Source organism: Mesorhizobium sp. LMG 17147, from assembly GCF_024297145.1.
GTDB lineage: Bacteria > Pseudomonadota > Alphaproteobacteria > Rhizobiales > Rhizobiaceae > Mesorhizobium.
Genome location: NZ_JANCTC010000013.1, coordinates 1 through 115,343, shown reverse-complemented (window position 1 = coordinate 115,343; position 115,343 = coordinate 1). Strand labels below are relative to the sequence as shown.

The 115,343-nt window shown below is 57.5% G+C and carries 91 protein-coding genes and 18 pseudogenes; 81 read left to right on the top strand and 28 right to left on the bottom strand.

The window, feature by feature from the left end; translation table 11 throughout:
• Positions 1-146: 146 nt before the first annotated feature.
• The 7 genes from NMG46_RS21775 (at position 147) to NMG46_RS21745 (ending at position 10,134) form a co-directional block, all read left to right on the top strand.
• On the top strand, positions 147-1,865 hold the full coding sequence (locus tag NMG46_RS21775) for a CocE/NonD family hydrolase (protein WP_254819586.1): 1,719 nt from the start codon (positions 147-149) through the stop codon (positions 1,863-1,865).
• 1,008 nt (positions 1,866-2,873) lie between these two features.
• A complete protein-coding gene (locus NMG46_RS21770; protein WP_254819585.1) occupies positions 2,874-4,541 on the top strand; it encodes an ABC transporter substrate-binding protein in 1,668 nt (555 codons plus the stop codon).
• Between the two features lie 24 nt (positions 4,542-4,565).
• A complete protein-coding gene (locus NMG46_RS21765) occupies positions 4,566-5,537 on the top strand; it encodes an ABC transporter permease (RefSeq protein WP_254819584.1) in 972 nt (323 codons plus the stop codon).
• Positions 5,537-6,469 (top strand): ABC transporter permease, encoded by a 933-nt coding sequence (locus NMG46_RS21760; RefSeq protein ID WP_254819583.1) that lies wholly within the window; start codon positions 5,537-5,539, stop codon positions 6,467-6,469. The genes NMG46_RS21765 and NMG46_RS21760 overlap by 1 nt, the downstream gene beginning before the upstream one ends.
• Complete coding sequence (locus tag NMG46_RS21755) at positions 6,466-7,473, top strand: ABC transporter ATP-binding protein (RefSeq protein WP_254819582.1); 1,008 nt, start codon at positions 6,466-6,468, stop codon at positions 7,471-7,473. Before NMG46_RS21760 ends, NMG46_RS21755 begins: the two co-directional genes overlap by 4 nt.
• Positions 7,466-8,485 (top strand): ABC transporter ATP-binding protein, encoded by a 1,020-nt coding sequence (locus NMG46_RS21750; RefSeq protein WP_254819581.1) that lies wholly within the window; start codon positions 7,466-7,468, stop codon positions 8,483-8,485. The genes NMG46_RS21755 and NMG46_RS21750 overlap by 8 nt, the downstream gene beginning before the upstream one ends.
• A 209-nt stretch (positions 8,486-8,694) precedes the next feature.
• Entirely contained in the window at positions 8,695-10,134 is a 1,440-nt protein-coding gene (locus NMG46_RS21745) for an amidase (RefSeq protein ID WP_254819580.1), read from the top strand.
• A 112-nt stretch (positions 10,135-10,246) separates the two neighbouring features.
• Here the strand turns inward: NMG46_RS21745 and NMG46_RS29985 are convergent.
• The 3 genes and pseudogenes from NMG46_RS29985 to hisD (NMG46_RS21735) form a co-directional block, all read right to left on the bottom strand.
• Positions 10,247-10,330 (bottom strand): annotated as a pseudogene (locus NMG46_RS29985) (CoA transferase); the annotation flags it as partial.
• 225 nt (positions 10,331-10,555) lie between these two features.
• Entirely contained in the window at positions 10,556-12,043 is a 1,488-nt protein-coding gene (locus tag NMG46_RS21740; protein ID WP_254819579.1) for a M81 family metallopeptidase, read from the bottom strand.
• A gap of 216 nt (positions 12,044-12,259) precedes the next feature.
• On the bottom strand, positions 12,260-13,561 hold the full coding sequence (hisD, locus tag NMG46_RS21735) for a histidinol dehydrogenase (protein WP_254819578.1): 1,302 nt from the start codon (positions 13,559-13,561) through the stop codon (positions 12,260-12,262).
• Between the two features lie 167 nt (positions 13,562-13,728).
• Between hisD (NMG46_RS21735) and NMG46_RS21730 the strand changes: the two genes are divergently transcribed.
• Positions 13,729-14,277, top strand: coding sequence for a cupin domain-containing protein (locus NMG46_RS21730; RefSeq protein WP_254819577.1), 549 nt, complete (start codon positions 13,729-13,731; stop codon positions 14,275-14,277).
• A gap of 386 nt (positions 14,278-14,663) precedes the next feature.
• Here the strand turns inward: NMG46_RS21730 and NMG46_RS21725 are convergent.
• Positions 14,664-15,071 (bottom strand): annotated as a pseudogene (locus tag NMG46_RS21725) (ATP-binding protein); the annotation flags it as partial.
• A 114-nt stretch (positions 15,072-15,185) separates the two neighbouring features.
• On the opposite strand from NMG46_RS21725, the pseudogene istA reads away from it, so the two are divergent.
• The 3 genes and pseudogenes from istA to NMG46_RS21710 all read left to right on the top strand — a co-directional run bounded on the left by istA (position 15,186) and on the right by NMG46_RS21710 (position 18,541).
• Positions 15,186-16,744 (top strand): annotated as a pseudogene (istA, locus tag NMG46_RS21720) (IS21 family transposase).
• Positions 16,677-17,176 (top strand): annotated as a pseudogene (locus NMG46_RS21715) (ATP-binding protein); the annotation flags it as partial. The pseudogenes istA and NMG46_RS21715, both read left to right, overlap by 68 nt.
• 369 nt (positions 17,177-17,545) lie before the next feature.
• Complete coding sequence (locus NMG46_RS21710) at positions 17,546-18,541, top strand: succinylglutamate desuccinylase/aspartoacylase family protein (protein ID WP_254819576.1); 996 nt, start codon at positions 17,546-17,548, stop codon at positions 18,539-18,541.
• 310 nt (positions 18,542-18,851) lie between these two features.
• Here the strand turns inward: NMG46_RS21710 and NMG46_RS21705 are convergent.
• Positions 18,852-19,142: pseudogene (locus NMG46_RS21705) on the bottom strand (transposase); the annotation flags it as partial.
• Between the two features lie 246 nt (positions 19,143-19,388).
• Between NMG46_RS21705 and NMG46_RS21700 the strand changes: the two are divergent.
• A pseudogene (locus NMG46_RS21700) lies at positions 19,389-20,339 on the top strand (IS110 family transposase); the annotation flags it as partial.
• On the opposite strand, the gene NMG46_RS21695 reads toward NMG46_RS21700, so the two are convergent.
• From NMG46_RS21695 to NMG46_RS29975, 3 genes and pseudogenes are all read right to left on the bottom strand, one after another.
• Complete coding sequence (locus NMG46_RS21695; protein ID WP_254819575.1) at positions 20,253-20,933, bottom strand: tyrosine-type recombinase/integrase; 681 nt, start codon at positions 20,931-20,933, stop codon at positions 20,253-20,255. The pseudogene NMG46_RS21700 and the gene NMG46_RS21695 sit on opposite strands and share 87 nt — an antisense overlap.
• Positions 20,930-21,118 carry a hypothetical protein gene (locus tag NMG46_RS29980; RefSeq protein ID WP_254819606.1) on the bottom strand — a complete coding sequence of 63 codons (189 nt, stop codon included), beginning with the start codon at positions 21,116-21,118 and terminating at the stop codon, positions 20,930-20,932. Before NMG46_RS29980 ends, NMG46_RS21695 begins: the two co-directional genes overlap by 4 nt.
• 146 nt (positions 21,119-21,264) lie before the next feature.
• Positions 21,265-21,480, bottom strand: a pseudogene (locus NMG46_RS29975) (tyrosine-type recombinase/integrase); the annotation flags it as partial.
• A 283-nt stretch (positions 21,481-21,763) separates the two neighbouring features.
• Between NMG46_RS29975 and NMG46_RS21680 the strand changes: the two are divergent.
• Positions 21,764-21,997: a hypothetical protein gene (locus NMG46_RS21680; protein ID WP_254819574.1), complete on the top strand. Its 234-nt coding sequence runs from the start codon at positions 21,764-21,766 to the stop codon at positions 21,995-21,997.
• 98 nt (positions 21,998-22,095) lie between these two features.
• On the opposite strand, the gene NMG46_RS21675 is transcribed toward NMG46_RS21680, so the two are convergent.
• A complete protein-coding gene (locus tag NMG46_RS21675) occupies positions 22,096-22,467 on the bottom strand; it encodes a site-specific integrase (RefSeq protein ID WP_254819573.1) in 372 nt (123 codons plus the stop codon).
• A gap of 506 nt (positions 22,468-22,973) precedes the next feature.
• On the opposite strand from NMG46_RS21675, the gene NMG46_RS21670 reads away from it, so the two are divergent.
• From NMG46_RS21670 to NMG46_RS21635, 8 genes and pseudogenes are all read left to right on the top strand, one after another.
• Positions 22,974-24,074: an ABC transporter substrate-binding protein gene (locus NMG46_RS21670; RefSeq protein WP_254819572.1), complete on the top strand. Its 1,101-nt coding sequence runs from the start codon at positions 22,974-22,976 to the stop codon at positions 24,072-24,074.
• A gap of 209 nt (positions 24,075-24,283) precedes the next feature.
• Positions 24,284-25,282 carry an ABC transporter ATP-binding protein gene (locus NMG46_RS21665; RefSeq protein ID WP_254819604.1) on the top strand — a complete coding sequence of 333 codons (999 nt, stop codon included), beginning with the start codon at positions 24,284-24,286 and terminating at the stop codon, positions 25,280-25,282.
• Positions 25,283-25,302: 20 nt separating this feature from the next.
• A complete protein-coding gene (locus NMG46_RS21660; protein ID WP_254819571.1) occupies positions 25,303-27,078 on the top strand; it encodes an ABC transporter permease subunit in 1,776 nt (591 codons plus the stop codon).
• Positions 27,079-27,251: 173 nt separating this feature from the next.
• Positions 27,252-27,995: a hypothetical protein gene (locus NMG46_RS21655; RefSeq protein WP_254819570.1), complete on the top strand. Its 744-nt coding sequence runs from the start codon at positions 27,252-27,254 to the stop codon at positions 27,993-27,995.
• A 537-nt stretch (positions 27,996-28,532) separates the two neighbouring features.
• Positions 28,533-29,702, top strand: coding sequence for a Xaa-Pro peptidase family protein (locus NMG46_RS21650; protein WP_254819569.1), 1,170 nt, complete (start codon positions 28,533-28,535; stop codon positions 29,700-29,702).
• Positions 29,703-30,168: 466 nt separating this feature from the next.
• A pseudogene (locus tag NMG46_RS21645) lies at positions 30,169-30,291 on the top strand (hypothetical protein); the annotation flags it as partial.
• 14 nt (positions 30,292-30,305) lie between these two features.
• Entirely contained in the window at positions 30,306-31,457 is a 1,152-nt protein-coding gene (locus NMG46_RS21640; RefSeq protein ID WP_254819555.1) for a CaiB/BaiF CoA-transferase family protein, read from the top strand.
• Positions 31,458-31,589: 132 nt separating this feature from the next.
• Positions 31,590-32,423 (top strand): CoA ester lyase, encoded by an 834-nt coding sequence (locus tag NMG46_RS21635; RefSeq protein WP_254819568.1) that lies wholly within the window; start codon positions 31,590-31,592, stop codon positions 32,421-32,423.
• 104 nt (positions 32,424-32,527) lie between these two features.
• On the opposite strand, the gene NMG46_RS21630 is transcribed toward NMG46_RS21635, so the two are convergent.
• Positions 32,528-33,500, bottom strand: a protein-coding gene (locus tag NMG46_RS21630) for an IS630 family transposase (RefSeq protein WP_254819603.1) whose coding sequence is annotated in 2 segments (ribosomal slippage) — positions 32,528-33,139 and positions 33,141-33,500 — 972 coding nt in all. Because the reading frame shifts where the segments join, the coding sequence is not laid out codon by codon here.
• A 207-nt stretch (positions 33,501-33,707) separates the two neighbouring features.
• On the opposite strand from NMG46_RS21630, the pseudogene NMG46_RS21625 reads away from it, so the two are divergent.
• Positions 33,708-33,823 (top strand): annotated as a pseudogene (locus tag NMG46_RS21625) (IS3 family transposase); the annotation flags it as partial.
• Here the strand turns inward: NMG46_RS21625 and NMG46_RS21620 are convergent.
• Positions 33,823-34,053, bottom strand: a pseudogene (locus tag NMG46_RS21620) (transposase); the annotation flags it as partial. The pseudogenes NMG46_RS21625 and NMG46_RS21620 overlap by 1 nt on opposite strands.
• A 164-nt stretch (positions 34,054-34,217) precedes the next feature.
• Between NMG46_RS21620 and NMG46_RS21615 the strand changes: the two are divergent.
• Positions 34,218-34,670 carry an amidase family protein gene (locus NMG46_RS21615; RefSeq protein WP_254819567.1) on the top strand — a complete coding sequence of 151 codons (453 nt, stop codon included), beginning with the start codon at positions 34,218-34,220 and terminating at the stop codon, positions 34,668-34,670.
• A 250-nt stretch (positions 34,671-34,920) separates the two neighbouring features.
• On the opposite strand, the gene NMG46_RS21610 is transcribed toward NMG46_RS21615, so the two are convergent.
• Entirely contained in the window at positions 34,921-36,141 is a 1,221-nt protein-coding gene (locus tag NMG46_RS21610; RefSeq protein WP_254819566.1) for an acetyl-CoA carboxylase biotin carboxylase subunit family protein, read from the bottom strand.
• Positions 36,142-36,408: 267 nt separating this feature from the next.
• On the opposite strand from NMG46_RS21610, the pseudogene NMG46_RS21605 reads away from it, so the two are divergent.
• From NMG46_RS21605 to NMG46_RS21595, 3 genes and pseudogenes are all read left to right on the top strand, one after another.
• Positions 36,409-36,663, top strand: a pseudogene (locus NMG46_RS21605) (IS3 family transposase); the annotation flags it as partial.
• A 677-nt stretch (positions 36,664-37,340) separates the two neighbouring features.
• Positions 37,341-38,576: an acetyl-CoA carboxylase biotin carboxylase subunit family protein gene (locus NMG46_RS21600; RefSeq protein WP_254819565.1), complete on the top strand. Its 1,236-nt coding sequence runs from the start codon at positions 37,341-37,343 to the stop codon at positions 38,574-38,576.
• Positions 38,577-39,406: 830 nt separating this feature from the next.
• Positions 39,407-40,354, top strand: coding sequence for a hypothetical protein (locus NMG46_RS21595; RefSeq protein WP_254819564.1), 948 nt, complete (start codon positions 39,407-39,409; stop codon positions 40,352-40,354).
• 475 nt (positions 40,355-40,829) lie between these two features.
• On the opposite strand, the pseudogene hisD (NMG46_RS21590) reads toward NMG46_RS21595, so the two are convergent.
• Positions 40,830-42,134, bottom strand: a pseudogene (gene hisD, locus NMG46_RS21590) (histidinol dehydrogenase).
• A 577-nt stretch (positions 42,135-42,711) separates the two neighbouring features.
• Between hisD (NMG46_RS21590) and NMG46_RS21585 the strand changes: the two are divergent.
• A complete protein-coding gene (locus tag NMG46_RS21585) occupies positions 42,712-42,825 on the top strand; it encodes a cupin domain-containing protein (RefSeq protein WP_254819602.1) in 114 nt (37 codons plus the stop codon).
• A 1,396-nt stretch (positions 42,826-44,221) separates the two neighbouring features.
• Positions 44,222-44,989, top strand: coding sequence for a class I SAM-dependent methyltransferase (locus tag NMG46_RS21580; protein WP_254819563.1), 768 nt, complete (start codon positions 44,222-44,224; stop codon positions 44,987-44,989).
• Between the two features lie 145 nt (positions 44,990-45,134).
• On the opposite strand, the gene NMG46_RS21575 is transcribed toward NMG46_RS21580, so the two are convergent.
• Complete coding sequence (locus NMG46_RS21575) at positions 45,135-45,734, bottom strand: transposase (protein WP_254819562.1); 600 nt, start codon at positions 45,732-45,734, stop codon at positions 45,135-45,137.
• Positions 45,735-46,023: 289 nt separating this feature from the next.
• Here NMG46_RS21575 and NMG46_RS21570 point away from each other — a divergent pair, with 289 nt between their 5' ends.
• From NMG46_RS21570 to NMG46_RS21550, 5 genes and pseudogenes are all read left to right on the top strand, one after another.
• Positions 46,024-46,605: an extracellular solute-binding protein gene (locus NMG46_RS21570; RefSeq protein ID WP_254819561.1), complete on the top strand. Its 582-nt coding sequence runs from the start codon at positions 46,024-46,026 to the stop codon at positions 46,603-46,605.
• 72 nt (positions 46,606-46,677) lie between these two features.
• Positions 46,678-47,154: pseudogene (locus NMG46_RS29970) on the top strand (ATP-binding cassette domain-containing protein); the annotation flags it as partial.
• The gene (locus NMG46_RS21560; protein WP_254819605.1) at positions 47,155-47,778 is read left to right on the top strand and encodes an ABC transporter ATP-binding protein; all 624 of its coding nucleotides are present in this window, start codon (positions 47,155-47,157) and stop codon (positions 47,776-47,778) included.
• A 21-nt stretch (positions 47,779-47,799) separates the two neighbouring features.
• Positions 47,800-48,054, top strand: coding sequence for a hypothetical protein (locus tag NMG46_RS21555; protein ID WP_254819560.1), 255 nt, complete (start codon positions 47,800-47,802; stop codon positions 48,052-48,054).
• Positions 48,055-48,058: 4 nt separating this feature from the next.
• A complete protein-coding gene (locus NMG46_RS21550; protein ID WP_254819559.1) occupies positions 48,059-48,352 on the top strand; it encodes a hypothetical protein in 294 nt (97 codons plus the stop codon).
• Between the two features lie 235 nt (positions 48,353-48,587).
• On the opposite strand, the gene NMG46_RS21545 is transcribed toward NMG46_RS21550, so the two are convergent.
• Both NMG46_RS21545 and NMG46_RS21540 read right to left on the bottom strand, forming a co-directional pair.
• The gene (locus NMG46_RS21545; RefSeq protein WP_302896847.1) at positions 48,588-48,791 is read right to left on the bottom strand and encodes a transposase; all 204 of its coding nucleotides are present in this window, start codon (positions 48,789-48,791) and stop codon (positions 48,588-48,590) included.
• A 64-nt stretch (positions 48,792-48,855) separates the two neighbouring features.
• Complete coding sequence (locus NMG46_RS21540; RefSeq protein ID WP_254819557.1) at positions 48,856-49,008, bottom strand: hypothetical protein; 153 nt, start codon at positions 49,006-49,008, stop codon at positions 48,856-48,858.
• Between the two features lie 193 nt (positions 49,009-49,201).
• Between NMG46_RS21540 and NMG46_RS21535 the strand changes: the two genes are divergently transcribed.
• From NMG46_RS21535 to NMG46_RS21450, 18 genes and pseudogenes are all read left to right on the top strand, one after another.
• Entirely contained in the window at positions 49,202-50,503 is a 1,302-nt protein-coding gene (locus NMG46_RS21535) for a methylaspartate ammonia-lyase (protein ID WP_254819556.1), read from the top strand.
• Complete coding sequence (locus NMG46_RS21530; protein ID WP_254819555.1) at positions 50,470-51,621, top strand: CaiB/BaiF CoA-transferase family protein; 1,152 nt, start codon at positions 50,470-50,472, stop codon at positions 51,619-51,621. The genes NMG46_RS21535 and NMG46_RS21530 overlap by 34 nt, the downstream gene beginning before the upstream one ends.
• Positions 51,622-51,753: 132 nt before the next feature.
• Positions 51,754-52,575, top strand: coding sequence for a CoA ester lyase (locus tag NMG46_RS21525; protein ID WP_254819554.1), 822 nt, complete (start codon positions 51,754-51,756; stop codon positions 52,573-52,575).
• A gap of 196 nt (positions 52,576-52,771) precedes the next feature.
• Positions 52,772-53,698, top strand: a complete 927-nt coding sequence (locus NMG46_RS21520) for a LysR family transcriptional regulator (RefSeq protein WP_254819553.1) — start codon at positions 52,772-52,774, stop codon at positions 53,696-53,698.
• A 198-nt stretch (positions 53,699-53,896) separates the two neighbouring features.
• Positions 53,897-55,330, top strand: a complete 1,434-nt coding sequence (locus NMG46_RS21515; RefSeq protein ID WP_254819552.1) for an NAD-dependent succinate-semialdehyde dehydrogenase — start codon at positions 53,897-53,899, stop codon at positions 55,328-55,330.
• A 6-nt stretch (positions 55,331-55,336) separates the two neighbouring features.
• The gene (locus NMG46_RS21510) at positions 55,337-56,881 is read left to right on the top strand and encodes a fumarate hydratase (protein WP_127313399.1); all 1,545 of its coding nucleotides are present in this window, start codon (positions 55,337-55,339) and stop codon (positions 56,879-56,881) included.
• 201 nt (positions 56,882-57,082) lie between these two features.
• Entirely contained in the window at positions 57,083-57,580 is a 498-nt protein-coding gene (locus NMG46_RS21505; RefSeq protein WP_135929578.1) for an Lrp/AsnC family transcriptional regulator, read from the top strand.
• Between the two features lie 157 nt (positions 57,581-57,737).
• Positions 57,738-59,144 carry an aminotransferase gene (locus NMG46_RS21500; protein ID WP_128284838.1) on the top strand — a complete coding sequence of 469 codons (1,407 nt, stop codon included), beginning with the start codon at positions 57,738-57,740 and terminating at the stop codon, positions 59,142-59,144.
• 487 nt (positions 59,145-59,631) lie between these two features.
• Positions 59,632-60,318: a LuxR family transcriptional regulator gene (locus tag NMG46_RS21495; protein ID WP_245467739.1), complete on the top strand. Its 687-nt coding sequence runs from the start codon at positions 59,632-59,634 to the stop codon at positions 60,316-60,318.
• Positions 60,248-60,819 (top strand): annotated as a pseudogene (locus NMG46_RS21490) (acyl-homoserine-lactone synthase). Before NMG46_RS21495 ends, NMG46_RS21490 begins: the two are co-directional and overlap by 71 nt.
• Before the next feature lie 22 nt (positions 60,820-60,841).
• The gene (locus tag NMG46_RS21485) at positions 60,842-60,991 is read left to right on the top strand and encodes a DUF6499 domain-containing protein (protein WP_164897495.1); all 150 of its coding nucleotides are present in this window, start codon (positions 60,842-60,844) and stop codon (positions 60,989-60,991) included.
• A gap of 694 nt (positions 60,992-61,685) precedes the next feature.
• Positions 61,686-61,847 carry a hypothetical protein gene (locus tag NMG46_RS29965; RefSeq protein WP_368389311.1) on the top strand — a complete coding sequence of 54 codons (162 nt, stop codon included), beginning with the start codon at positions 61,686-61,688 and terminating at the stop codon, positions 61,845-61,847.
• A 160-nt stretch (positions 61,848-62,007) separates the two neighbouring features.
• Entirely contained in the window at positions 62,008-62,274 is a 267-nt protein-coding gene (locus NMG46_RS21475) for a helix-turn-helix domain-containing protein (RefSeq protein ID WP_245467731.1), read from the top strand.
• Positions 62,275-63,599: 1,325 nt separating this feature from the next.
• Positions 63,600-64,511, top strand: a complete 912-nt coding sequence (locus NMG46_RS21470; protein ID WP_254819551.1) for a hypothetical protein — start codon at positions 63,600-63,602, stop codon at positions 64,509-64,511.
• A complete protein-coding gene (locus NMG46_RS21465) occupies positions 64,508-64,975 on the top strand; it encodes a hypothetical protein (protein ID WP_091597927.1) in 468 nt (155 codons plus the stop codon). Before NMG46_RS21470 ends, NMG46_RS21465 begins: the two co-directional genes overlap by 4 nt.
• Entirely contained in the window at positions 64,976-66,976 is a 2,001-nt protein-coding gene (locus NMG46_RS21460) for a hypothetical protein (RefSeq protein WP_254819550.1), read from the top strand. It abuts the gene before it with no gap.
• 1,150 nt (positions 66,977-68,126) lie between these two features.
• A complete protein-coding gene (locus tag NMG46_RS21455) occupies positions 68,127-68,675 on the top strand; it encodes an SET domain-containing protein-lysine N-methyltransferase (protein ID WP_254819549.1) in 549 nt (182 codons plus the stop codon).
• Positions 68,676-68,774: 99 nt separating this feature from the next.
• Positions 68,775-69,512, top strand: coding sequence for a class I SAM-dependent methyltransferase (locus tag NMG46_RS21450; RefSeq protein WP_126057729.1), 738 nt, complete (start codon positions 68,775-68,777; stop codon positions 69,510-69,512).
• A gap of 754 nt (positions 69,513-70,266) precedes the next feature.
• On the opposite strand, the gene NMG46_RS21445 is transcribed toward NMG46_RS21450, so the two are convergent.
• Positions 70,267-72,711: an FAD-dependent oxidoreductase gene (locus NMG46_RS21445; RefSeq protein WP_254819601.1), complete on the bottom strand. Its 2,445-nt coding sequence runs from the start codon at positions 72,709-72,711 to the stop codon at positions 70,267-70,269.
• A 722-nt stretch (positions 72,712-73,433) separates the two neighbouring features.
• Between NMG46_RS21445 and NMG46_RS21440 the strand changes: the two are divergent.
• Positions 73,434-73,907, top strand: a pseudogene (locus NMG46_RS21440) (DDE-type integrase/transposase/recombinase); the annotation flags it as partial.
• Positions 73,908-74,865: 958 nt separating this feature from the next.
• Complete coding sequence (locus NMG46_RS21435; RefSeq protein ID WP_254819548.1) at positions 74,866-75,603, top strand: LuxR family transcriptional regulator; 738 nt, start codon at positions 74,866-74,868, stop codon at positions 75,601-75,603.
• Positions 75,604-76,150: 547 nt separating this feature from the next.
• On the opposite strand, the gene NMG46_RS21430 is transcribed toward NMG46_RS21435, so the two are convergent.
• Positions 76,151-76,432 carry a DUF2285 domain-containing protein gene (locus tag NMG46_RS21430; RefSeq protein ID WP_051695304.1) on the bottom strand — a complete coding sequence of 94 codons (282 nt, stop codon included), beginning with the start codon at positions 76,430-76,432 and terminating at the stop codon, positions 76,151-76,153.
• Positions 76,433-76,548: 116 nt separating this feature from the next.
• Between NMG46_RS21430 and NMG46_RS21425 the strand changes: the two genes are divergently transcribed.
• Positions 76,549-76,782 (top strand): helix-turn-helix domain-containing protein, encoded by a 234-nt coding sequence (locus tag NMG46_RS21425; protein WP_029354710.1) that lies wholly within the window; start codon positions 76,549-76,551, stop codon positions 76,780-76,782.
• A 478-nt stretch (positions 76,783-77,260) separates the two neighbouring features.
• On the opposite strand, the gene NMG46_RS21420 is transcribed toward NMG46_RS21425, so the two are convergent.
• Entirely contained in the window at positions 77,261-77,527 is a 267-nt protein-coding gene (locus NMG46_RS21420) for a DUF2285 domain-containing protein (RefSeq protein WP_029354712.1), read from the bottom strand.
• Between the two features lie 109 nt (positions 77,528-77,636).
• Here NMG46_RS21420 and NMG46_RS21415 point away from each other — a divergent pair, with 109 nt between their 5' ends.
• Positions 77,637-77,855, top strand: coding sequence for a helix-turn-helix transcriptional regulator (locus NMG46_RS21415; RefSeq protein ID WP_029354714.1), 219 nt, complete (start codon positions 77,637-77,639; stop codon positions 77,853-77,855).
• 734 nt (positions 77,856-78,589) lie between these two features.
• Here NMG46_RS21415 and NMG46_RS21410 read toward each other — a convergent pair.
• From NMG46_RS21410 to NMG46_RS21400, 3 genes are all read right to left on the bottom strand, one after another.
• Positions 78,590-79,288 carry an OmpW family protein gene (locus NMG46_RS21410; protein ID WP_254819600.1) on the bottom strand — a complete coding sequence of 233 codons (699 nt, stop codon included), beginning with the start codon at positions 79,286-79,288 and terminating at the stop codon, positions 78,590-78,592.
• A gap of 38 nt (positions 79,289-79,326) precedes the next feature.
• The gene (locus tag NMG46_RS21405) at positions 79,327-81,489 is read right to left on the bottom strand and encodes a prolyl oligopeptidase family protein (RefSeq protein WP_254819547.1); all 2,163 of its coding nucleotides are present in this window, start codon (positions 81,487-81,489) and stop codon (positions 79,327-79,329) included.
• 444 nt (positions 81,490-81,933) lie between these two features.
• On the bottom strand, positions 81,934-82,104 hold the full coding sequence (locus tag NMG46_RS21400; RefSeq protein ID WP_254819546.1) for a hypothetical protein: 171 nt from the start codon (positions 82,102-82,104) through the stop codon (positions 81,934-81,936).
• 227 nt (positions 82,105-82,331) lie between these two features.
• On the opposite strand from NMG46_RS21400, the gene NMG46_RS21395 reads away from it, so the two are divergent.
• Complete coding sequence (locus NMG46_RS21395; protein WP_127313405.1) at positions 82,332-82,703, top strand: hypothetical protein; 372 nt, start codon at positions 82,332-82,334, stop codon at positions 82,701-82,703.
• Between the two features lie 100 nt (positions 82,704-82,803).
• Here the strand turns inward: NMG46_RS21395 and NMG46_RS21390 are convergent, their stop codons facing one another.
• Positions 82,804-83,835: a hypothetical protein gene (locus NMG46_RS21390; protein WP_254819545.1), complete on the bottom strand. Its 1,032-nt coding sequence runs from the start codon at positions 83,833-83,835 to the stop codon at positions 82,804-82,806.
• Positions 83,836-84,358: 523 nt separating this feature from the next.
• Entirely contained in the window at positions 84,359-84,592 is a 234-nt protein-coding gene (locus NMG46_RS21385) for a hypothetical protein (RefSeq protein WP_254819544.1), read from the bottom strand.
• Between NMG46_RS21385 and NMG46_RS21380 the strand changes: the two genes are divergently transcribed.
• Positions 84,579-85,283 carry a hypothetical protein gene (locus tag NMG46_RS21380; RefSeq protein ID WP_127313408.1) on the top strand — a complete coding sequence of 235 codons (705 nt, stop codon included), beginning with the start codon at positions 84,579-84,581 and terminating at the stop codon, positions 85,281-85,283. The genes NMG46_RS21385 and NMG46_RS21380 overlap by 14 nt on opposite strands.
• A gap of 666 nt (positions 85,284-85,949) precedes the next feature.
• Here the strand turns inward: NMG46_RS21380 and NMG46_RS21375 are convergent.
• Positions 85,950-86,983: pseudogene (locus tag NMG46_RS21375) on the bottom strand (IS110 family transposase).
• 446 nt (positions 86,984-87,429) lie between these two features.
• Here NMG46_RS21375 and NMG46_RS21370 point away from each other — a divergent pair.
• Positions 87,430-88,647 carry a D-arabinono-1,4-lactone oxidase gene (locus NMG46_RS21370; RefSeq protein WP_254819543.1) on the top strand — a complete coding sequence of 406 codons (1,218 nt, stop codon included), beginning with the start codon at positions 87,430-87,432 and terminating at the stop codon, positions 88,645-88,647.
• Here the strand turns inward: NMG46_RS21370 and NMG46_RS21365 are convergent.
• Both NMG46_RS21365 and NMG46_RS21360 read right to left on the bottom strand, forming a co-directional pair.
• The gene (locus NMG46_RS21365; RefSeq protein ID WP_029354755.1) at positions 88,644-89,471 is read right to left on the bottom strand and encodes a MurR/RpiR family transcriptional regulator; all 828 of its coding nucleotides are present in this window, start codon (positions 89,469-89,471) and stop codon (positions 88,644-88,646) included. The two genes, NMG46_RS21370 and NMG46_RS21365, sit on opposite strands and share 4 nt — an antisense overlap.
• Positions 89,398-89,790: a hypothetical protein gene (locus NMG46_RS21360; RefSeq protein WP_254819542.1), complete on the bottom strand. Its 393-nt coding sequence runs from the start codon at positions 89,788-89,790 to the stop codon at positions 89,398-89,400. The genes NMG46_RS21365 and NMG46_RS21360 overlap by 74 nt, the downstream gene beginning before the upstream one ends.
• Positions 89,791-89,833: 43 nt before the next feature.
• On the opposite strand from NMG46_RS21360, the gene NMG46_RS21355 reads away from it, so the two are divergent.
• From NMG46_RS21355 to NMG46_RS21250, 23 genes and pseudogenes are all read left to right on the top strand, one after another.
• Positions 89,834-90,706, top strand: coding sequence for an N-acetylglucosamine kinase (locus tag NMG46_RS21355; protein ID WP_254819541.1), 873 nt, complete (start codon positions 89,834-89,836; stop codon positions 90,704-90,706).
• Positions 90,703-91,716: an SIS domain-containing protein gene (locus tag NMG46_RS21350; RefSeq protein ID WP_254819540.1), complete on the top strand. Its 1,014-nt coding sequence runs from the start codon at positions 90,703-90,705 to the stop codon at positions 91,714-91,716. The genes NMG46_RS21355 and NMG46_RS21350 overlap by 4 nt, the downstream gene beginning before the upstream one ends.
• A gap of 378 nt (positions 91,717-92,094) precedes the next feature.
• Positions 92,095-92,973, top strand: coding sequence for a carbohydrate ABC transporter permease (locus NMG46_RS21345; RefSeq protein WP_128240987.1), 879 nt, complete (start codon positions 92,095-92,097; stop codon positions 92,971-92,973).
• A 4-nt stretch (positions 92,974-92,977) separates the two neighbouring features.
• The gene (locus NMG46_RS21340) at positions 92,978-93,802 is read left to right on the top strand and encodes a carbohydrate ABC transporter permease (RefSeq protein ID WP_189375176.1); all 825 of its coding nucleotides are present in this window, start codon (positions 92,978-92,980) and stop codon (positions 93,800-93,802) included.
• A 24-nt stretch (positions 93,803-93,826) separates the two neighbouring features.
• Positions 93,827-95,128 (top strand): sugar ABC transporter substrate-binding protein, encoded by a 1,302-nt coding sequence (locus NMG46_RS21335; RefSeq protein ID WP_029354766.1) that lies wholly within the window; start codon positions 93,827-93,829, stop codon positions 95,126-95,128.
• Between the two features lie 79 nt (positions 95,129-95,207).
• A complete protein-coding gene (locus tag NMG46_RS21330; protein WP_292469482.1) occupies positions 95,208-96,686 on the top strand; it encodes a sulfatase in 1,479 nt (492 codons plus the stop codon).
• 149 nt (positions 96,687-96,835) lie between these two features.
• On the top strand, positions 96,836-97,660 hold the full coding sequence (locus NMG46_RS21325; RefSeq protein ID WP_254819598.1) for a MurR/RpiR family transcriptional regulator: 825 nt from the start codon (positions 96,836-96,838) through the stop codon (positions 97,658-97,660).
• 74 nt (positions 97,661-97,734) lie between these two features.
• Positions 97,735-98,883, top strand: a complete 1,149-nt coding sequence (locus tag NMG46_RS21320; protein WP_091597856.1) for an ABC transporter ATP-binding protein — start codon at positions 97,735-97,737, stop codon at positions 98,881-98,883.
• A 1-nt stretch (position 98,884) separates the two neighbouring features.
• Positions 98,885-99,835 carry a carbohydrate ABC transporter permease gene (locus NMG46_RS21315; protein WP_254819539.1) on the top strand — a complete coding sequence of 317 codons (951 nt, stop codon included), beginning with the start codon at positions 98,885-98,887 and terminating at the stop codon, positions 99,833-99,835.
• Positions 99,835-100,668, top strand: a complete 834-nt coding sequence (locus tag NMG46_RS21310; RefSeq protein ID WP_029354774.1) for a carbohydrate ABC transporter permease — start codon at positions 99,835-99,837, stop codon at positions 100,666-100,668. The genes NMG46_RS21315 and NMG46_RS21310 overlap by 1 nt, the downstream gene beginning before the upstream one ends.
• Before the next feature lie 43 nt (positions 100,669-100,711).
• Positions 100,712-101,962, top strand: a complete 1,251-nt coding sequence (locus NMG46_RS21305) for an ABC transporter substrate-binding protein (protein ID WP_029354776.1) — start codon at positions 100,712-100,714, stop codon at positions 101,960-101,962.
• A gap of 61 nt (positions 101,963-102,023) precedes the next feature.
• Positions 102,024-102,833 carry a phosphodiesterase gene (locus tag NMG46_RS21300; protein WP_091597850.1) on the top strand — a complete coding sequence of 270 codons (810 nt, stop codon included), beginning with the start codon at positions 102,024-102,026 and terminating at the stop codon, positions 102,831-102,833.
• Positions 102,830-103,561 (top strand): HAD family phosphatase, encoded by a 732-nt coding sequence (locus NMG46_RS21295; protein WP_051695327.1) that lies wholly within the window; start codon positions 102,830-102,832, stop codon positions 103,559-103,561. Before NMG46_RS21300 ends, NMG46_RS21295 begins: the two co-directional genes overlap by 4 nt.
• Positions 103,562-104,138: 577 nt before the next feature.
• Positions 104,139-104,921, top strand: a complete 783-nt coding sequence (locus NMG46_RS21290; RefSeq protein WP_029354781.1) for a metallophosphoesterase — start codon at positions 104,139-104,141, stop codon at positions 104,919-104,921.
• Positions 104,918-105,613 carry an HAD family phosphatase gene (locus NMG46_RS21285; protein WP_091597848.1) on the top strand — a complete coding sequence of 232 codons (696 nt, stop codon included), beginning with the start codon at positions 104,918-104,920 and terminating at the stop codon, positions 105,611-105,613. The genes NMG46_RS21290 and NMG46_RS21285 overlap by 4 nt, the downstream gene beginning before the upstream one ends.
• 184 nt (positions 105,614-105,797) lie before the next feature.
• A pseudogene (locus tag NMG46_RS29960) lies at positions 105,798-105,947 on the top strand (hypothetical protein); the annotation flags it as partial.
• Between the two features lie 1,192 nt (positions 105,948-107,139).
• A pseudogene (locus tag NMG46_RS21280) lies at positions 107,140-107,879 on the top strand (IS256 family transposase); the annotation flags it as partial.
• 96 nt (positions 107,880-107,975) lie between these two features.
• Positions 107,976-108,695: a GntR family transcriptional regulator gene (locus tag NMG46_RS21275; RefSeq protein WP_029354792.1), complete on the top strand. Its 720-nt coding sequence runs from the start codon at positions 107,976-107,978 to the stop codon at positions 108,693-108,695.
• A 1,026-nt stretch (positions 108,696-109,721) separates the two neighbouring features.
• On the top strand, positions 109,722-111,008 hold the full coding sequence (locus NMG46_RS21270; protein ID WP_095521241.1) for a DegT/DnrJ/EryC1/StrS family aminotransferase: 1,287 nt from the start codon (positions 109,722-109,724) through the stop codon (positions 111,006-111,008).
• An 18-nt stretch (positions 111,009-111,026) separates the two neighbouring features.
• Positions 111,027-111,782, top strand: coding sequence for an aspartate kinase (locus NMG46_RS21265; RefSeq protein WP_127282364.1), 756 nt, complete (start codon positions 111,027-111,029; stop codon positions 111,780-111,782).
• Positions 111,779-112,609 (top strand): nucleoside-diphosphate kinase, encoded by an 831-nt coding sequence (locus NMG46_RS21260; RefSeq protein ID WP_236370659.1) that lies wholly within the window; start codon positions 111,779-111,781, stop codon positions 112,607-112,609. Before NMG46_RS21265 ends, NMG46_RS21260 begins: the two co-directional genes overlap by 4 nt.
• On the top strand, positions 112,606-113,286 hold the full coding sequence (locus NMG46_RS21255) for a methyltransferase (RefSeq protein ID WP_127282365.1): 681 nt from the start codon (positions 112,606-112,608) through the stop codon (positions 113,284-113,286). The genes NMG46_RS21260 and NMG46_RS21255 overlap by 4 nt, the downstream gene beginning before the upstream one ends.
• Positions 113,283-113,822, top strand: coding sequence for a hypothetical protein (locus NMG46_RS21250; RefSeq protein WP_051695334.1), 540 nt, complete (start codon positions 113,283-113,285; stop codon positions 113,820-113,822). Before NMG46_RS21255 ends, NMG46_RS21250 begins: the two co-directional genes overlap by 4 nt.
• 578 nt (positions 113,823-114,400) lie before the next feature.
• Here the strand turns inward: NMG46_RS21250 and NMG46_RS21245 are convergent.
• On the bottom strand, positions 114,401-115,216 hold the full coding sequence (locus NMG46_RS21245) for a MurR/RpiR family transcriptional regulator (RefSeq protein ID WP_126038505.1): 816 nt from the start codon (positions 115,214-115,216) through the stop codon (positions 114,401-114,403).
• Between the last annotated feature and the right edge of the window lie 127 nt (positions 115,217-115,343).

Below are 115,343 nucleotides of genomic sequence, written 5' to 3'. Positions count from 1 at the left end.
GGCCACAGGCTGACGTTGAGAGTACCTCAAGGTTTTGCCGTTGCCTTTGAGTCGCCAGTCGATGAAGCCTTATCTAACATGGGGTTGAGCATGAAAAATGTACAAGCAGCAGATTTCACTGAGGCAGATGTAATCCGCGAGTGACTATGAACGATGGAACTCGCATCGCTTACATCTCATATCGTCCGAAGGAATTGGGCTCTTATCCCACGATCTTCCTTTATGATCCATACGCCGCGAACTCGACGCCTTTCCATGCTGCCAAAGAATTTCTTGACGCCGGTTACGCATTCGTCGGCGCCAATCTTCCAGGAACCGGCTGCTCGGAAGGTCTCATTGAGTTTTGGCATGAACAGCGAATGACTAAAGGCGGACCCTATGGTGCCGAAGTGATCGAATGGATTGCGAGGCAGCCTTGGAGCGATGGTAACGTCGGCATGGTCGGAAATTCGTCGGCGGGGGAGCCCCAGTTTTGGGTCGCCGCAGAACGACCCCCGCATTTGCGCGCGATTGTCGCAAGCGGTTTTGGGGACGGCTATGACTTTTGGGTCCGGCCTGGTGGAATGCTGCAGTGGCAACTCGCAGCGTGGCAGATTGAGAGTGAGTTTGTATGGCAGGTGCGCGGCGCAGAATGGCGTATTGCCCAGGGGGATGCGGAGTGCGCTGTGATCCGTGGTAGCGATAGGCAGGTAGCAAAAGGCGCATTTTCCGATGAGATCCGGAAGCACCCCCTAAGGGATGAATGGTGGGATTCTCACACTCTGGTCAGCCAAGAGGTGGCGGGCAAAATCGCTATTCCCTGTATGCTCATCGGAGCTTGGCAGGAGGAATGCGGCGGGGGGCTCGTCATGGCAAACCTCCGGCTATTCAACCAAGTCATGCAAAACGTTTCGAACAAAAAGCTTCTTTTGATGAACGGCGACCATACGAGCTCCGGACCTGGGCCGCGCGGCTATGGCATTGTGGACGAGGAGCGGATGAAGTTCCTCGATCGCTGGGTAAAAGGGGTCAAGAATGAAGTAGAGGAAACGCCTCCCATTACTGTATATTGGGAAGTGCAGCAGCCTGATGGCGAGCCAAAACAAGCGGTCGCAGGCTGGGTGACACGTCACGAAACCTGGCCAGATCCGAAAGTAGAGCGTCGGACCTACTATCTGACTCAGGACGCAAGGATCTCGCTCGATAAGCCGGGCTCCAGCCCTAATGAGGGTTCCCGTGCCTACCTGTACCCCGCCGGAGCAGAACTCGGTCGCGGATCGAATGAGCAATTTCAGCTTCGACCATATCCCTACGGCGTGCTAAATTACCGAATAGCTCCCGCCACCTCAGATATTGTATTGCTTGGGAATCCAGAAGTGACTCTTTATCTCAGCATTGACAACGGCGACGACGCCGACGTGGAGCTTACGCTGAAAGATGTCGGTCCGGACTGCACGGTACTGTATCTTCAAACGGGTCTGCTGCTGGCGTCGCTCCGAGCGGTTGACCAAGACCGCACATCCGAGGACGAGGTGGTGCATTCCTTTCGGCAATTTGAGAAACTTGAACCAGGTGAAATTTATGAACTCCGGATGTCCCTGATTTCACCCATCGCTCATGTCGTGCGAGCAGGACATAGTCTTGAATTAACCATCGGTGCGCCCAATCCTATTCCGCACTCAGAAATCGGCAGCATTCCTGCCGGGGAAGCGTCCGTCAACAGGATCTACCATTCGGCAAAGTATGCTTCGAAAATAATTCTTCCCACCATCCGGGGGGCGGTGGCTCAAGCGCCTGCTCCGGCAGGAAGCGCTCTACGAGGCCAGCCAAGTCGAAAGGACGAAGAGTTTGTCCATGGCGGACTGCCGAGCGATCGCCATCTCTGATATTGCTGACTGGAGGGTCGGTACTAGCGCTTCCCGACTAGGCGCGGCCTAAGATATCAGGTAGCGTAATCGGTCAGCACCAGCTTCTGCATCTAGGCTGGCCCGCTCTGATCGAGCCGGCCAACTTCCTGCTCCTCCAAAATGGTCCCGCCATCACATTGGCCGTTGCCATAAGTTGTTTGGTTGGCAGATCCCATCTGTATCAGCGGATACCTGGAATAGTCGGAATGACCTATTGGCGTAGCCTGCCGGTAAACACTACGGAGATTTTGCCTCTATCGGGGACAGGCAGGTTCTCCAGCCGGCACATCTTCGACTGAGAGGTCAGATCCCGGCCCGAACGCAGCCCATCCCGGGCCATCCTGAGATCGGATCGGAGAGCAACCGGTTGGCGTGATGCCATCCTGCCGGCATTCGAGGAAAGGCTCGGTGCCGCTGGCCTCGTTGTGTTCCCAGTCGAAACCTATGATACCGTTGAGATCGGCCGCCGACTTGGTCCGGCACGGCGGATCATCAATGCAGCGCGCCAACAGTCAGCCACCGGCGGCCACAGCGAGATCCCACTCTGGACGACGCAATGCCGCCGTCGAAATAGGCGACGACGGACCTGCGGCGAACAGATGACAAACCGATCAACCGCAGCGTAGGATCTTTATGGCGCGTGTGGCGTCCGGGAAGTGCGGGATCGGCGTAAGCAACCAATTCCCATGTCGTTTCGAGGGCTTGCACCACATCCGCCAACCCCCAATGAATTTGTGCAGGCTAAGATTGGACCGAAAAATCGCCGCCTACAAATCGGAATCGTGGCAGGAATGAAATCGACACGACTGGCCGGCTTCATTGGTACGCGCGATTTCTGCGCAAAAGGCAAGAAAACGCCCGTTTGCTGCGATTCTGGAAGATACTTCGAGTAACCCAGCTCCTTGACGTTGGTACGGTCACCCGACGCAACTGCATCTCGGCTCTGTCCGGCCGGTGCGGTCACGAAGAAGTACCAGGGAGGAAAAAATGGTCGAATGGTCACCAAACCGACGCGGGTTCATGCATGCAATGCTGGCTGGATCAGCCGCGTCCTGGATTATGCGTTCGACGGCGTTTGCTGCATCGTCGTGCGACGATCACGTCGTACGCGTCGGCGCAATCGTCAGTCCCGACACAATGAACCCATTTGCCACCTGGAGCTCGTTCTGGCCGACGATCTACACATATGACTTTCTGGTCGGCGTTGACGTCCAGCGCCATTCCGATCGGAAGGGATTTGCCAAAGAGTGGTCGGTCTCTGATGACCAGCTCACCTGGACCTTCAAGATTTGGCCTGGGATGAAATGGTCTGACGGCCAGCCGGCCACAGCTAGGGATGCGGCTTTTACATATAACTATCTGCTTGGCTCAATGGGCAAGCCCGATGAGCTGAATATCGGGCAAAATAGCACTGCTGGCCTAGAGCAAGTCGAAAGTGTCAGGTTCGTTGACGATGAGACTTTGCAAATTGTGACCAAGGATCCAACCCTCTCGTTACTTAATCTTCCCATTTTGGTGGTTCCGGAGCACATCTGGAAGGACGTCTCCTATGCGGATGCGCGGGGCACCTTTCGCAATGATCCACCGCTGGTGGGCACGGGGCCGATGATTATCCAGGAGTTTCAACAGGGGCAATTTGTCCGCCTCTCGCCAAACCCGCACTTCCGCACCGGGCAGCCGGCAACGAACGGCATGATTTTCAATTTTTTCAGTAACGCAGATCCCATCGCGCAGGGTCTGAAGAGCGGAAATCTCGACTTTGGCTTAGGCATGACAGTTGCCCAGTGGGAGGACCTCTCGAAGGACCCCGACATCGTGGTTGCTGAAGTGCGTATCGAGCAACGGAATTATCTGGCGTTCAATACGGTATCCGGAAAGGGCGCGGGCAGCACCAAGGCTCTGCAGGACCCGGCGTTTCGCGATGCGATCGGCTATGCGATCGACCAGAAGACGCTCGTCGATCGCGCCTTCCGCGGGCATGCCGACCCTGGCGTGGGCCCGGTCATGCCCTCGGCCACTGAATACTATTCGGACCTGAGCGACATCAGGCGCCACTTCGATCTCGCGGAGGCGGGCCGCCGGCTCGATGCCGCCGGGTACCGGGACACCGACGGTGACAGCGTCCGGGAAGATAAGGAAGGAAGAAAGTTCCAGCTCGAGTTGATTACTGGAACGGGTTCAGGCCTCCTCGAGATACCGGTTGCGGCGGTGCAGCTTATCGCTGGCTGGTTGGGGCAAATCGGCATTTCCGTATCCGTCAGCCAACTCGACTCCGGGGCGCTCAATGCTCGTACGGCGGTGCCGGATAACGGCGGTGGTGGTTGGGACCTTCTCGTTTCCGCAAATTGGCTCTCACCATCGCCTCACGATCTGCTCAGCCTGGGCAACAGCAAGGAGGACGGCCTGTACAACAGGGCGTATTGGAAAAATGAGAAGTTCGATGCGCTCGTATCGGAGGTCGACCGTACCGCCGACGTCAGGAAGAGTAAGGAACTGGTCGACCAGGCCGCGCGCGTCATTTACACTGAAGCGCCCTATATTATGTTGTGTTACCCCACGATGCTTGAGGCCTATCGCAAGGACTGTTTCGAGGGTTGGGGGGATGACCTATCGGCGTGGAGTTACTATCCGTTTGATCGCCTGAAGCCGGTTTGAGATGATCATGGAAAGAGTGGCCAGATGAGTCGGCGCATCGGGAGCATCCTCATCAGGGCCATCATAACCCTCTTGATGGTGGCGGTTCTAAACTTCGTCCTGTTCCGGGTCATTCCTGGCGACCCTGCATCGCTTCTGCTCAGCGGGGCGCGCACCAGCGTGACCGCCGAGCAGATGGCGGCGCAGCGCCAGAACTGGGGCCTCGATCGGCCGCTGTTTCCGGACCAGATGGTCGACTACTTGTCGGCGACTCTCCAGGGCGATTTCGGCTATAGCTTCAAATTCAGGGGGAGGCATGTTGCTGACCTGATTTTGGAGCGGTTACCAGCCACCATTGTCCTGGTCGGTCTAGCCCAATTAATAGCCATCCTATGCGGTGTCATGCTTGGCCTATATGCGGGTTGGCGCAGAGGAGGAGCCGGCGACCATATCGCGACGGGAGCCTCTCTAGCGCTCTATTCTACGCCGGCTTTCTGGCTCGGCATGATCCTGGTGGTGATCTTCAGCACGGCATTAGGCTGGCTTCCGGGTTATGGTGCACATTCGCCCGGCGCGATTACGAGTTCGCTTGATTGGTTGCTTGACTACTTGGGGCATCTCGCGCTTCCGGTCACCGCGGTGGCTCTTGGACTTATCGGCCAATACGTTGTGGTCGCACGTGCTGCGATGAGCGACGTCGTTACCGAGGACTACATGGTGACGGCACGGGCCAAGGGACTTACGGGCGGACAGATGCTGATGCGTCATGCACTTCGCAATGCAATGCTGCCGGTGGTTACCTTGATTACCCTCAATCTTGGCTACGTGGTGGCGGGTGCCATCACCGTCGAAGCCGTTTTCGCCTGGCCGGGCATCGGTGGCCTCACGGTCGAAGCGCTCAACGCGCGGGACTATCCTGTCCTTCAAGGCATATTCCTGTTGCTCGGTGCGTCGATCGTTGTGGCGAACCTCATAGCCGATCTTGCGTATGGCCTTCTCGATCCGAGAGTTCGGTAATGAGCGAGAGTATTGCTAAATATCCCCATCCAGGTCGGACGCGAGCGATCAAAAACTTTTTGCGGCAATTTCTTGGTTATGGCGGGGCTCAGCTTGGCCTCATATGTCTGGTATTCTTTCTTGTTATGGCAGCGTTGCCCAACATCCTGGTGGGGCCGCTTCAGACGGCAATCAATGCAACCGGCGATTTCCTCGCGCCCCCATCAGGCGATCATCTGCTGGGGACGGACGAGGTGGGGCGGGACGTGCTCAATCTCGTCGTCCATGGTGCCCGAATCTCGCTCACGATCGCGCTGCTGGCGACCCTGATCAGCCTCATCGTCGGCACCACGGTCGGAATGACCGCGGGCTACTATGGTGGCAGGCTTGACGTCTGGCTGATGCGCTTGACGGACTTCTTTTTTGTTATGCCGTCCTTCGTGCTGGCGCTTGTCATCACACCCGTGGTTGTCGAGGTGATCGGGCGGGGCCAAGAAATCCTCGGCTTCCGTCCTTCTCTTTTTGTGATCCTTGTCGTTATCGGCATGACAAGCTGGGCGTTCGTGGCACGTATCGTTCGCAGCCAGACCCTGTCGCTTAAGGAGCGAACATTTATCGATCGTGCGCGGGTGGTGGGCAGCAGTAATTTGAGCATCATGGCGCGGCACATTCTCCCCAATCTCGTGCCGCAAATCGCAGCCAACGGCGCCCTGGTCGTCGCCGGCGCAATCTATGTCGAGACGTCGCTTTCATTCCTTGGGCTTGGCGATCCGTTGCAGCCTTCTTGGGGCACTTTGCTGTCGCTCGCTCAGCGCGCAGGTGCAGCCAGTGCAGGAGCCTGGTGGTATCTCGGCGCTCCCGGAGTATGCGTACTCACGGTGTCGCTTAGCTTCGTCCTGATTGGCAATGCACTCGACGACACGTTCAATCCACGGCGGCGGGTAATCCCATGACCAACCCCTCCCAGGACAAGACACCGCTTTTGGAAGTCGACGAGCTCGCTGTCGACTATGGGCTCAAGGGCGTTTCATCGCGTGCGATTGACTGTGTGAGCTTCGCGCTCCGGGCCGGAGAGGCCGTTGGCCTCGTTGGAGAATCGGGCAGTGGCAAGACCACGACCGCCATGGCGATTGCGGGTCTGCTATCGCCCAACGCGCGGGTCAGCAGCGGCGAGGTGCGCTATCGCGGCAACCGACTGCCAATCGACGACGATGCAGCGATGCGGCCACATCGCTGGAGCGAAACGTCTGTTGTCTTCCAGGGCGCGATGAATGCGCTTAATCCCGTTCACCGCATCCTCAAGCAGATTGCCGAGCCATGCATGCTGAAGCTCCGAATGTCACGTAGCGAGGCGACCGCGCGCGCAAGAGAACTGCTCGAGCTCGTGGGCATTCCGGCGGATCGCGGCGCGGCCTATCCACACGAATTGTCGGGCGGCATGCGTCAAAGAGTGATGATTGCCATGGCGCTCGCATGCCGGCCCTCGATCGTCATCGGCGATGAGCCGACCACGGCGCTCGACGTCATTACGCAGGCTCAGATCCTCAAGCTGCTGGGCGAGTTGCGATCGCAGCTCAATCTTGCCCTGATCTTGATCACCCACGATCTTTCTGTGGTGGCCGAAGCTTGTGATCGGGTGATGATCATGTATTCCGGCCGCATCGTCGAGGATGGCACTGTCGCCGAGATCTTCGCCCAGCCCAAACATCCCTACACCCGACTGCTGATCGAATCGATCCCGAACCCGGCGAGTGGCAAAAAGATGATCCGGCCGATCCCCGGTGATCCCCCCAACCTGGTGAATCGCCCCTCGGGCTGCGCCTTCCATCCGCGTTGCCCGTCCGCGATGGCGGTTTGCGCGACCGAAGTCCCCAGCCTCGATAAGTTCGGGCAGGGACACGTCGCCTGTCACCTTCACCGGTTCTCCCAAAAAGACAGGGTCGCAGCTCATGCCTGACACCGCCGATATCCTGCGCCTCGAGAGCCTGCAGGTCCATTTCCCTATCCAGGGCGGGCTGTTCGACCGTGTCCTCGGCAGACCTGCCGGCGCGGTGCGCGCGGTGGACGGGATCAACCTCAACATCGGACGGGGCGAGATCGTCGCCCTGGTCGGGGAATCGGGAAGTGGCAAGACGACGGTGGGCCGCCTTATCACCAAGCTTGCTCAGCCAACAGGCGGCAAAATGTTGTTCGAAGGCCGTGACATGACCTCTGTTCAAGGCTTGTCGGCCCTGCGGCCTTACCGACACCGCGTGCAGATGATTTTCCAGGACGCCTATCAGGCGCTCAATCCGCGACACACCGTGTTCGATATCGTGGCGGAGCCGCTGCGGTCTTTACGGCTGGTCGACAACGCAACTCAACTCGCCGATCGGGTGAGCGAAGCGCTTGCATCCGCCGGCCTCAATCCTCCCGGCGATTTCTTCGCCCGCTTCCCACATGAACTGTCTGGCGGGCAGCGCCAGCGGGTCGTGATTGCCGGAGCGCTTGCCGTGAAGCCGCAGCTCATCGTCGCCGACGAACCTGTGTCGATGCTCGATGTCTCAATACGCGCACAAATTCTTCAGGTCCTGGTTGAGTTGCGCAAGAAGCACAATATGGCCCTGCTTTTCATCACCCATGATTTGCCCGTTGCCTGGTTGATCGCCGACAGAATTGCCGTCTTGTATCTTGGAAAATTGGTCGAGATCGGCAGCGCCGACGAGATCACATTCAACCCCCGCCATCCCTATACCGTCGCCTTGCGTAACGCCACGCCACAGATTGGTGCCAATGCAGGTCGCGCCGAGTTGCCGGCCCTGCAAGGCGAGGTTCCAAGCGCCGCCCGCGTGCCGAAGGGCTGTCGTTTCCATCCGCGTTGCCCGGTGGCCCTTGACCGCTGCCGGCAAGAGGAACCACCAGCCATCGAGGTCGGACCAAAGCACCTGGCTGCCTGCTGGCTCGCGGATGAGAGGCCGTGTTCGACCTGATGAAGCGTATCATTGCGATTGGCGGCGGCGAGAGTTGGTGGGGCGATTCGTCGAAAAGGTGAACAGATCTAAGATGACATCGAGGCCGGAAACTTCGGCATTCGAGCACGGCAAGCAGCGTGATTCTGTAGACGCAGCTCAAGCGCATCGTGTGGGCATGAGGCCGGCTTGGCGAAAGTTCGAAGGTGAACTGACAAGGGGAACAATGCATGAAACTGCTTGAATATGCCAGCTACGACGCAACGGGACTCGCGGAGCTGGTAAACAGTCGCGAGATAAGCGCCGTCGAACTTGTCCAATTGGCGCGTGATGCTCACGACCACATCAACCCGATCATCAACGCCGTGGTTGAGTTCTATGACGACGCTGAGTCTGTGTCTGGTTCAGGCACGGGGCCATTTGCCGGCGTGCCGTTCCTGCGCAAGGACCTAGATCCTTCAGAGGCTGGCCGGATTAAGGAGTGCGGAAGTCGGCTCTTCGTTGGCTATCGGCCGACTGTCGACAGCTACTTCATTCAGCGCGCGCGGGCGGCGGGCCTGCGTGTCCTCGGCCGCACCACCACCCCAGAACTGGGGATCGGGAGTAGCGAGTCCGCGTTGTGTGGGGTCACCCGCAACCCGTGGGATCTCGACCGAACGTCGGGCGGTTCGTCGTCGGGGTCCGCGGCCGCTGTCGCAGCGGGTATCGTCCCGATCGCTAGCGGCAGCGACGGCGGAGGCTCGATCCGCGAGCCCGCCTCCTTTTGTAGCCTCGTCGGTCTGAACCCTTCACGCGGCCGGGTCTCCGGCGGCCCGGACCATCAGGACAGCGGCCTCGGCGCGGTCCGCAACTTCGTATTGTGCCGCTCCGTTCGCGACATGGCGGCGGCTCTGGATGTGTTCAGCGGCCCGCATCCTGGCGATCCGTTTATCATTGTCCAGCCTGCTCGCCCATATGTAAGTGAATTATCCCAGCGGACGGGTGTTATGCGGGTCGGCGTTGCGAGGACCAGTTGGAGTCCGGTTGACATCGAACCAGATGTCATGGATGCGGTCGACTTCACGGCTCGCCTTTTAGAAGAAATGGGACACACCGTTATCGACATCGACGCACCCTATGTGTTCGAGGACGCTCTGAACATATGGTTTGGATTGACGAGCCTTAGCAGTGGTTCGCTCGAAGTCTCAGCTCGAGCCATGGGCCGCAGCCTCAATGCCGATACCGTTGAACCAGTCACTCTTAAGCTAAATGAATATGGCAAGAATTTACCGCTATCCTATTCTCGCGAAGTGCAGGAGGCTCTCCGGAAAATGAGGTTTCAAGTAGGCGAAGCGCTACATTCTTTCGATGTAGTTGTGACCCCGACTATGCCAAACGTGGCTTTTCCACTCGGTGGCATTCATAATACGACTAATCCGACCACCTCGGCCGAAGACTTCACGATAACATATGCCGGGCTTTATTCACATTTACAAGTATTCAACATTACAGGGCAGCCCTCAGTATCACTGCCGTTAGCGCAAAGCACCGACGGGCTGCCCATCGGAATTCAGATCGTTGGGCGCTTCGGTGATGAGGCAACCCTTGTTCGTATCGCTCGCGATCTGGAGGACGCGATTCCTTGGGCAGCGCGACGGCCACCCGTATTTGCTGGCGCTTCTGAATTATAGATCCTTTTTGTGCCGACTCGTGTCAATTGATCTTCTGGCCGGGCATATTTTCTCGCGGGGGCCTTCAGGTATGAGTGCGACCGGAACTTCGCGATTTGGCGTGGCGGATTCCGTCTGCACGGGCAATGAACGTGTCGAGGACGGCGCGATCCGCCTCCGATCTCAGATCCAGACAAACTGAGTGCTTGCCCCGGTTCTATAGCCGATCGCAGCGGGGCCAGAGCGACCCGCCGCAGCGAAGCTCGTGTAGCACGTGTAGCACGACGACACGAGCTTCGCTGCTGCGGATGACGAATCAGCTCATGTGCTCAACTCCGATACGCGTCGCTCTTCCCGGGCCAAAGTCTGCGAGATCGATATTGACAAGTGACAGCAGTAAACCCCTCGTATCTTGCCTTACGCATCGGGTCCCAATTTCGGTTTAGTGGCGGCGCCGGGAGAATTGGCGTGGTGCGTAACCGATGTTATCAATCGGATAGAATGGTCGCGCCTTGTTCCAGGTGAACTGGTTCACGAAGTAAGAAGTCATGCCGGGCGTGTCGACGGTAACGCAGCGACCGGTGGATGCAAAATTTAATGCATAATGGTAGCCAGAGCGTGTCACTATGATCTTTGCCTTTTCGGGCGGCAATCCAACTGCCCGAAAGTAATCCGGATCGATAAAGGCGTACGGTTGGTTTGTCAGCAACACGCTAATATTGTTCATCCTGAAGATGGCAAATCTTTCGATCGATGTCTTTGTACCAGCATCACAAGGCCCATCGTAAACGACCGGAGCCGCCTGCCCGAGGTTAATGACAACTCCCTCTGCTGTGATCTTTGGGCTGTGGGTCGAATAATTTCCACCAAACGTCAGGGTGATTTCACCACCAACGCCAACGCGCTCGCATTCTGCGACGGCCGTGGGGTCGAAGATCGGAAAATATGTTTCAGCATCAATGCGGCTATCAAGCAAGTAGTTGAGTATGTAAGTGCTGTCTCCGGGGCCGCCTGCGGCGACGCGGTCACCCTGATCGCCGAGGATAATCGTTCGATTAGAATCGTCGATGCCTTTTAGTTCCTTTCCGAGGTCCGGATACTTTCCGATCAGCAGATCGCGGTTGTCCCAAAGCATATGCATCACTTCGTTGGCGACCTTTCGGGGTTCCTCCAGATCTCCATTGCCATAAGCGAGCACCACTTGTCCTAGATGGGGTACATCGAGAAATTGCTGTGCATTGAAAATTGAGACGTCATAAGCTTGGCCGCTATCGATGGCTGTTCTCGCATATTCGTGTATATCAACCAGTGGACCATCTAATGTTGTATCGTTTCCCAAGGTCAACATCGGCAGGAATGTCGCGGCAAGGACAGGATCCAACCTTCCGTCAAGCATGGCAATTGCAGCGTGGAAGGCCCTCTTGGCAGTTGCAGCCTGGTCTTCGTGAGGATTGGTGAGATAGCCGGCCAAGAAGTCCAAGGGCCTCAGCGTGCTCTCTTTGACGTAGGCGTGGAGGTCAAAAGCAGCCGTTATCGGAACGTCCTTGCCAACAACTTCACGCAGACGCTCGAAGAGAACTCCTTCCGGATCGGATAGCGTCTCAGTAAGCATGCCCCCGTGGAGTGGCAGAACCACCGCATCGAAGTCCCCTCGTTTTGCGGCATGAAGCATTGCGTCACAAACCTCCGAGAAGACCTTATCCTCGACGGGTCCACCACTTTCCGCGCGGAATAAAGTGGGGACGATCAGTTCGACATCGGCCTCCTTGGCGGAGTCGACAACGCCACCAAATATCGAGTTTGTGCCCCGATTGCTTTCTACGGCGTGTTGTCCAGAGACAATCGTGAACCGATCACGGCGTGTGAGGATCGGGTTAAAGCTATGCGATTCCTGCGTAATCCCTCCGGATAACACTCGTCTCTGCGACATTTTTCCCTCGTTGGTCTTTGTTTGAACGCCAACACCTGCTCAGACCAGCGAAAATTCCAACAACGAACTGGTCTGTCTCACCACGCCAGAGCTTCGGGCCGCTCTATCCTACCTAGCGTCGTTCGAGCAAACGCACTCGTGCGTCGCCAGAATTTTCGTGCTTTGAATCTGTGGTCTCGGCCTAGCCGCGGCGTGAGATGAAGTTTGTCTGCCAGATCAGATCACTGCTGCAAGTTGCTTGGAGCTGAGACGCAGCGCGGCAGCGCGACGATGACCTTCGAGCATTTCCGTGGCGCTTTGGCGAACAGCTGCTGGACCTACTGCCGCGACACCACATTCGTCTAACCACTGGTGGGTGGCAATCTTCACGTAAGAACCGACCCAGAGTCCGCCAGTGTAACGACCCGCAGCCATCGTTGGTAGGGTGTGGTTCGTGCCGCTGCACTTATCCGAGTAGACAACGCTGGCCAGTTCGCCAATGAACAGTGAGCCGTAATTGCGAAGCTTTTTGGCAGTAGAGTGAGGATCGCGGGTGTGGACCTGGAGATGCTCCGACGCAATATAATCCGCGTAAGCAATCATGGTATCTTCGTCTTCCACAACCGTGATCTCACCGTAGTCTTTCCACGCTACGCTTGCGACCGGGGCCGTCGAGAGATCTTCTAACTGCTTCTCAACTTGCTTAAGCACCTCTTCGGCAAGCTGATGGTCGGTCGTTACCACGCCAACGCGGGTGCGGATGTCATGTTCGGCTTGGGCGAGTAGGTCAGTCGCGATCATTGCTGCATTTGCGGTCTCATCAGCCACGATGAAGATTTCGCTTGGACCGGCAAGTTGGTCGATGCCGACCTGGCCAAAAACCTGACGCTTCGCCTCGTTGACGAATGCGTTGCCCGGACCGACGATCTTGTCAACTGCCGGAATCATCTCGGTACCGTATGCCATGGCGGCGATGGCCTGCGCTCCTCCAACGCGGAAGATCCGGTCTGCACCTGCAAGGTGGCAACCAGCGATCATGGCGGGATGGGCGTTCGGGGGAAGACATGCGATAACCTGGTCACAGCCTGCAACCTTAGCCGGTACAATTGTCATTACAGGTGCGGATAGAAGCGGGTATCGTCCACCTGGGACATAACAGCCAACGGTCTTAATCGGGATAACTCGGTGACCTAGGTGAACTCCGGGAAGGCTTTCGATCTCGAGCGGCAGAATGGTTCCCAACTGCGCCTCGGCGAAGCGACGAACATTGTTGATGGCGAACTCGGTGTCTTGGCGGGTTTGAGGATCGAGATCTGCCACAACCCGTAGCTTCTCGTCCTGGCTGACCTCGAAGATTGCGACATCCGCCTTGTCGAAAGCGACTGAGTATTCGCGAACCGCTGCATCGCCGCGCTCGCGGACATTCGCAATGATGTCCTTTACGGTTTGTTCGACCGAGGCGGTATCTGAGATAGCGTCCCGGCTGGGTGCCTTAATCTGAAAAATTTTTCGTTTCAAAGCAGCATAATCCGACGTCATCAAAAACTCCTGACTTGGGATGATCGACACAAGTTTGCTGCAGCCGTTGTCGTCTGGCAATTGCTTGGTAGGCATCTGTCTACTATAATCACCATAACGCCTTCATGTCTCATGCTCTCTCTTGGTGAGTGGGCGTTAGTCGATTAACAACGTTGTGGAACCGCCATATGCCGAAGATTGGGAGCAAACTACGTGAGCTGCGCCGTCGACGTGGTCTGGGCGTTAGAGAACTGGCCGCTCGTTCAGGGATTTCTCATTCGGCCATCTCTCTTATTGAGCGCGACCGGATGAGCCCATCGGTCAATACGCTTGGTGCCGTTCTTGATGCCCTGGGTACCACGCTGCCAAGCTTCTTCGCTGACTTGCAGTCGAGCCTTCCATATTCGCCCTTCTACGCATCAGCGGACTTCCTCGAGATTGGAAAGGTTGAATCAATTTCGTACCGTGTCATCGGCTTGGATCATCCGAACCGTCACCTCCTGATGCTGCATGAGCGGTATGCACCAGGCGCCGACAGCGGTGAGGAATTCTCCCACTCAGCACAAGAAGCAGGAATGGTCTTGTCTGGAACCGTAGAAGTCACAGTTGGCGATCAAATGAAGATTCTGGAGACGGGTGACGGCTATTATTTTGACAGCCGGCTGCCCCATCGGTTTCGGAACGTAAATGGTGGTCAGAGCGAAATTCTGAGCGCCATTACGCCGCCGACTTACTGAGGCCCGCAGACATGTTGTCTCGGGATTATGATTTCGGAGTTTGTATCCTCTTGACATGTGCCCTCATACCTCGGCCTTAACGGGGAGACAGAGTTGTGGAACCTCCGCCTGATGCTCAACAACCCGATAATTATCAGCTCTGAACCGTGCGGGGAGCTCCAACTCTTGAGAAGTAGGAGCCATCATGAGCAATACGAGATCAAATTTGGTTTCAGGGGCCGTGGTTCGGATGGTGAATCACGAGTGGGTCACAGCCGTCTCGTTGGGGCGGCGATTATCGTCGGCCAATACCGGCTGCACGGCGCAGACGCTCGACAAATGGGTCAAGAGGGCAGAGGTGAACAGCGGCGTCCGGGCCGGACTTCGTGTGCTGCCACGCCTGATTCAGATCTGCGCCGGTAGCTTTCGACATTCATCTGGAAGATAGTTGCGTGATGAACAAGCCGATCGACCGCGACAAGGATCATGGCGGGGTCCCGAAAGACCCTGTTTCAATTCTCCAAGGGCTGATTGGCTGTGATCAACGATGAAGCGCCGCTCATGTCTTGCACAGATGAGTTCGAAGAGCACGCTCGTTTCGGCCTGGTCCTTGGTGACGTAAGCCAGGTCGTCGAGGATGAGCAGGTCGACCTTGTTGACCTTCGCGATAGCGTATTCGAGCAGGAGCACAGCCTTGCGACCTGAAGACGAGATCGGTCGTGCGGGTGAACAGCACGCGCCAGCCGCTCTCGATCAAAGCCCCGGCGAGATGGCTCTTTCAGGCTGCCGGACGGGCCAAACAACAGAATGTTGGCAGCTAGTTTAGGCGTGGAATAAGGACCCTGTTTCAGGGGTCGGCATCCAAAAAGGACCCCTGTGACGCAGGGGCTTCAGACTGCCTCCGGTTTCATCGGAGGCATTTGTTTTGGATGTTGGTTGTGGAGACGATTGCGAAGATACGCCGGCTGTCGCTGGTCCAGGGGAAGTCGGTCAAGGAGATCTGTCGCGAGCTGCGGATCTCGCGGAAGGTGGTGCGCAAGGTGCTGCGCTCGGACGCGACCGAGTTCCGTTACGAGCGCGAACATCAGCCGATGCCCAAGATCGGCCTTTGGAAGGCGGACCTCGACCGCCTTCTTGTGGCGAACCACGGCAAAGCCGCCCGCGAGCGACTGACGCCGATCCGGATTTACGAAGAGCTTCGCGGGCTCGGCTACGATGGCAGCTACGATGCAGTCCGCCGCTACGTGAAGAACTGGGCGAAGGCGCAGGGGTCGGCGACGGCGGAAGCTTATGTGCCGCTGTTCTTCCCGCCGGGAGAGGCCTACCAGTTCGACTACAGCCACGAGATCGTTCTGATCACAGCGTGACGGTGACTGTGAAGGTCGCTCATGTCCGGCTCTGCCACAGCCGGTTGATGTTCGTCAGGGCCTATCCGCGCGAGACGCAGGAGATGGTGTTCGACGCCCACGATCGGGCCTTCGCCTTCTTCGGCGGCGCCTGCACGCTTGGCATCTACGATAACATGAAGACAGCGGTGGAGACGGTGTTCGTCGGCAAGGATCGGCAATACAATCGCCGCTTCCTGCAGATGTGCAGCCACTTTCTCGTTCAGCCCGTCGCCTGCACGCCGGCGTCTGGCTGGGAGAAGGGCCAGGTCGAGAACCAGGTTGGGCTTGTGCGCGAGCGCTTCTTCACACCGCGGCTGCGGTTCAGCTCTTATGAGGAACTCAACGCCTAGCTGCTCAACAAATGTGTCGCCTACACCAAGGCGCACCGCTCCGTTGACCAGCCGGAGCGCACGATCTGGAACGTGTTCGAGGAAGAGCGCGGCAAGCTGGTGGAATATCGCGGTCCCTTCGACGGATTCCACGCGGTGCCGGCTTCGGTGTCCAAAACCTGCACCGTTCGTTTCGACAACAACAAATACTCGGTGCTCTCGACTACCGTCGGGCGCCCCGTCGAGATCCACGCCTATGCTGACAAGATCATCATCCGCCAGGACGATGTCGTCGTCGCCGAGCATGTCCGCTGCTTCGGGCGCGGCGAGGCGATCTACGACCCCTGGCATTACGTCCCGGTCTTGGCCCGCAAGCCTGGTGCGCTGCGTAACGGCGCTCCCTTCCAGGGCTGGGTTCTGCCCTCGGCAATGGACCGCGTGCGGCGCAGGCTGAAGGCTGTGGATGATGGTGACCGCCAGATGGTGACGGTTCTGGCTGCGGTGCTGACCGACGGCGTCGATGCCGTGGAAGCCGCCTGCCAGGAAGCGCGCTCACGGCGTTTGCTCGGCCGCTGTCATCATCAACATCCTGCCGGCGCGATCCGGCGCCGGCCGTCACCATTCTCACCCCGGACGCTCTTGGCCTGGCTCATGAGCCGATTGCCGACTGCGCCCGCCACGACAGCCTCAGGAGGGCAAGCTGATGGAACGCACCCAGGTTCTGGATCTGATGGGGACGCTGAAGCTCTACGGCGTGCGCAGCGCCTATGACGAGGTCATGGCGACAGGGATCAAACGCCAGCACGAGCCGCCGAAGATCGTCGGCGACCTGCTGTCGGCCGAGATCGCCGAGAAGCAGGCGCGCTCCATCAAATACCAGCTCACGATCGCCAAGCTGCCGCTCGCCAAGGACATCGAGGAGTTCGACTTCGACGGCACCCGGTCAATGAGGCCCTGATCCGCGACCTCGCCAATGGCGCCTTTGTCGCCGACCAGCGCAACGCCGTCCTGATCGGCGGAACCGGAACCGGTAAGTCACATCTGGCGATCGCCATTGCCCGGACCCTGATCCGAAACGGCTCGCGCGGCCGCTTCTTCAACGTCGTCGACCTCGTTAATCGCCTCGATACCGAGCATCGCAGCGGAAAGCAGGGCCGGATCGCCGATTACCTCACCCGGCTCGACTTCGTCGTGTTCGAGCAATGGGCCTCATGCAAGTCATGCCGCTGACATGGACGAAGTCCACGCCGAATCCGGTGCTAACCCGGGCGAAATTTCAGGTTTATGCCGGCCTGCGTCTATCTTAAAACCAGATGACTTCAATACACATACTGAATTTGACGCGCCCTCTATTAAAGCCTTAATCGCAAGGTGGAGGAGACGATGAGCTTATTTGTTAAACCGTAGGCGCAGGCCTCGGTGGCGTGCGACCAGCCGCAGCCCCCGGAGGGCAAGCGTCCGCGGCTCCCGACCAAACACATGTAGCTTGCCGACTGTCGTCGTACTTTCCGCGCCGGGTCGCACTATGCCGACGAGTAGTGAAGCAATTCCGTACAATATGGATTCAGACCAATGAGCGAAGCACCACACCTTACGTTCGATCTCAACACATCTGGCGTGAGCACCGGGCATCTTGTTGTCCCCAAAGGCGCCGACTGCGAAGCTCTTTCGCTTCCAGTTTTTAGCCTCAATAAAGGGGAGGGACCGCGCCTTCTCATCACTGGCGGATGTCATGGCAATGAATTGGAAGGGCCAATTGTCGCGCGACGGCTTGTTGATTGGCTGCCAGAAGCGCAAACCTGTGGAAAGGTCATCATCGTACCAGTGCTCAACCCACCTGCCGTGCAGGCATGGAGCCGCAATACTCCGCTCGACGAGTTGAATCTCAATCGCGTATTTCCGGGCCGCGCCGACGGTTCGGTAACCGAACGAATCGCGGATGCGGTTTCCCGCCTGCTACTCCCCATGGCCGACACGGTGTTTGATCTGCACAGCTTCGGACCAACGTGGGATTTTCCACCGGCAAGCGTGACGCACCCTATCGCTGATGCCGATCTCATGGCCAAGACGCTGCAAATGGCAGAGGCATTCAAATTACCCGTGACATTGCTCTGGGAACACGACGACACACATGGGATGTTCGATACGTGGGCACATAGCCAAGGCAAGGTATTCGTTTGTGCTGAATTCGGCGGCGGGACGGTCGACTCCGAGGCTCTGGCAATCTATGAAGCTGGCGTACGCAACGCCATCATCGCGCTTGGACTCGTCGAGGGAAAAGCCGAGTATCCGGTCTTTTGTCAACAGAAGTCCAGCCAGACGCTTGAAACGCTCTTGTCTGACGAGCTGAAATCGCCCGCGCGGGGCATCTTCGAACCTCGCTGTTCGGTGTTGGAGGAAGTGAAGCAGGGAAATATCATCGGCATTCTGCATTCGATGGAGTCTCTGTCAGCTGAGTCCATTGACATTTGCGCGCCCACCACATCGATTGTTTGCGCTGTAAAATCCGGAATCCATGTGGACGTCAATGAAGCGGTAGCGATCCTTTCGAGGCCGCTCAAACTCTGAAATCAGAAGGGCATCGACCGCTATTGGGGATCAAGGGGAAAAATGTGACGATATGCCGGACGCCTTATGATAGAGGTGCGGTACGGCTATCGCGGATGCCTCAAAGATAGCGGTTATACCCGTCGTTGGTAACGCACGCCGCCGGGGAACCGTCTCCGACAGGAGATTAGCGTAGTCCTCGTCAGACTTAACGCCGGAGGTCAGGGCCATTAAAGCGCCGCCCATCCGCTAGAGGCTCTACTCGGTGACCAGATCATCGATGCTATTGAATAGCCATCCTGAATTTTCGCGGTGACGTTGCCCCCAGTTTCTATCCAGTTTTGAGTTCGTTTCCGGCGTGGGTTGTGCCCTGCTGGGCGGGTGAAGCGACGGCGCTTGCGCGGAGCCTTTGGCATAGCACAGCGCGAGCGACCGTCGCGGATTGAAGGTGGTAGCGAACTCGGCCGGTGTCTGCCAGGCGAGTTGGGAGTGCGGCCGCGCGGTGTTGTAGTCGGCGTGCCACAGGGCGATGGCTACGCGCGCCTGAGCCAGCGAGGTGAACAGCGTCTCGTTGAGCAGTTCATCGCGCAGTCGGCCGTTTGAAGCTCTCGATGAAGCCATTATCCGGCATGTTGTTCTCGGTGCCATCGTTTGTTCGGTCGTCAGGTTTCGTTAAGCTTGGCGCATCCGGGCCACGGGGCACCGGGAGCACGCAAGTGCGGGCAGGCCGTCGTATGCAGATGAACTGCGAGTTAGCGCACATTATCTGGCCGCCCCTACGACTCGCCCGGATGCGCTGCGAGCGCGGATCCGTATTTGTCGTGTTGCCCGCTGGGCTCCCTGTTCGTGACCAACGTTGGAGGGAACCGTGCGTATTATCGGCATGGACATACACCGCGTAGCCGCCGAGGTCGTGTCGTTGCTTGATGGCGAGATCGTCAAGCTCGGCCGCGTTCAAATGCTGCGCGATAAGCTCGAGGAGTTCGCCAGGAAGGAACTCACCCACGATGATCATGTAGTGGTCGAGGCGACCGGCAATGCCGCGGCCGTCGCTGAAGTGCTGTCGCCGTATGTGGATCGGATCGTGATCGCCAATCCCAAGCAGGTGCACATGATCGCGCACGCGAAGGTGAAGACCGATATGATCGACGCCACTGTCCTTGCGAAGCTTTATGCTTCGGGCTTTCTGCCGGAGGTCTGGGCCCCAGACCCTGAGACGCTTGCGCTTCGAAGACAGGTCACCAGGCGCACACAGCTGGTTCGCCAGCGTTCGCGGCTGAAGAACCTGATCCAGTCAATCCTCCCCGCCCACCTGATCCCGCCGTGTCCGCATGGGAACCTCGTCGGGATCAGCGGGCGCAAATGGCTGGCGAGGCAAATATTGCCTGCCGATGAGCGCGCCGCCATCGAGCGCCACCTCGGCTTGATTAACCAGGTCAACGAGGCGTTGACGGTGGTCGAGGCGGATATCGCGGTGCATGCCCTCCAGGACCCGACAATCCGCCGCCTAATGACGTTGCCCGGGCTCGACGTCACCGTGGCTGCGAGCGTTGCCGCGGCAATCGGCGACATTCGTCGCTTCAGCGATCCACAGAGGCTTGTCGCCTGTCTTGGCCTCAATCCCAGCGTGCGGCAGTCCGGTGAGGGACCGGCCTATCATGGACGTATAACGAAGCAGGGCCGAGGGCACGTACGGGGAATGCTGGTCGAAGCGGCATGGGCGGCTGCCCGCTCACCGGGTCCTCTGCGCGCCTTCTACAAGCGGATCGCCTCGCGTCGCGGGAAGCATATCGCGGCCGTCGCCACCGCGCTGAGGCTCTTTCAGCCAGCTTCTCAAGACTGCGGTCGTAGACTTGGCGAACGGGGTGCAGCGTTCCTTGCGCCCTTTGCCAATGACGCGCAGGTGGGCGCCCGTGCCGAAGAACAGATCGTCGCGCTTGAGACCAGTGATCTCCGATAGCCGCAATCCGGTCTGCACGGCGACCAGCAGGAACGCGTGATCACGTCGCCCGGACCAGGTCGATCGATCCGGTGCGGCCAGCAAGGCATCGACCTCAGGGCGGGTCAGGAAACTAACGAGGGTTCGAGTGAACCGCTTACTATGGATTGCAAGCACGCGTTGGATTTGGGCGGACTGCTCGGGTGCCTCGAAGGCCGCGTAGCGAAAGAAGGAATGAATCGCCGTGAGGCGCAGGTTGCGGCTGCGTACGCTGATACCCTGATGGTTCTCCAGGTCATCAAGGAAGGCAACGATCAACGGCGCATCGACTTCCGCGAAGCTCAAGCGCGACGGCGGCTTATGCAGTGTTCGTGCAGCGAACTTCAGCAACTGCCGAAATGTGTCGCGATAGGAACTGATTGTATGGGGCTTGCCTGCCGCTGAAAGTGGCGCCAGGCTGGCATGCTTGGTCATGTCCGATCCTCCCAGCGACGCTCAAGGCGGCGCATTGCTTCTTTCATCAGCTCGGGTGAACCGGTGAGGTACCATTGGGTATCGGCCACGTGGACATGACCGAGATAGGTGGACAAAATGGGCAGGAGCCGCTCAGGATCTTGCTCGGCTTCGTACCAACGCACCAGTGTGTTCGTCGCGAACACATGCCGCATGTCATGCAGGCGCGGGCCGTGGCTGTCGGTTGCGCTTCGCAGGCCGATCTGGCGAGACAGAGTATAGAATGTTCGATGAATGTCGCCACATCAAGGCGGTTACCCAGCTGGGAAGTGAACAAATAAGGAGACGCCGCCTGGGCTGCACAATGCTGTCGGCGGCGTTTGAGATAATCCTGGAGCACTGCGCACGTTGATGCGTGCATCGGCACAAGACGGGACTTTCCGAACTTCGTATCGCGGATCGTCAGCACAGCGGCATCGAAATCGATGTCCGAAAGTTTGAGGTTACGGGCTTCGCCGAGCGCAGGCCGGAAACGCTCAGCAATCCGAACAGGCAATAATATGTCCATGGCCTGAGCTTGCAGCGAGTATACCGGCACGGCATCTCAAGCGCTGCGGACAACAGGCGCTGGATGCCCTCTGGTGGCCGCGACAACGCCAAATCACCATTGATGAAACACTTCATTGCTTGCTCCCTTTCCAAGCTGGATTGCCGGAAGGGCTAGAAACTATCTCTACATGTTATCGCATAAACCCTTGGGATCGTGGGCAGAACTCTAGCTACCCGACATTGTCGGGCGGGGTACATAGTGCCGACTATGTCTTGGTCGACATAGGCGGCACTCCCTCGCCATGAAGCTTCTCCAGTCCGGCGTGGATCTTTTGACGATTCAAGCCTGGCTCGGGCACGCACAGGTCGCCACCACCCACCGCTGTGCCGCCGCGGATGTCGAGATGATGCGCAACGGACTCGAAGGCGGGACACCTAACCGTTTTTATGCATCGGGTGAGATTTTGTGGCGGAGCCGTCCTCATGCCAGCCGGGGTCTTGCCCAAATCTGGCATCCTCCGCCACATAATTTTTAGCTTAGATGCTGTTCAGCAGTTGCAGAACGGCATCGGTGGGCCGGAAGCGCGCCCGCGTAATTGCCCTCGACCGCCACCTACCCTTTCAACGGCGCGCTTTACGCCTCAATGTGCGCCCGTTTTGTGGGTATCGTCAGCACGCGTTGCGCGACACCAAAGGACGCCGGGTCGGCCGCTGCCACATGGCGGAAGAAAGATCGTATCGCAGCTAGTCGGGCATTGCGCGAGGCGACGGTGTTGTTCCGCTTCTCCTCGAGTTCGTCGAGAAAGGCGAGAACGAGGTCTCGATCGAGATCTTCGAGCACCAACGCCGCCGGCCTCTTCCGCAACCTGGCGGCGGCAAAGAGGATCAGCATGCGCAAGGCGTCGCGATAGCTCGCGACAGTCGCGGGAGTGGCGTTGCGCTGCTTGGTCAAGCGCCGGCGAAAGTAGGAGTCCAGGAGCGGCGTCAGGAGCAGATGTTCGCTCATGCTGCACCTCCATCGAGGAAAGCGCGGTCCGCCGCAATGGCGAGAAGATCCGCCGAACCAGTGAGGTAGTAAGCTGTATCGCTGTAGCTGGCGTGGCCGAGATATGTGGCGAGCAACGGGAGCAGCGCCTGAACGTCTGCACGCTGTTGATGCCAGAAGCTGAGGCGGGTCACGGCGAACCGGTGCCTGAGATCGTGCGGCCTTAAGGGCCTACCGCCATCAAGGCAGGCGAGCTTGCGGACCTAGGCAAAACCGTTTTGTAGGCCGGTCGCTGAGAGGCGGTTGCCACGAGAGCTGAGGAAGAAGCCCTGGTCCTTGGGCGTGGGAAAAGCGGGCGTCACGCTCACGGGCGTAAGCGTTTATCACTGTCACAGGAGAACTGACGAACAGATTGGCGCAATCAGGCTTTCATCTCGCTTCTAGATGACGACTATATGCAAACTGCATTTGACGGCGGCCGCCCCGCAATCGATGTTCTGGTCATAAGGCGCTAATGGGAGGATATAATGAACATTTCGATAAACCGCAGACGTTTCATCCAGTCGACATCCGCTATCGCGCTAGGCGCGATGTCTTGCGGAGCCGGCCGCGCTCTAGCGCAGCCTTCGAACGAGCTGCGAGTCTCGGTCTACGGCGGCGATGTGGGGAAGGCGAACGTCGAAGCTTATGTGAAACCGTTCGAAGCGGAGACCGGGATCAAGGTAACCGCAATCCCTGATGATGTCACTCTGCCCCAGATTGAACTGATGGTAACTTCCAACAACACCACAGTTGACGTAGTTGGAGCAAGTTCAGCACTAGCTCATACTGCTAATTTAAAAAGCCTCCTAGAGCAGATAGACTACTCCATATTCAAGAAGGACGAGTTGGATGCTATTCTGGACTTTGCGAAAAAGCCTTTCGGCGTGGCCGGTCTTGTCTATGGGATACCGATGGTCTACAGTACTGAAAAATTTCCTCCTACGGGACCGCAGCCCACCTCTTGGGCCGATTTCTGGGACGTCGAAAAGTTCCCTGGAGTTCGTACTTTAGAAACCGGCCAAGGGGGAGAGGAAGGCCCTTGGGAGGAGGCCTTGCTCGCGGACGGCGTGGCCGCGGATAAAATCTATCCGATGGACATCGACCGAGTTTTCGCCAGCCTGGATAAGATTAAACCACATATCCGCAAGTGGTGGACGAGTGGGTCCGAGGGCCAACAGCTGTTCCACGATAAGGCTGTGGACATCGGGAATTGCTATGACGGGCGGGCAATTCTGTTGATCGACCAAGGCGCGCCTCTCAAGATCAATCGGAATCAGTCAAAGCTGACCAACGACTACTGGGTGATCCCTAAGGGTAGTCCGAATGTGCAGAACGCGCAAAAATTCATCGAATTCGCCACCCGCGCCGACCGGCAGGCCGCCTTTGCCAAGCTCGTGCCCTACGGCCCGATCAACCGCAACGCCTTCAAACTGTTACCGGAGGAGGTAGGCCTTAAACTTCCTAGCCATCCTAAACTCCTGGCAAACAGCATTGTAATGGATACGCAGTGGTACACTGAGGTGGGATCGGGCGGCAAGACTAACATTGAACGGCTGCAAGAGCGCTGGAATGAATGGGTCATCTAGTCACTGGTGGACGCCGTTTGAATTCTATGCGTGAGAGTAAGCCGGCACGCCGGCACACCTCGATCGCACCGAAATACCGGTCGGTCGCGCAACCTGGTTGTTCTGGAGCATCAATAGTGACCGCATATGACAGTAACGCGCTTGCCGAGCATGACGCTCGGGCAACAAGCCATGTTCCGGCGCAGATTGAATTTCGAAATGTCACGAAGATGTATGGGACGCTCCCGGCGGTCAAGGATTTAACGCTCACAGTTCGTCGTGGTGAATTCTTGACCATTCTTGGCCCAAGCGGTTCGGGGAAAACCACAGCGCTAATGCTACTGGCCGGCTTCGTCGCGCCCACCCACGGGGATATCCTGATCGCCGGCAACTCCGTGGCCGCAGTACCGTCTTATAGGCGCGACCAGGGCATCTTCTTTCAGAGCTATGCGTTGTTTCCGCACCTCACGGTGCGCCGGAATCTGGAATTTCCTCTCGAAATGCGTGGAATAAAGGCGGCCGAAAGGGCACAGCGGATAGATCGCATGCTTGAGCGCGTGCACCTCGAGGACTTTGGCGGCCGCATGCCCTCGCAACTGAGCGGCGGTCAGCAGCAGCGCGTAGCGCTTGCCCGAGCGCTGATCGCGGATCCACCGTTTCTGCTGCTCGACGAACCGCTCGGTGCACTCGACCGTAATCTTCGTGAGCAGATGCAGATCGAGATGAAAAGTCTGCACAAAGAGTTCGGCATCACCACAATCTGTGTCACGCATGACCAGGAGGAGGCGCTCACACTATCGGACCGCATTGTAGTCATGCGCGCCGGGCGGATCGAGCAGACCGACACGCCGGAGGCGCTCTACGACCGTCCCGCCACGCAGTTCGTTGCGAATTTTCTAGGCGAGGCCAACGTCCTCGAAAATCCTGGTTTCAAGGTCGAAGCCGATGCCACGCCGCCGTCCGGTGCCGTGCCCATGATCCGTCCGGAGCGAATCTTCATCGCCGCTACCGCGGCTCCGAGGCGCGCCGATGCGGATCAACGACAGTTCGTCACCGGAGTCGTCGAAGAAATGATCTATTGCGGCCCGTTGCGGAAATACCATCTGCGCGTCGGAAATAATGTGCTCGTCGTGCGCGAGCATTCCGCCTCGGGAAAACAGATCTTCCGTCCTGGCGATGAGGTACGCCTCGACTGGCTGCGTTCGGACGTCCGCTTCGTCGCGGCGTGAGCGTAGAGAGGGTACCCGGGATGAAGATGTTTTTTCAGAAACTGGGCCGAATGCCCACCGTCCTCACAATGCCGGCTTTCGCCGTCCTACTCGTAGTATTCGGGATGCCGATCATCCTGCTGTTCCTGAGTAGCCTCAATGCGCCGGTCTTCTCGCTCGTTAATTATCAGGCCTTTTTTGGCCAACCGGCAAATATCCGTGTGCTCTATCAGACCGCGGAGATTAGCGCAGTAGCTACCGCCATCTGTCTCGTCATCGGGTATCCTGCGGCCTATTTGATGGTGGCCGCGTCGAAGCGCCTACGCACGACGCTCATCGTTCTTGTGATCATTCCCTATTTAACAAGTGGATTAGTGCGGACCTATGCATGGGTCGTGATTCTTGGCGATCGCGGGCTGATCAACAATCTGTTGCTCGATCTCGGGCTTATCTCCAGTCCGCTGCCGCTCATATACAGCCGCATTGCCCTCTATATCGGGATGGTGCACATAATGCTGCCCTTGATGATCTTGCCTCTGATCAGCGTCATGATGGGGATTGACAGGTCACTGATGGCAGCGGGGCGGAGCATGGGTGCCCGGCCTTTTGACACCTTTTGGCGCATTTTCTTCCCGCTCAGCATTCCGGGTGTGCGAAGTGGCTGCCTGTTGGTCTTTGTTATCTGCCTCGGCTTCTACATCACGCCGGCCGCCCTCGGCGGGATAGGAGACGCCATGCTATCAACCTTCATCGCGTCGCAGGTCCAAACGTCCTTTAATATGGCGCGCGTTTCCGCCGCGGCGTTTGTCCTACTGGGGCTCGCCGTCGTCGTGCTCTCGATATTCGGTCTCGACCTTTCCGGTACGCAGGGCCGTACGGCGCAATCCACGCGAAATTCTTGGCGGAGCCGGCCATTCGACTTGATGAAACGCCGTGTGAGCGAGCTTCTCACTCCCCTTCGGGCGAAGCGTTGGAAGGCACAGCTCTACCGGGCGGGCAGTGACAGCCGCTGGTCGAACATCGTCGGCACGGTGTTCGTAGTGCTCGTCATGTTCTACCTGCTGTTGCCGGAACTCCTGGTCGTCATCATGTCGTTCAGCGCGGGGAGTTTTTTGGAATTCCCACCCCCCGGCCTTTCACTGCAGTGGTACCGTTCCTTCTTTGGCGATCCATCCTGGTACGACGCCGCCTGGATCAGCATAAAGATCGGCGTTGTGGTTGCCATCCTATCAACCATCGTCGGCACGCTTGCGGCCTACGGCATCAACCGCACCCTTCCGCGGCTGCGCAGCTTCCTGACCTTGGTTATCCTGACGCCGATTACCTTTCCGGTTATCGTTGTCGGTATCGCGGCCTATCTCGGGCTGCTCAAACTCGGACTGCTCGGCTCAATGACCGGCATCGTCCTGGCGCATAGCATCGGCGCTATCGGCTATGTCGTCGTGATCGTCGCTGCTACGCTGGCGAATTTTGATCCGCGGCTGGAGCAGGCGGCGAAGAGCATGCGGGCCGGGCCGTTGCAGACCTTTGTAAGGGTAACGCTACCGCTGATACGGCCGGGCATAATCGGCGGTGCCGTGTTCGCGTTCCTCAGTTCCTTCGATGAGATCGTCGTTACATCGCTGGTAGGCGGACTTGCGATCCGCACCCTGCCTCTGAAGATGTGGGAGGGTATTCGCCATCAGATCGACCCGACAATTGCTGCAGTGGCGTCTCTAATGATCCTTGTGCCAGTGTTCGGTTTAATCGTCCTCTATTTATCGGGCTTGCGGCCTAGTCCGGCGGGCAAGCGCGCGCTGCCGGACGTCGCGGCTTAAGATACGTGTATCAGGCATCCTCAAACAATGGACCGCTTCGGAAACAGTCAGGAACGGTCACTGTCATTGCGGCATCAACATCAAAGATCAGCGTGTATCGGCGAAGGTTAGCCCGTTATAGCTCTACTACCAGGTGTCGGGACAAATACGGGCTGCTAGAGGAGATTTCGTCCATGTCATCACAGACCTCAAGCTCTCTCGGACTCCTGCTACTTGAACAACGCGAATCCAGACGGTCGCTCGACACGTTTCCATCGGTAACCGGCGTGACGGGCTCGATGCAACAACCGACGACGTACGATTTTCCCATCGTCACGGAGACGGTCGCGGGAGCTTGGGCGAATGACGTCATCTGTGGCAATCCGGCGCTGGAATTGGCCTGCATTGCAGCCGCCCGTCGGGCGGTTGAGAGAGGCGCCGTGGTCATAACCTCGGACTGCGGCTTCTTCATCCGCCATCAAGAGGCGGTGGCCGCGTCGGTGAATGTACCCGTGGTGATGTCGAGCCTGCTTCTAGCGCCGACATTGCTACGCCAACTGCCGCGGACCGCCAAACTCGCCGTCGTAACCGCCGACTCGAGGCATTGCACCCATGATCTGCTCGGGCTCGACGATCCAGCGGACCGCTCGAGGGTTGCTATTGGCGGAATCGAAGACGGCCAGTGGTTCCAGAACGTGATGAAGCATTGGTCGCGGGATGAGATGAAGGTTTCCCCGCCGCCATACAGGGACTCCGATCTTGAGGCAGATGTCACCGCCTGCCTGATGCGGCTGCGCGCCGCCCATCCGGAGATCGCAGCATTGCTGTTTGAGTGTACGGGGTTTCCGGCGGTGGCGCCGGCCATCCGACGCATCACAGGGCTGCCCACCTACGACCTAGGGAACCTCTACCGCATGACGCTGGCGTCGATCGCCTGAGGCTATCGCGACAGTGGGGAGACACTGTCATTCTGGCTTGGCACGAAACCCGCTGCTCCAGCCAATAACCCCCATCAGAACTGGGGGTTATTGCTCTCAAGTGCCAGCGGCCGTCTCCACCGACGGCCTGTCGCGCAAGGTTCGATCTATCGGGCGGAACGGCGCAAATGCAAAGAATACGTCTCCCTCTTCGCCGCAACTCTCCAAGGATGTAGCAGCATCCTTCATTATAATCCCAAGCCGCTGTCAGACCGCGCTTGGCGTTACTGAGACCGAATTTGGACGCGCTTTCAACAAACCGCTCTCCCTTGTGTGTCCTTCAGCCGGCCACACATGGCATAATTGCAACGCCGGAAGCCGAGGCCGTCGACCACACCGGACCATTGCAGGCAGTAGCTCCATCTCGCTTCTAGATAAAGACAATATACGAACGGCATTTGACGGAAGCTGTCCGGCGAACGATGGTTGAGTTAAGGCAAGTGCCAACCGAGCAATTCCAGGCTCGAACCACATCAAACAAGTCCAAGGGAGTCATTTATGGAAGTCGTTAAAGGTCCTCAGGTGTTCCCACGCTCGGAATATTTGCGCAGGCTCGCCGCAGTCAAAACGAAAATGGCGGAGCGTGATATCGCCGCGGTTGTGATCACCGAAAATGCGCATATTACATACCTCACGGGATCAGTTGCCCACTCTTATGACACGCGTGGGGTCCTGGTTCTTGCCTCCCGAGAAGAGCCGGTCTTCGTTCTGCGCTGGATGGACGTCGCGGCGGCCGTGCAGGAGACGTTCATGGAACGCGACAGCATAATTGGCTACTCCGAAGAGATGATGGCGAACCCCGACAAGAACGGCTATGACGCGGTAATCGATTTCCTGCTGGACCAAGGACTCGGGCCAAGTGGAATCGGGTTTGAGATGTGCGACCTCACGGTCGACTCAGCGCAAAAGTTTAAAAGCCGGCTGCCGCAGGCACGCATCGAGGATTTCTCGAACGTGGTCACCCGCATACGCACGCTCAAGTCCGAGCTGGAGATTGCAGTCATGCGTGAGGCAGCCGCGATTTCAGACGCCGGTGTCCTTAGGGCCGCGGAAGTCATGCGCCCCGGCCTGCGGGAGGCCGATGCCATCGCCGAGATTGTGGGAACGCTTGCGCGCGGAGCGAACGGCAAGGTTGGAACATGGATCGCGACGCCCTTTCTGTGCGCCACGTCGCGAATTGGAAACCCGCATACCACCTGGAGCGAGGACACCCTCCGGGAAGGTTCCCAGGTCAATCTCGAGATCGCCGGCGTTCGGCATGACTACACCGCCCCGATCTGCCGGACCTATTCCCTCGGCAAACCCTCCGACCGCCTGCTGCGCATCCATGAAGCGCAGCGTGCCGGCCTTGAGGCGGGGCTGAATGCGATTCGAGCCGGCGCCGTCAGCGGCGAGGTGGCCATGGCGATCCACAGCACGACCGAGAAGCACGGGTTTACAAAGCGGTCGCGCGCTGGATATGCCATCGGAATTCAGTGGACGGAGAGGACGACGAGCCTCAAACTGGGGGATACCACGGTGCTCCAGCCTAACATGACCTTCCACATGCATCTCGGTTCCTGGGTTGAGGAAGACTTCGGCTACGTGCTCAGCGAAAGCATTCGCGTGACCGATTCCGGCGTCGAGGTGCTCACAAAGGCACCAAGGGAACTTTTCGTGCTGAGCTGAGCCCGCGATCCAACTGCCTCGACCAAGCTCTCACGGTCTGCCCCTCGCGTCCTGTTCACCACCCGTACCACCCATCTTGTCCAGAAATTGCAGGCAGCCCGACGTGACCTGGTTCTCCCCGAAATGCCCAACCGGCTCGATCGGTTTGACTGCCTCATCCTTGATGATCTTGGTGACGCTTGCCCATCCGATAGAGATCGGTGATCGTCGCCAGAGCCCGCAAGAGATTGGCTGCCACGGAGTGGCCGCGGAACACGAAAGTCGAAAGAAAATCCGGCGCCATCTTCCCGGCCGTCGGATAGCGCGAGAGCAGGTCGGTCTTGCCGTCGACAACATCCGGGGCGATCAGCCTGTCGACGGCCTGCACGCTTCTGACGAACTCGCGCCAATGCACCGTGCGGTCGATCGCCGAACTTACGTCTTCGCCTTTCTCGTTGGCGTCGATCATCGCGTGGCAAATCCCTTCGACATGATGCTTGCAAAGCCCGGAATGGGTTTCGACGAGGCATTCTCGATTGTTGGGAATGAACAAAACCGTTTGCTGGCGATGCTGAACCGTCGTCGGGATCAAAATGAAAACGTTGGATGAAAACACGGTGTCGCATGCAGAACTCTCTTGAGGGGATCACTGTCGTAGCCGTGGAGCAGGCAGTGGCCGCGCCTTACGCATCTTCTCGTCTTGCTGACGCCGGCGCACGTGTCATCAAGGTCGAAAGGCCCGAAGGAGACTTTGCCCGCGACTACGACAAGTTGGTGCGGGGACAAAGCGCTTACTTCGTCTGGCTCAACCGGGGTAAGGAGTCGGTGTGCCTGGACCTGAGATCGGAGGCGGACCGCGCCGTCCTAAACACGCTTGTTGCCGTTGCCGACGTCTTTATCCAGAATCTGAAGCCGGGCAGCATCGAAAAACTGGGTTTCGGGTCCGCGGATCTCCGTCGACGCTTTCCGCGGCTGATCACCTGCGACATCTCTGGTTTCGGGGAGACAGGTCCGTATTCCCATTTGAAGGCCTATGATCTCATCGTCCAGGCTGAGACAGGTCTATGCGCGATCACCGGCAACCAACAAGGGGCCGCGCGTGTAGGGGTCTCGGTTTGCGACATCTCGGCGGGCATGACAGCGCATAGTGCCATTCTTCAGGCCCTTTATCACCGCGAGGTCACCGGCGAAGGGACAAGCATCCAAGTGTCACTGTTTGATGCCGTCGCCGATTGGATGAATGTTCCAGTTCTGCAACACGACTACAGCGGCTACCATACGGTACGCGCGGGTGTGAAACACCCGTCGCTGGCGCCGTATGGGACCTATCGTTGTGCCGATGGTAAAGAGGTTATCTTTTCGGTTCAGAGTGACCGTGAATGGGTAAATTTCTGCGAGAAATTCCTGAAGCAGCCGGAGCTTACACGCGCATCTGGGTTTGCTGATAATATGGAGCGTCTCAGTCACCGTGCGCAGCTTGACGACATCATTGAACGCCGGTTTTCCGAACTATCCTGCCACCAAGCGATGCAGGAGCTTGAGGCGGCCGGCCTTGCATATGGCCGGCTGAACGAGGTGGTGGATGTATCAAGGCATCCACACATTCGCAGGGTGGAGGTTGGCACACCCGAAGGAACCGTCGAGACGATAGCGCCAGCTGCGATTTTCAACTCGGAGCACCCCTTGCTGCGCTCGGTTCCAGCTCTTGGCGCACATACTGAGGCCGTCCGCGAGGAGGTTCTGGGGCTTTTGCGCGACAGAGCCGCGTCAGCGTGAGCGCGCATCTGAGTAAGGGAGTGCGCTCGCGGTTTGCGAAAAGCCTGTGTACCTCGGATCATCTCAGCGCGTCGGCCATCCAGCAAGCCCACTGCCGTCACGCTCGCTAAGATTGATTGCAGAGGTGACTCAATGATCGCGGACACCCTTCCGTCAGTTGAAACCGCTCTACGCTGGAGATCCCTGCTCTTCGTACCCACTCACGTACCGCGCTTTGTGGAGACGGCCCATGAGCGGGGTGCGGATGGCGTCATACTCGACCTCGAGGGTTCCGTTCCCCAGGATCAGAAGGGAGAAGCACGGCGGCAGCTTCCTGAATGCGTGGCCAAGGTGGGCCGGAAAGGCGCATCTGTTTTGGTCCGCGTTAATCATGGTTTGCGCGCTTTGGGGGTCGATCTTGACGCAGCAGTGATAGCGGGTGTTGACGCGCTTGTTCTTCCGAAGACGGATTCGGCAGAGTGGGTACGAGAGATCGCGAATGCGGTTTCAGAACTTGAAAGGGAAAGAAATCTTGCGCCGGGACGTATCCGGTTCCTCGCTCAGATCGAGACTCCGGGCGCCTTGCAAGAGCTTGCGGCCATTGCGTCGGCGCATCCAAGGATGGTCGCAATGGCGCTCGGTCCTGAAGATTTCAGTGCCGCTGTTGGCGGTGCCCCGGAGTTCGACCTACTGTTGGCGCCGAACCTTTCTGTTCTGTTTGCCGCCCGTGCGGCCGGCTTGATCCCGCTTGGCTTCATAGGAAGCATCGGCGAGTTCTGGGACACGCATAAACTGCGTGAAACCGCGGTACATGCGCGGCGGCTTGGCTTTGCCGGAGCCTTGGCGATCCATCCGACACAGGTGGCCATATTCAATGAGACTTTCTCGCCAAGCGCCCAGGAACTCGAGTGGGCCATAAGGTCGTCGCGGCAGAAAATGATGCCGCAACGCGCGGCCTCTCTGCATTCTCGTTCTATGGCAAAATGATAGATCCGCCAGTGGTGCGGCGCGCCCACGAGATCCTAGCTCTCGTCAGCAACAACTGAGCCTTCAATCAGTGGCCGGACAGGCTGTTTTGGAACTAGAGCCTTTCACGTTTTGACGGAAGCGTAGCCTGCGTTTGCGAAGTAGTTCTTGCATTCGGCAGCCTCGATGGTTTCGACGAGGTGTCCGATGTGGCGCCACGTATCCTCGACGGTTCGTTTCTGAGCCTGGCGCATCCAGTGTTTGATCTTAGCGAAGGCGTGTTCGATCGGATTGAGGTCCGGAGAGTAGGGCGGCAGGTACCAAAGCCTGGCGCCGGCAGCCTTGATCATTTGCCTGATGGCCACCGACTTATGACTTCCCAGATTGTCCAAGACGACTATGTCGCCTGGCTTCAGCACGGCTACGAGTTGCTGTTCTACATAGGCGCGAAAGCATTGGCCGTTGATTGGTCCGTTGAAGACGCAGGGTGCCGCGAGCCGATCCCAGCGCAGCGCGCCAAGGAAGGTCAGCGTGCGCCAGTGGCCGTGCGGAGCCAAGCCGCGCAGCCGCTTGCCCTTCGGCCCCCAACCTCGCAGCGGAGCCATGTTGGTCTTGATCCAGGTCTCATCGATGAAGACCAGGCACTGTGGATCGAGGCCCGCCTGCCAAGATCGCCATCGCCGACGCCTGCGGGCAACATCAGCGCGCACCAGCTCAAGGGCGAACAGCGTTTTTTTTGAAGCTCAGGCCCTCGCGGCGCAGGAACAGCCACACCGCGTTGTGGGAAACCTTCACCCCACGGCCAGCCAACTCATCCTTAAGACCATGCAGCGTCAGATGCGGCGTCTCACGTATACGCGCCTCGATGAAGGCACGGTGCGGCTCAAGCACTCTCTTGCGGTGTCCACCCATCTTGCCCGGTGCCACCGAGCCGGTCGTCCCATGACGCTGCAACAGCTTCACCGCGGCCGAAACCGAAATGCCGAACCGTTTGGCGGCAGACCGGCGGCTTTCACCACCACTCAAAACCGCCGCCACAACCCGCTCGCGAAGATCGTTGGAAAAGGTCGCGTCATCAGATGCTGGCCTCCAATCCAGCCGACGCCGCCGCTCCGGCCCGGTCAATAACGTCACATGGCTCATGCTGTGCTGCTAACTACGCTCGTAAGGACGATCTTAAGAGCGCAGCCTCGCTATCGCCTCCGGCGAGGGCCGCCTTGCGCGAGCATGTTACGTACGATCCGCTCGACCCGTTTGACGTTCATCACCCAGCCAGCACGGTGCAGCATCGCTGTGATGCGGCGCCTGACGCTGGACAAGATGATCCTTGCGAAAGCTGCGCGGGGAAACTTCTAAGCCCCGCGCGTCGCCGTGCCTGCGTGGATCATGTTGTTGCTGAACTTGGCGTTCCCGAACGACGGAGGTCGGAGACGGCGCGCCGAAGCCGGGAATTCTCCGTCTCAAGTTCTTTCAGCCGCTTAACCTGGTCGCCCTTCAGGCCCCCGTATTCCGACCGCCAACGGTAATATGTTACTTCCGTCACACCTATCGATCGGGCCGCTTCCGCGACCGATTTGCCCTGCGAACTCAGCACATCAACCTGCCGAAGCTTCGTGACGATCTCTTCCGCAGCGTGTCTCTTTCTGGCCATTTCTTCAGTCCTCCATCGGCTCGAAAAGCCATACATTAGGGAGGACCACTTTTCAGGGGGCAGACCACCCTCACCTACGCGGGGGAAGTATTCCAAAGCGATCGCAAGTTTCGCGCCGAGGTGGGTGAAGCTATCAAGAACTTCGACTTCTCGTGACTCCCACAATGCCCCTTACGGCATTTCCCCACGGGACATATTCGACCCTTGACGAGAACCTCACGGTTGAAGATTTTCTACATGGCGCCGACGTGGCAATGCACCAGTATATGCACATCTTCAACGTCACCGGTCACCCATCCGTCTCAGTGCCGTTATTCCAAGGCGAGGACGGTCTGCCCATCGGCGTTCAGATTGTGGGGCGCTTCGGTGAGGAGGCAACTTGTTCGTGTCGCCCGCGACCTGGAAGAGGCGATTCCCTGGGCAGGGCGACAGCCGCCTGTGTTTGCTGGCGGCCCTCAATAGGACCAAATGTTCACGCCTCGCGTCCCCTCGGGCGGGCGTCTCGTGGTGGCCAGGTCGTTCTCTCGCGGCAAGTGCGGACGAACTTTATCTCCCGCTTGGCAAAACGAGCTACGGGTTTAATGCGGACGAACGGGTGGTCCACCCCTCCACTATGAACTCTCTGTAAGGCAGCACCCGCTGGCGGCGCCCTCGATGAGAACCCCAGCCCCGCAGAAGCTGAACGGGCTGAGTTCAGCGCAACGGACCACAGTGATCGCCCGGCTCGCCAACTTCTAGAGGCGCACGTACCACCCTTGGAGGTCATTGACCTGCTACTTCCTTGCTCTGGAGTTCGCCAATATTTGGCAAAATCATCTGTCGCGCCAGCTCCGACGGCGCCGCGGAGATGAGGGCTTTTAATTCTCCTTATTCGCAAAGGCGCGGAAACGGTGAAACTGACCACCTAATCAAGTTGACGGCACGCTCAAGTATCTCCTCGGTCTGTGCAAAGCTGGGTGAAGCAGCGATGACATGCCCAATGATGTCTCGATAATCGCCTTTTCTGACGATCGGCACCTTGGGTTCAAGATACAATTCGACCTCAGTGACGCCTGGTACAGCAGCCGCATCAGTGTCGCCACTCCAATCCAAGGTGCCATCGCGTTCTGCGATCAGGAACCGCACGCCCGCAGTATGAGAATATCTTTTGCGCAAATCCCATTCTTCGCCGATAGCAATCTTGATGTGCTCCGTAACCATATCGACTCCGTAAGCTAGCTGAACCAGCCGAGGATCGGGCACACCCGCGAGACGGGGATTGACTTCAATGACGACTGGTCCGCGCTTCGTCCACCGGAGTTCGACGAACCATGGCCCCCAGCCGAGGCCGAGAGCTTGCGAACAGCTTAGCGAAACATTGGCGATGCGCTCATGCTCCTCATAGGTCAGCTGGGCCGGATGTGTGTAACCACGAAAGACGAAATGCGGCGGGAGCCCGAATTCAGCGGCACAAATCCCAATGAGTTCATTTCCCATTATGTCAGCGCTATATAGTGGGCCTTGTGCGAACTCTTCGACAAGTATCCTCGGCGAAGACCGCCACATCTGCCTCTCCCCCAACAGATGGGTTGTATGTTCGGCTAACTCATCGGCATTGCGGCACAATCGGACGCCGATGCTGCCGCTGCCTACAGCCGGCTTAAGAACCGCCGGCAACCCGATCTCCGCGGCCGCGCGTTCAACCTCCGCCGCATTCGCTGCCAAGCGATAGTCCGGTATTGGGACGCTGGCCTCCCCAAGGAGTTGACGTTGAGTGAATTTGTCGCAGCATCGTTCAATCGATGCGGGGTTCGGTCCGGGTAGATCGAAGTACCGGCAGAGCTTGCCAACTGTCGCATACACTGACTCCAGGCCGGCTGTAATGCCAGCAATGTCATAGGTCGCTCGCAGTTGGCAACATACGCGAATCAGCGCATCCAAATCGCCTGTGTCGACTTGGATTGCTTGAACCTTTTCCGCTGCAAAATAGTCGTACCGATCGGGATCAGCCGTTAGGATAATTGGATGAAGGTCAAGAACCTTGGACGCTTCGACGTATCGCTGAATATTACTTCCGCCGTCGAACAATATGAGCGCTCTTCGTGTCATTTGGTGTTGACTCCCGCGTTGATTGCTGTGCAGCAGGTCTCTGCATAGCCGGCATAACTTTTTCGGTGTTCCAGACCTCAGACCTTTGCGGTGAACGTAGCATAGCCAGTTCTCTGCATTGGCAAAGATACTGCTAAATTCATTTGAAGGATCTGTTACAGCGCATGAATAATAATCAGCGCGCATGGAGCGTCTGAATGAATCTCCGTGGCTCTAACTGCACATGACATTTATGCGACAGGTCGGACGCTGAGACCTGATCGTTGGGAAGCGAAGCCGAACGAGCGCCGGTTGCTGGACTTCGTTCATGGCCAGTTCGCCTGCGCGCGGCGGTTCCAGGTGCTGAACATCGTCGACGGCGTGACGCTTCGAATGCCTTTGCCGCGATCCCGGACACCTTGATCTCCGGTCGGCGGGCAGCCCGGGACTTCACCTTATCGCCGGTGCGGCATGCCGACGAACGTCATCTTGACCCGATCGAAGGATCATCGCGTAGAATGGCACTACAACGCGCCGGGAAAGCAGACCCGATAACTTAGGGTGACAGCACTTCAGCGACGGCCGCGGCATTGTCGGTCGCTCGATCACCACGGGTGAGTTCCTTGCTGGTGACCTCCTCAGCTTATTGCGCAGCATTGATCTCTTGGGGTCAAGCAACGATACAACCCTCGGCGGGTATGTCCATTTAACAAATACACACGGTTCCATCCATCGTTGATCACGAACAGGGAGCTCGCGGGGCAACACGACAAATACGGATCCGCACTCGCAGCGCATCCGCGCGCAAGGCTATCTCTCTTCTAATTAGATGCCGGGTCGGTAGGCTAATGCGGATATGGCACAGGCAATTTGTCGGCCGGCTCCAAAGTCGCAGAGATTTGCAAAATATGAGTCCGACTTTAAAACTGTCCATTATGGATGGACTGCTCTCCCGCTTGGCCGGGAAACAGGCGGTTGGAAGAAGGAACGGCGGGCGGCCTGTATTTGGCTGTTGCGGTGCTCGCACGAAGCGACCCTACGACCGCAGAAAGAGAGATCCTACGAGAGCCAAGATAGCGTGGGCGGACCTAGGGTACGTCAACTATCAGATAGGGTAGTATCCTGTTTGGGCCGGGAACCATAGAAAGCACGCATGCTCTGAAATGCACAGCGATTTGCGCTCAGAGCCGCACCACACGCTATGAAAGGCCAACAGCGCAATGCCAACGAGAGCGCTTATCCTCCTTGAAGGTCATAAGATTAATGGGCTGCTATACGTTCAAGCGGCCCAGCGTCTTGGACTACGTCCAATTACGCTGGCAGCTAATCCGACTCAGTACGACTACCTTGCGTCAGAAGGTATCAAAGCTATCCGGGCGGACACCGACGATTTCGATGAGCTAATACACTTATGCTCTAAGCTGGATGCGACCTATGGTATTGCTGGTATTACGGGTTTTGCAGGCCTCGATGAATCACTCTATCTGACGGTTGCCAAACTCTGCCGGCGTTTTGAGCTACCGGGACCAAAGCCAGTATCGATTGCACGATGTAGCGACAAATTCACTCAACGCCAATTTCTCGCGCAGGCCGGCGTTCCAGTGCCTGCTTACCGGTTGGCAGCAAATGCGATGGAGGTAGAAAGCTCGGCCACAGAGATCGGCCTACCGGTGATCCTTAAGCCAGCCGAAGGTAGCGGTAGTCGCGGTGTCCGATTGTGTCGCGATATGGATGAGTTAGTAAAGCATGCAAAATATATGTTAGAGGGAGCGTACCGATCGCAGCGTTCACCGAAGATACTCGTGGAAGAATTTGCAGAAGGCCCATTCTATGATGTTGTTACGATGGGAGACGCAGTCATTGCAGTTGGCGCCGCCGACTTCGACCGGCCACCGCACTTTGTCCCTTGCGCGAGCATGTTTCCCGCCCCGCTGGATGATGAGGAGCATGGGAGTATCACCGAAGTTTCGCTGAGTTGCTTGAGAGCTCTCGGCCTTGGTTGGGGACCAGGTAACATTGAAGTCCGGTGGACGAACCGTGGGCCACTTGTAATCGAAGTCAATGCTCGTCTTCCGGGTTGGACCACACCTCGGCTGGTTGAGCTGGCTTACGGCGTCGACATCATCAACGAACATATCAAACTTGCAATTGGCGTCCGAGCCGATCTGCACGCAACGCATTCGCACACTTCGGCCGCTAGGTTCCTAGTTTCTGATCGTGATGGCTTCCTCGATCGGATCGAGGGCGCCAGTCGGGCGGCCGCTGTACCGGGAATCGTCGAGGTAAAATTTTATGTTGGGCCAAGGACTCCGATCGTCAGGAAAGGCGATTTCGGAGACGTGATTGGACATGTCATCGCTACTTCACCAGATCGTACCCGGACCGAGGCCATAATTCAGCAGGCCATCGACCAAATCGATTGGTCGATTACGCCACTTCCACTTTCTGGCGAATAGGCATGGTTGGGGATAGCTTCACCAGCATAGGCGTTCCGGAAAAAGGTGTTGCTGGTCGGGGGGTATAATTCCTAAACTTCCTTTACCCGGAGTCGGTATGGAGCCTTTTTTAGTCATCTAGACATGCCCGTGGCCTGGTCTTTTGGCTCCGAACTTTCGAAGCAACAGGAGAGAGATCCGTGAGCGTGCGTCTGTCCCGGATGGTCGCACCCGCATCCGAGCCGAACATTGGTAACAAATAACCCGACCGCGGGCGCTTAGTTTAAACTGCGCAGGCACCCACGGCGACTTCCCCCGCAACGAGTCGGACTGAACTATTGTCTCTGTCGTGAACCACGCCGCCGAAAGGGAAACGATCCGGCGGGTGATTCGACGCGAGACCCAGTCGCCGTACTTCTGCGAAGCTGCCAAAAGCCGAAACCTGCTTTAGTTCGCGCCGGTGTTCGCGCCCATCTAGGTAGGCTGACGATGCGCAAGAAGAATTGTCGGGTGTCGGGTCCGCGACAGGTAGTAGACAGCTCGGCGCCCCGCCGCCGCACTCTCATGAACTCTTGAATTATATGGAAAACAGTTCAGCCGCGATCTTATCCGGACCTGGCATGGCCTTTGCTGCTGTCTGGGTCGCGAGGCGGCGGAGATGCCAACGGAAATTACGTCCGGACAAGGAAACAATATCTTAGGTTTGTACGAGATCCGTCTTTGCCCTGCGCCTGGCATTCAGAAGCAGGACGATGGCTGACGGCGCATCTCGCGGCACGAAGCTTGATGGGAAAGCTCTGGGACACCAGTTGTTCTCGTAAAACTTTAAGACTAAACTTCAGGAGGGGACAATGAGACACCTCGGTATTTACGTCGATCACACGATGACCTCGCCTTTGGCAATGGCTAAGCATTCGGCGAAAATAAAACGGCTTGCGATCGACATCGCGGGAAGGGGAGTTCTCCTGGTAAGTACCTGCCTACGAGTTGAAATCTACGGCGAGGAGATCGCGGTAAGAAATCTTGTTGGTACGGTATTCTCAAATTTTTCATACAAGAAAGTGGAAGGTTCTATCGCTATTACACAGCGTCTCGCAGAGATAGCATCCGGAGCTCACTCCCAGATCCTGGGTGAGAATTTTATCTGCGATCAACTCGCGAAGGCTGCGAGCATTCTTGATTCAAACCGTCCGATCTACCAGATTGTTCAGTTGGCTATTGATGTAGGTCGTGCCTCGCGCGAGCGACAGCGGTTCATCGCATCGTTCAACTACGATCAGATCGTCCGAGACATCATAGCTGATCGATTTCAGGCTGGAGAGGTACGTGATCGCCTCTACATGATCGGAGCGGGTATGCTGGGTCGCGAATTGATCAGGAGTGGTGTTGGAGAGCCATTCCGTTCAACGGTAGTCGTAACACGAAAGCCCAAAAATCTTCGCAGACGTCTCCGCCCCTGGACCGACATAGAATTTTCGCTTATGCGCCCGGCAGAGATGGGGTCCGCACGTGAACCTCGGTCCATTGTTTTGATCGCAACCAGCGATGTCAACAATGAATACGAAGCAATTCTCCGGAATGCACTTCTGCAGTTGGAACCCCGCGCAATAGTGGATCTTTCGTCAATTCCAGTGCTGTCTAGCGTTGGGGTCAGAGGGCTTGACTATGTGACTATGTACGACAAGGAGTTCCTCGCATTCATCGATAGAAACAACGAGGGTCTGGCTTCGCAAGTCCCAGCCTTGTGTTCCGATATAGCAAATTCACTTCGGACCATGCAGATCCATCCCTCTGACTGAGCCGCCTAAATACACGCGTGATGACACGACTGTTCATGCAATCAGTGATCCTGGTGCTGGTGTCAAGCGACGTGTATTTGATACACCTCTCATTGCTTGGCGGTTTCCTTGGTCCCGAGCAAAGCCGGTAGCGTCATCGTGGGTGGCGATCAGGGTCCAATGAAGCATGCGATCAAGGATCGCGGTTTCCACAGCGGATCGCCTCCATTCGGCTCGTTGGTGCGAATGGGTAGAGTGTTTGGCGCACTGGCGATATCGCAGCACCTGCCAACCAGCCCCTGTCCGCGACGGCTCGAGGTACCGATAGCGCTTTTCGCGGCATTCATCCTCACACGGAATCCGAACCGCAGCAATTCGCATTTTGAAGCCGGCTCCCGGAGCATTCCTTACATCAGGTATCGAGCTATTTCTTCGCCCGTCGGAGAAAAATAAGGCCGGCAGGGAGCCCGGCGGCCCTTGCGGGGACCTGGGAAGATCAAATCACGCTGCTGCGGGAAGCTTTAGGGCTGAGACGCAATGCAGCGGCGCGACGATGGCCTTCCAGTTTTTCCGTTGCACTCTGGCGAACGGCCGTCGGAGCCACGGCGGCAACTCCATGCTCGTCCAGCCACTGGTGGGTGGCAATCTTGAGATACGATCCTACCCGGAGGCCACCGGTGTAGCGAGCCGCGGCCATCGTCGGTAGAGTGTGGTTCGTCCCGCAGCACTTGTCGGAGAAAACGACGCTGGCCAGTTCACCGATGAAGAGCGAGCCGTATTTCCGAAGCTTTTTCGCGATTGTGTGAGGATCGCGAGTGTGAATCTGCAAGTGCTCTGTAGCGATGTAGTCTGCGTAGGCTTCATCGAATCTTCGTCTTCAACAACTGTAATCTCACCATAATCCTTCCATGCAGCGCTCGCCCCCGGCGCCATGGGGAGGTTTTCCAATCGCCTCTCGACCTCCTTAAAGATGTTTTCGGCAAGGCTGCGGTCCGTTGTTACGACGCCAACACGTGTGCGGACGTCGTGCTCGGCTTGCGCCAGGAGGTCGGCAGCAATCATTGCTGCATTAGCGGTTTTGTCAGCGATGACAAAGATTTCGCTCGGCCCAGCCAGTTGGTCGATGCCGACCTGACCAAATACCTGGCGATTTGCTTGGTTAACAAGGCGTTGCCTGGGCCGACGATCTTGTCCACTGCAGGAATCGTCTCGGTGCCGTACGCCATGGCGGCAATTGCCTGGGCTCCGCCAACGCGGAAGATGCGGCCAGCACCAGCGAGATGACAACCAGCGATCATTGCGGGATGGGCGGTCGGTGGAAGGTAGGCGATGACCTGGTCACAGCCGGCGACCTTCGCCGGAACAATCGTCACGACGGGAGCCGAGAGGAGCGGGTATCGACCGCCGGGGACGTAGCAGCCCACTGTCTCAATCGGTATGACGCGGTGACCGAGGTGAAGGCCTGGGAGGCTCTCGATTTCGAGCGGAAGGATCGTAGCCAGCTGCGCCTCAGCAAAGCGGCGGACGTTCGCGATAGCGAACTCGGTATCTTCACAGGTCTGAGGGTCAAGATCGGCGACGGCCCGCAGCTTCTCTTCTTGAGTAACTTCGAAGTTGGCGATCTCAGCGTGATCGAAGGTGAGGGAGTAATCTCGCGAACCGCGGCATCCCCGCGCTGGCGAACGTTCGCAATTGTGTCCTTGACGGTTTTCTCGAGTGGGGCCATGTCCAAGATGGCGTCTCGTGCGGGTTGCTTGATGTGGATGGATCTGCTTTTCAGCGCTACAAGACGCGGCATCATGAAAACCTCCTCGTGGATAATTGGCCAAGATCGCGCAACCAGGAGCCGATCGGCAATTCCCAGCGACCCATAGGTTCACTATAATCACCAATATGACGTTCTGAGTAGTTTCGTGGTCGGCCGTTAGAGTAATGTGGGGAACTTAGAAATGCCCGAAAATTGGGAACAAACTGCGAGAACTACGTCGCCGGCGGGACTAGGTATTAGAGAGTTGGCGGCTCGTTCAGGCATATCTCATTCGGCAATCTCGCTCACTGAGCGAGATAAAATGAGCCCGTCGATCGAACACTTTGGGGGCCGTATTGGACGCTCTGGGTACGACGCTCACGAGCTTTTTCTCCGATCTACATTCAAGGCTCCCGTATTCCCCATTTTACAAGTCAGTCGCCTCGTTGAGATTGGAAAGGTTGAATTTCATACCGGGTTATAGGGCTCGATCATCCGAACCGCCAATTGCTCATGCTACACAACGGTATTTGCCTAGGGCGGAGAGCGGCGAGGAGTTCACTCATGCAGCGCAAGAAGCTGGCATGGTTCTCTTGGTACGGTTCAAGTAACCGTCGGAGATAAAACGAGAATTCTTCATCCGGGCGATGGTTATTACTTTGATAGCCGGGTTCCGCACCGCTTTCGGAACGTTCACGACGGGGAAAGTGAAATCGTAAGTGCGATCACACCACCCACTTACTAGCGTTGTCTCCTAACATAGGTCGGCCAGAATTATAACCAAATCCAGAGGGTCCCGCGATTGTGCCTCAATAGGAAAACGGGAGTTCCCAGACAAATCACAGGAATCTCCATGAGGCTTGACCGCGCACACACGTCAGAGGAGCTTGTGGACAAGATCGCTTTCTCCCCAACGGCTTGTCAGCGGAGACCCAGCGACTTCGAAATGAGCGCATTATCGAAGCCGCGTTCCACAATCTCTCTAAAGCTGTCGGACGGCCGGCCGGGAAGGCGTGCCGCTCAGGCTGTCGACGCCCGCCGATGAGGTCGGCGCGCGCTGCGGTATTGATGCCGCTGTTCAGCGGCTCGAAGCCATGTGCAAGCAATTCAATGTTTTCGCACGAGATCGGACGCGAACTGTGGCTGGACGACCATCGCGATCTGCTAAGCTTGGTGGCGCGCGCAAGGCGCTTTCAATCGCGCGCAACTCATTGTAAACCACACTGCAATTACGGTGCAAAGGAAGAGGACCTCGGCCGCGAAGATTACTGCGACCTGGAACGAGGCACCGCGAATGGCCTGATAGGACTCTAGGACCCGCGCCCTGGACCACGTCGGCACGATGGCGCTCAGCTGCTCGTCCAAGCGGCGTAGCCGCTGAACCGCGTCCTCGATCGCGTCGATTTTCTCCTCGAACACGATCTGCTGCGCCGGATGCTCGAAGCTCTAGACATACTATGGCCACCCTCTGGGTCCGTTTGTGCAAGCGGTTTCTGAACGGCGGAGCGCGTGATCGGATGCGTTCCTATGTCAGGCATTGACGCACAGTTACAAGGCTGGCGGCTCGTGCATGGCGCCACCTGGTTGCGCATCGTAGTAGCTCACCGCCATAGTGGGCGGGGGACTACGGATATGTAGCAAGCCGCACAAAATATCCGACGCTCAGCGGATTCCGTCAAGAGGTTATTCGGGTCTGGCCATACTGTCCGAGATGGGGTTGCCGGTGCACAAAAATCCGCTCGCCGGACCTGGAGGGCAGAAGCCGAACGGCTGAGCTACTCTGACATGCGTTTGCAACAATAGTTGGAAATCCGCCAATCTTAGTGACAGAGCCAACAGGGAGAATCCAGGCCGAATCCGAGGTATTCGCGTGCCATCATTAAGTTGGCACACCTCTTGCGCGTTGAATGCGTGTCCATCCAGCGACGGAGGTATACGATTACCCTTTAGAGTCATCCCTACGGGGACTCGCGTTGCTCGTTGCACGTCCCCAGCAACGACATCGTTTTTCAGTTTGTGTTTTGCACGGAGCCCGTTTCGCGGGCCAGCTGAATCACAAGATGTACTCGGTAAGGACACGCAATCACGTTTCGAAGTCAGTCAGGAAATTGCTAGACAATCCAGTGGCAGGAGAATTGAACATGTCTGATGAATCAACTTATGGCGATATCTACGCTCCGATCTATGAAGAATACACTGCCGTGCAAGGCAAAGTCGCAGAGGTATTTGAAACGGTCGCCTTTCTTGAGCGATATTGCCGCGGGGGTAGCGCTCTCGATTTGGGTATCGGCGACGGGCGCGTGGCGGTGCCGTTGAGCGAGAGCGGCGTCAAGGTCGAGGGTATTGATAATTCGTGCAGCATGTTGAAACTTCTGGCGAAGCGCACCGATCTAATCAACGCTTGGCAGGGAGATATTGCCGATTTCAGATCTCAACAACGCTACAATCTGGTGTATTGCGTTTATTTCACCTTCACGCTTCTCTTCACGCGCGAAGCGCAAATAGCTTGCCTCCGATCTGCCGCCGAGGCGTTAGATGATGAGGGGGTTTTGGTGATAGAATTGTGGGTTCCAGGCTTGAATCCTCTCGTCGCCGGCCAGCAAACTACAAAAGCGCGGCTAGTGGATCATGAGAATACGATCGTCAATGTGGCTGTCCACGATCCGCTAAACCAGAACTTGGATTCAACCCTCCTCTGGTTTTCCGGTACGTCGGTCAGACGCTTACCGCAACGCATTCGTTACGTTTACCACCAGGAGCTCGACACTATGGCCGAATGCGTGGGGCTGGAGCTAACGGAGCGGTGGGGAGATTGGGCAAGAGGTCCGTTCACTGAACGATCCGAACGTCATATCTCCGTCTACCGCCGAAGCGGGCCGGAATCCCGGGAACGGCAAAAAAGCTCATAAGCCTCGATTGCGGGTATGCTTACGTGCTGACCTGCTGCCGGTCCCGTGCACGCCGAGACAACAGGCTTACGTGGGGTCGTTGTGAACTATGCAGTCATGTCGCGCAGGTAATCGGATCGCGGCGAGAACCTCGAGTGACAATGTCTCACGCAATCGCAACGCGATGGGCGTAGCGGCCGAGATAGCCAGCACCTGCTTCGTCCCGCAAAAGGGCTGCTTGGCGTAGACGACCCGTTGAGGCGACGAGTCTCGGCGAGCAAGGAGACGAAGGCATGAGGCTTTGCCAGCTGCGAGATCGCCGAAGAAGCCCCAGCCCGCCCTCATAATAGGCCGCTCGGAGTTCCTCCGGAAAGAGACGGCGGAACAGACGCCACAGCACGGGGACGAGCTGGAAGGACCCGGCCGGCAGGCGACCCATCGCCCTCCATCGACGGAGATGCCGCCGCCGCGACGATGCAATGGAGGTGAGGATGATAGGTGGGGTTCTGGCCCCAGCTTGTAGCACCGCAATGAGACCAGCCGGCGCCGAGATGTCCGGGATCTGCGGCGATGGTGCGCAGCGTCTCGGCGGCCGCCTTGAACAGGATCGTGTACATGGCCGCCTTGATCTGGAGCGATTGCGGCGATCTCGGCCGGCAGCGTGAACACGAAGTAAGGGAAACTCGTTCAGCCGGGCGAGCCATTCCCGCCGGGTCTTGCCCTGGCACTTGGCGCAATGCCGGTTGCGACAGGAATTGTAGGCCACGCGGATCCCCCCGCAGGACCGGCAGCCCTCGACATGGCCGCACAGTTCGGCGGTCCGGTACAGTCGATGGCGCTCATCGTGCGGCGCTCAACGCGTCCGAGATGACCATCATGAGCCTGCCGATACGCCTCGCCATGGCGGCGGAAGGCCACCTCCAGTCTTACCAACATGGGTGGAACCAATCAGCCCGACGGCACGACTTCGATGTTCAACCGGTCGAGCGGGCTTGTCGTGCGCCGGATGAGGCCGTTCGAGCCTTGGTGTAGCGCGCCGTCGAGGACAGATTGTTGTGGCCGAGCATGAGGCGGCCCTGTTGGCCGATTGGGTTTCTGTCGATGCGCTCTATCCATTGGACATTGATCGCGCTCTCGCGGGCCTGGACAGAATTAAGCCGCATGTCCGTAAGTGGTGGACGACTGGTTCCGAAATCCAGCAGATGATGCATGATAAAGGTGCCGGTATTATGCAGTCCTACGATGGACGAGCGCTCCTGTTGGTCGATGACGGCGCGCCGATCGAGATCAAACGGAACCAGGCCAAGCTACTTTGGTCTTATTGGGTGATCACGAAGGGCAGTCCGAACTTACGGGACGCTCAAAAGTTTGTTGAGTTTGCAACCCGCGCCGACCGTCAGACGGCGTTCGTCCAGCTCTTCCCCGCTGGCCCCAGCAACCTTAATGCCTATAAGACCATACTAGACAATGTAGCCCGCAGACTTGCCAGCTATCCTGACTACATGACTAGCAGGTTCCAGAAAATGGCAAGTGGTACGCCGAAGTTGAATCCGACGGCTTGTCGAATGCTGAGCGGATCGTTCAGCGCTGGAATGAGTGGATACTTCGCTAGGCCAAATGCTTCCATTAGTCCGTAGTCGACATGTTCGTCGACTTGCCGACACTGGGGATACTTAGTTGTCGGGAAGCAGAGGGTCCCTGAACGGGGGTTGCCACAATTTTGCTCTCTCGCCTATGCTACTTGCAAAGGAGAACCGCTTGGGCCAAAGCATGGAGCTTGCACAGATCGAGTTTCGAAACGTCACCAAGATGTACGGGCAGCGGTCAAAGATTTGTCACTGACCGTTCGTCGCGGCGAGTTCTTGACCATTCTCGGTCCAAGCGGTTCGGGCAGAACCACAGCGTTGATGCTACTTGCCGGCTTCGTAACGGCCAATGAGGGCGATATCCTGATCGCCGGAAACTCCGTCGCCGCAGTGCCGTCATACCGGCGCGACCAAGGCATCGTCTTTCAGAGCTGTTTCCACATCTCACGGTGCGGCGAAATCTAGAATTTCCGCTCGAGATGCGTGGCATCAAGGCTCCAGAGAGGGCAGCGCGGGTAAATCTAATGCTTAAGCGCGGTGCACCTTAAGGATTTTGGCGACCGCATGCCATAGCAGTAGAGCGGGGGCCAGCAGCAGCGTGTGGCGCTTGCTCGAGCGTTGATCGCCGATCCGCCGTTCCTATTGCTCGACGAGCCGCTCGGCGCACTGGACCGCAACCTTCGAGAGCAAATGCAGGTCGAGATGAAGAGCCTGCACAAAGAGTTCGGGATCACCACCATCTGTGTCACGCACGACCAAGAAGAGGCGCTCACCCTGTCGGATCGCATCGTAGTTATGCGCGCCGGGCGGATTGAGCAGACCGACACACCGGAGGCGCTCTACGACAGGCCTGCGGCGTGCTTCGTGGCGAATTTTTTGGGCGAGGCTAACATCCTGGAAAATCCTGGTTTCAAGGTCGAATCAGATGCCAAGCCTCCGTCTGGTTCCGTTGCTATGATTCGGCCTGAGCGTATCTGCCTCGCAGCGATCACGGCTTCGAAAAGCGGCGATGCGCACCAGCGTCAATTCGTCACCGGCATCGCGTCAAAAGCAACATCCTCGTCGTGCGCGAGCATGTCGCTACAGGGCGGCAGATCTTCCGATCCGGCGAAGAGGTACGTCTCGACTGGCTACGGTCTGACGTCCGCTTCGTTGTGGCCTGAACATATAAGGCAAGATAGATGCGCTTGCTTCGTAAACTCGGCCGGATGCCAATTGGGCTAACCGTACCGGCCTGCAATACTGATGGCCGTATTTGGCATACCGATTATTCTGCTCTTCCTGACTAGCCTTAATGCGCCGGCCTTCTCGGTAGCCGGTTACCGGGCTTTTTTCAATCAAACGGCGAACGTTCGCGTTCTCTTCCAGACCGTCGAGATTAGCGTTGTGGCCACGGCTATCTGCCTCTTCATCGGCTATCCGACGGCCTATCTGATCGTTGCCTCCTCGAAGCGGCAACGCATGGCTCTCGTTTACTCGTTATTACCCTTATCTGACTAGTGGCTTGGTGCGGACTTACGCATGGATCGTTATTCTTGGCGATCACGGCCTGATTAACAATCTGCTGCTCGACATCGGGCTTGTGTCAGGTCCGCAGCCCCTGATTAACAACCGCGTAGCCGTCTATGTCGGGATTGTGCACATCATGCTGCCCATGATAATCTTACCTCTGGTCAGCGTCATGATGGCCATCGACAGATCGCTGATGGTGGCGGCGCGCAGCATGGGAGCCCGGCCCGACGCTCCGACCGCGCCGCAAAAATATAGCCTGATTGTCTTGGCAGAACGAACATATTGATCGTAGGGCTGTCTTGGCTGTCTTGGCTGTCTTGGCTGTCTTGGCTGTCTTGGCTGTCTTGGCTGTCTTGGCTGTCTTGGCTGTCTTGGCTGTCTTGGCTGTCTTGGCTGTCTTGGCTGTCTTGGCTGTCTTGGCTGTGTTGGCTCGAATTGCCGAGCATGCCGCCAAGCGAACCGATAGTTGCTGACCTGAGTGGCAATCTCAGGACCGGCTCGTCAGCACCGCGGACTGACGATCAAAAACTCCTACGTACCCCGCGCCAGAACCGTCGCGCAGGTGGTCCCGTGATATCCCGCGTGTTCGCGCCGCGCGCGTACATCGAAACACTTGTCGTCGAAACGGGGAAGCGGCCCTGAGATTTGGCAATCAGCTGCGGGTCGAAAATGCCCTGCCGATCGCGCGGCACCTCGATGTCGGTCTTGCCCGTGTTGGTCACCAACCTGTTCCGGCGTAGCCGTTCCGGCTGTTGCCCGCCCTCGGATTGCCACCAGGATAATCCATTTTTAGCATACGTTCGGCAGCGCCATCATCAGGGCGTCCAGCAAGCCGCCTCTATCCAACACCGCGCCGGCATCGGCACCAGCGAGAATTTGATCTAAGGCTTTTTGCGTCGGGAGATAATGCGACTTTTCCTCGCCGATTATGCCCGGCCGCACACGCAGCTCCTGACAGTCCCGCAGTTATCATCGCCTTCCGTCGCTGCACCCTCGTGGGCAGGTACTGGCCATCTAGAAGCGCGATGGCACCGACCGGGACATTATATTTGCGACCTGAATGCCACATGGCGCATACTTGGCGCTCATATTTGATCCCTCCGTCAACATCTCCGGCAGAAACCGAGCGAAACAAGTGCAGATCAAAGACGTCCTCCTCGCGCCTGGCTGTGGTGCATTTTTTTATGACGACCAAGCTGCCATTAGGTCCGGCAGAATCCAGGACGGCTTCATGTATGTTGGCGCGCCGATCACGCCAGGGTTCACGTCAATTCGCGTTCCGGCATCTTCGCTCAGCATCGGACTCGTCCTTACCGACGACGCCGTTGTTTGGGGTGACATGATGAACGTTCAGTACTCTGGTGCCGGTGGACGCGATCCTCTGTTCGACACCAACAAAATCTCAGATTTAGCGTCACGCGTTGTCGCACCGCGGCTTCTTGACGTCGATGCCTCTCGGTTTCGTGATTCTTGCACGAAGGTTTTGGAATCAGTGGAACATCGGCGGTTGCCTCTGGCTGTTGAATATGGCGTCAGCCAAGCTCTTCTTCGCGCAGCCGCCCATCTTCAGCGCAAAACGATGGCGGAGATCATATGCACGGAGTTCGGTCTGCTGCTGCCGACGCGCAGGGTCCCGATTTACTGCCAGAGCGGTGATGCTCGCGAAATCAATGTTGACAAGATGATTTTGAAGGGCGTGGACGTGCTTCCCCACGGATTGATCAACTCACGGCAGAAATTCGGCGCCGCCGGTCAGACCTTCATGGAGTTCGTGAAGTGGGTGGCAACACGTACGCGCAAAATCGGCCGGCCGGGGTACCATCCGGTGCTGCATTTCGATGTGTATGGGTGGATCGGCCAGGAAATCGGTCTGGAACCGCAGCTCATCGCTGACTTTATCTGCGGGGTTGCCGATACTGTTCCGGGTTACACGCTCAACATCGAGTCTCCGGCGGATTTTGGTTCGACGCAGGCTCAAATTGAGAACTACGCTCAGATCGTATCGATTTTGGACAACCGGGATTCCAGCGCTCGCATTGTCGTGGATGAGAGATGCAATACGCTCGAGGATATTCGGCTCTTTGCTGAAGCGAAGGCCACGCATCTGGTCCAAATTAAGACGCCAGACGTCGGCTCAATCGCCGATACGGCGCGCGCAGTTCTCATCTGCAAGGAAAACAAGGTAGGGGCTTATGTTGGTGGGAGCTGTACCGAAACTGATCTCTCCGCCCAGGCTTCAGTCCACGTCTCTGTAGCGACCCAAGCCGACATGATGCTCGCAAAGCCCGGAATGGGTGTCGACGAGGCATTCTCAATTGTTGGGAATGAACAAAACCGTTTGCTGGCGATGCTGAACCGTCGTCGGGATCAAAATGAAAACGTTGGATTAAAACACGGTGTCGCATGCAGAACTCTCTTGAGGGGATCACTGTCGTAGCCGTGGAGCAGGCAGTGGCCGCGCCTTACGCATCTTCTCGTCTTGCTGACGCCGGCGCACGTGTCATCAAGGTCGAAAGGCCCGAAGGAGACTTTGCCCGCGACTACGACAAGTTGGTGCGGGGACAAAGCGCTTACTTCGTCTGGCTCAACCGGGGTAAGGAGTCGGTGTGCCTGGACCTGAGATCGGAGGCGGACCGCGCCGTCCTAAACACGCTTGTTGCCGTTGCCGACGTCTTTATCCAGAATCTGAAGCCGGGCAGCATCGAAAAACTGGGTTTCGGGTCCGCGGATCTCCGTCGACGCTTTCCGCGGCTGATCACCTGCGACATCTCTGGTTTCGGGGAGACAGGTCCGTATTCCCATTTGAAGGCCTATGATCTCATCGTCCAGGCTGAGACAGGTCTATGCGCGATCACCGGCAACCAACAAGGGGCCGCGCGTGTAGGGGTCTCGGTTTGCGACATCTCGGCGGGCATGACAGCGCATAGTGCCATTCTTCAGGCCCTTTATCACCGCGAGGTCACCGGCGAAGGGACAAGCATCCAAGTGTCACTGTTTGATGCCGTCGCCGATTGGATGAATGTTCCAGTTCTGCAACACGACTACAGCGGCTACCATACGGTACGCGCGGGTGTGAAACACCCGTCGCTGGCGCCGTATGGGACCTATCGTTGTGCCGATGGTAAAGAGGTTATCTTTTCGGTTCAGAGTGACCGTGAATGGGTAAATTTCTGCGAGAAATTCCTGAAGCAGCCGGAGCTTACACGCGCATCTGGGTTTGCTGATAATATGGAGCGTCTCAGTCACCGTGCGCAGCTTGACGACATCATTGAACGCCGGTTTTCCGAACTATCCTGCCACCAAGCGATGCAGGAGCTTGAGGCGGCCGGCCTTGCATATGGCCGGCTGAACGAGGTGGTGGATGTATCAAGGCATCCACACATTCGCAGGGTGGAGGTTGGCACACCCGAAGGAACCGTCGAGACGATAGCGCCAGCTGCGATTTTCAACTCGGAGCACCCCTTGCTGCGCTCGGTTCCAGCTCTTGGCGCACATACTGAGGCCGTCCGCGAGGAGGTTCTGGGGCTTTTGCGCGACAGAGCCGCGTCAGCGTGAGCGCGCATCTGAGTAAGGGAGTGCGCTCGCGGTTTGCGAAAAGCCTGTGTACCTCGGATCATCTCAGCGCGTCGGCCATCCAGCAAGCCCACTGCCGTCACGCTCGCTAAGATTGATTGCAGAGGTGACTCAATGATCGCGGACACCCTTCCGTCAGTTGAAACCGCTCTACGCTGGAGATCCCTGCTCTTCGTACCCACTCACGTACCGCGCTTTGTGGAGACGGCCCATGAGCGGGGTGCGGATGGCATCATACTCGACCTCGAGGGTTCCGTTCCCCAGGATCAGAAGGGAGAAGCACGGCGGCAGCTCCCTGAATCGGTGGCAAAGGTGGGCCGCAAGGGCGCATCTGTTTTGGTCCGCGTGAATCGTGGGTTGCGGGCGTTGGTGGCGGATCTCCATGCAGCTGTGGTGGCAGGTGTTGATGCGCTTGTCCTTCCGAAGACGGATTCGGCGGAGTGGGTATTAGAGATCGCGAATGCCGTATTGGAACTTGAAAGAGAAAGAAATCTTGTCCAGGGACGCATCCGTTTCCTTGCCCAAATCGAGACACCAGCAGCACTGCAAAAGCTCGCGGTCATAGCCTCGGCTCATCCCAGGATGGTTGCAATGGCGCTTGGCCCTGAAGACTTCAGTGCCTCTGTTGGCGGCACGCCGGAGTTCGACCTTCTCTTGACGCCGAACCTTTCCGTTCTGTTTGCCGCCCGTGCGGCCGGATTGCTCCCTCTGGGCTTTGTTGGAAGCATCGGCGAGGTTTCAGACACTGATAAACTTCGTGAAGCCGCGGCGCATGCGCGGCGCCTTGGCTTTGCCGGAGCTTTGGCAATCCATCCGACACAGGTCACCATATTCAATGAGGCCTTCTCTCCGAGCGCACAGGAAAGCAAGTGGGCCCGTGATGTCATCGCGGCAGAGAACGATGCGGCCGCCGCGGGCTGTCTGCATTCTCGTTGAATGGCAAGATGATTGATCCGCCGGTGGTTCGGCGCGCCCACGACACTCTGGCTCTCGCGGGTAGCAACTGACCTATCTGCGATCAATGAGACCGCGCATCTTTCCCGGTGTGTGGAATAGGCAAGTATTGCTTGCCGGCTATCTAGTTTCGAGATAATAGGATGGGACTAGGAAAGTGCCTCAGTTGGTTTAAACCGTGGATATCAGGCAGTTAAAATACTTCGTCGGCGTCGTGGAGGCCGGCAGTTTTACGAAGGCCGCTGCGCTCCTTCACGTTGCTCAAAGCGCTTTAAGCCTGCATGTACGTCAACTGGAGGAAGGGTTCGGAACCCAGCTGCTTGTTCGCGATAGGACGGGTGTCAGCGTGACCGCGTCGGGAAACAGGCTGCTTGAGCGCGCACGGGTCATCCTAAGGGAAATTCAGCTCACTGAAGCGGAACTGACCAACTCGGTGGCTGCTCCTTCCGGAGAAGTGACCATTGGCATCCCGTCCGGCGCCGCTCGCGTGCTTAGTGGTCCGCTGCTTGAATCGGTAAGAAGCGAACTTCCGAGGATCTCGCTTAAGATGATCGAGGGCATGACGGGACCGCTGGAAGAGTGGATGGCTGCTGGCCGCTTCAATCTGGCAGTCCTGTATCGCACTGCCGAGAGCGTGGGGAAAATGACGGTGCTGGCCCGCGAAGAGTTTTACCTGGTGGTGCCGCCGGGTGAACCGCCCTTCGAAAATTCGATACAGCTTGCCGACCTGCACGCGTTTCCCCTGGCGGTTCCGATGCGCAATAACAACGTTAGGCGTTCGGTGGCTGATGTCGTTGCGCAACACGGTTGTGTGCTCGACGTAAGATTCGAAGTCGACTCCCTTTCAACAATCATCAATATGGTCATGGAAGGAAAGGCCTATTCTATCCTTACGCCGTCGGCCATTCAGAAAGAGGCGTCTCAAGGCCGCGTCCGGACAGTGAAGATCATTGATCCGGTGATCACCCGGTCCGTTGTCCTTGCCGTTAATCCGAAAGATGAGCGCTCTCCAGCCGTCTCTGCCATCCGCAACCTGATCCCCAGGGTCGTCAGGACATTGATCGAGAGCGGACACTGGTCAGCCACGGCTCCGGAACGGGTTTAGGCCATTTTTTCAAACCAAGCTCTTCCAGTGCTATCGCCGCGGTTCTTCGGGTTGCCTGATCTCTATCTGTATTCGAGATGGTTTTGGTCGACATTCCATATTTGACCGGCCGGACCATCGCGATGAAACTGCAGGGAAGCGAGCGGATGGTCGGATATCGGCTGGTATCGCACTGAATTCAGCCAAGCGGAGCACGCTATGTCCCACGCCACGAGCTATGAGCTCTTTATCAACGGCAAATGGCGAGCCGCTAACAACAGAGCCACGTTGCCCGTTATTAACCCGGCGACGGAGAAGGTATTTGGCTCGGTGGCCTCGGCGACGGTCTCGGATCTGGATGAGGCCCTCGCTTCGGCCGAGCGCAGCCGCAAGGCCTGGTCCTCGCGGCCTGTAAAAGAGCGCGGCGAGATCCTTGTGGCAGCCGCCAGGATCCTTGCCACAAAGGCAGGAGACGCAGCAAAGGATCTATCGGCTGAACAGGGAAAGACGATTGGAGAGGCGACCGGTGAGTACGCGCGCGCTGTCGAAACGCTGGAGTGGAACGGCACCCACGCCGAAAAGCTGTCGGCCCCGATTCCGTTGGGCCGTAACAGGATGATCGTCCCGGAGCCCCTCGGTGTCGTTGCTGCCTTCACGCCTTGGAACTATCCCGCCGTTCTCATCGCCCGCAAGCTCGCCCCTGCGCTGGCAGCAGGCTGTCCGGTCATTCTTAAAGGTGCGGAAGAGACGCCGAGCGCCGCCGTTCATATCGTAGAAGCCTTGCGCCATGCGGGTGTCCCGGACGGCGTGGTCAATCTCGTTTTCGGTGTACCGGTGCATATTTCCCGCCATCTCCTCAGTTCCTCAATCGTGAAGGTCTTGACTTTCACGGGCTCCACGGCAGTCGGAAAACAGCTGGCCTCGCTCGCCGCGAATAATTTGCAGCGCTGCGTCCTTGAACTCGGTGGACACTCCCCCGTCGTTGTGTGCGCGGATGCGGACCTCGCACAGGCGGTCCCCGCCATATCGGAATACAAGTTCGAATGCGCGGGCCAGAGCTGCAACGCGCCGAGCAGGATTCTCGTCGCGCGGAATCTCTATCAGGAATTCCTATCCCGAATGACGGAAGCCGCCCGTAAAATCAAGATCGGTCCACCGGACGACCCGGCGACCGAGATGGGCCCCATGGCGAACGCGCGGCGAATTGAAGCCATGCAGCGTCTGATCCAGGATGCGGTCGATCGCGGCGCCCGCATTGAGACTGGTGGCACCCGCCTCGACCTGCCCGGTTTTTACTGGCCGCCAACCATCCTGACAGGGGTGCCAAAAGATGCCAAAGTGCTTCATGACGAGCCGTTCGGACCGATCCTCACCGTGGCGCCGTTCGACACGATGGAGGAGGCGATCGAAGAAGCTAACGCCACTGAGTATGGCTTGGCCGCCTACTTCTTCACCGACGCCGCCAATGCGAAACGGGCGCTGATCGATGGTCTTTCGGCGGGCGCTGTCAGCGTGAATTACCTGAAGGGGGTTTCGGCAGATGCGCCGTATGGAGGCATTAAACAGAGCGGCTATGGATACGAAGGGGGTGAGCAAGGGGTGCGGAGCTTCCAAAGCCTGAAAATGGTTAATGGCCTCGGCTCATTTGGATGAGATCCGGTGGGAAATAGATCGCGGATCATCGCTGGCAAGGACATCACAAGGAGCGTTGCAGACGCTCTTCAGTATATCTCATACTACCATCCTCCAGATTATGTCCGGTCTCTTTCGCAGGCATATGCGCGCGAACAGAGCCCGTCGGCGAAGAATGCTATCGGGCAGATTTTGCTGAACTCGCGCATGGCGGGCTTCGGACGGCGCCCGATCTGCCAGGACACCGGTCTTGTGGTGGTCTTTGCAAAGGTCGGCATGGGGGTCCGCATTAAATCAGCGGCGAGTTTCGCCGACCTCGTGAATAGGGGCGTTCGCCAAGCATATCTCGACCCGGACAATCCCCTCCGACCATCGATCGTCTCGGATCCGCTTGGCCGACGGGTGAACACTCGTGACAACACGCCGGCAGTCGTCCACGTGGACCTCGTGCCTGGTAACCAGATTGAAATCACCATCGCAGCCAAAGGGGGCGGGTCCGAAAACAAGGCGCGTTTCACCACCCTTAATCCTAGCGCGTCCGTTGCCGACTGGGTGGTTGACACCGTTTCGACCCTTGGCAGCGGATGGTGCCCACCCGGCCTTATCTCGGTCGGCATCGGCGGCAGCGCTGAAAAGGCCATGCTGCTGGCCAAGGAGGCCATGAACGAACCCATCGATATGTTGGAACTGACAGCCAAAGGGCCATCAAGCGCGGAGGAGGCACTACGGATTGAGCTTTATGAGCGAATCAATGGGCTTGGCATCGGCGCTCAGGGCCTGGGCGGCCTGACAACAGTCGTGGACGTCAAGGTTGCAACCTATCCTACGCACGCCGCGTCGAAGCCAGTCGCGCTCATTCCACAATGCGCCGCCAACCGGCACCTGACGTTTACATTGGACGGCACAGGGCCGGTCCAGCTCCAGCCGCCTGACCTTTCTGAATGGCCACAGATCGGAAATGAAGAATTGCACACTGCTGAGGTCAGGCGGGTCAACCTCGATGCGCTCACAAAGGAAGAGACGGCATCATGGCGTTGCGGGGAAACCCTTCTTCTGTCCGGAAAGATGCTGACCGGCCGGGACACCGCCCACAAGCGAATGGTCGATTTGATCGATGCCGGCGAGCAGCTTCCCGTAGATCTGCGGGGTCGCGTGATCTACTACGTCGGACCCGTCCGCGCGGTGAGGGATGAGGTTGTCGGGCCGGCTGGCCCAACAACCTCGAGCCGAATGGACAGTTTTACTGAAAAGATGCTCGCCGAGACGGGGACATATGCGATGGTCGGCAAGGCCGAGAGGGGTCCGGCGGCCATCGAGTCAATTGTGAGACACAGAACGCCCTATCTCATCGCAGTGGGCGGTGCTGCGTACCTGATTTCAAAATCGATCAAGACCGCGCGGATCGTGGCCTTTGAAGACCTGGGCATGGAAGCCATCTATGAATTCGAGGTGCAGGACATGCCAGTCATCATGGCTGTCGATGTTGAAGGAAACTCTATTCACAATTCCGGGCCAATCGAGTGGCGTAAGCGCATGGCCGCCGATACTATCGCCCGCAACATCGGCGTTTGATTATTCCCGTTAGGCCAATTAGTCCTGTGTCGGCTACGCATAGACCATCAAAGGGCAGCGAGAAGCTTTGTTTTTGTATCGGGCAAGCTGTGCGCATGGGCTTATGCCTACACCAGCTGCTGGCACGACCGGACCATGGATGCAATTGGCGGCAGACCCTCGTCAGACTAAACGTAAAGCCATACTCAGCCCGGCAACCCCATGAAGTCGAAAGTCAACACAGTTCGCCTGGACGCTTGGGACCTTCGGATCCTCGCGGAGCTTCAGACAGACGGTCGGATATCGAAGAGCGAATTGGCGAAGCGCGTTCACCTCTCCGCGTCGGCTTGCTCGGAGCGGCTCCGCATACTCGAAACAGCAGGGATTATCGAAGGCTATTGCGCGCGGCTGAGTCCATCCCTCACCGGGGGCGTGATTTTCGTAATGGTGGAGGTCGTTCTGGATCGTCACCGCCTCGAAGACCAAAGACACTTTGAGACGGCAATTCAAGGCATCTCCGAAATTTTGGACTGCTGGGCGATCGGGGGCCGGGTAGATTACCTGATGCGCGTTGCAGCTCCTTCTATGGCTGCCTACCAGGAATTCATGGAGGGTTTGTTACAGGTTGGACTCGGGATCGATCAATATTACAGCCTCATAGTGACGAAATCCGTAAAATCCAATTCGCCCATTCCCTTGTCCGCGCCAAGACAACGCTGAGTTGTCCGTGTTTTCCACGGAGATTGACGCAACTTCCGTGATTTCATCGGCCGCGGACGTACATTGCCGTGGAACGTGAAGTGTGTCCGTCGGTATAGTAGCTCTCGACGAGCGGGGACTGAGTGTTCTCCGCCGGGCAATAAACGGGAGAGCGACAATGAGCCTGACCAATCTGGGAACCAAGCAAGTCCAAGAAAAGGATCGGAGCTTCGTCTTTCATCCGTCCACGCACTTGGCAAAACACAGCCGCGGCGAGACGCCAAACCGGATCATGGCCGGAGCGGAAGGCGTCTACATCTGGGATACTGAAGGCCGAAAGAGCCTCGACGGTTTCGGTGGGCTCTACTGCGTCAACATGGGATATGGATGCACGGAGATTGCTGACGCCATTGCCAAGCAAGCGCACGACTTACCGTTCGCTCATGTCTATGCCAGCCAAGGCACGGAGCCCGTTGCCCGCTTAGCGGAGGCCGTGGTGGAATATTTCGGGCAGAACATGCAAAGAGTTTATTTTGGCCTCTCCGGTTCGGACGCCAACGAGACCAATATCAAGCTCGTCTGGTATTATAACAACGTTCTCGGGCGTCCCGAAAAGAAGAAGATCATTTCGCGACATCGCGGTTATCACGGTTCCGGCCTGGTCACTGGAAGCCTGACAGGTCTTCCGTTTTTTCATAAGTTTTTCGACCTGCCTTTGAATCTGGTACGCCACACAACGACCCCACATTACTATCGGCAGGCGCATGAGGGCGAAACCGAAGAAGCCTTTTCCAAACGCTGCGCCGACGAACTCGAGGCCCTTGTTCTTGCCGAGGGTCCGGAAACTGTTGCGGCCTTTATCGGAGAACCGGCACTTGGGACTGGCGGCATCGTTCCGCCCCCAAGGGGGTACTGGGCGGCTATTCAAGAGGTGCTGGATAGGCATGATATCCTGCTGATCGCCGATGAAGTCGTTTGTGGCTTCGCGCGAACCGGCGAGAAATTCGGCTCGCACCTCTATGGGATGCGCCCGGATTTCGTCACCATCGCCAAGGGCGTTAGTTCCGCCTACCTCCCAATTTCCGGGTCAATCATTGGCGACCGCGTCTGGTCTGTCCTGGAAGAAGGAACCGAGAAGAATGGACCTCTCGGCCATGGCTGGACATATTCAGGGCATACGCTTTGCGCGGCGGCCGCACTTGCCAACATTCAAGTACTCAAGGAAAGAAAGATCCTGGAGCATGTCCAGGATGTCGGGCCGTATTGGCTTTCCCGCATGAAAGCCGAATTGGAGGGACATCCCATTGTCGGCGAAGTTCGCGGCGTTGGAATCCTGTCAGCAGTAGAGCTGATGCGGGATCCCAAGGCGCGCGTACCGTTCGAGCCCGAGCTGCAGGTCGGCGCGCGTGCCGCCGCTGCTCTGCTTGAAAACGGTGTTATCGGCCGCGCCATGCCGCATGGCGATATCCTCGGCTTTGCACCGCCACTGATCATCACCCGGGCCGAAATCGACATCATCGTCGATGCGACGGCGAAGTCAGTTGACACGACGTACCGCGCCTTGAAGGCGGAAGGCGCCGTATAATCTTCGTGAGCGCCAAACGACTTGTTTTGCTGCTGTCGTCCGGTCCTCCCATTTGACCGCTGGCGTTGCGCGGCGAGCCCTGCCGGTGTACCTCCCCGCCGGCAGGGAGTATTTCTGAGACGTAGCAGGTCCACCATCGCGCCAGTGAATTTATTTTGAAGAGAACAATATCATCCAAAGAGACGCTTGTGATGCCGAGCACCTGGACTTGCTGCCGCCTGCAAGCAAGTTGCCGAAGACCCAAGGAACGTTCTGACAAGGGCAGACATGCAATCTGTCTTCGAAAGATTTTTGGAACAGCTTTCGGAAGGCGTCGATGAGGTCGATTTCCACAACGCCTTGGCCTATGTGAGCTCACAACTCGACCTGCTCGCTTTCGCCTATCTCTCGCTGCCGCCGCGGCCAGGTGGCAAGCCCACGCTGATCTCCAACTATCCGGCGCCCTGGACTGCGCGCTATCTTGTACCAGAGCATCGATCCCTTCGTCGTGCGTGCCCGCTTCGGCGGATGCTCGTTTCGATGGGACCCTGCACTGGATGTTGAGCCATCGGTAGCTGAGCAGAGGGTCTTTGACGAAGCGGCGCAATTCGGCATCTGCTGTGGTTTGACGATCCCCATCATCGATCTCCGAGGCAATTTTGCTGCAATGACCTTTGCCGGGGACAAGCGCGATGCTGCATTTATCCGCGCCGCGGAACGCTATGAAGACGATCTCCCTTACGTTGCGACCCGTTTTCACATGTTCGTTCGACGAAAACTGTCGGCTGACCGGATCGTTGACGGTGTGCGTTTGACGGCACGCGAATACGAGTGCGCGCAATGGGCAGCATGTGGCAAGACGGCCTGGGAGATCGGCTGCATTCTTGGGATCACGCGCCGCACGGCCGCGTTTCATCTCGATAACGCAGAAGCCAATTGGTTGCGCGTCTCACCAATTCGAAATCCTCGCCTCACTGACATTCTCACCCTGTGCAACTGGACAGGCTGCGCAAGCGTCGAGCTTCGCCTCCACTGCCGGGGAAAGTTTCCCCAACGAGGAGGCCTTGATGATCCAACTGATTGCACCAGACAGCTACGAGGACTTTGCCGACGACCTGCATTCCATGCATCGCCTGCGTTACCGGGTGTTCAAAGTGAGGCTCGACTGGCAGGTGAAAGGAAATGGCGGCTATGAGATTGATTCATTTGACGCGTTCAGACCGCACTACCTGTTGCTGCGGGGTTTCGAGGGTCGGCTGGACGGTTGCGTGCGCCTTTTGCCCACGACGGGCGCGACGATGCTTCGCGACACCTTTCCCATACTGTTGGAAGGAAAGACGGCGCCTGAGCATCCGAACGCATGGGAAAGCAGCCGCTTCGCGCTCGATATTGGTTCGTCGGCACCGAAGGGAGCGGGTGGCATTGCAATCGCCACCTACGAACTCTTCGCCGGCATGATCGAGTTAGGTCTCTCGCGCCAGCTCAGTCATATTGTAACGGTCACCGACTTGCGCATGGAGCGCATCCTTCGTCGCGCCGGCTGGCCGCTTGAGCGGATTGGAGAGCCGCACACCATTGGCGTCACCCGCGCGCTAGCCGGTTTAGAAGTGTCGGATAAGATGCTCCAGGCGGTGCGGCAAACGGTGGCATTGGCGGTCCGGTGCTGTGGGCGCCGGTGCTTCGCCGGGTAGCATGATCACGCGGCGGGGAGCACAGTCATGCCCATATCTGTCGCGCCAGATGCCGATCAGGAGTGGCAGGATCGCTGCTCCTATGGCTGCACTGCTCAATTGACGTCGAATGGCTGGGCCTGGGAGTTCTTGCGTCGCAATCCGGCATTCCGGCGTGATCTGGCCGCTGCCCTCTAGCAGGCCAATACACTGTCTCGCGGAGCCCTTATTGACGTGATCGCTTCGGCCGGCGATCTTTCGCGCTGCGGTGTTTTGTTTCGCCCAGTCTTACGCACGAACTGCGGTCGTGTTCTGGTGTCCGCGCCGGTGCGCAAATGTATAGCCGGTCGTCGCGAAACAGCCCTCTGTATCGCCAACCGCGTCGCCGTTCGACCTGACGGCATGGTCATGCCGAGCAACAGTTCTACTGGGATCCTATGAGCATCAGCACGTCCATCTTCGCAAGGCGGAGCATACCCTCCAGCTCGCAGTTTCCGGAGCGGATATCCTGCGGCCCGCTTGCCTGCGTGCTGAGCTGGCCCGCGCATTCGCTTGTGGGCGCTCGAATGCCTCAATACCCTTTGTCTCGATGGAGAAATGTCCGGCCGCTTGGTTCCGCCTGAAAGAGTCTTATTTCTTCGCTCGACGCTCGAGCATCCCACCGCGACATTGCTGAAGCGCTGATCGGCGAAGGGCGCGTCCGGGCCAATGGAAGGATCCTGGCGATCATTAGCGCGATGGAAATCCGCAGCGCTGGCGTTCGTGGCCGCGCGCTGATGAATGGCGGGACCGGGACTTCCTCGTCTAAAATGGCGTCGCGACTCCCTTTGCAGTTCAGCCTTCGAACAGTTGCCTGCAACCGGTATGTCACCATCCAATTAGCGCGGTCGATATGGCTGCGGACTGCCTTGCGGGCGCGGACTGGTTCAAGGATCGGGTCGATGCCGAGAACGAGATTGGCCATTTCTTCGACGCTGAGATTGTCGGCGCAGGCGTCGCGGATGCACAGGTAAATGGTGCGATGTTGCCTGTCGTAGCTCGTGATGCTATCTGACCAGGGGGACTTCGTCGCACAGAGTTGAGCTTCGGGTCTCATCTGTTCCCGTTGATCGATTCATGGCTGCTGCGAACCTCGCCAGTTAACCGCTAACCCAAGCAATATATGCCAAAATGGGATAATTCGAAACGAGATTAGTCGCTGAGCCGGTCTTTCCTTGACCGGTTCCCCTAATGCCCAGATCTCTTCGGTCCCCCGCCACCAGCGGTTTCTGGCCCAGCTAATATCGCTGCGCAAGGCAAAAGGCCTGACCCAGGAGCAGGTGGCCGAAAAGCTTGGCCGTACGCAATCCTTCGTGGCCAAGTACGAGGGCGGAGAGCGCCGTCTCGATGTCATTGAGTTTCTCCATGTAACTGCGGTGTTTGACGCTGACCCGTGCGATATTCTGTCCAGCCTCGTCATAGTAGGCGCCTGCGCGCCTTAAGACGCGCCGAGTGGTCATGAAGAGCCCTTTTCTTCGGCAGGCTCAGGCGGTCTCGGCCATCCCGCTCGTCCCTGACGTGGGGCAGCCTTACTGAAACACGGGGCGCCCGACGGACCTTACTTCGTGCTGGAGCATCCGCAGTCGCCGCGCGCCCTTCGGCGAATGGCCCAGTCCGAGTGGAATGATCCTCGCGATCACATGCGCGACCGCATCCGCCGCCTCTTGTAACAGCGCGACCGCGTGGGCGCTCCGGGTCCCTCTTCGTCCCGGCCCTCGGATGCGGTCCGCCTTCTACGGCGGGCCTTCCCGGTCGCTTTCGCCGCCCACCCCGCCTCTGGCCTGATTCCGGGGGGAGGGCGTGATTGGCGTGCGGAGGACTAGACAATGCGTGCAAATAACAAGCGTTCCGGCAGCCGAGAGGCTGGCGCGGGCAAGGGCGGGCCTCAGCCGCCAGCATCTCAGGAGATCACAAACCGCATCATTGCCGAACTCGAGCGCGGCACCGTTCCCGTGGGGGGCAAGCCCATGCGAAGAATGTCGCTTGGCGGCCAACCGCAGGCTCTGTCTGAACGCCCATCTTGCGTCTAGATCGTTAGCATATGCAAACTGAATTTGACGTAGGCTGCGCGGCCATCAATCCTCACGAACACCCCGCAGATAGGCGTCCCAATTTTGTAAAAGGGCTTGAACGCCTACGCCGCAAATGCGGTAGCAGCATGCAAGACTGAAATTTTGAGCGAGCTTATGATAGAACCTGAATTCCCTGCACCTCTCGACAACGTTCAGGCACTTCGAGGTGATGCGGTCGATCGAGCACACTCGAACTCACGGACGGCAGTACCTCGAGGGCCTCGCTTCCGATCCGCGCGAACTCCGGCCGGGATGAGGGTTTCGCCGGACCGGCCGACCACGTTTGAGCGCAGAGACAAGGCTGCCGACACGATGCGCTCACATTAATTGACATGAACAGCGGCACCTCCCGCTTCGAAGAGGCGCTGTTCACATCGACGGTCGTGGTGCTGCATCGCGGGCGGATTGTCTGTAAGCGTTGAGCCGCACCTGACACATACGTCCTGATCCGTCACGAAGTCTTACGCCGGCGCGATACGACGCGGACGTGAAGAGAGCTAGTCTTAGCCGTCCGCAGGAATGAGCAGACCGTATTCCGTTATTTGCAGAGGCCGTCTTGGCGGATTTACGAATCTTCTGGTACTCCGCGACGCAAGTCCGACGTTTGCAGCCTGACGTTGTGTTATGTCTTTGCTGTTTAGAGGACGACGTGCCTTCTACCGTCGCGGGAACAGTGCTGAATTCGGGGCGGTAAATTGAGTCTTTGGTATCTGGATTATAATGGGGATGCTTGGGAAGGCATTTGCAACGTTCTCCTCGGCACGAAATACGGGACGGATTATCAGCCCATCGGCGACAAGGGTGGCGATCTAGGATTGGACGGGCTCAATCTACGAGCCGGTACGGCATACCAGGCGTACGGGCAGGAGCCTGAAAACAAGGATCCAGTATCCGGCGTTCGCAAAAAGATCGGAACTGACCTCAAAAAGCTGCAACTGAACGAAAGCGAAATAGCCGCGATCATTGGTAGTAAGAAGCTTCGGAACTGGGCCCTGCTCCTTAACAAGGAAATTCCCCACAACGACCTGCATCGATACGCAAAGCAAAAAGAGACAGAGGTCAGATCCTGGGGCCTTTCCATCATAGATCCGGACTTTCAAGTATCCATTCAGACACCATCGTTTCTTGAGACGGAATGGCTGGAGTATCAAAAACGGCGCGACGACAGGATAGAAGTCACGGTTGAGGATCAGCCCGTCGCCGCGCTCGTCGTTTTGCGACAAAATGAAAATTTTAAGCTCGTCTATGAAAAGTTCCGTGTCATTACGGACAATGATGAGGAGGCTGAGCAACTTGCCTATTTCGAATTGAAAAACTTTCTGGAAAATTCGATTCAGCTCAGCGAAATCCAACGCCGAGAACCTGACTTCTTCAGCCAAATTGAGGAAATTCGTTCAGACATCGAAAATGATGCCGAGCAGGGCAGCATCGCGGTCGGCTCCTGGAACTCATTCTCCCACGTTAAAACGACGCTCGAGGCCCGTCTCAACGCTGTCGTAGGCAGCCGTCTCGGCACCAAGACGCTGAGCAGGATCAGGAAGTATACGATTGCAGACTGGCTGGTTCGCTGCCCTTTGAGGTTTAAGAGGAAAAGGTCGCTGCAGTGAACCCTGCCGAAAAGATCGAAATCGAGTTCACCCAGCGACCCGTCGATGTGCCCGCCGACCTAAGGCTCTATCGGCGGCTAGCCATGGTCTGCATCTCCGTGTCGGAATGCTGCCGCGCCGGCTCCGCATCGTTCAAGCAGCTTCATTTTATCAATTCGCTATTCATAAACGAGGATTTCCGAGGTCCGTACATGGAGTTCAGATCAGTTAGATTTTCGCCAAGGATCCTTGCGCCGTCTGCCGACCCCTACCTGAACCGATGTGTGAACTATGCCATGGGAGCGGGTCTCCTCGATCAGAAGGACGTTCAGCGTGGCTTTAGGGTGGAACTGACCGATAAGGGAACGGACTTTGTGAAAAGCCTCAGGAGCCAACAACTGGCGCTGGACGTATTTGCACTGGCCAGGGAAGTAGGCAGGATCTCTGAGAACGAAGTTCAGACCGTCATGAGGGAGGGCATCTAAATGCATCTCAGATATAGTCGAGTACGCCTCGAGGCGAAGCTTTTTAACGGTAAGCTCGCCTCATGCGAGGTCGAACTTCGTCCCGGCGCAAACCTCATCCTGACGGACAGCAACACACAAGGCAAAAGCACGCTCGTCAACGCTCTCGCGGTCGGGCTAGGATTAGACGATCTCGTGAAAGGCAATGTTGCCGCTCTGGTAAAGGACACATTGAGGGGCGCACAAGGGGATCAAAGGATTGTCGAAGCGGCAATTCTCCTCGAGATTGCCAACGCTTCTAATGAACTCTTGACCATCCGTCGATCCGTCAAACCGGAATTGTCACGCGGGATGCTGGTTCGGCGCGGGCCGCTCAGCCAATGGAGCGAGGCCGGATTGGAGGAATATTATTTGGGGTCAGGATCTTACACGGACACTAGAGGTTTCCACCGTTTGCTCTCCGAGTTCATCGGCTTCCCGGAGGTTCAAGTTATCTCTCAAGACGACGGCGTGATGCGGCTTTACCTGGAATACATATTCTCCGCGATTTTCATCGAACAAAAGCGCGGATGGGCGGATATCATGGCGAACATGCCTTATTATCGGGTCCGTGATCCCAAGAAGTCCACCATCGCCGAACTTCTGGGACTCGACTACATCAGGAACAATCTGCAACGGAATGCCCTTAGGCTGGACGAGCAACGGCTGAAGGCGCGCTACGACACCGGAATCGCCATTCTTAAACGTCACGTAAACGGCAGACAGTTTTCAATTAAGGGTATTCCCTCGGACATCGGCGTAGGTTCATTCAGCCCGCAGATATTCAGAGTGACGGAGGGAGAAAAACAGCAATCCCTGGCAGATTTGCTGTCAGCCGCTGAGGCAGATCTCGCCAGCAAAATCGCACTAGCCGATCTTACGCCTCCAGATCCTAGCCTGCAAAGTCGGATAGACGAGATCTCAAAAAGGATCACAGCGCTGGTCACCAGGAAGAGCGAGCTCGACAACGCGATAGCGGCCATTCGCGGCAACGTTCGTCGTTATCAGCAGCGTCTGGAGGTGCTCGCACGGGACCTGCAAAAGAACAAGGAGGAGCTGAAAATCCGCCGGTTGTTCAATCGGGACGAATGGGCGATTACAAGTGCGTGCCCGGTTTGCGAGCAGTCGATCGATGGCACGCTACTGTCGCAGATGCGCAGCTTTCCGACCATGTCAATCGATGAAAATGTCGAATACATTACCGACCAACGAAACCTCTTGCAGGACATCATTAGCGTCGAGATCGCCAGGCGTGAGCGTCACCAGGTCGAATCAGAGCAGCTTGGAAACGAAATCAGTATTGCTCTGACCCAGCAGTCGGAAATCCAAAAAAGCCTGGCTGGTGCAATTCCATCGGAACTAATGGCGCGTGCCCGCGACATCGCGCGAATAGAGAGCGCGATAGGGAGCTATCGCGATCTGCTCGACCAGACTAGCAGCGAGCTTGCCGCTCTTCTGAACATTTGGAACGAGTATCTTGACGTTGCTGGAAAGCTTTCGAAACTGAGGAGTGACCTGAGCGCTGACGACCAAAGCCTTTTACGGCAATTCCAAAGAACGTTCAGAGATTATCTCGGGCGCCTAGGTTTCAATTCTTTCGAGATCGGCTCCATGGTGATCGATGAGGGCTCTTTCATGCCGAGAGTCATCGTAAACGATCGTGACCGGCGGGTTCGGGCCGATTTCGGGACCTCGGCTAGTGACTGGATCCGCATCATAACGGCCTTCGTGCTCGCCCTTCACGCCAGCCGTGATAACTCCCAGAAAAGCAACCATCCGAATCTGACTGTTTTTGACGAGCCTGCCCAGCAGAACATCGACCGACAAGATTACCTCAAGTTCTTCGATATCGTCGCTGACGTTTGCAGGAAGGGGGGGCAGGTTATCGTTGCCGCGACTGACAAGGATCACGCGGTTCGGGCGAGGGCACAAGGCCTTCACATGCACGTCATCGATTTCGGTTCAGAGTATATTCTGCGATAGAGCTTCATCGCCTCCTCGTGCCTTTTGCTAACGGCCCACAGTGCGCCAAGTATCATTCTGCGCAATATCCGCATCACGACGATTGCTGGTGTGGCGCTTCATCGACGAGGGGCTGCGGGCTACATAACTCCGAAACCGCAGTCGTTCAGCCGTTCATGGGGAGCCCGGGAGCGGCTGCCATATTCTCGACGATACCGCGTATCTGTGCCGCAGTAGGGTTCGGCTCGGCTTGTGAGCAAAAGCCTACCGCCCCCGATGCAAGGGCTAGCCTAACCCGTGTCGTTCATCCAAGGGCTCGGCATCACCGCCTAGGTCATTGGCGGCAAGCATTTCGGTGCAGGCGACGTTGGGGCCTTGCGGCGCGTGTGGGTCGCTGACTTGAGGTGATGTGAGCCCGGCGGCCCACCTCGTCGAGGTTAGTCACCGAAATAACGCGCTGACCGGTGGCGAGCGGACTGACCGAAGACGTATCCACATTCTGACTTCGCCGAAAGAATGATACGGGCCATCCCCGAGGTCGGCCGGATCGTTGCGCTCGACCCAGGCGTGAAAGATAACATCGCGAAACGAGGCTTTGGAGTCGAACCTCAGATCCACGACATTACGCCGACGACTCAACAGGGGTGTGAATAGATCGAGATGTAGTTCGCTGTTGGCCGGTGATGAACCTCGTTGTAGATGCTGCATCGTGAGATCGGAAGCTGTAAGTCCCAAGGAACTCGCCTGGTTCGATCGGGCCGATCCTATCGCCGTTCGGGCCGGATGATAGGTTGCCTGCCGTTCGTACCCAAGATCGCTCTCGTTTCCCAAGGCGTCTTTGATGCGCTCGCCGATCGGTTCCCATTCGAGTACGTGGTCCCGGCCTTGGAATGCGTGAACCGGGTTGGTTGGAGCGAAACGTAAGTCAACTAACGAACCCACGCATATTGGTAGGTATGACGAGGTTGAGAAATAGCTATGTTCTCTCACGGAGAACAAGTTGTGGAATGAGCCATTGAACCTCGTCCCCTAGAACCGCTTTGCCGATCCCACCGATGCGCTCCTTAGTGGGGATGCCGGTTATCAGAGGACGCGAAGTGGCGAAAGTATACTTGGATTTGGTCGAGGCCTCAATGGCACCTCCGTGAGGAGGAGGTTTGCGGCGAGAACAGTGGGCCTCGTAGCTGAGCGCTCGGTCAACACGCCGCCGACTTTCGTTGAAGTAATTGCTGGTGAATCGCGTCCGGAAGCTCAACGACTGCCCATCAGCTCCAAACTCGGGATTAAGAAGGTACACACGATGGTCGATAGGGTTTTTGATCGCAGTAACGCTCTCTATGTGAAGACAGTTCCCGGAAAAGGGCGTGGTTTATTCGCCAATATTAATTTTAAGATTGGAGATTTAATTGAGCGAGCTCCAACGTGGGAATTTGACGATCGACAAGCAAATGTCATAGATCTCACAGGAGTACTGCAATATTACTTCGTTCGTGGCGACAAAAATAAAAAAACTGGTCCTTTGGCGCGCTATGTTGTTTTTGGACTCGCGTCGTTGGTAAATCATTCTGTGAATCCTAATTCAGAAACGGTTTGGGCTGATGAAGAATCCGGCGCATGGGCCAGCCTTGTAGCAATTCGAGACATAAAGGCGGACGAGGAAATAACACAAACATACACGAACATCTCTGATTATCCGAAGACTATTAAGTTCGTTGAATGATGTGCGACAGCCAGAACGAAGAGGTCATATTTGGCAAACCCGGAAAAACATCCTTAAGTTACTTGTAAAAAAACACGAAGGGTCAACGTGGAGAATAGCATGTCAGACATTTTTGCCTATGACGAGAGTAGGGCTTCCACATATGAAAAATTTACCAGCTTATTAGGGAAAGTTGCGGAGGCAGACGAAACTGCTGCCCTCCTCGAGCAACTTTCCAGAGGAGGAGGGGCTCTTGAGCTCGGTATTGGCAATGGGCGCGTAGCGGTGCCGTTGAGCGAGCGGGGAGTCAGGGTCGAAGGCATCGATAATTCAGACAGCATGTTAAAACTTCTCGCCAAACGTACTGATGTGATCAAAGCCTGGAAGGGGGACATTTCCGATTTCAGCTCAGAACAACGCTACGATCTGGTCTATTGTGTTTATGGCACATTCACCCTGCTCTCCACGCGCGAAGAGCAAATAGCCTGCCTTAGATCGGCTGCGGAGGTGCTAACAGAGAAGGGGGTAGTGGTAATAGAAGTTCGTGTTCCACCCTTGGACGGTTTTGTCGGCGGCCAGAAAACTACTACGATGTACGTTGATCATGAGAATACCTTTGTCAATGCGGTACTCCATGACCCAGTAAACCAGAACTTGACTTCAACCATCCTCTGGTTCTCTGGTACATCCGTCAGACGTTTACCACAACGCGTTCGGTACGTTTATCACCAGGAGCTCGATACAATGGCCGAATGCGTTGGGCTGGAGCTGGCGGAGCGTTGGGGAGATTGGGCGAGGGGCGCGTTCACCAATGAATCCAAAGGTCACATCTCAGTTTACCGGCGAACCAGCTTGTAGTTGGTGACCTGCCTCTGAAGGTTCGTCTTATTGAGAGCCTCGGCGGTCAGCCGATGCCAATCTTTGGGCCGCCCTTGGCCGGACGCTGCCTGGGGCCATACCTCAACCTTGGGCCGGTACTTGCGCCGACTCACGTTCAAAAATGGCGCTGGCCGCGCGGTAAAGACTGCCCTGGTCTAAGTCCCCGCCATGCCCAGCGGCTACACCTATAACGGTTTGATCGATCCGTCCGGCCTGGGCATCATCGAAGAGACTTGGCCAAGTCCGACATGACGCCTACCCATGCTGGGCACCACGTGACCACTGGCTGGTCGACAAAACTGCCACGGGCACGCGGGCTAATTCACTCTGCTGTCTCAGTTGCCTCCTTTCTGTCACAGGGCCCGCGATTGCTGCTCAAAGCTCATCCCTCGCAAAGCCCTTATCTGGCGGCCTCATGTCGCCCCGAGACGACCGCGCTCTCGGTAAACGATACCTCTTGGCAACTTGGCGTCCGTTCGGCGAGTAGAGGAGTGACATGATAACAGTGCTTCTTGATCGCATTGAACGGGGAGGCCAGCATTTCGATTCGCCCGGAGATTACGCCCATCCCCTGCGTTCGCGCTCGAGCTGAATCCAGTCGAACCCGTGGCATCCGCACCAATTGGCTCGTGAACCGCGCCTTCGAGGTCCAGAAGGCCATTTATTAGGCGCGGCCTGCGAGCTCCGATACTTAGGATACGTTCGTGCATGCCGAACGGCTCCAATTGGTAAATCAAGCCCGCATCCGCTCGCCCTTCGGGTCATACATCGGTTCGAGGGAGACTTCCGCGGCATAGCACTCGCCGGCGATCTCAATCTCGTAAGAAGAGGAGAGCAGAGCTGCCTCGCTTTCGTCCTTGCACGGTATATAGCCAAGGCCGAGAGCTCCACCGAGCGTGTGCCCGTAGTCTCCGGAAGTAATCGTTCCGGCGATCCGACCGTCTCGGAAAACGACTTCGTTCTTATGAAGTAGAGGGGCAGGGTCTTTAAGTCGGAACTGAACCAACCGACGGTCGAGTCCCGCCTCAAGTTTTCTCAGCACCGCATCGCGGCCAATATATCCAGGCTTTGCCGTCTTGACAGCGAAGCCCAGCCCCGCTTCGAGCACGTGATACCCGGTGCCAACATCATCGGGGAGGTGCCGACATGCCTTCTCCATGCGGCACGAGCCGAGGGCATGGAGCCCACACAGCTTGAGTCCGACATCGGCACCCGCCGCCTCGATTACTTCGAACACATGCGCGGCTTGGTCAGTCGAAATGTAGATCTCCCAGCCCAGCTCGCCGACAGAGGCCACTCTATGGGCCCGCGCCAGACCCATCCCGATCTCAATCTCCTGCCAGGTGCTGTAAGGGTTGTTCTCGTTGGAGAAGTCATTCGGACTCACTCTGCCGAGCAGCTCGCGCGAATTCGGTCCCATCAGTGCCAGGATGCTTTCCGACGCCGACACATCGGCGATGACAACGAACTCGTCGCCCAGATGCCGTCTAAGCCAAGAGAGATTGGGTTGTAATGTGAGGGCTGAGACGACCAGCAGGAAAGCAGTCTCCGTGAGACGACTCACGGTCAGATCGCTCTCGATCCCGCCTCGCTCGTTCAGCATTTGCGTATAGACGATCCGGCCAACCGGCACATCGACATCATTGGAGCAAAGTCGCTGGAGGAAGGTGGTAGCGTCTCGGCCCTCCACTCGGATTTTTCCGAATGAAGTCAAGTCGAACATACCAACGCGTTCGCGTATCGCCAAGTGCTCTTCGCGCTGATTATCGAACCAGTTTTGGCGATACCAGGAGTATCGGTATTCACGCTCCTGGCCCTCCCTGGCAAACCAGTTGGCTCGCTCCCAGCCCACCATCTCGCCGAACACCGCCCCGCGTGCCTTGAGATGTTCATGAATTGGCGAGCGTCGAATGCCGCGTGCTGTTGTCATCTGACGAGCGGGGAAGTGGTCGCCAAACGAGAGTCCCACTACCTCCGAAACCCGCTCTCTCAAGTACAAACTGTTTTTCTGTAAGGACTCCATCCGACGGATATCCACGCCCGACAAGTCGAAGGGCGGCTCATCGTCATTCATCCACTGCGCCAGCGCCAAGCCCGCACCCCCTGAGGCAGCTATTCCTGTACTGTTGTAACCACATGCGACCCAATAGCCCCTAACGTCAGGAGCTTCGCCCAGGTGATATTGGTCGTCCGGAGTGAAGCTTTCCGGGCCGTTGAAGAAGGTACGAATACCGGCTGTTGCCAGCATCGGAACTCGCTTGAGAGCCTTCTCCACAATAGGTTCGAGATGCGCAAAGTCCTCGGACAACTGGTCGAAGCAGAAGCTTTCCGGGATGCCGTTCATCCCCCACGGCTTCGCCTTCGGTTCGACTGCCCCAAAGAGAATTTTCCCTGCATCCTCCTTGTAGTACGTATATTCGTCGAGAACTCGTAGGACCGGCAGTCGATTTAGCCCATCTATTGGCTCTGTAATCATGTAGAAATGTTCGCACGCATGCAATGGAACCGCGACGTCACTTCTGGCGCCGAATTCCCGTGCCCACATCCCCGCGCAGTTTACTACGTTATCTGTTTCAATTACCCCTCGCTCACCATCCTTCTCCCATGTCACGCCCGACACCCGTCCGTTCCTCGCCTGAACACCGGCTACCTTCACTCCCTCAAAGATTGCGGCGCCACGCTGGCGTGCGCCTTTGGCCAGCGCCATCGCGACGTTGCCTGGATCACATTGTCCATCATTAGGGAAATGAAGCGCAGCAGTGACATCAGACACATCGATATGAGGGTACATTCCCTCGAGTTCTCGCACAGAGATCTTTCGCGCCTCCACGCCGTAGGCGGGTGCGAGAGAGAGTTGCCTGTAGAGCTCGTGCTTGCGCTCTTGGGTAACTGCGATAGACAATGAGCCGACGCGGCGAAGTCCGGTTGCAATCCCTGTCTCTTCCTCCAGGCTCGAGTAGAGTTGCATTGAGTACTTGGTCAATTTCGTCATGTCGCTAGACCCGCGAAGCTCGCTGAGTAATCCGGCGGCGTGCCAGGTCGTGCCGCACGTAAGTTGCTTACGCTCGAGCAGGATCACGTCCGTCCATCCTAGCTTCACTAAGTGATATGCGACGGAGCACCCCGACACGCCCCCTCCGATTATGACGGCTCGTGCTTTGGAAGGCAGTGGCTTCATTTCCGATACCTCAACCCGGCAAAATTCTGGTGCGACTATCATTGTAAGCTCCTGTTCAGTTTCTTTTCGGCACCCTCGCCAGAGCCAGGGGAGCGCGCCGTCCAGTTGTTCGGGATGAATGGTGAGCCTGGCGAGACCACGAGGCCACCGCAGGTCTCTATCCCTTGTCGCCCTCGCGAAGAGTGCCCGGCCAGAGCCGCATGGCGGGCTGGCGGGCGATGGACCGCGGCCGTATGGCGCCAGGACCAGAATAGTCTGGTCGGGCATGTAACGGCGGAAAGCACCTGTCCTGATCCGATGGCGCGCGCTTGGTCGGGCGAACGCCATCGCAACTAAATTCTTTCCGATCCAAGTGCGGCTCTCTTCGGCGAATGAGTAGAAGGGATTGCTCTGGAAGTTGCGTTTGTGGTCACGAACTTTCCGGTATCGTCTAGCCGTAGCCAAGCTCGGGACGTTCGACGTGCCGGCGTTACTCGATGCCGATTGGAAAGCAAACGCACCTTCTTGCGTCGGCTCGGGAACGCTCGGTGTCGCGGGGGCGAACGCATGTTCGGCGAGCGTGATCATGGGATTGGCCCGTGCGGCGCGGCAGTGCTTTGGTAGATTGGGACAGCACGTGTCGTGCCAAATGAGAAAATCATTTCAGAACAATGAGTCGCTCTGACGGGATTTGTGTCTCATGTCCGACATCGTCACAGATCCGTGTGCAGACGATCGAGCGGCTGCGTCCCCAGCGCTGGACGGGGAAGCAGATCGCTGCCGAGGCGGGTGTCTCGCCGGCAATTGTCAGCCGCGTTCTACACCGGTTGGGCCTCAAGGAGCTGAGCGCCTTGGAACCCGAACCCGTTCGCCGCTATGAACGGGAGCATCGGGCAAACTCATTCATCCCCACCTCAAGAAACTTGGCCGCATCGGCTAGTCTAGGTGGGGCATCGCATCACTGGACGGCGGACAGGCACGGTCAACCGGCATCTCGGCATTGGCTGGGAGTTCGTCCACGTCTGCATTGACGGCGCCTCTCGCGTCACCTTCGTGCAGGTCATGCCGGATGAGCGCAGGGCGAGCGCCGCTGCCTCCTGGAGGCCGCCGTCGCCTATTATGCCAAGCTGGGCATCCGGGTCGAGCCCGTGATAACCGACAGTGGCTCCTGCTACCGGTCAAAGGCTTTGCGGGCAGCCTGCAAACGTCTGGGTCTACGCATTGGGGGGGTAAAACGCCGATTCCCTGCGCGAATGGACGATGAATCGCGCAAATCGGTCCAGTGAAGCTGATATAAACGAGCGACCTCCTTGGCTCAACCAACAAATTCCACCCAACCCGCCCACCATGTTCCGGATTTCGATCGCAAGCTGTAACCGAATCAGTTCTGCCGCCGGTGTCCTATTGCCCAAAAACCAGGGCCTTTGTGCGGCGCGCCCTGCCGGTATACCTCCCCGCCGGCATGGCGCCCTTTTGACGCACTCCATCAGGATCAATGGCCCGTCCGGAGATAAATGTGATCTGCATATTCGGATGCAGATTGAGCTTAGACGCGCCTTACACCATTGCAGCGCGCCACGATCGACGTGTCCAATGCTGATAGCGGCCGGCAACGCCGAAGACCGACATCTTCCCTCACATCACCAATGGCAGCACAATAATCACCGCGGTGAATTTTCTCACGTCAACTATTTCGGGGCGAGCCTCCTCGGCCGTCGATTTCGACAGCGAACTGGCATGTCACTCTGTGGAGGCGATCTGCCCGTTAAGAAAGCGTCACAACGACCGCGTTCCGGATTCATAGCGCGCCTAAGGCGGGGGATGAGCGGCCTATCCGCATCCTTATGCTCGTGCGTGCCGGAGTTCCCATCGAACACTGGATCAATGATGGCTTTGCCCAGTGCAGAATGATTTCTCCTGATTTGATGCAGGGGCGGTTATGATTTCATCCATGGAGATTCTCTGATTGAGCTGGTCAAAGATCATGGGGCGTTTCCCTGACGGCCATTGGACGAGCCCAACATGATTGGGATCATTGGCGTAGATCGCAAGTATGGCAGCGGCAGCATTTTGTAGGCTGGTCAGCCCATCGACGCCCGCGAAGTCAATCGCGTTGTCGGGCCATACACGACGCAGCCGGAAGGCGTGCAGAAAGAGGAAGAATCGAGCGCGACGATGACGAGGGACATGCCACTTGTTTTCGAGATATTCCTTGAAAGACTGTCACAGAGTATCGATGAGGCAGATTTCCGGGATGCCATGGCTGAGGCGGCCGGACGACTTGACCTAATCTCCTTTGCCTACCTCTCCTTGCCAGCACGGCCTTCTGGCAAACCGAGGCTAATTTCGAACTATCCACCCCGCTGGACCAGACAGTATCTGGAAAATCAGTATGAGAAACTCGATCCTGTGGTCTTGCGTGCTCGAAATGGCGGCTGCCCGTTTCACTGGGGATCGAATTTAGGAGGCGATAAAATGTCGCCGGCTCAACAGCAGCTATTCGATGAGGCGGCTCAATTCAGCATCTGCTGCGGTTTGACGATCCCAATTGTCGATCTCCGCGGCCGCATCGCTGCGGTTACTTTTGCCGCCGATGAGCCTCGTCCAGTATTTCTTCGGGTCGCTGAGCGGTACGAACAAGCTCTTCAGCTGATGGCGGCCTGCTTTCATCGTTGCGTTCGCCGCAAACTGCCGAGCGATCGAACAGTGGATGGGATTTCGCTGACATCCCGCGAATATGAGTGCCTGCGGTGGGCAGCGCGGGGTAATTCAGCCTGGGTGACCGGCCGCATCTTGGGCATTAAGCCACGCACGATCGCTTTTCATTTGGACAATGCCAAGAAGAAGTTAGGCGTGCGAACCCAAAATCAGGCTATAGCCCTTTTGGGGTCCGAAGGATCCTCAATTCTCTGAGAAGCTTTTTGATCCGCTTGTGCTCGGGCCATTCGATTGCGCGCTTTGTCTCGAGCGTTGACTGGATGCCGAGATCTTCTGTTCCGCCGGCTCGGTCAGGGCGATGCAGCCGTATTCTTCCAGTCCGCGCCGGTGATCTTAGTCTATCGGTGCTCGAGCGGGTGTTTCGTCGCTGACGAGCTAGTCGTGCGGTTATATAGGTTCCGATGATGGCCCGCTTGCATACCTGCCTGCCGGTAATCTCTAACCGTTGACTTAGGGCGATGGCTATCGGTTATCCGGCTTGAAAGCGAAGAGGTGCACCATTCTGCGTCGAGCGCCGGCACGATATGGAGTGCTGCTCCGGGCTATTACCCATCTAGACAGAGCGGAACCTTCTATCACGTCAGACGCTCGGACGAATTGCCAAAACCCGATTTCCTGGGAACTGAATTGTGCTCGCCACCGGGTCCATTTTGCCGGCGCGTCTGTGGTGCAGGTCCCGATCAGCCTGACCACTGGCTGCCACAGGAACTGCCTACTTGTATGACCGAGCACTGCGCATTTGTCAGCTGGCGAACAATTCCTTGTAGCCGCTCGTCACCATCCAGTTCGCACGGTCGAGATGACTACGAAGCGCCTTCCTGGCGCGCTCCGGTTCAAGTGCCGGATCAATGCCGAGGATCAGATGGGCCATTTCCTCTTCGGGCGCCTCATCGGCTGAGGCGTCCAGGAGCCTCATATAGGTGGTAAAGTGCGCCCTGTCGTAGGCGGTAAGACGGTCAGACCAAGGGACTTCGTCGAGCAGTGTTGAGCTTTGAGTCTTACCTGTTGCCGTTGATCGATTCATGTCTGCCGCGAACCTCGCATGTTGATCGCTGGATCCAAGGCAGAATATCCCAAAATGGGATAATCCGAAACGGGGATTAGTCGCTGAGCCGGTCTTTACCTGACCGGTTCACCTAAATGCCCAAATCTCTTCGATCTCCCCGCCACCAGCGGTTTCTGGCCCAGTTGATCTCACTGCGCAAGGTCAAAGGACTGACGCAGGCGCAGGTGGCTGAGAAGCTTGGTCGTCCGCAATCTTTCGTGGCGAAATATGAGGGTGGAGAGCGGCGTCTCGATATCATTGAGTTTCTCGACGTAACTGCGGCCCTCGACGCTGATCCGTGTGAGATTCTGTTGAGCCTGCGGACGTAGTGGGCGCCCGCGCCCATCACCGCGCGTGCCGGGTGCCGGTGGGTCGATCCCCGCTTTTCTTGGCTCAGGGCGTCTCGACCATTCCGCTGCGCCTCCTAGTGCGTCGTTAGACTCTCGTAATTCTCTCTGTTGTGCCTTTCCCAGCAGGTGGCGCCGCATCCTTCTAGGCCCGCCGCGGCGTCCCGCAACCCTTAGCTAGCTGTGAGCTTTCAGTAGGTTGTCCATCCGGTCCTTCGGATGCGGTGCGGCTCAGACGGCGGGCCCGTTCCTGTCATGACTCGCCGCCGCACCGCTTCCTGGGAAGCAGCCATTGGCGAGCGGAGGACAAAACGATGAGACTGCGAAGCGCTGGGCCATCCGCGCCGACTGGAAGTCCTCGCGATCATCTTCGAGCGCTTTCGCGCTGTGGTGATGCGTCGATGCATTGTGGTTACGCGACTTCGTTGCTTGAAGCGAAGCGACCGCACCGCCCATTTCGTCAACTGGCGAACAAATCCTTGTAGCCGCTCGTCACCACCCAGTTTGCACGGTCGAGATGACTGCGAAGAACGTTCCGTGCGCGCTCCGGTTCGCGTGCCGGATCAATGCCGAGGATCACATGGGCCATTTCCTCTTCAGTGGCGTTGTCGGCTGAGGCGTCCAGGAGCCTCATATAGGTTGTAAAGTGGTCCTTGTCGTAGGCTGTAATGCGGTCCGACCAGGGGACCTCGTCGGCAAACGGCGTGTTCGATTTGGGCTGTAACATCGCTAATTCTATCTCCGGCCAATGGACCCGCGAAGCCCTCTGCCTGCTAAATGTGGATTACATATTATAGTTGATAAACTCAAGCCGCCTGATCCGCTGGCTTGCGTGCATGGATATGCGCAAGTTGGTCGGACGGAATGTGCAGAGGATCAGGCAAAGGAAGCGTCTGACGCAGGAGCAGCTTGCGGAGATTTCCGGGTTCAGTCAGCAGTACATCAGCGGCTTGGAGAAAGGCCGAAGAAATCCGACAATTATCACGATCTATGAACTGGCATTGGCCCTCGGCGTCAGCCACATGGATCTGGTTCGGCCCGACAAACAGGCCTGATACACCCGCCCTCCAAGTAGCTGGCGGCCTGATGGCGCGCGCCGGGTGCTCGTGAACCCACGCTTTTCTTAGGGCCCCCCGGCAGCCCCTGCCATTTGGCTCGCCCTGGCGCGGCGCACCCTATTGGACAGTCGGCCGCTGCGGTTTTTGTCAGCCTTTCCTGGGGCGTGGGGGTTGGTCGGCAGTGCCTTTTAGGCCCGCCGCGGCCTCCCGCAACCTTCGCTCTCGCTTCAGGTCCTTCTCTTGGTTACGGTCCTTCGGATGCGGTCCGCCTCTTTCTGCGGGCCTTATCGCTTTCTGCCGCCCACCCCTCGGGGACAGGCACGCGAGACTAGTATGGAGCGTTGCGGTTAGCGCACGAACAGCAAAGGAACTGAAAAAAAAAGGCAACTGTCGCAGCATGGCTGAACCAGCCATCGTGTCGGCATCTAGGAGCCGCGTGTTCGCCTTGCGCTGACACGAAGCTCAGACGTCCGGGAGACGATGCTGGCAAATAGTCTGGCTGAAGCATTCCACCCACAATACCAAAGCCCGTCCCGATCCAAAGCGCTTCTAAGCACTCCATCTCAGGCGCAAGGCCGGTTGGCCAGTGCACCTTCTTGGTCCGCCGGAAGAGAACCCCGCCCGACAATAGCTTCATGAGGTCTTGCGCTGCAGTGTCGACCATAAAAAAGGGCGCGCGAGGCGCCCTTCATTTTAAACCGGCAGTCGGGAAGCAGACTTCACTCTGATATTCAAAAGCGGTAGGTGACACCTGCGCCTATCAGCCAGGGATCGAGCTCCGCCTTCCCCGTCAGCTTCGCGCCGGCCACCGTGACGTCGAAGTCCGGCCTCAGGAAAAGCTTCTTCACGTCGAAGTTGAGGCCCCAGTGCTGGTCCACCATGTAGTCGAATCCGACCTGCAGCGCCGTGCCGAACGTGTTCTTCACCTTGAGAGCGTCAGCGCTGCCAGTGTCCTGGTTATAGAAGATCGTGTAGTTCACGCCGGCGCCGACATAAGGCTTGAACGCGCCGAGATCGGTAAAATGGTACTGCAACGTGAGCGTCGGCGGCAGCAGCCAAACTTTGCCGATGTTGCCCAACCCACCGATCGTCCCTCGGCCCGCGATGTTGGCATAGGTGGTACCGAGTATGAGTTCGGCGGCGATGTTGTCGTTAAAGAAATACGAGATATCGAGTTCCGGCGTCACCGTGTTCGAATAGGAAAGACCGGAGCCGGGAAGCGTATCAACGTAGCCCAGATCTTTCGTAACGACGCCCAACCCCCGCAGGCGGACCTGCCAAGGGCTTGGCGCTTCGGTGACCGAGGCTCCCGTCTCCGCCAGGACGGTCTCTGCTTGCGCAGGCTCCGCGGCGACGGCCTGCTGTCCCACGATGATCAGGGCCACCGCCGCTGCTATTGCCCGCGTTACGCCCATTCGCGTTCTCGCCATGATATTCACTCCTTGATGTTCAGAAAGGATGCACTGCACTATTTCGTCTCCTGCTCGAATGAATTGTTGATGGAGCTCAAACGCTCCTCTTGCGTTGCAACGCGTTCCGCCATCTCCGGAAGGTGATCGTTGAAGCCGATTGCGCTGCGGAGAAAATTGGTGCCTAGACTGATGAATGCGGCTTGCTCCCGATTGTCCTTGCCGTAGCCGTGCCCGCCTGCGCTGGCCTCGTAGAAGTAAGCGGGATAGCCAAGAGCCTGCAGTTTTGCGGCCATCTTGCGCGCATGGCCCGGATGGACGCGGTCGTCGCGTTTCGTGGTGGCGATCAGGATAGGCGGATAGGGCTGTCCCGGCGCCGCGGCGTGATAGGCGGAGATTTCCTTCAGGAAAGCCCAATCGTGAGCCTTGTCCGGATCGCCATATTCGTCGATCCAGCTCGCGCCCGCCAAGAGCTTGGTGTAGCGACGCATGTCGATAAGCGGAACTGTGCAGAACAGAGCCCCGAAATGCTCAGGATAGCGGGTCAGCATGTTTGCGATCAGCAGGCCGCCATTTGAGCCGCCCTCAGCGGCAATCCGCCTCGGCAGGGTGATGCCCCTTCGCACGAGGTCGGCGGCAACGGCGGCGAAATCGTCATGGGCGAGACGCTTGCCCTCCCTGCGCCCGGCATCGTGCCAGCGGGTGCCGAACTCGCCGCCGCCGCGGATGTTCGCCTCCACACACGTGCCGCCGCGCTCGAGCCACAGCTTGCCCAGCGGGGAGTTGTAGTAGGGCAGGAGTGATGTGCCGAACCCGCCATAAGCGGAAAGGTGAACCGGAGCATCTCCGTTCCCGTTCGCCGGACCAACCTGCGTGTAGGGGATCAGCTCATGATCGATAGAGACTGCCTCGTGGCGCGTGACCACCAGTCCGGATGCATCGAAATTCTCCGGGCTGCGCTTCAGGATTGCTGAAGCGCTGAGAGACGGCGCGGCATTGAGATCGAATAGCAAGAGCTGCGGCGGCGTGATCGGATCCTGAGCACAGACCAGGACCTCTCCATTGGTCTCGTGAACTGCCGCATCGAATGACCAGACGTGGACAGTCCCTTCGGCGGGCAGGGTGTCCAGGACTCGGCGCGTCCATTCCTGGTGGCCGGGAGTGAACATCTCGAAACGCGGTACGAGATTGACGAGGTAAGAGATAATGAGCTTCTCGTCATTCCAGAAGAATGACTGCAGAGAGCGCCTTTCCCCTGGTTGAAACAGGGTCTCAAAACGGCGTCCGCCTGCGAGGAAAGAGGAAAGCGAGATGACGATCAGCGCGTCGGCGGGATGGGTGGTGCCTCCCACCGTCCAGGGCTTGCGCGGCCTTACCGCCAGCCAGTCGCCGAAGACCCGCCACGACGCGTCGCGAGGAAGATCGATCTGCGTCCTCGGCCCGCTCCTGTCGCCGATCCAACTGATCTTCTCGTAGAAGGCCCGTTTCTCAATGAACCAAAGGCGCTCGCTGCGGCCGGTGCGGTCCGAATGACCAGACACCTCGAGGCTCTCGAACCCGGCCTCGAAGATTACCGGCGTGGTGAGGGGATCCGCGTCACGCTTCCACAGTCGCACGGTGCGCGCATAGCCGGAGCGGGTGGCCATGCCATTACCAAGCGCACTGGAAAGCAGAAGCGTGTCAGGGTCCAGCCAACTAACGTAGCCTTTGGCCTCGGGGAGATTGAAACCGTCGGCGACAAAGCTCAGAGAGATCAGGTCGAATTCGCGATGCACGACCGCGTCGCTGCCGCCGCGCGACAGGCGCAGAACGGCTCTTTCCCGTCTCTCCGGCTCGACGGACGCGCCGTCCCAGATCCAATCCTCTCCGTCGCTAGCCGCGAGAGCATCTAGATCGAGCAGTAGCTCCCATTGGGGATCCGCCTTCAGGTAGGCGGCAAGGGTGGTCCGGCGCCACAGTCCGCGTGGATTTCCGGCATCTCGCCAATAATTGTAGAGGTACTGACCACGGCGCGCGATCAGGGGAAGGTTGTCGCGATTGTCGAAAATGGCTGTCAGAGCCGCCCGGTCGCGCTCGAACTGCGTTCCACCGAAGTGCTTCAGGGTCTTTGCCGACTGGCCGGCGGCCCAGGCAAGTGCCCGCTCGCCCTCTACATCTTCAAGCCAGAGATAGGGATCGTCGTCGGGAGCATCCAGCGTTGGACGGACATCAAATGCGTTCATGTCCGGACAGCCTTCAGAAAGAAGGGATAGAGGCTTCCGTCGGCTCGGGAACGCTCAGTGTTGGTAGCGGCGCCCACATGTTCGAAAAGCGTGATCATTGATGAGTTCTTCCAGTCGGTGCGGCATCGCAGGGCTTTTGCGCATAGGATCGCAACCGTCGTGCCAACTGGGAAAATCGTTTCGGAACAATGCGATCGCTCTGGAAGCGTTGTGTCACATGTCCGACATCGTCGAGAATCCGACAACGAGTGCTCCTCCTAATCACCGGATCAACCTCCGGCGCCAGTCGGTGACACCGTGCAGAACTCGAGCAGTGAAGCTCATTGGTGAACTTGGTTGACGCCCAACATCTTCGCTCTGGAGCGCTTCACGCACACGGATTCATGGCAGACACCATGAGGCGATCGATGCGGTTAACGACCAAGCTGGCTGCGCCTGTGGGTTTCAGCCGCCAGCTGGAAGCAGCGGAGTTCTGAGGAGATGCGACGAGCGCCCCCAAAGCTCGCGAAGCGCATTGAAATACGTGAGCACTGTCAGATACGGATCGGCGGGATCGTCCCCTTCTTGCGTCGGGCTGGAAGTCGGTGCCTGCGCGCCTGCCAGCAGGGTCTGCATGCTCCGAAGAAAGAGGAGTTTAGGCCCGCGATCCTGACTCGCCACACCGACGTAGAGGCGGGCTGGCTCTCGTGTCGATGGCACAGTCCTGGCGAAGAAGCTGTCGGTACGGTGGATGCCGGGTGGCGGAAATACGGCCGTCTCCGAACGATCGAACAAGGCTGCGATCTGTTTCTCCGCCCTTCGGACGGTCGCGGTCGAAGCGACGATTTTGGACGAATGAGTCCATGAAGACCCGGCCGCGACGACAGCAGGTCGATCGCTGTTTCGTAGAGTGCGGCCACCGTTCCAAGCGGGCCAGAGATCAGGTGCAGTTCGTCCTGGATGACAAGATCCGGCGGATCGAGCCGATGCCCGTTTCCGAAGGGGCGACCTTCGCCTGGCTCATACGCGCCGAAGAACCCCTTGTCCGGATCATACCGGTCTACGTGTCCAAAGAATGCGCCGCTCTTGCCAATCCATGGAAGGGAGGCAAATTTGTCCACCGTGGCGATGAGAAATGCGGGAAGACGGCGGTAAATTGGCTCGTCCACCACGAGCACCGGCAGGTGTCGATCCCGCGTGAAGTCGCATTCGGCGTTCTCGCATTTGAGCACTAGATTCTGCGGAGCCGTCCTGTTGGGCGTGAAGTGGAAGCTCTCTGGCTTGAAGGGCTCACCACACCACGGACATGCCTTCAGTGGCACCGGGGATTTCGTCTTAGGGCTGCTCTGGTACCGCTTCAGCCAGGTCGTCGCGGCGTCCTTGTCGGAAGAATTTCGCGGCTGGATTGTTCGGTGAGGCTGCGCCGCCTACCCAGAGTCCAATCTCGATCGGCCATTCGCCAAGCGTCTTCCGGCCATTGTCATCATGGGTCCGCAGGAATTCGAGCGCGCAGACGAGACCAGCGGCGTGAGCAGGCGTAACGTGTAGCGCATGATGACGCTGATGCCCGCACCCAGCACGCCAGATCCGCGGAGCCGCCTCAGCACAATCGCATAGGCGGCAAGTCCAAGATACGCTCTTGCCGCCGCCGGTCGGAAAAAAAAGCAGGTCGACGATCTCGCGCTCACCACTGTTTCGGTCGGTCACGCCAACGAGATTGAGGAGGACGAAGGCTAGCTGGAACGGCCGCCATGTTGGCGGGTCTACATCGCCCGGCAGCTTCTTCTGGATCACTGCCTCGCGCCGGCGGTTGGCCATCGCCATCGCCGTATTCATCAGGCCGAATGCTTCACGCGCCACCGTATCACGCTTAAGGAGATCTATCCCATCGCGAATCCTGCTGCCGGCGGTGTCAACATTTTCCAGAAGCGCCTGGCCCGTCTTTAGCCGTCTCGGCGCAAGCCCTGTCATCATTCCTTCCTGACCCCGCCGCCACTCGGCGTAAAGTTCAGGCAGTGAATCCAAGGCTGCACTGACCGCTTCGGCTCCGGAAACGGCAGCCCGAGCGAGAGCCTCCATGCCGAACTCGACGCCATCGCTCCTTGCCGGGACGACACGCTCCACCTCCTGCTGCGGAAGGAAATCGGTCCAAACACGCGTCACGGGGAGCGGATCGTTCGTCGCGTCACGCCGTTCTTGCCAGCCTGCAGATGTGTTGCGACCAACGGCATATTCGCGGACATCGCGATAATGGAGATCGCCCAGCCTAAGTTCGAAATCATCGGACTGGTAGGTGGACAGGTCGCTGCGCGGATAAAATCCATCCGCACATTCGAGCTCGATCCGGGTCTGGAACGCGTAGGCCACGTCCTTGTACGGAGCCTTTGTGCTCCGTCGACGGTTTACCAAGAAGACGGTGATGACGCGCAGACGCTCTTCAGCCCCTTCCGGAGTCTTTTGACGGAGCACACGGTGTGAACGGCGACTTCGATGCCGCCGCCCGGCCTGTGAGGCGCAGCGCTTTCCGGCAGCGGGATCCCGGACTGGTTCCGAGTGACGTCGAGGACGATCGCGGCTTCGCCGGAAACCCGAACCCAACGGAGGTTCTCGGGCTTTTCTGGCTTTGGCTTGCCCTTTCCCGACACTTCGGGAATGAGGAGCGCATCGGGCAATGGGGGCTTCCGTCTTATAGTTCCCCCATGTTGCGCGCAGCGTGACTTGACTCACCGTTTCCGGAAGAACCACCGTCAACCCTATCGACGACGGAAGAAACCTGTCCCGCGGTGGTTGGTCAGTCGAATCCTTCTCATCGACCTCCTCCTCGACAGCGGAGTCCAGCGTCTCACTGGCGAGAAGGTCGTCGGCGGTTTCTTCGATGGTTTCCTCGCCGTCAGGTATCAGGCGCAACACCGTCGTAGGCGGGAACGATAAAGCCCCCGACGTACCAGCGTGGCTTCTTGGTCAGGACTTCGCGTGCGAGATCCTGATCAAGGTCAGGATTCGGGCCGACTAGGTCGGATATATCGCGATTTGGACCAGCGAAGCCCCAGTGAGGATCGTGGCTGGCCGTTGATCGGAAACGAATCGGAGGCACCTTCAGGTAACGCACGATGAAGTTCACCATTTCCCTTTCTGATGCAGCTCGTCACACTATTACGCTTGCCACACTGGAAGCCTATGTTCTCGGAGATGGTCGTCCGCGCCGAACAAAGCTGGAAACGCTGGGGTATCTTTGGGGCTTCAGTCGCGAGGACTCGAAAGGAACGACCCATTTCCATGTCGATCTTATGAGTCTCAGCATTTCAGCCAAGCGATCACGGAACAGCGTGAAGCCCAACGATCAGGCTGTCCGCCTGAAGAGCGAACTGATGGTTCGATGGGCACCACACTTGACGCTCATCGGTGATTTCCACAGTCATCCCTATGAAAATCTTGCCGAGGTACGGGACAGTAGTGGATTCGAGTTTTCGGATGCTGACGAAGCATCATTTCTAGACGACGACTTCCTGTGGGAGCGGGCTAACGACCAGCCAATCATGCTGGCAATGACAATCTGCAAGCTGGCGCGGGTCCATGAAAAGCATGCCGCTGAGACCATACGCTCGAACATTGCGCGTTTCGACGTGGGTGAATTTCGGTTCTGGTTGAATGCTGCTGTTGGATTCCTAGACGCCTCCGGGTCCAGACGCTGCACTGGGAATCGTCCTTCAAACGTGGAACTCAAAATTGATTCTCGCTTCTACAATTACTCGAGAGACAGGCTCGTCGTTGCTAACCGTGCATTGATTTCCTCGCCTTCTCCCATGGGAGCTTAAGTTTCGTGCGGAAAAACGATTATCAAGAACTCGCCGACGTAAGTCCGGAAATTGGCACGTACAGGCAGGCCTTACGGTTGGAATGATAATGACACCTAGAGCTCATCTTATGACTTGCGAGTCGGTTTCCGATGTAACTACGCGAAATATCAATCGTCACAGCTATGTCCCTGTGGTTCATGACGGTGGTTTCGGGGGACTATTCTTTGCAGAACGCTTCTTCGACGCGACACCGCCGAGTGGAAAAATCTCTGAGCGTGTTTCCGCTCCAGAAGAGACGTTGGTTGGAGCCGACGCAAGCATTCTAGACTTCATCCGAGACGCCGACCAAAGGCCGTGTCGGCTAGGGCCGTCCTCGTCAAGGCAAATTTGATGCAAGAAGGGATCGCCCATCCGGGTGTGCGGAGAGCGTGATTGCATTTTGGTTGTGCTATATCGCCTGCTTTCCTGCCGTATGAGGTTCTGCCCGGGTTCATGCTTCGGTCCGTGGTCGGCGCGGCGGCCGCCAACATGATGCTTGTCCAATATGGTTCCGATGCGCCCATCTCATTGGCGTGCTCGCCCGGCGGGGCGGCATCAGTCCAGACCGCGGCGTCATCGGGACCACGTCCCGGGTCGGGGACCTCGCAGGTCTGCGCTCAGGCAGACATCAACACGGAGATTAGCTCATGCATGGATCGGCTCTGGCGCTCCTTCCCAGCGGAAGTTTCCTCCGTCCAGCCACATCCGATGCAGGATCACACCGATCCGACGCGCCAAGGCCACCATGGCCCGCTTGGTGCCGCGCCGTTTCGCGACCCGCGAGGCCCATGTCCGCAACCACGACCCACGGCCCCGGTTCATCATGACGGTTGCGGCCTGGCATAAGGCGCGGCGTAAATGGGCGTCACCGGCTTTGGTGATACCGCCTGTCACGTCGCGCTCGCCGGACTGCTGCCGTGAAGGGGTGAGGCCGACCCACGGGCCGACTTTCTTCGACGACGAGAACCGAGCCGGATCATCCACGGCCGACTTGAAGGTCAATGCGACCACCGCGCCAACGGCCGGCATGGTCATCAGCAAGCGGCAGGTCGGGTCGTCCTGTGCTAGGCTGCGCACATGCCGCTCCAGTCGCGCCAGTTCATGGCGGAGGGTGGCACGGGCGCGAAGCATCGGCTCGGTGCCGCCACCAGCGTAGTGTTGCTGGCAACCAGTTCCTGAATGCGAGCATCAAACCGTCCTTTGGAGATTGCGCCGACTTTCAAGCCGAAGTTCCGCAATAACCCGCGCAAGGACATTTCCAGAGCGATCACGCCCTGCTGGATGGATTTGCGCGCCCCGAGGAGTGCGCGGATCTCCTGGGCAGACACCGACTTGCAATGGACTGGCCGGAACCAGCCCAAATGTAGCAGCCGGGCAATACCTTCAGCATCGCGCCGGTCTGTCTTGATCGGCATGGTTTTCAGAGCACCCTTCACTTGCCGGGTTTCCATCAGAACCACTTCCAGGCCGGCTTCGGTCAGCCCACGGTGCAGCCATTGCGACAACGGCCCGGCTTCCATCCCGATCATCGCAATTTCGCCCTGTTGCTCCAGCGCGAATTGCGTCAGCGCCGCGGGATCGCTGCCGACCTCAGCCTCCTTCACGATCTTGCCGTGCTCGCTGACAATGCAGACCGCAGTCTTGGCGAGTGAGACATCCAACCCAATGAACAGTTTCATCCCGTAATCCTCCTGTCAGAATCAGATACGGGAGCGTCGGCGGCAACCGGTCAGCATGCAATCGGTAACGGGCAGCGCACGACGCAGGCCCCGTTACAGCATCTCATTGATCCAGAAGATGAACGCTGCAGCGAAGGCGATTGCTGACAAGAATGTGTGCGCGCATCGGTCGTATCGAGTGTGGATGCGTCGCCAGTCCTTGGTCGGTCTGCCGGGGCACCGAGTATAATGGAGATAATCTTCTTTTGTATCTAGGTCGATGATGATATCCGTCATGCCTGCCAAAATGAGTCGGCGCTGGGCACAGCGTGACGACCCTATTCTGGCGGGCCGAGGCGGCTGCCGCAGCACCTAGCAGCGAGAAAACACACGCAAGGAGAACTCCATTGCCTTCTTCAGAGACCAGAGCGCAGACACTCGGCCCTAGCATGATTTGGCGGAACTGGGTGAGCAATCAGGTTTGTCGGGTGAAGCATTTCGAAATGCCAAGTTCGGACGATGACGTCTGCAGAACGATCAAGACAGCAGCTTCAACCAATCTGCGCGTCCGCGTAGTGGGTACGGGTCACTCTTATACGCCGATTGTCCCCACGGACGGAGTTCTAATCTCCGCGGAGCGTCTAACAGGGATCGAAAATATCGACCCAACCAACGGCAGCGTAACCCTCCGCGGCGGAACGCGGATTTGTGACGTTGGCCCTGAACTGCGTTCTGCTGGTTGGGCATTGCCCAACCAGGGCGATATCGATCTGCAGACGATGAGCGGGGCCGTATCGACGGGTACGCATGGCAGCGGCGATAGTTTGCAATGCTTAGCGGGCCCGATAATTGGAATGCGGATAGCGATGGGCGATGGATCCATCGCCAATTTCGATGCTTCGCAAGACATCGATGTCCTCAACGCTGCGAAAGTTTGTCTCGGAATGCTTGGCGTGGTGCTTTCCGTCACGATGAAGCTTGTTCCTGCTTTTGATCTTCATGACAAAATATGGCGTGAGGATTTTGAAGAATGCATGAATCATTTGGATCAGCTATGTCAGGAAAACCGGAGCCTCCGCGTGTTCTGGTGCCCGACCGAACACTCGGCATCGTTATACAGCCTGCCCGACACGTCTGGCATTGGTCGTACGCGCAGTAAAGCTGATGTCTGCGAAATCAGAACGCTGAACGTCACAACTCAGCCGTCAGCAGCTGTCGAAGCACAGGCCGGCGAGAGAATAGGGCCCAGCTATCGGATATTTCCGGGTTCAATTCCGATGCCGAACCATAACGAATGCGAATACTCGGTGCCCTACGAGGACGGTCCGGCGGTATTGCGTGAAATACGCAAGCTGATCCAGACGAAGCATCCGTCGCAGATATTCCCGGTTGAGTATAGAACCGTGGCGGCTGACGATATTTGGTTGAGTCCATACTTTGAGCGGAAGACCGCAATGATATCGGTGTCCGGCGCAGCAGGAGAGGACTACTGGGATTTCATCCGCGATTGCGAGACAATCTTTTCCTGGGTAAAAGGTCGTCCGCACTGGGGCAAACTTCACAGCCTGGGCCGGTCCGAGATCGAAGCCTTGTACCCAAGATACGGGGATTTTATTTCTCAAAGGGCTCGCTTCGACCCGGACGGTCGCTTCCTGAACGACTACCTGCGCGAACGTTTCGGCTAAAAGCTTTTATCTATGGTGGCTTCTGCGGTTCGCTGCATAGCCGCCTGGAACTTGCTGCCATCTTTAGCGATCATGTTGGCGAGGATGTCGATGATCAAATATTGTCCAGCGACCCTGGAGAATGCTCCTCGCGTGATGGGCGTGTCTGTTGAGGATGCTCCCAGTACAGCGTCCGCGTTGGCAGCGATCGGACTGCGTATATGACAGGTGATTGCGATGGTAAATGCGCCAGCCGCCTTGGCCGCCATAAGTGAGTTGATTGTATCCTTGCTCGAGCCAGATTCCGAAATTGCCAGTGCGACTTGCTTCGGCCCGAGATTCACTGCACTCATGACGGCGAGATGTGGGTCGTCCAGCACGCGCGACACCAGTCCGAATCGAACAAACAAGTAATGCGCGTATCGGGCCACATTCGCAGAGCCGCCGAACCCGTACAGATCTATGCTTTTTGCTCGTATGATCTGTTTTGCCGCCAATTCGAGAGCGGCGTGGTTCAACAGGTCTTTTGTCTGCTTGAGCGCGGTGATGGCCGTCGACAGCGTGTCGTCGATGACGTCACCAGACGGGCTGGCGTGTCTGATTGTCTGGTGAGTGGAGAGTTCGATCCCCAATGCCAGTTTGAAACGCTGGAAGCTCGAAAATTTGATGTCTCTACAGAACCTCAAGACGCTCGCTTCGCTCGATCCGGATCCGTCAGCAACCTCCGTGATAGTTTGGTTCACGACCTTCGCGGGATCGTTAAGGACGTACTCACTGATGCGAAGGAGCGCCGGACTGAGGCTGGGCTGAGACGAACGCAAGCGCGCCAAGATCTTTTCCTGCATTTACGATTCCCTTGATGTCGCCGAGCTCCAGCTCCCTAGGCTTGATTGACACGGGCAGTGAAAGCAATAGGAAGTTTTCAGCAGATTGCCAAGCCGTGAACATTGTTTTCGTTAGAGCGCCCAGCCGCCTGCCAGCCTTTTTGCACGGCATTTGACCATCATCGCCGCGCGGGGAGAGAGTTGCCAATGATGAAAAAAACCATCTTTCGCAGACGAAAAAAAAGTGATATTCCTTCAGCGAGAGACTGGGACCGCGGCCGCTGGGCGCGAATGCGAACAGAGATGACGAGATGGGTTCTATATCGATTGGTGTCGACATCGGAGGCACCAAAACGCATTTGAGAAGCTGCCTGGAACAGGGCATGGGCCGCGACTTGGTGGTGAGGACCAGTGAATGGCGTTGTGGAGCCTATGACCACGATATTCCTGGACTAATCGCGCTAATCAGCGGATTTGCGGATGGCGCCACTCCCAACGGCATCGCGATTGGCTCTCATGGATGTGATGATGAGGCCGAGTGTGCCATCCTGCAAAAACCCCTTTCCAATCATTTTGCCTGCCCGTTGAGGGTCGTCAACGATGCAGAGCTATTTCCCCTAGCCATGGGGCTTTCCAGCGGAATTGGTGTCGTCGCGGGAACTGGCTCAATCGCCGTTGCTCGGGACCAGAAAGGCAGGATGCATGTCGCAGGCGGTTGGGGCTGGGCAATCGGAGACGAAGGGAGCGCTCCCGGTTTAGTACGTGAGGCTGGTCGAGCAGTGCGACGGCACATTGACCTCGGAGGGGCAAGGTCAGAGCCGCTTGTCGAAGCGCTTTGTGAGGCATTTGGACTGAATAGCCCCACGAACATCGGCACCGCTATCGCGAAGCAAGGCGGTGCCTCGGCTCTGGGGCGACACGCACCCGTTATCTTCTACGCAGCCAATGAAGGCTCGTCGTTGGCTAAGCGCGTTATTGACGAGGGCGCAGCGGCCCTGACCCAATTAGTTCACCACCTGAAGTTGGCGGGCGTGTCCGACAAAGACGTGGTGGTAGGCGGAGGGGTCATCCTCGCCCAGCCACTTTTAGCCAATGCGTTCTCCCATCAAATTTCCGATCGTTTCGGGGCGACAGTGGCGGTCACCTTCCTCGACAAGCCGCCGGTCTTAGGCGCCTGCGTCTTGGCGCGGCAACTTTGCAGTGCCGGGGATGGCCCAGAGACCTCAATTGTCTCTCAACATATGGATATCCAATGATTTACAGGTCAACGATCGCCCGTCAACCCAATCAGTTTCGCCATACCTTGGAAGTGGTCGGAACGCAGCTTCGCGACCTTGATCTCGCGCCATTTGAAAAGGGGACTGTCGTCGTTACAGGAATAGGCGCGAGTTACGAGGCAGCGGGGGTAGTGGCCGGTGAGCTGCAACGCCGCGGCAGACGAGCAAATACTTGGCGCGCAGTCGATCTCATGGAGCCGGGGGACCCTGGCGACGCGATCATAGTCTTTTCTGTCGGAGGAAGAAGCATCGAGCCAATCGCTGCACTCACCATCCACAGCACGTTACCATCCCTCGCGATTACAAGCGGAGGCAACGACCCGCTGTCACGCACCGCTTCGGCAGCACTTCGCTTCGAGTCCGGTCCGGATTCACTGCCGTCGAGCACCGGCTACACAGGCTCGCTGCTGGCAGGCGGGCTGCTGATAGATGCGCTCTGCGGTGAAGACAGCTTCAATTGGAACGACATTCCTCTGATAGCAAGCGACGTCTTGGAAACCTCTGCGAAAAAGATGGCACGCATTGGAGAAATGTTTCATGACCAGCGGGCGATCGATTGCGTTGGCGCGATATCGGCTTTGGGTACGGCGGGCGAGGCTTGTTTGCTCATTCGCGAGGCTGCGAGGGTGCCCACCGGCGTCGCAGACACGCTGCACTACTTGCACGGCCCGATGGAATCGATGGATCAGGCAACCGGGATTTTGATATTTGGTGACGGCCGCGAAGTGCGATTGGCGCAGGAATTGGCTGAAATCGGCTGTGCAGTTCTTCTGGTAACCGCAAGCGAGTCGCCTCAGGACGCCAAAAACCTAGCAGTTGTGAAGGTGCCATCTTTGCAGAACCGTGTGGGACGATCAATCGTGGACATCCTGCCCGCTCAGCTGCTAGCCGCAGAACTGTCCGACGCGGCCGGACTTACTGATGCCCAATTTCGTTATAGCCAAAATGACACAAAGGTGACCGTGAATGAATCGGAGCCCCGGGTCTGAGCACGCGCGTCACGAGATGACACGTTCCGGGCATCCTTCTTGGCCCTGATCAAGACAGCAATGGCGAGCCAGTGGCAGTGATCCCGCTGTCTCGAGGCCGTTGACGGGCAAGAATGCGTCGTGCTTCGCCTGCCGATTTCCATGCTACGCAGCATTCTGTTTCCAAAGGCGTATGAAACTTGGAAAGGTAACCCTACAATAAAACTATACACCGTGGAATTGTCTCGGCACTTCATCACGTCGACGGCCGCGAATAGCTCACCACGGGGAACACTGCATCGTGACGCCCTCTGCTTACTGAAGCTCGCTTTAGCATTGCTGACAGCAGCTTGGGGACCCATTCAGGGCGAGAATAAATAACTCCAGGACTAACGGACGATGGCATCTTCCCGGCCTAAAGTGTCTTCGGCGCTCATTACACCCGCGATCGGGTTCCTATGTCTCGCGACGCTCGTCCCGATTGCAGCTGTCGTTGCCCTCTCGTTCGGGGACTTCAACATAGCCTTCCCGGAAAAGACGCGCTTTATCGGGCTTTACAACTACGCGCGGTTCTTGTCCGACGGTCGGTTCATCAACGCCGCGCTGGTTACGTTCATTTTGGTCGTCGTCCCCGTCGTCCTCCAATTACTGTGTGGATTAGCGTTGGCAATAGCGCTTAAGGAAAAGCTCGTTGGCACACGGTGGATGCGAGCAGCTTTCCTGCTTCCGTCCGTAGTTCCGCCAGCGGTAGGCGGAATTGTGTGGAAGCTGTTCCTCATTCCTGGTGTCGGCGGCTTGTCTTATCTCGCAAGCTTGTTCGGTCACAATTTCGAAGCTGACTTACTTGGAAGCAAAACGTCAGCGCTGATCTCGGTGATCATCGTATCGATTTGGTTTGGCGTTCCCATCGTTGCTTTGCTGCTTCTCTCGTCTTTGGACTCGATCCCAGACGAGATTTATGAGGCGGCAAACCTCGACGGAGCAAGTTGGGCCCAGGCGCAATGGCATATTTCCATACCGCTTGTCATACCTGCGATGGGAGCCGTCGCCGTGTTTCAAGCTTTAGAGGTCCTTGGGATTTTCCCCGTGATCTTCGTGTTGACAGGTGGCGGGCCGGCTGGGGCGACTGAACCCCTAAACTTCTACGCTTTTCTGACCGCATTTACATATCTCGATCTAGATTATTCCGCCGCAATTCTCGTGGCATTCACAACAACGATCGTCGGCGTGTGTTTTTGGTCTATTCGCCAAATCTCGGCCACTCGCGTTGGGAGGTGAGCCCATGCGTCGGGACCTCGGACGTCGCATCTACGGATACCTTGTCTCCGCTGCCTTTGCGCTATTCCTGTTCTCGCCGATATTGTGGACCCTATCGACATCTCTCAAGCAGCCGACCGAGATGTTTCAATGGCCGCCCGTGATCGTGGGGGAGCCATCCGCTCAGCACTATACCGCGATAATCGCTGACAAGGACTTCTCTTCCGCGCTCATCAATTCAATTGTGGTCTCATGCAGCACCATCATATTGACCATGGCGCTTTCGATCCCGGCAGCCTTTGGCATCTCTCATTTGCGGAAAACTGCGATGCGAAGGCTATTGACGCTGGTGTTGGCACTCCGGGCGGCGCCAGCGATGATCTACATCATCCCCTACTTTCTCTTTTTTCGCCAAGTACACCTCGTCGACACGAAGATTGCGCTGATCATCGTCAACACAATGTTCGCGGTTCCGCTTGCGATATGGTATTTGTCGGCGTTTTTTGACCAAGTGCCGCGTGAAATTGAAGAAGCCGCGATGATAGACGGCGCGTCAACGCTGCAGACGATGACGCTCATCTCGATACCCATCGCCAAATCTGGTATCATGGCAACAGCAATACTGATATTTATTGGTTCGTGGAATGAGTTTCTTTTCGCGCTGACACTGACACGCGATGACGCGAAAACTGCCGCCGTCGCAATACTGAATTTCATCCCATTTGAGGGGACCGATTGGGGCAAGGCGGCAGCCGCATGCGTGCTTATGCTGGTCCCGATCGTGGTGTTCGTGCCGTTCGTAAAAAAATACGTCGCCGGCCCAACAACGACCGGTTCCGTGAAAGGGTGAAACGCTAGCTCAAGGAGAAAAGCAATGAGATGTCTTGGAATTCTTGCTGTTGCATTAGGTGTTGCCGTCGGCGGCGGAGCGTCGGCTCAGCAGCGCTATGACGGCGTGAAAATAAAGGTCCTATCGACAAACTCGGCATACGATTTGGAGCTCAAAAAATTCGCGCACGAATTCACAGAGAAGACTGGCGCTGAAGTGCAGTTTGATCTCTTCGGTTATGCGCCGACCGTTCAAAAAGTGTCGGTCGAGCTCCTAACGCGTTCAGATAGTTACGACGTGGTATACTTAGGGAGCGAGGAGTTCGGGCGATACGCATCTGGCGATATCCTGGAGCCGCTCGATAATTACATAGACATGAAGAGTGCGGACGTACAGGATTTCATCGCTCCCGTGCTGCGCCTCTACAATAAGGACGGCAAACAGCTGGCATTTCCGCATTTCGCGGCGACACAGCTCCTGTATTATCGTGCCGACTTGTTCGAGAAAGCCGGAATCAAACAGCCACCGCAAACGTGGGAAGAGTTCCGTAATGATTGTGATCTGCTGAGAAAGGCAGACATTCAGTGCACGGCGCTACGGGGTCAACCGGATACTGGCGAGAATATATGGTTTTGGGGCCAGGTTCTTTATGGTTTTGGCGGTAAATATTTTGCGAACGAACCAGCGGATCTGACGCCCACGGTAAATTCGCCCGCTGCGGTGGAGGCGCTGAAATGGTACACGGATGTGATGACCAATTTCACTGTGCCTGGGAGCATCTCAGCAACCTTCGATGATGTTGTCATCGCGATGCAGCAGGGCCGCATTGCTATGACTGTCGAAGGCGCTCCCACCGCAGGTCGCATTCTCGATCCCAAGCTGTCGAAGGTCGTCGGCAAGCTTGGGTTTGCTTTGCCCCCTGGCGGCGTAAGTGGGAGGTTCCCGCCCTTTGCGGGACAGGCGTATGTCATTCCAGCTGCATCAGAAAACAAGGCAGCTGCAGCGGCCTTCCTTCAATGGGCGACGAGTAAAGATCTCATGAAGCGGATTTCGCTCGACAGCACCTTTGTCGCCATCACCAGGACATCGCTGTGGGACGATCCGGAAATCCGTGCGAAACATGACTATGATTATGGCCATGGATCGTTTGCGGCAACGTATGCAGAAACGCTTCGCGGGGCGCCCGAGTGGTATTATCCTCGCATTCCAGAATTCAAGGAGATCGGCGATCGCCTTGGCCGTGCCCTGCAAGAAGCGGTTGTCAGGAGCAAGAGCCCAGAGGCTGCCTTGGACGATGCTCAAGGTGATGCGGTCGAAATCGTGAAGCGCGCTGGATACCTGAAATAGCCGTTACACGTCGCCACCGGCGCGGTTTTGCGCGCCGGTGCGCGCGCGAACTGAACCTTCATAGCGCGTGGGATGAGAGTTGAGGAACTTTAGTATAGTCTGGATTTGCAGCGATCAGCAGCGTTGGGACACCTTGCAGTGCCTAGGGTTCAAAGGCACGCAGACTCCCAATATTGACCGCCTGGCGGCGAGGGGCACGGCATTCGCCCGTGCGTATTGTCAGAGCCCTATCTGCACGCCGAGCCGAACGAGCTTTCTGACAGGCTTGTATCCGATCGCACACCAAGTGCATCAGAACGGCGCCGGCACATTTCCTTCGCATCTCGTTTTGCTCCCAAAACTGATGGCGAACGCCGGATACTATACAGGGCACATAGGAAAGCTGCACCTGTCTGCCACACGTGGCATGATAGAAAAGCGCCCCGATGATGGATTTGCCGAGTTCTACTGGAGCCCTGAGCCATTTCCGGAGTGGTCAGGCAACCACGACTATCATGCGTGGATGTGGTCAAAAGGGATCAATCCCGAAGCCTACTTCAAACCCTATCTTGACCAACACTATGGTCCGGGACCAGCCGCAGAATATCGGCAGGCGCGTTGGGCAGGCGATCGGGCTGAGCGCTTCATCAAGATGCATTCTGATCGTAGTTGGTATTTAGGCGTTAACATCGACGCGCCTCATCCGCCCCTCAATCCCCCGCCAGACTACCTCAGCCGGTTCAATCCAAATGATATGCCTGATCCTGCGTTCAAGCCGATTGATCTCGAGCACCAGAAGAAATTTGAACGAGTCGATCAGCAAGCGAAATTCGCGGTGGATCCTTGGCACGCAGCAACAGACGCGGGTGAGGCGCACAACGACGAATTGGCAGGACCTACGCATGAAGCGCCACCAACGAAGTTCAATATTTGGGAGATGAGAGCGGCCTATCACGCCGAGGTGGCACAGGTGGACGATCTGGTCGGCCGGATACTAGACACTTTGACGGAAACCGGCCAGCTGGATCGCACGATCATCGTCTTCATGAGCGATCATGGTGATATGATGGGCGACCACGGCCTGCTCTACAAAGGCTGCCGGTTCTATGAGGGTGTGGTGCATGTCCCACTTGTGATTTCCGTGCCTGGCAGCCCAGCCCAAGGATCCGTGTCGAATGCACTTGTCGAGCTGGTCGATATTGCGCCCACATTGCTCTCGTTATCGGAGCTTGAGGTCCCAAAGGCCATGCAGGGGCTGTCACTCGACCAGATGCTGCTTGGGAACACTTCACTGGATTGCCATAAGCCATACGTTGTCAGTGAGTATCACAACTCCCTCAGGTTCCGCGGCAGCCGAGGGTCTCGCGCATCGATGTACTATGATGGACGTCACAAACTAAATGTATATCACGATGTTGAAATAGGAGAGCTGTTCGATCATAAAGAGGACCCCAATGAGCATTATGACCTATGGGATAGCCACCATCACAGGGGGTTGAAATACGACCTATTAGGCCGCAGCTTTTCCGCAATGATGCTTAGAAGTGGATCCGGCCCGGAGAGAATTGAGGACTATTGACCTTGGCGGACCGACGCCAGGACGGTCACGAGCGAGGCATTGTTCTCGCGACCTTGGGGCCGCCCTCGGTCGATTGTCCAGAAATTGTTCGATAATTTATGGTATCTCGCTGCTCTTTCCTTCATTCATAAGGGGTGAGGATTGTGGAAATGAGCGTCAACTCACCTGCAATGAAAGCGGCATCGCACGAGAGCATCTTGGCTCGCCTGCAGGACGACATCGATGGATTGCCCAATGCGCTCGCTCGCATTGCCAAATACATTCTGGAAAACCCGGAAAAGGTGCTGCACCAATCGGTCGCGGAGCTAGGTGAATTCGCGGCCAGTGGTGAAGCGAGCATATTGCGGCTTTGCCGGCAGATAGGCTTTTCCGGCTTCCGCGACTTCAAGCTGGCATTAGCGGCCGAGATTGGCCGCCCGGGACTGCCTCCTACTGCTGCTGGAACTGCGGATAGCGCTCTGCAATCCTTGCACGACACCATGGCGCAAAACCTCAGCATCGCACACAACAATGCCGATTCCGAAACTCTCGCGAAGGTCGCCGCCGCGCTTGCGGCAAGCAGACGGATCGACCTCTACGGCGCCGGAATGTCCGGTATAACGGCAGAACTGCTTGCCTATCGGCTTTTGCGTGTCGGGCTAACGGCCTTTGCGTTCAGGAATTCCAACATGGCTCACGAAGTCGCCAGCGGGCTTAGTCCCGGATGCGTTGCGATCGGCCTTTCGATCTCCGGCCTCACGGTTGACACCGTCCAGTTCCTCAAGGGCGCCCGTTCTGCGGGGGCACTGACCGTCGCCATCACCAACCGCGCCCGCAGCCCGCTCGAGAAAGCGGCTGACTTCACCCTGCAGGCCTCCGGCCTTCAAGACCACCCGATCGGCGGCACCCTAACATCGACGATCGGCAAGATCTTTGTGATCGAAAGCCTCATGCTGGCGCTCGGAAAGGCGATGGATAAACCGGTTGCCAAATGAAATTAAACTCCATATTGTCACGAAAATGAAATAAAGCACCGATAGAAGTCACGCCCACCGAAAGGGAACTCGGAATGGCAGCGTTAGACCTTCACATCGACGACATCGGCAAGCGGTTTGGCGCGATTGATGTCCTGCGCGGCATCTGTCTAAGGGTTGCTGCGGGGGAGTTTGTGACACTGCTGGGGCCGTCCGGGTGTGGTAAATCAACGCTTCTTCGGATCATCGCGGGGCTGGAGCGTGCCGACCAGGGCCATGTGCGTGCAGGCGGCAGGGGGCTGGACGCGGTGGCGCCGAAGGACCGCGACCTAGCCTTCGTGTTCCAGAGCTACGCCCTTTATCCGCATCTGAGCGTGCACGACAACATTGCTGCCCCGCTGGTCATGCGTGAGCTAAGCAGCTTGGAACGGCTTCCTGTGATTGGCGCGCTGCTGCCCGGAGCCATCCAACGCAAACGCTCGATCCAGGAGCGGGTCCGGCAGACATCAGGGCTTCTCAAGCTCGACGCGCTGCTCGAGCGTCGACCGTCGGCGCTGTCGGGCGGGCAGCGCCAGCGCGTGGCTTTGGGACGCGCCATGGTGCGCAAGCCGAAGATCTTCCTGATGGACGAACCCTTGGCAAACTTGGACGCAGCGCTGCGCATCCATACGCGTGGCGAGATCGCACGGCTTCACAAGGAAATGGAAACGACGACTATCTTCGTTACCCATGACCAGGCCGAGGCGGCAGCGCTTTCAGACCGCGTCGCAGTCATCTTTGGCGGCGAACTCCGTCAGGTCGCAGCCCCTGCCGATCTCTATCGCGAACCCGTCGATCTAGACGTAGCGCGCTTCCTGGCGCAGCCATTCCTGAACGAGCTGGCAGTGGCCGCACCTATAGGCGGCGCGCTCATGATCGGCGGCAGCAGGATCATCATTCGCGATGCGCTCGGATCCGGGCTGGCCGGAACGCTGGCCTTCCGCCCCGAGCATGCGACCCTGGCTGAGAAGGATCATCCAGGAGCCCTGCCGGTTCGCGTCACGCGCATTGAGCACGCAGGGATCGACGCTCACGTCTTTGTCGATGCCGAGGCCGGCGCTCAGTTCGTCGCCCGCATTTCCGCCGAGCGCGCGCGATCACTGCGTGACGGCGACAATCTGGGACTGACCATCGACGCTGAACAGGCATGGTTTTTTCCTTCCAACGGCTCGCGCCAGCGTGGCGATCACAGCGGGGCAGCCTGACATGGCCTTAGCCAACGACATTCCGCTCAGTTCCTTAGCTCCGAACACTGCAGGCAGCTACCGGCCGGCTCGGGCCCAGGCGCAAGCTGGCATAATTCTGTCCGTGCCGGCGACGCTGTTGCTTGTTGCCCTTGTCATCGGACCCGCCATTCTTGTCTTCTTTCTGTCCTTCACGAATGCGTCGCTCGGCTTGGCCGGAATCCAATTCATCGGGGTTGCTAATTATACGCGCATGTTGACCGACCCTGGCTTTGCTCAGAGTCTGCGCAACACCGCGCTCTATGTGGCTGTGGTCGTGCCGACGGCAATCGGGTGGGGGCTGCTCGTCGCCGTTTTGATCGCTAGATCACGGTTCGCAGTTCTCTATCGAACCGCTTACTTTCTGCCCGTGGCTGCAAGCTTGGTTGCTCTCGCGACCGCGTGGGAAGCAATCCTGCATCCAAGTCTGGGTTTTGCCAACACGCTGCTGCAGCTCCTGGGCGCATCGCCCGTCAGGTTCCTGTCCGACCCGGCGACGGCCATATATGCGCTCGCGGCGATCGGCGTCTGGCAGTTGGTTGGCTTCAACATGATCCTTTTCCTGGCTGGCCTTTCGACCATTCCAGAGGAGCTCTACGAAGCTGCGACTATCGACGGGGCGGACAGGGGACTGAAGCGCTTCCTTCTGGTCACCTGGCCGATGCTGGCGCCAGTTACGGTGTTCGTCACCGTGATGACAATTATCCGCGCCTTTTCGGTTTTCGAAACGGTCGCGGTCCTCACACAGGGAGGGCCGATGAAATCTACCTCCGTCGTTCTTTACACTTTTTATGAAGAAGGTTTCCGCTTCTTCCGCGTCGGATATGCTTCTGCGATCTCCGTTTCCTTTTTTGTCTTCGTGACTTTCCTGTCGCTCGTCCAGATGCGCGTCTCCGAGCGTCGGGCGCGCTGGAAAGCAAGTGGAGGCCAGTGATGATCCTGGGGCAATCTTCCTCTTCCCGCATTGTCTCGCATGCTGTGCTTGTCACCGGCGCGATCATCATGGTCTTTCCGTTTCTGTGGATGATCCTTGCCTCGCTGACGCCACAGAGCGAGATCTTTGACGGCAGCCTGCTTCCAACGCCGACCCTTCACGGCGCAATCGACAATTACGGCACTGCGCTCTCGGCAATTCCGCTGCTTCGGTTCATGGCAAATGGCTTTGTCGTGTGTCTGGCAATTCTTGTGTTGCAGATCGCGATCGCCATCCCATGCGGCTATGCGCTGGCCAAGCTGTCCTTCCCGGGCCGCCCTATTCTGCTTGTCGGCGTCCTGCTCGGCCTTCTGGTGCCGGTGCAGATACCAACCATCCCGATCTACATAGCCCTCGCAAAATCCGGACTGCTCGACAGCTATGCCGCTCTGGTTCTGCCCTGGATCATTTCGGTGTTTGCCATCTTCCTGTTCCGGCAGTTCTTCGTGACCTTTCCCGATGAGGTGCTCGACGCGGCGCGGCTCGACGGTTTCAGCGAGCTATCGATCGCCTGGCGGATCATGCTGCCAGCAGCTTGGCCGGCCGTCGTCTCCTTCTCGATCTTCTCTATCGTGGCCCATTGGAACGATCTTTATTGGCCAATGGTGGTGATAACCAATCCCGACATGATGACGGCTTCGCTCGGCATTGCCTATTTCCGGCAGGCCGGCGAGGGCGCCGGAAATGTCGGTGCGCTGATGGCGGGGGGCGTTCTCGTAACTGCTCCCTTGGTCTCTTTTTTCCTTCTCATGCAGAAACACTTCATCCGAGGTCTGGTGCTCGGCCGACACTAGCTCCGTCTCTAAAAACCCCCATCTCAAAACTCAGGAGAGCAATGTGAAAACAGTTGCAATGATCCTTGCTGCCGGTGTCGCAGCGGCAGCCATGCCAGCGCAAGCCGAGACGAAACTCAATGTCTATTACGCCTGGCCCGAACACGAAGTGATCCACAAGCCGATTGCAGACCGCTTCATGGCGGACCACCCGGAAATCAAGATCAGCTTCCGCGCTGCTGCGCCGAGTTATGACGAAGCTGTCCAGACGTTGATTCGTCAGAGCATGGCAGGCGAGTTGCCGGACGTTCACTATGTCGGCTTTAACGTGCTCCGTCCGCTCGTCACGCGCGGGCTCGTAAAGCCCATCGACGATCTCGTTGCCGCCGATCACCTGGCCGATAAGGGCTACACGGAACAAATCCTGTCTCTGGCAAGAATCGAGGGCCATCTGTACGGACTTCCCTTCGCCATGTCGACGCCGGTCGTTTATTACAATGCCGATCTCGTGAAGCAGGCGGGCGGCGACCCCGACAAGGTTCCGACCGATTGGGACAGCTTCGTCGCACTGGCCGGCAAGGTCGGTGCGCTCGGCAATGGAACGTCCGGCATGTATTACCAGCTCGGCTCGGACGACTGGGCCACGCAGAACCTGGTACGCAACTTCGGCGGCCAGATGATGAACGACAAGGAGAGCGACATCGCTTTTGACGGTCCTGCAGGCCAGGCTGCCGTCAAGCTGTTCAAGCGGTTCCACACCGACGGCGCTCAGCCGGCGATCGACTCCCATGCCGCCCGGCAGCTCTTCACCTCTGGCAAGCTCGGCTTCTTCTTCGCCTCTGCCGGCAGTGTGAGCGGTTTCGAAGGTGAAATTGGAGATCGGTTCAAGCTCCGCACAGCCAAGCAGCCGCTCGGCGCTGAAGATGCGACGATGCCGACGGGCGGCATGGTTGCGATAATCCTGACCGACGATCCCGCCAAGCGCGCCGCCGCCTGGGACTACGTCAAGTTCACCACAAGTCCTGAAGGCCAGAGCATTGTCGTGCCGAATACTGGTTATATGCCGACCAACACGCTTGCCCTCGACAAGGATCATCTCGCCGGCTTCTACGATAAGCACCCGAACTGGTACACCAGCGTGCTTCAGACGCCCCGCGCCCGCCCGTGGTTCTCCTGGCCTGGTGATAACGGCGTGCAGATCGGGGAGGTCCTCCGCGACGAGATGACGGCTATTGCGCTTGGATCCAAGGAACCGGAAGCCGCTCTCGCAGACATGGTGTCCGAGGTTCGCGCACTCCTGCCGAAAACGAACTGATCGCCTCGTCCGAGACGCTGCACGCTCCTGTGCGACATCCCTCCCTTTTTCGGGATTATCCATGAAACTCATTCATCTGACCGACCCCCATCTTGTGCCGTTAGGCGCCATGCTCTTCGGCTTCGATCCTGCCCAACGGCTTCGCAAGACCATTGAGCGCATCAACCGCGATCACGCCGACGCCGAGCTTTGCGTCGTGACTGGCGATCTCACTGACGAGGGAGATTTCGCTTCCTATGTCCTACTTCGCGAGGTGCTGCAGGAACTGCGCGTGCCCGCCCGCCTTCTGCTCGGCAATCACGACAGCCGCGAGAATTTTGTTCGGGCGTTTCCTGGAGAGCCGCGCGATGAGAACGGCTTTATCCAGTCGGTTCACGACGGATCTGCCGGGCGCCTCATTTTTCTCGACACATTGGTGGAAGGTTTCGGTCATGGCTCCTTGGACGATGGTCGGCTCGAGTGGCTGCTGGCCCGGGTGGCCGAGGCGTCGGATGTGCGGGCCTACCTCTTCGTCCATCATCCGCTGCAGCCGATCGGCCTGCCGCATTTCGAACCCTGGAGCACCGAGAATTGGCGCCCGATCATGCAGGCGATTGTCAGCGCCGGCAATGTGCGGCACATTTTCCACGGCCATGTGCATGTCGATGTTGGCGGCACCTGGAGCGGCATCCCTTTCAGTGCAAACCGCGGCGTGGCGCATCAGATCATTCCACATTTCACGCGGAGAGACGCGGACTTCGTCGAGGATGCGCCCGCTTTTGACATCGCGATAATCGACGTTGATGGGGTCCTGGTGCATCGCTTCGAAGTTAGCGACCGACATGTGGTCGAGGTCTCCGCAGAAGGTTGGGTTCCCGAGGGCATGCAATGAATCAACAGGCCTCTTATGAACTGGTCATCTTCGATTGCGACGGCGTTCTGATCGATAGCGAGACGCTGGCAAGTCGAATCGATGCCGAAGAACTTACCCGCATTGGCTATCCCATGTCGTATTCTGATGTGATTCTGCGGTTTACCGGCCTTTCCTCAGCCACCATGCGGAAAATGATCGAAGAAGACTGGGGCCGCCCTCTACCCAGCGACTTCGACGTCATCGTGCAATCCCGGATAAAGGAAAGCTACCAGACGGAACTGCAAGCGATCAGCGGCATTGACCAACTCCTGCATCAGTTGCGATTGCCGCGCTGCGTCGCATCGAGCAGCGCCCCCGACAAGCTGCGGCTTGGTCTTGAACTGACGGAACTTTGGGCATACTTCCATCCCCACGTGTTCAGCTCCGCCATGGTAAAGGCCGGTAAGCCTGCACCGGACCTCTTCCTGTTCGCTGCCGCCCAGATGGGCACTAAGGCAGCGCGCTGCGTCGTTGTCGAGGACAGCATTGCAGGCGTTCGAGCCGGTGTGGCCGCGGGGATGATGGTGATCGGTTTCACCGCGGGCGGCCACTGCCACGACGACCACGGTCAACGATTGCTGTCAGCCGGCGCTGCGGTGGTCGCGCGATCAGCCGAAGAACTTAGCGTCCTGCTGATGACGAGCGAAGTCCAGCCCAATACAAAATGGCAGGAGGCGGACCCGGTGGCAGCAGGTGCCGTAAGGTGAACTGCAGCAGCTTCCCATCCACTCAACCCCACAAAAATGTCTTCCTATACCGACTGTCCCGGCGATTCCGTCCACTTGACATAAATCCGAACAAAGCTCCCTTGCATTCGATATCGGCGAAGTCTGACAGGCGGATGCGGCATGGGGCGGGCGCGCGCAAGCGACACTCAACGGTGTTCGACCGAGCTGCTCACAAATTACAATTGAGGGTCAAGAAGGAGCATTCGTGTCTGCGTGGGGGAACTCACCGGAGCTCGAAGCACAGGCCCGTGGCACCGTTTCGATGATGGACGAGTTACTTCATGATCAACCGAAATCGATAGCGACCGAGGTCCCTTATGCGGCCCGAGCATTTACAACTCGCGACATTTATTGGCCGTTCGTCGGTCAACTGTTTGCTTGGAATCGAACACCTCGATCCGGGCGGCAGAGAGGGTCGACCCCTCACTGCTCACGGTTCGCTGTCAGACGCCTGGAATAGATGGTCACCACAACGACGGCAATCAAGTGGCCTGACGCAGCAGCGGTCTCTTGTCCCACTTCCTCCCAGGGTCGGGCCCAATCTGAGTGTGGAGCAATGCAGAAAATCATTCATATCACGGATCCTCATTTTGTTGCCCCTGGCAAGACGCTTTACGGCATCGATCCGGCGCAGAGATTGCGCGACACCTTGGACCATGTCTCGCGCGTACACGCAGATGCCAAGCTCATCCTTATTACCGGCGATCTTGCTGATACAGGCGATCCAGCCGCTTACGCACTCTTGCGCGAGATCTTGTCGGAGGTCCGGCTCCCGGTCCATTTGACGATCGGCAACCACGATGACCGCGGCGCATTTCGAGGCGTATTCGGCGGGGAAGGATTCGTTCAGGCGGCTGTCGACTTGCACGACTGGCTCGTCGTCTTGCTCGACACAAAGGACGACATCAGCCATTTCGGTTGTCTTGACGGTGGCCGGTTTGAATGGCTGCAGGACCAGCTTTTCCGTGCCGCCGGCCGACCAGTCGTGGTTGCTATGCACCATACGCCGGCGGATTTGCATGTGCCTTGTTTTAAGACGAGCGATATGAAGGAGTCCGATCGGCTCCTTTCCATCCTTCGGAAAAACGCATCGGTCCGCCACATGCTCTTTGGTCACCGGCATGTTGCTGCAGCAGGCAGTTTGTCGGGCATATCGTTTACTGCCAGCCGTGGCACGGCGCAGCATATCGTTCTGGACTGGGAACAATATGGCAAGCCCATATTTGTGGCGGCTGCGCCATCATACGATGTCGTCATGTTGGACGGATCGGATGTCGTTGTCCATCGTCACGAGGGACTTGATCAGCTGCCTGTCATTCGTCCCGGTGATCCGAAATGATGGCTTCACCATCGATCAAAACGTCCGATCGGTCGCGGCCTCGACTGATCATCTTCGATTTTGACGGCACCCTTGCGGAGACGGAAATCGTAGCATCGGAGGTGATTTCGGCAAAACTTGCCGCGGAAGGTTTCCAGGTGCATCCAGATGAAATAACGGCAACGCTCTCCGGTGTTGAGCGAGACGATCAACAACGGCATCTGGAAAGACTTGTCGGTGTAAGCCTGCCGAAGAACTTCATGGAAACGGCCGCGGCTGAGATCCAGCTGGCCGCCTCTGGGATCCTGTCGGCGACACCTGGCGCGGTTGAACTGCTCCAGTGGCTTTCCATTCCCTTTTGTGTCGCATCGAACACATCTCGTTTCGAACTCATCCACCGCATGAGAGCCGCCAATCTCTTGGGGCTTGTAGGCTCACGGTTCTTCTCCTCCGATGACATCGGTGTCCGGAAGCCTGACCCTTCTGTGCTGCTATTGGCGGCGGAAATCATGGGCGTGTCTGCCAGAGAGTGCCTTGTCATTGAGGACAGCGTCATCGGTCTTAGTGCCGCGCGAAATGCAAATATGCGCTACTGCGCATTCGGGGGCGCCCGCCACCATACGAGTCGACTGAGGAATGACCTCCGGACCTTTGAGCCGGAGGCATTGTTGCTGAACTTGGCGGAACTTAAAGGTTTGCTTTGCCCAATGTAGAAAGAGGGCAGCGGCGTGGACGGTCCGCCCGCGCCTGCATCCGGAACACCATACCCCGGCGGGCAGTGCAATGGCGGACAGGTCATCAAGCTTGGTGCGGGATGCGGTATGCGGTCTGGTCGCCAGCGGGCCTAGCTCACAATCCAGAATCGCGCATTTTGTTGCCTAAAACCCCGAGCTTCTTGGGGACTTATCTATCTCCAAACTCGTAAGTCAAACAAACAGCGGAGAAGCGTCGGTTTTGCGTTTTTGCCGTACTCTTGGCCTCTCTGGGTTTCGCGAGTTCAGGGTGGCGTTACCGGGGAGATTGAGCGCGATAAAGCCCGGCGACTGACACAGCACCTCGCCACTGAACTCGCATGTAAGACCGGAAATTGCGAACCTGAGCGCGGCCTTCCTACATTCGGTTGAGGCCTCAGCTCGCCTTCTCGACTACGCCCAGATCGAGCGCCTGACGGAGCGACTACAGAGTGCTACGCGTGTCGAAGCTCTTGGTATGGGCGTCTCCGCAATCTGCGCAGAGCTACTGTCACAGCCGCCTGATCTGGCTGGGGACCCCGGATTGTGAACATCGCTCGCGGTCTGGCTCATGGGCTGGACGCTTCGGCTTATGCTATCGGCATCTCCTATGAAAGATATGAGCGAGAGGCCGTCGCCTTTCTCAGAACTGGCCGCGACCGAGGAGCGCATACGCTTGCAATAACGACGCGTGACAAATCGCCAGTCTCTGGGGTGGCGCATGAGGTGCTCCTACTCAGCTCCGGCGCGGGCCCTGGCCGAACCTGGACCGGCAACGCTTATGCCTTCAATGGCTCTTCTGAGTGAGTGCATCGCCGAGTGTCTGAAGTGGCACAGAAATCCCAATGCCTCGCGAACCAAAGCATAGCTGTGCGAACGCTTGGTAAGATCTCTGTTGGTGCCAACACCGCCTTCAGCGAAGCCTTCCTTTCGCTCTTCAGATCGCCAAGTGTAGTTTTAGTCGGAGCCGGGCCTCTCCGAGGGCAATGACAAGAGATGCCACCCCGGGAAGTTCCGTCAGAACGGTCGCTCCGTTAGTGACGACGGCCGTCGTGCGGCGACCACCGAAGTATGGTCTACGAACAAAGCGAGGGCCAAGCGCAAACTGGTGAAACGACAGATGTACGGCCGCGGCAAGTTGGATCTGCTAAGGGCCGTTAGTCGGCGCTGTAAAGAAATGTCACCGAGAGTGGGTCAAAGCCCCCGTGGTAAGCGCTCGCCGGGCGGAACTGGTCAGGGTTGCGCAGTCCGCTAGTCTAGCGTGGCGAAGCGACGAGCGCAGGAAATGGTTTGCGCGCAGCTCAGGTGCGTCGAGCGCCTAACGCCTCCTAGATCTTTCCGCGTCCGGTCCTCTGAGGCTTCCCGGTAGTGTGCTGAGAGTTCTGCAAATTCGCTGAGAGGGGGCGGTCATGGCAGGCTGGTGATGTTCAACGTCACCTGATTCCCGCGAAGGAACGCCACCATGACCCAAGACTGAAAGTAAGACCGCCAGCGCCGCCGTCAAAGACATTCTGCTTTCGGACCCGCAAGGTCTGCACGAAGTGATCCGGGCGGTGATGCAGGAGGTGCTCGAGGCCGAGATGGACGAGGCTCTGGGTGCTTCGAAAGGCGAGCGCACACCGGAGCGGCTCGGCTATCGCTCGGGTTATTATGGCCGCACTCTTGTCACCCGTGTCGGCAAGCTTGAGCTGCGAGTTCCGCAGGACCGGGCCGGCCGCTTCTCCACCGAGCTTTTCGAGCGTTACCAGCGTTCGGAGCGGGCCTTGGTGGCCACGCTTGCGGAGATGTATGTGCAGGGCGTGTCGACCCGCAAGGTCAAGGCGATCACGGAAGAACTGTGCGGTCATGCCTTCTCGGCCTCGTCCATCTCGGCCATCAACAAACGCCTGGACGAGAGCCTGAAAGCGTTTGCCGAGCGCCCGCTTCAAGAGCCTTTTGCCTACCTCATCCTCGATGCTCGCTACGAGAAGGTGCGCGAAGCCGGCATCGTCATGAACCAGGCGGTGCTGATCGCGGTTGGCATCGACTGGGACGGCCGGCGTCAGATCCTGGCCGTGGAGATGGCCAATCGTGAGAGCCGCTCGGCCTGGAGGGACTTTCTCGTGGCTTGAAGGCGCGCGGCCTCAAGGGCGTCGAGCTGGTCGTGTCAGACGATCATGCCGGCCTGGTCGCGGCGATCGGCGAGGTGATCCCGGAAGCGGCATGGCAGCGCTGCTACGTGCACTTCCTCAGGAACGTGCTCGATCATGCGTCATGTCCGGATGTCGAGAAATAGCACGCCGCAGAAACTCAAATTCTGCTAATCGAACGTTCAAAGGACGTCGAAAAAAGGGGAAGCGTAGAGATGTGGTTCTGCAAAAATGCGGCCCAATGTCGTCGGACAGAAATGCCCAGTTTGGCTATTGAAGCCAAGAAGAACGCAAAAGCCGATGCAGCCTACGACGCGGTACTTCAATTGCTCTACAGCAAATCCCACATGCCGGGGCAGCATCTCAGCGATAAAGAGCTAGCGTCCGACCTCAACATCGGCCGGACTCCTATACGCGAAGCACTTATCCGACTTGCAGCGGAAGGGAAGATCGTGTCCTTTCCTCAAAGGGGCTACTTTACGAGACCTCTGGTCGAGTGGGTTCTATTGGACTCGTATGTGGTGGCGCGCGAAACACTTACCTTCGCCCTAACTCGTACACGGACTCACCCTCTCGACCGAACCGCCCCCTCTGGTGAGTTATCTCCAACGGAGCTCGCTCTTCGAGCGGAAGAAATATTCACTGACATAGCTCTGGGGGCATGTAATTGCGAAATCTGCCATATCATCGACAAGTTCTGTTTCTGCTCTCATGCCCTTCGCATGGAAATAACCGCGTCTGAGCTTTCCCCGGCTTTTCGAACCAGTCTTGCAAGGCTAACTGACGCAATGCCTCAGCTCGGCAAGACTACGAGCGCAGTGGCATCCGCATTGACTAACCACCTTGATGTAGAACAGCGCGCAGTGTCGCGCGCTTTGCAAAATATGAGCAGGAGACAGCTGGCAAACTTCACGTTTACAAAGAAGTATTGGTGAGCGATTTTCGCCGACATCAGCCGAGTAGCTGAGCCATTCGGCTTGGGCCGTCGCAGGAGGGCTGCGGGTCCCGTGCGATATGATGCTGGAGGCGGTCAAGACACGCTTCGGATCGACGAGGGTGCCTCATCCGATCGAGACCTGTCGGAAAATGGCACCCCTACACCGGCAAGGAACACGCGCCTTCGCCTCTGCGCTGACCGCGTTACTTGCTCCACGCCCGTGAAGCGCCCCACTCCAGCGACGTGTCGGAAGCCTGGGTCAAAACCTTCAAGCGTGATTGCGTTCGCATCACTCCTTGCATGATCACCCATGGTTCTCCGCCAGATCGCCCGGTGGGATGACTACAACGAGATACATCCTCACTGAGCGCTCAGAATACGATCCCGGGAGAGGTCATTCTGACACAAACCCACTAGCCGGAGTGTTCGCGAAAGGGGCTACTAACATTGGACGCCGGCCCTCGGTCCGGCGAGTGCTTCAACCAATTACGGAAGCTCGGGGTGCTCCCAGCTCGCCAAGGTTGGCTGATTATCTGGCCCGCGGCTTTGGCGGGATGATATTCCTGCGCATCCGCGCTGCGCTTTTTATCTTTTAAATGGTGCCGGTACGAGAGGCTGAAAAAGCAACCTCGCGTTGTCACTTCCGATACTAAAATATCTCAGATAGGAGGCTAAAGGTAGGCGGAGAATAAATAATATATCCATAAATATATTTCAGAGGACCACTTCCCCTTCTTGTCAGGGGCTATTAGGTGTTGATTTACGAAGGAGGGACTGAATCGTTCAGCGAGTTCATTTCCGACGAGGTTGACGCCTCATACGCCGGTTGCGAGCTTGAAAGCTCTTTCCTGAACTCAACGTAGCGAGGGCGCTACGGCGCCCAGCCTGTTCTCAGGAGCGACTCTGCTCTTGTGGGTTAGCCGAGCCTCGTTGCAAGACGCAAAAGTATGCGAGAGACGGTTCGGTTCGGCTCGTGACTTCGCGAGTGGCCGATGGCCGATGTAACACAACCAGGCTTGATCATATGACCAAGGATGTAAGCTTAGCCACGGCAGCAAGCACACGATGCGTCCACCAAAAGGACACTTCTCTTGCGCTCTTTGGAGGAGATCCCACGGTGCCGGCTGGGCGAGTTGTTCTTTGGCCAGCTGCGAAACGTAAACATTTGAAGGCGCTCGCAAATGTTGTCGAAAGCGGCAAATATCATCGCGTCAATCACCCTATGGTGATTGAGCTCGAAAAGCGGCTAGCGGATTGGTCGGGTAACTGGTCTGTGCGCGCCGTTGGAAGCGGCACAGCCGCTATTCACGTGGCTCTCGACTACTACCGGAACCGAGGTCGCCGAGTCGTTACGTCGGCTTTGAACTGGCCGGGAGCCGTCGGCCCAATCGCGATCAGTGGACTCGAACCGGTCTTTGTCGATGTTGAGCCAGACCTTGCCGGAGTTGATGAGAAGATGGCGGCCTCCCTCATCAAGCCAGGTGACGCGGCGACGCTCATAACTCATCTGTTCGGAAATAACCTCTTGGTTCCCAGCTTGAGATTCGCGGCGCGAGCGCGAGGCGTGGCGATTATCGATGATGTTTGCCAATCAATTGGCGCTGCGAAAGATATTGTCAATGGAGCTTACTTGGAGAGCGATGCACTCTCTCTCTCCGGCAACGGAGCTAAACACCTCGGGGCAGGTGAGCTTGGATTTGTCCTGACGAGGGACCCTGCTCTGATCCACCATGTAGATAATGTTTCGCTGACAAGCTCGTCGCGATGTGGAGCTAGGATATTCTCCCCGAACTCCAAAGGCTACAATTACCGACCCAATGTATTCTCTGCTGCCATTGCTAATCACAGGCTCAAGCAGCTTGACCGGCAGCTTAAAAAAAGGCGAAGGAATGCTAGGTTCCTTTGGCAGGAGATTGGCCACCTCTCAGGGCTTCTGCCTCTTTTCGATCCAGCAGATCATCAACAATCGATGCTGAATCTCCCGTTGCGTCTTGAGCCGGAAAAGCTCGGTTTTCTACCTGGCCCTACGGCCAGGGATTTCATCATTAAGCTTCTTCAAGCCGAGGGAGTTCCCGTTGCGGTCTGGCTGACGAAGCCCGTCTTTGAATATCTGCCGGATATCTGCGGCCAATGGTCAAGGACCGATTTTCCAAACGCCATGAAGATATTGAACACCATGTTTTACGTGTCGGAGATCGCTCCACCAAACGACGTTGAAGTGATGAAATTGTACGCGGCCGCGTTTCAAAAGGTCTGGGCAGCGCTTCCAAACCTAGCTTCAAAAATTCCTGAGATCGTATCTGTTGCCTGAGGGCGGGATGGCAAGCCGATGGACTGCTCAATAAAAGGTTTTCCACCATATGGCTTTTCGATTGTTCTCAAATTCGGCGGGAGCATCATGCGTGATCTTGCCGTGTGTAAGCTCGCACTGGCTGAACTTGAGCGTCTCGCCGATAAGGGCCATCGAATCCTACTTGTTCCAGGCGGCGGCATCCCGGACAAAGCAATTGAGGCGATTGATGCAGCCGAGCGATTAGATCCGTGTACCGCGCATCATGCGTGTGCTCTAGCACAGGACCAAACGGGGTATTTGCTTGCGGATGCCGCCTTCTCTTCCAAACTAGTTCCATCGGCCAGCCTAGGCGAATGCCGAACTCTCGCGAGACTTGGGAAGATTCCAGTGCTGCTGCCTTCCCGTTTGCTGTTTGCGGCTGACCCAGTGGAATGGAGTTGGGACGTCACATCCGACGCCGTTGCCGCGTGGATCGCTTGGTTAACTGGGGCACCACAGCTGGTGATTTTGACAGATGTCGATGGCGTGTATCGCGGTGGAGCAACCGACGATCCCGCTGCACTTATAGAGCAGATCGCTGCTCAAGATCTTGTCCTTCTCGGCCACACCTCGATTGACGCCTGCGCGGTCGAATTCATGGCGAAGAAAAGCCTTCCCGGCGTTGTGATTAATGCCCGTCATCCCGCTCGTCTCGCCGATTGGCTGGAAGGGAGACGCGTTAGAGCGACTAGGATCACCGTCGCGAGCAGGAAGGCCCATATCACAAGCGACCCTTTGGGGGGGGCGGCATGATGTCATCCACGGCGCTGATAGTGTATGGCCCGGAAGTCGCGCGCTCTGGCCTAACCTCGCTGCTCGACGAATTTATTCGCCGGCGAACCGGTTTGGAACTCTCGGAACGGTTCTTTTCGATTCATAGTCGCAAATCCATTGATGCGTTTTATACCCTTACCTGTTCCACCGGCGGGAAGCATTGGCCATTGGTGCTGGACTTATTCGACATGCGTCCGGTTTGCGCCACGATCTGGAGCGGACCTAATGCGCTGCACTTGTCGCAAAAACTGAAGGGTAACACACAGCCGGCCCAGGCTTTATCCGGCACCGTACGTAGTCTCTTTTTCTGCGATAATCCCGTGACGAACCTCCTTCATGTGAGCGATAGTCATCAAGTAATGGATGCTGAGCTGAGAATACTTAGGTGCCGGTCGTTGGGCGACGAAGCGACTGCTTGGATTTCTCTCGATTCCGGCTACATTGCCCATTCATCTTTCCAAATGTTGCTAAACGTTCTCGGCGACAGGGGAGCTGCGCCGATGCCGGACAATCGGAGTGATGGTAGCGCGTTTGCCCACGCAAGATTCTGTTACGACAGAGCACTCCTAACCGCAGCAAAGTCGGGCCTAACGACAGCCGTCCAGCGGTATTTCCAGGGGGATCGAGCCGGTCTAGAAGGCCTCTTCCGGTATGCACCCCTCCGCTCATCTTGGGACCGCCTCATTCTTGAGGCCGGTCTGTTTTCAATGCCTCTTTGGAATTGCTTACTGAAGCGAACCGTTGATGCCGTCGAGCCGGGAAAACAACCAGGCATGGCACCGCGCCGGAAGGCCGGAGAACAATGAGCGAACTTGATCGTATCAGGACAACGCTTCGGACAAGTCAACAAGCCACTTTCCCGCGTCAGATGCAGGCATTCGGACTGGATCTGGTCGTACAGGAAGGGGTTTTTCCTCCAGAGCACTTCCAGAGTTGGCGTTGGATTAGCGAGAATTTTCCCCCATTCGACGGAAAGACCGTCTTAGAAATCGGCTGCGGTTTCGGTCTTCCCGGCCTTCTGTTGGCAAAGACTGGCGCGCTGTCGTTGCTGACTTGTGACATCAATCCGAGGGCCGTCGCGAACACGTTGGAGAATGCTGCAAGAAACGGCATTAGTAACGTCGAGGTCATCGCAAGCGATATATTTAACAATGTTCCACCTGGCAGAAGGTTCGACATCATATTTTGGAACTACCCGTCGAGCTACGCTCCAGAAGATTACGAGTTTGTCCACGACCTCGAAGGTGGTGCGATCGATCCAGGGTACAACTTGCTCGAGAGATTTCTTTCAGATGGCCCAAGGTTCCTTACGGAATCAGGTCGTATCGTTCTTGGGTTCGGCACTAATGCCCGTGACGACCTTCTTGAAAAGATTGCGGGTTCAAATGATCTCACATCTGTGCTTCTGCGAGCCGGGACCTATCCCGACGTCAAAGTAACTTACAGGCTGTTCTCAATATCAAAGAAGGCCACAAGCGCATGATGCCCGAGCTGATGCGCATTGCGTTGGTCGCCATTTCGCGCAATCGGAGCAAAGATAGCTGGGTAGCGGGCAGTAGCGTCCTTTCGCAGTTCATCCAGCGTGCGCCGAACGACATTGACATTCATCATGTCAATTTGGCCGCATTCAATCAGGCTGTGGATAAGGATACCAGGGCTCTGGCGGACGCGGGGTTCTCCATTGCCACATCGCGACCTGCCGACGCGGAGCTGGAGATCGTATTCTTGAGATCGAACGGGACCCTGGCGATAAATTGGGTTCTCGAACAGGAACGACCGACGGCGTTAATCAACGATCCGCTTTTTGGGACAAGGGCGAGTTTCGCGGACGTCATCGCGCGAAAGGTCGAGATGCACCTGGAGAACCACCATTCGAAGCACAGGGATGATCTCCTTGCACTCCTGGAGCATTCCGCCTCAATCTCGGCCGAAATGAGTCTGGACCAATTGGTTGGTAGCATCTCCGCGCTAGACCTCGCGAAATACGTCAATACCAACCTTCGTGGCAGCACGCGATAGATGTCAGCCCCCAATCTCCCAGGAATTCCCGAACACCGTGGCAAACGTAGAAGTGGACATGGAAGAAGCTCGACCTGGTCCACCGATCTGTCGACCGGCAAAAGGAGCCGCTGACTTGCTGTCGGTGAAGAAGGAAGCTAGGATCTTGCCTGCCTTCCTGCGTCCCACGCTGCTGCGGCCGACCCATGCCCTCTCGAGGCCCTCCAGCGCCACTCAGTCGGCGAGCGCGCCGTCGAACCTTGCGCATGGACCGCCTAGGTCACGGAGTCGACCTGGTGCTGCAGCCTTGCCCAACGACGAGGAACCTGCCTTGTCCTCCGGTTTGATCCCGGTGTAGTAGTTCGTCAGCTTCTCAATTGTTGAAGCTTCCCCTATGATCACCAAACACCCGCGCGCCGTGGCAAGAGGGTTGCTCGGTGAGTTCGTCGTTTCCATGTAACAAGCACGCAGTACGCACAGTCGAAAGTGCGGTTCAAGTTTATCGCTTCAATGGCTCGTGCACGCGAGCACGCGCGACGAAGACCGAGGTGGGATCCGGAAATAACCTCGGAACTGCCCGAATTGGCCTTGGTGGGGATTCAGACTTCCGCCATCTGCAGACACTGGCAAAGATATTCGCTCAGCAACACCAGAGGCGGCACGTGCATCGCCGACCCGGCCTGTGGCCAAGCCTCAGCCGAGGTAAACAATACCACCTCGTCCGCAGTCCGGGCGATCGGGCAGTCAACGCGGGTCGTAATGGCAATCGTGTATGCTCCGGTTTCGCGCGCAATAGCCAGAAAATCCTTGGTTTCCACAGTGTGGCCACGCGACGAAATGCCAATGGCGAGGCTCAACGAGCCAAGCCCTCGCGCGAGAGCGTGAGACACGGTGGCGGACCCCGAGCAATGTGCGGGGAAACCTAGGCAGATCAGTCGCATGGCCAGAATATCAGCGCAGACGGATGACGGCCCCGTGCCGAACAGTTCGACGCGTCGGGCCGCTCGGATGCGGTTGGCAAACCCACTAATTTGAAGGTCGTCAAAACCACGAGCGGACACGGAAATTGAGTTTTGTAAAGCAGAACTGAGGATGGCGATCCGAGGAGCTGTGTCTACAGCTTCTGATGGCGCGCGTTCAGCCAGTTCGCCGCTCAACTTCCGCCGCTCAATTTCGCCGCTGAGCGCAATCTTAAACTCGCGAAATCCCGAGAGTCCCAAGGTTCGGCAAAATCTTACAATTGAAGCAGAACCGGTAGCGGTGTTGCGCGCAAGGTCGGCAATGGACAGCGCCAGAACAGCCTCGGGGTCTTGTGCAACATACAGAGCTATACGTGCGAGCGCATTCGGAGCCGTGTTAATTGCATCATAGATGATGTCTAGCAGCAATTTCTGTGTATGTCGGGGCTTCCGCATGGTAAGCGGTGTTTCCTGACCACCTTTCGGGAGTGGTCGCGATCTGTGAGGTTGCCGATCCTGTATTGGGATCGGAGATCGGCTTGTGTCTGGACTTGACCTTACGCTTGACCCGGAGCGGCAGCTT

Excerpts from the sequence above, each read along its gene's own strand:
- NMG46_RS21775 (WP_254819586.1), top strand. The coding sequence starts at position 147 with ATGAACGATGGAACTCGCATCGCTTACATCTCATATCGTCCGAAGGAA.
- NMG46_RS21770 (WP_254819585.1), top strand. The coding sequence starts at position 2,874 with ATGGTCGAATGGTCACCAAACCGACGCGGGTTCATGCATGCAATGCTG.
- NMG46_RS21765 (WP_254819584.1), top strand. The coding sequence starts at position 4,566 with ATGAGTCGGCGCATCGGGAGCATCCTCATCAGGGCCATCATAACCCTC.
- NMG46_RS21760 (WP_254819583.1), top strand. The coding sequence starts at position 5,537 with ATGAGCGAGAGTATTGCTAAATATCCCCATCCAGGTCGGACGCGAGCG.
- NMG46_RS21755 (WP_254819582.1), top strand. The coding sequence starts at position 6,466 with ATGACCAACCCCTCCCAGGACAAGACACCGCTTTTGGAAGTCGACGAG.
- NMG46_RS21750 (WP_254819581.1), top strand. The coding sequence starts at position 7,466 with ATGCCTGACACCGCCGATATCCTGCGCCTCGAGAGCCTGCAGGTCCAT.
- NMG46_RS21745 (WP_254819580.1), top strand. The coding sequence starts at position 8,695 with ATGAAACTGCTTGAATATGCCAGCTACGACGCAACGGGACTCGCGGAG.
- NMG46_RS21740 (WP_254819579.1), bottom strand. The coding sequence starts at position 12,043 with ATGTCGCAGAGACGAGTGTTATCCGGAGGGATTACGCAGGAATCGCAT.
- hisD (WP_254819578.1), bottom strand. The coding sequence starts at position 13,561 with ATGACGTCGGATTATGCTGCTTTGAAACGAAAAATTTTTCAGATTAAG.
- NMG46_RS21730 (WP_254819577.1), top strand. The coding sequence starts at position 13,729 with ATGCCGAAGATTGGGAGCAAACTACGTGAGCTGCGCCGTCGACGTGGT.
- NMG46_RS21710 (WP_254819576.1), top strand. The coding sequence starts at position 17,546 with ATGAGCGAAGCACCACACCTTACGTTCGATCTCAACACATCTGGCGTG.
- NMG46_RS21695 (WP_254819575.1), bottom strand. The coding sequence starts at position 20,933 with ATGACCAAGCATGCCAGCCTGGCGCCACTTTCAGCGGCAGGCAAGCCC.
- NMG46_RS21680 (WP_254819574.1), top strand. The coding sequence starts at position 21,764 with ATGAAGCTTCTCCAGTCCGGCGTGGATCTTTTGACGATTCAAGCCTGG.
- NMG46_RS21675 (WP_254819573.1), bottom strand. The coding sequence starts at position 22,467 with ATGAGCGAACATCTGCTCCTGACGCCGCTCCTGGACTCCTACTTTCGC.
- NMG46_RS21670 (WP_254819572.1), top strand. The coding sequence starts at position 22,974 with ATGAACATTTCGATAAACCGCAGACGTTTCATCCAGTCGACATCCGCT.
- NMG46_RS21665 (WP_254819604.1), top strand. The coding sequence starts at position 24,284 with ATGTATGGGACGCTCCCGGCGGTCAAGGATTTAACGCTCACAGTTCGT.
- NMG46_RS21660 (WP_254819571.1), top strand. The coding sequence starts at position 25,303 with ATGAAGATGTTTTTTCAGAAACTGGGCCGAATGCCCACCGTCCTCACA.
- NMG46_RS21655 (WP_254819570.1), top strand. The coding sequence starts at position 27,252 with ATGTCATCACAGACCTCAAGCTCTCTCGGACTCCTGCTACTTGAACAA.
- NMG46_RS21650 (WP_254819569.1), top strand. The coding sequence starts at position 28,533 with ATGGAAGTCGTTAAAGGTCCTCAGGTGTTCCCACGCTCGGAATATTTG.
- NMG46_RS21640 (WP_254819555.1), top strand. The coding sequence starts at position 30,306 with ATGCAGAACTCTCTTGAGGGGATCACTGTCGTAGCCGTGGAGCAGGCA.
- NMG46_RS21635 (WP_254819568.1), top strand. The coding sequence starts at position 31,590 with ATGATCGCGGACACCCTTCCGTCAGTTGAAACCGCTCTACGCTGGAGA.
- NMG46_RS21615 (WP_254819567.1), top strand. The coding sequence starts at position 34,218 with ATGCCCCTTACGGCATTTCCCCACGGGACATATTCGACCCTTGACGAG.
- NMG46_RS21610 (WP_254819566.1), bottom strand. The coding sequence starts at position 36,141 with ATGACACGAAGAGCGCTCATATTGTTCGACGGCGGAAGTAATATTCAG.
- NMG46_RS21600 (WP_254819565.1), top strand. The coding sequence starts at position 37,341 with ATGCCAACGAGAGCGCTTATCCTCCTTGAAGGTCATAAGATTAATGGG.
- NMG46_RS21595 (WP_254819564.1), top strand. The coding sequence starts at position 39,407 with ATGAGACACCTCGGTATTTACGTCGATCACACGATGACCTCGCCTTTG.
- NMG46_RS21580 (WP_254819563.1), top strand. The coding sequence starts at position 44,222 with ATGTCTGATGAATCAACTTATGGCGATATCTACGCTCCGATCTATGAA.
- NMG46_RS21555 (WP_254819560.1), top strand. The coding sequence starts at position 47,800 with ATGGCCGTATTTGGCATACCGATTATTCTGCTCTTCCTGACTAGCCTT.
- NMG46_RS21530 (WP_254819555.1), top strand. The coding sequence starts at position 50,470 with ATGCAGAACTCTCTTGAGGGGATCACTGTCGTAGCCGTGGAGCAGGCA.
- NMG46_RS21525 (WP_254819554.1), top strand. The coding sequence starts at position 51,754 with ATGATCGCGGACACCCTTCCGTCAGTTGAAACCGCTCTACGCTGGAGA.
- NMG46_RS21515 (WP_254819552.1), top strand. The coding sequence starts at position 53,897 with ATGTCCCACGCCACGAGCTATGAGCTCTTTATCAACGGCAAATGGCGA.
- NMG46_RS21505 (WP_135929578.1), top strand. The coding sequence starts at position 57,083 with ATGAAGTCGAAAGTCAACACAGTTCGCCTGGACGCTTGGGACCTTCGG.
- NMG46_RS21500 (WP_128284838.1), top strand. The coding sequence starts at position 57,738 with ATGAGCCTGACCAATCTGGGAACCAAGCAAGTCCAAGAAAAGGATCGG.
- NMG46_RS21485 (WP_164897495.1), top strand. The coding sequence starts at position 60,842 with ATGCCCATATCTGTCGCGCCAGATGCCGATCAGGAGTGGCAGGATCGC.
- NMG46_RS29965 (WP_368389311.1), top strand. The coding sequence starts at position 61,686 with ATGGCTGCGGACTGCCTTGCGGGCGCGGACTGGTTCAAGGATCGGGTC.
- NMG46_RS21460 (WP_254819550.1), top strand. The coding sequence starts at position 64,976 with ATGCATCTCAGATATAGTCGAGTACGCCTCGAGGCGAAGCTTTTTAAC.
- NMG46_RS21450 (WP_126057729.1), top strand. The coding sequence starts at position 68,775 with ATGTCAGACATTTTTGCCTATGACGAGAGTAGGGCTTCCACATATGAA.
- NMG46_RS21445 (WP_254819601.1), bottom strand. The coding sequence starts at position 72,711 with ATGAAGCCACTGCCTTCCAAAGCACGAGCCGTCATAATCGGAGGGGGC.
- NMG46_RS21435 (WP_254819548.1), top strand. The coding sequence starts at position 74,866 with ATGACGAGGGACATGCCACTTGTTTTCGAGATATTCCTTGAAAGACTG.
- NMG46_RS21430 (WP_051695304.1), bottom strand. The coding sequence starts at position 76,432 with ATGAATCGATCAACGGCAACAGGTAAGACTCAAAGCTCAACACTGCTC.
- NMG46_RS21425 (WP_029354710.1), top strand. The coding sequence starts at position 76,549 with ATGCCCAAATCTCTTCGATCTCCCCGCCACCAGCGGTTTCTGGCCCAG.
- NMG46_RS21420 (WP_029354712.1), bottom strand. The coding sequence starts at position 77,527 with ATGTTACAGCCCAAATCGAACACGCCGTTTGCCGACGAGGTCCCCTGG.
- NMG46_RS21415 (WP_029354714.1), top strand. The coding sequence starts at position 77,637 with ATGGATATGCGCAAGTTGGTCGGACGGAATGTGCAGAGGATCAGGCAA.
- NMG46_RS21410 (WP_254819600.1), bottom strand. The coding sequence starts at position 79,288 with ATGGCGAGAACGCGAATGGGCGTAACGCGGGCAATAGCAGCGGCGGTG.
- NMG46_RS21405 (WP_254819547.1), bottom strand. The coding sequence starts at position 81,489 with ATGAACGCATTTGATGTCCGTCCAACGCTGGATGCTCCCGACGACGAT.
- NMG46_RS21400 (WP_254819546.1), bottom strand. The coding sequence starts at position 82,104 with ATGCAGACCCTGCTGGCAGGCGCGCAGGCACCGACTTCCAGCCCGACG.
- NMG46_RS21395 (WP_127313405.1), top strand. The coding sequence starts at position 82,332 with ATGAAGACCCGGCCGCGACGACAGCAGGTCGATCGCTGTTTCGTAGAG.
- NMG46_RS21380 (WP_127313408.1), top strand. The coding sequence starts at position 84,579 with ATGAAGTTCACCATTTCCCTTTCTGATGCAGCTCGTCACACTATTACG.
- NMG46_RS21385 (WP_254819544.1), bottom strand. The coding sequence starts at position 84,592 with ATGGTGAACTTCATCGTGCGTTACCTGAAGGTGCCTCCGATTCGTTTC.
- NMG46_RS21365 (WP_029354755.1), bottom strand. The coding sequence starts at position 89,471 with ATGCAGGAAAAGATCTTGGCGCGCTTGCGTTCGTCTCAGCCCAGCCTC.
- NMG46_RS21360 (WP_254819542.1), bottom strand. The coding sequence starts at position 89,790 with ATGTCGACACCAATCGATATAGAACCCATCTCGTCATCTCTGTTCGCA.
- NMG46_RS21355 (WP_254819541.1), top strand. The coding sequence starts at position 89,834 with ATGGGCCGCGACTTGGTGGTGAGGACCAGTGAATGGCGTTGTGGAGCC.
- NMG46_RS21350 (WP_254819540.1), top strand. The coding sequence starts at position 90,703 with ATGATTTACAGGTCAACGATCGCCCGTCAACCCAATCAGTTTCGCCAT.
- NMG46_RS21345 (WP_128240987.1), top strand. The coding sequence starts at position 92,095 with ATGGCATCTTCCCGGCCTAAAGTGTCTTCGGCGCTCATTACACCCGCG.
- NMG46_RS21340 (WP_189375176.1), top strand. The coding sequence starts at position 92,978 with ATGCGTCGGGACCTCGGACGTCGCATCTACGGATACCTTGTCTCCGCT.
- NMG46_RS21335 (WP_029354766.1), top strand. The coding sequence starts at position 93,827 with ATGAGATGTCTTGGAATTCTTGCTGTTGCATTAGGTGTTGCCGTCGGC.
- NMG46_RS21325 (WP_254819598.1), top strand. The coding sequence starts at position 96,836 with ATGAGCGTCAACTCACCTGCAATGAAAGCGGCATCGCACGAGAGCATC.
- NMG46_RS21320 (WP_091597856.1), top strand. The coding sequence starts at position 97,735 with ATGGCAGCGTTAGACCTTCACATCGACGACATCGGCAAGCGGTTTGGC.
- NMG46_RS21315 (WP_254819539.1), top strand. The coding sequence starts at position 98,885 with ATGGCCTTAGCCAACGACATTCCGCTCAGTTCCTTAGCTCCGAACACT.
- NMG46_RS21310 (WP_029354774.1), top strand. The coding sequence starts at position 99,835 with ATGATCCTGGGGCAATCTTCCTCTTCCCGCATTGTCTCGCATGCTGTG.
- NMG46_RS21300 (WP_091597850.1), top strand. The coding sequence starts at position 102,024 with ATGAAACTCATTCATCTGACCGACCCCCATCTTGTGCCGTTAGGCGCC.
- NMG46_RS21295 (WP_051695327.1), top strand. The coding sequence starts at position 102,830 with ATGAATCAACAGGCCTCTTATGAACTGGTCATCTTCGATTGCGACGGC.
- NMG46_RS21290 (WP_029354781.1), top strand. The coding sequence starts at position 104,139 with ATGCAGAAAATCATTCATATCACGGATCCTCATTTTGTTGCCCCTGGC.
- NMG46_RS21285 (WP_091597848.1), top strand. The coding sequence starts at position 104,918 with ATGATGGCTTCACCATCGATCAAAACGTCCGATCGGTCGCGGCCTCGA.
- NMG46_RS21275 (WP_029354792.1), top strand. The coding sequence starts at position 107,976 with ATGTGGTTCTGCAAAAATGCGGCCCAATGTCGTCGGACAGAAATGCCC.
- NMG46_RS21270 (WP_095521241.1), top strand. The coding sequence starts at position 109,722 with ATGACCAAGGATGTAAGCTTAGCCACGGCAGCAAGCACACGATGCGTC.
- NMG46_RS21265 (WP_127282364.1), top strand. The coding sequence starts at position 111,027 with ATGGACTGCTCAATAAAAGGTTTTCCACCATATGGCTTTTCGATTGTT.
- NMG46_RS21260 (WP_236370659.1), top strand. The coding sequence starts at position 111,779 with ATGATGTCATCCACGGCGCTGATAGTGTATGGCCCGGAAGTCGCGCGC.
- NMG46_RS21255 (WP_127282365.1), top strand. The coding sequence starts at position 112,606 with ATGAGCGAACTTGATCGTATCAGGACAACGCTTCGGACAAGTCAACAA.
- NMG46_RS21250 (WP_051695334.1), top strand. The coding sequence starts at position 113,283 with ATGATGCCCGAGCTGATGCGCATTGCGTTGGTCGCCATTTCGCGCAAT.
- NMG46_RS21245 (WP_126038505.1), bottom strand. The coding sequence starts at position 115,216 with ATGCGGAAGCCCCGACATACACAGAAATTGCTGCTAGACATCATCTAT.